General features: G+C 34.4%; 80 protein-coding genes, 2 tRNA genes, 1 pseudogene and 1 CRISPR repeat array (1 of these 84 only partly in view). Of the genes and pseudogenes, 37 read left to right on the top strand and 46 right to left on the bottom strand.

Translation table 11 applies throughout. The features are described 5' to 3' along the window. Window positions 1-593 carry the 3' portion of a putative DNA modification/repair radical SAM protein gene (locus tag SFA27_RS03705; RefSeq protein ID WP_264516982.1) on the top strand. The gene continues 667 nt to the left of window position 1, outside the view, so the window shows 593 of its 1,260 coding nt (coding positions 668-1,260); the start codon falls outside the window, past its left edge; it ends in the stop codon at window positions 591-593. Window positions 594-750: 157 nt separating this feature from the next. Further along, a complete protein-coding gene (locus SFA27_RS03700; protein WP_407296419.1) occupies window positions 751-1,509 on the top strand; it encodes a TIGR03915 family putative DNA repair protein in 759 nt (252 codons plus the stop codon). 433 nt (window positions 1,510-1,942) lie between these two features. On the opposite strand, the gene SFA27_RS03695 is transcribed toward SFA27_RS03700, so the two are convergent. After that, window positions 1,943-2,743 (bottom strand): DNA alkylation repair protein, encoded by an 801-nt coding sequence (locus tag SFA27_RS03695; RefSeq protein ID WP_407296417.1) that lies wholly within the window; start codon window positions 2,741-2,743, stop codon window positions 1,943-1,945. 95 nt (window positions 2,744-2,838) lie between these two features. On the opposite strand from SFA27_RS03695, the gene SFA27_RS03690 reads away from it, so the two are divergent. The 4 genes from SFA27_RS03690 (at window position 2,839) to gap (ending at window position 6,239) form a co-directional block, all read left to right on the top strand. Further along, complete coding sequence (locus tag SFA27_RS03690) at window positions 2,839-3,186, top strand: winged helix-turn-helix transcriptional regulator (protein ID WP_407296415.1); 348 nt, start codon at window positions 2,839-2,841, stop codon at window positions 3,184-3,186. A 66-nt stretch (window positions 3,187-3,252) separates the two neighbouring features. Next, window positions 3,253-4,131, top strand: a complete 879-nt coding sequence (locus SFA27_RS03685) for a DUF4846 domain-containing protein (protein ID WP_407296412.1) — start codon at window positions 3,253-3,255, stop codon at window positions 4,129-4,131. Between the two features lie 83 nt (window positions 4,132-4,214). Further along, window positions 4,215-5,201: a 6-phosphofructokinase gene (pfkA, locus tag SFA27_RS03680; protein ID WP_047379076.1), complete on the top strand. Its 987-nt coding sequence runs from the start codon at window positions 4,215-4,217 to the stop codon at window positions 5,199-5,201. A 33-nt stretch (window positions 5,202-5,234) separates the two neighbouring features. Then, window positions 5,235-6,239 (top strand): type I glyceraldehyde-3-phosphate dehydrogenase, encoded by a 1,005-nt coding sequence (gap, locus tag SFA27_RS03675; RefSeq protein ID WP_124535023.1) that lies wholly within the window; start codon window positions 5,235-5,237, stop codon window positions 6,237-6,239. Between the two features lie 63 nt (window positions 6,240-6,302). On the opposite strand, the gene SFA27_RS03670 is transcribed toward gap, so the two are convergent. Continuing rightward, window positions 6,303-7,229 (bottom strand): hypothetical protein, encoded by a 927-nt coding sequence (locus SFA27_RS03670; protein ID WP_407296409.1) that lies wholly within the window; start codon window positions 7,227-7,229, stop codon window positions 6,303-6,305. 194 nt (window positions 7,230-7,423) lie between these two features. Here SFA27_RS03670 and SFA27_RS03665 point away from each other — a divergent pair, with 194 nt between their 5' ends. The 3 genes from SFA27_RS03665 to recA all read left to right on the top strand — a co-directional run bounded on the left by SFA27_RS03665 (window position 7,424) and on the right by recA (window position 10,794). Next, entirely contained in the window at window positions 7,424-8,221 is a 798-nt protein-coding gene (locus SFA27_RS03665) for a response regulator transcription factor (RefSeq protein ID WP_407296407.1), read from the top strand. A 79-nt stretch (window positions 8,222-8,300) separates the two neighbouring features. Beyond that, window positions 8,301-9,485 carry an oxygenase MpaB family protein gene (locus SFA27_RS03660; RefSeq protein ID WP_407296405.1) on the top strand — a complete coding sequence of 395 codons (1,185 nt, stop codon included), beginning with the start codon at window positions 8,301-8,303 and terminating at the stop codon, window positions 9,483-9,485. Window positions 9,486-9,792: 307 nt separating this feature from the next. Then, on the top strand, window positions 9,793-10,794 hold the full coding sequence (gene recA / locus SFA27_RS03655; protein WP_047379082.1) for a recombinase RecA: 1,002 nt from the start codon (window positions 9,793-9,795) through the stop codon (window positions 10,792-10,794). Window positions 10,795-11,119: 325 nt separating this feature from the next. Here the strand turns inward: recA and SFA27_RS03650 are convergent, their stop codons facing one another. Further along, entirely contained in the window at window positions 11,120-12,553 is a 1,434-nt protein-coding gene (locus tag SFA27_RS03650) for a hypothetical protein (protein WP_407296402.1), read from the bottom strand. Between the two features lie 150 nt (window positions 12,554-12,703). Beyond that, window positions 12,704-15,595, bottom strand: coding sequence for an alpha/beta hydrolase family protein (locus SFA27_RS03645; protein ID WP_407296400.1), 2,892 nt, complete (start codon window positions 15,593-15,595; stop codon window positions 12,704-12,706). A 153-nt stretch (window positions 15,596-15,748) separates the two neighbouring features. On the opposite strand from SFA27_RS03645, the gene htpG reads away from it, so the two are divergent. Both htpG and SFA27_RS03635 read left to right on the top strand, forming a co-directional pair. Then, a complete protein-coding gene (htpG, locus tag SFA27_RS03640) occupies window positions 15,749-17,641 on the top strand; it encodes a molecular chaperone HtpG (protein WP_407298158.1) in 1,893 nt (630 codons plus the stop codon). A 410-nt stretch (window positions 17,642-18,051) separates the two neighbouring features. After that, window positions 18,052-18,444 carry a helix-turn-helix transcriptional regulator gene (locus SFA27_RS03635; RefSeq protein WP_407296398.1) on the top strand — a complete coding sequence of 131 codons (393 nt, stop codon included), beginning with the start codon at window positions 18,052-18,054 and terminating at the stop codon, window positions 18,442-18,444. Window positions 18,445-18,724: 280 nt separating this feature from the next. On the opposite strand, the gene SFA27_RS03630 is transcribed toward SFA27_RS03635, so the two are convergent. Continuing rightward, the gene (locus SFA27_RS03630; protein WP_047379087.1) at window positions 18,725-19,021 is read right to left on the bottom strand and encodes an MGMT family protein; all 297 of its coding nucleotides are present in this window, start codon (window positions 19,019-19,021) and stop codon (window positions 18,725-18,727) included. A gap of 87 nt (window positions 19,022-19,108) precedes the next feature. Between SFA27_RS03630 and SFA27_RS03625 the strand changes: the two genes are divergently transcribed. Next, entirely contained in the window at window positions 19,109-19,255 is a 147-nt protein-coding gene (locus SFA27_RS03625; protein WP_185097866.1) for a hypothetical protein, read from the top strand. 382 nt (window positions 19,256-19,637) lie between these two features. Here SFA27_RS03625 and SFA27_RS03620 read toward each other — a convergent pair whose 3' ends face one another. The 5 genes from SFA27_RS03620 to SFA27_RS03600 form a co-directional block, all read right to left on the bottom strand. Further along, window positions 19,638-20,612 (bottom strand): deoxyhypusine synthase family protein, encoded by a 975-nt coding sequence (locus SFA27_RS03620; protein ID WP_045500886.1) that lies wholly within the window; start codon window positions 20,610-20,612, stop codon window positions 19,638-19,640. Between the two features lie 488 nt (window positions 20,613-21,100). Next, window positions 21,101-21,481 carry a GreA/GreB family elongation factor gene (locus tag SFA27_RS03615; RefSeq protein WP_407296393.1) on the bottom strand — a complete coding sequence of 127 codons (381 nt, stop codon included), beginning with the start codon at window positions 21,479-21,481 and terminating at the stop codon, window positions 21,101-21,103. A 301-nt stretch (window positions 21,482-21,782) separates the two neighbouring features. Next, a complete protein-coding gene (locus tag SFA27_RS03610; protein ID WP_047379091.1) occupies window positions 21,783-22,427 on the bottom strand; it encodes a hypothetical protein in 645 nt (214 codons plus the stop codon). A 47-nt stretch (window positions 22,428-22,474) separates the two neighbouring features. Continuing rightward, window positions 22,475-22,867, bottom strand: a complete 393-nt coding sequence (gene arfB / locus SFA27_RS03605) for an alternative ribosome rescue aminoacyl-tRNA hydrolase ArfB (protein ID WP_047379093.1) — start codon at window positions 22,865-22,867, stop codon at window positions 22,475-22,477. 39 nt (window positions 22,868-22,906) lie between these two features. Next, window positions 22,907-23,935, bottom strand: a complete 1,029-nt coding sequence (locus SFA27_RS03600; protein WP_407298157.1) for an AMP-binding protein — start codon at window positions 23,933-23,935, stop codon at window positions 22,907-22,909. Between the two features lie 99 nt (window positions 23,936-24,034). Here SFA27_RS03600 and SFA27_RS03595 point away from each other — a divergent pair. Then, window positions 24,035-24,105, top strand: a tRNA-Gln gene (locus SFA27_RS03595). Window positions 24,106-24,688: 583 nt separating this feature from the next. Here the strand turns inward: SFA27_RS03595 and SFA27_RS03590 are convergent. From SFA27_RS03590 to SFA27_RS03580, 3 genes and pseudogenes are all read right to left on the bottom strand, one after another. Then, window positions 24,689-25,630 (bottom strand): annotated as a pseudogene (locus SFA27_RS03590) (recombinase family protein); the annotation flags it as partial. Between the two features lie 645 nt (window positions 25,631-26,275). Then, a complete protein-coding gene (locus SFA27_RS03585) occupies window positions 26,276-27,370 on the bottom strand; it encodes a hypothetical protein (protein ID WP_407296390.1) in 1,095 nt (364 codons plus the stop codon). 1 nt (window position 27,371) lies between these two features. Further along, window positions 27,372-28,193, bottom strand: coding sequence for an RNA polymerase sigma factor (locus tag SFA27_RS03580; protein ID WP_407296387.1), 822 nt, complete (start codon window positions 28,191-28,193; stop codon window positions 27,372-27,374). Between the two features lie 828 nt (window positions 28,194-29,021). Between SFA27_RS03580 and SFA27_RS03575 the strand changes: the two genes are divergently transcribed. Then, on the top strand, window positions 29,022-29,366 hold the full coding sequence (locus SFA27_RS03575) for a helix-turn-helix domain-containing protein (RefSeq protein ID WP_407296385.1): 345 nt from the start codon (window positions 29,022-29,024) through the stop codon (window positions 29,364-29,366). Window positions 29,367-29,791: 425 nt separating this feature from the next. Here the strand turns inward: SFA27_RS03575 and SFA27_RS03570 are convergent, their stop codons facing one another. The 7 genes from SFA27_RS03570 to SFA27_RS03540 form a co-directional block, all read right to left on the bottom strand. Beyond that, window positions 29,792-30,958 (bottom strand): hypothetical protein, encoded by a 1,167-nt coding sequence (locus tag SFA27_RS03570; protein WP_407296383.1) that lies wholly within the window; start codon window positions 30,956-30,958, stop codon window positions 29,792-29,794. Window positions 30,959-31,140: 182 nt separating this feature from the next. Next, window positions 31,141-31,569 carry a hypothetical protein gene (locus SFA27_RS03565; protein WP_407296380.1) on the bottom strand — a complete coding sequence of 143 codons (429 nt, stop codon included), beginning with the start codon at window positions 31,567-31,569 and terminating at the stop codon, window positions 31,141-31,143. 57 nt (window positions 31,570-31,626) lie between these two features. Then, window positions 31,627-32,055, bottom strand: coding sequence for a hypothetical protein (locus SFA27_RS03560; RefSeq protein WP_407296377.1), 429 nt, complete (start codon window positions 32,053-32,055; stop codon window positions 31,627-31,629). A 2-nt stretch (window positions 32,056-32,057) separates the two neighbouring features. After that, entirely contained in the window at window positions 32,058-35,663 is a 3,606-nt protein-coding gene (locus SFA27_RS03555; protein ID WP_407296374.1) for a DUF6443 domain-containing protein, read from the bottom strand. 77 nt (window positions 35,664-35,740) lie between these two features. Further along, window positions 35,741-38,530: a hypothetical protein gene (locus SFA27_RS03550; protein WP_407296371.1), complete on the bottom strand. Its 2,790-nt coding sequence runs from the start codon at window positions 38,528-38,530 to the stop codon at window positions 35,741-35,743. A 9-nt stretch (window positions 38,531-38,539) separates the two neighbouring features. After that, window positions 38,540-40,090, bottom strand: a complete 1,551-nt coding sequence (locus tag SFA27_RS03545) for a T9SS type A sorting domain-containing protein (protein WP_407296368.1) — start codon at window positions 40,088-40,090, stop codon at window positions 38,540-38,542. Between the two features lie 516 nt (window positions 40,091-40,606). Beyond that, entirely contained in the window at window positions 40,607-41,605 is a 999-nt protein-coding gene (locus tag SFA27_RS03540) for a toprim domain-containing protein (RefSeq protein ID WP_407296366.1), read from the bottom strand. Between the two features lie 404 nt (window positions 41,606-42,009). Between SFA27_RS03540 and SFA27_RS03535 the strand changes: the two genes are divergently transcribed. Then, window positions 42,010-42,699: a nucleotidyl transferase AbiEii/AbiGii toxin family protein gene (locus tag SFA27_RS03535; RefSeq protein WP_407296363.1), complete on the top strand. Its 690-nt coding sequence runs from the start codon at window positions 42,010-42,012 to the stop codon at window positions 42,697-42,699. 52 nt (window positions 42,700-42,751) lie between these two features. Further along, the gene (locus SFA27_RS03530) at window positions 42,752-43,054 is read left to right on the top strand and encodes a DUF6922 domain-containing protein (RefSeq protein ID WP_407296361.1); all 303 of its coding nucleotides are present in this window, start codon (window positions 42,752-42,754) and stop codon (window positions 43,052-43,054) included. Window positions 43,055-43,147: 93 nt separating this feature from the next. Here the strand turns inward: SFA27_RS03530 and SFA27_RS03525 are convergent, their stop codons facing one another. Both SFA27_RS03525 and SFA27_RS03520 read right to left on the bottom strand, forming a co-directional pair. Further along, window positions 43,148-44,188, bottom strand: a complete 1,041-nt coding sequence (locus tag SFA27_RS03525) for a nucleoid-associated protein (protein WP_407296358.1) — start codon at window positions 44,186-44,188, stop codon at window positions 43,148-43,150. Next, window positions 44,188-46,863, bottom strand: coding sequence for a hypothetical protein (locus SFA27_RS03520; RefSeq protein WP_407296355.1), 2,676 nt, complete (start codon window positions 46,861-46,863; stop codon window positions 44,188-44,190). The genes SFA27_RS03525 and SFA27_RS03520 overlap by 1 nt, the downstream gene beginning before the upstream one ends. A 244-nt stretch (window positions 46,864-47,107) precedes the next feature. Between SFA27_RS03520 and SFA27_RS03515 the strand changes: the two genes are divergently transcribed. Genes SFA27_RS03515 through SFA27_RS03505 form a run of 3 tightly spaced genes read left to right on the top strand, consistent with a single transcriptional unit; the run spans window position 47,108 to window position 48,934 of the window. Beyond that, window positions 47,108-47,299, top strand: a complete 192-nt coding sequence (locus tag SFA27_RS03515) for a hypothetical protein (protein ID WP_407296353.1) — start codon at window positions 47,108-47,110, stop codon at window positions 47,297-47,299. 28 nt (window positions 47,300-47,327) lie between these two features. Continuing rightward, entirely contained in the window at window positions 47,328-47,810 is a 483-nt protein-coding gene (locus SFA27_RS03510; RefSeq protein ID WP_407296350.1) for a recombinase family protein, read from the top strand. Between the two features lie 5 nt (window positions 47,811-47,815). Beyond that, a complete protein-coding gene (locus SFA27_RS03505; RefSeq protein ID WP_407296348.1) occupies window positions 47,816-48,934 on the top strand; it encodes a recombinase family protein in 1,119 nt (372 codons plus the stop codon). A 139-nt stretch (window positions 48,935-49,073) separates the two neighbouring features. Here SFA27_RS03505 and SFA27_RS03500 read toward each other — a convergent pair whose 3' ends face one another. From SFA27_RS03500 to SFA27_RS03485, 4 genes are all read right to left on the bottom strand, one after another. Next, entirely contained in the window at window positions 49,074-49,415 is a 342-nt protein-coding gene (locus SFA27_RS03500; protein ID WP_264517043.1) for a hypothetical protein, read from the bottom strand. A 320-nt stretch (window positions 49,416-49,735) separates the two neighbouring features. After that, entirely contained in the window at window positions 49,736-49,975 is a 240-nt protein-coding gene (locus SFA27_RS03495) for a hypothetical protein (protein ID WP_264517044.1), read from the bottom strand. Window positions 49,976-50,284: 309 nt separating this feature from the next. After that, window positions 50,285-50,617 carry an SMI1/KNR4 family protein gene (locus SFA27_RS03490; protein ID WP_407296344.1) on the bottom strand — a complete coding sequence of 111 codons (333 nt, stop codon included), beginning with the start codon at window positions 50,615-50,617 and terminating at the stop codon, window positions 50,285-50,287. 10 nt (window positions 50,618-50,627) lie between these two features. Then, a complete protein-coding gene (locus SFA27_RS03485; protein ID WP_407296342.1) occupies window positions 50,628-53,531 on the bottom strand; it encodes an RHS repeat domain-containing protein in 2,904 nt (967 codons plus the stop codon). An 81-nt stretch (window positions 53,532-53,612) separates the two neighbouring features. Between SFA27_RS03485 and SFA27_RS03480 the strand changes: the two genes are divergently transcribed. From SFA27_RS03480 to SFA27_RS03465, 4 genes are all read left to right on the top strand, one after another. Continuing rightward, window positions 53,613-53,753, top strand: coding sequence for a hypothetical protein (locus tag SFA27_RS03480; RefSeq protein ID WP_264517046.1), 141 nt, complete (start codon window positions 53,613-53,615; stop codon window positions 53,751-53,753). A gap of 843 nt (window positions 53,754-54,596) precedes the next feature. Beyond that, the gene (locus SFA27_RS03475; RefSeq protein WP_407296339.1) at window positions 54,597-55,280 is read left to right on the top strand and encodes a hypothetical protein; all 684 of its coding nucleotides are present in this window, start codon (window positions 54,597-54,599) and stop codon (window positions 55,278-55,280) included. A gap of 497 nt (window positions 55,281-55,777) precedes the next feature. Beyond that, window positions 55,778-57,244 (top strand): hypothetical protein, encoded by a 1,467-nt coding sequence (locus tag SFA27_RS03470; protein WP_407296338.1) that lies wholly within the window; start codon window positions 55,778-55,780, stop codon window positions 57,242-57,244. Window positions 57,245-58,135: 891 nt separating this feature from the next. Continuing rightward, window positions 58,136-58,684 (top strand): hypothetical protein, encoded by a 549-nt coding sequence (locus tag SFA27_RS03465; RefSeq protein WP_407296336.1) that lies wholly within the window; start codon window positions 58,136-58,138, stop codon window positions 58,682-58,684. On the opposite strand, the gene SFA27_RS03460 is transcribed toward SFA27_RS03465, so the two are convergent. Continuing rightward, window positions 58,673-59,854: a hypothetical protein gene (locus SFA27_RS03460; RefSeq protein WP_407296334.1), complete on the bottom strand. Its 1,182-nt coding sequence runs from the start codon at window positions 59,852-59,854 to the stop codon at window positions 58,673-58,675. The genes SFA27_RS03465 and SFA27_RS03460 overlap by 12 nt on opposite strands. 573 nt (window positions 59,855-60,427) lie before the next feature. Between SFA27_RS03460 and SFA27_RS03455 the strand changes: the two genes are divergently transcribed. The 6 genes from SFA27_RS03455 to SFA27_RS03430 all read left to right on the top strand — a co-directional run bounded on the left by SFA27_RS03455 (window position 60,428) and on the right by SFA27_RS03430 (window position 64,922). After that, window positions 60,428-61,108, top strand: coding sequence for a nucleotidyl transferase AbiEii/AbiGii toxin family protein (locus SFA27_RS03455; RefSeq protein WP_407296331.1), 681 nt, complete (start codon window positions 60,428-60,430; stop codon window positions 61,106-61,108). Window positions 61,109-61,145: 37 nt separating this feature from the next. Continuing rightward, window positions 61,146-61,463: a DUF6922 domain-containing protein gene (locus SFA27_RS03450; protein ID WP_407296328.1), complete on the top strand. Its 318-nt coding sequence runs from the start codon at window positions 61,146-61,148 to the stop codon at window positions 61,461-61,463. A gap of 995 nt (window positions 61,464-62,458) precedes the next feature. Further along, window positions 62,459-63,259, top strand: a complete 801-nt coding sequence (locus tag SFA27_RS03445) for a hypothetical protein (RefSeq protein ID WP_407296326.1) — start codon at window positions 62,459-62,461, stop codon at window positions 63,257-63,259. A gap of 17 nt (window positions 63,260-63,276) precedes the next feature. Then, window positions 63,277-63,849 carry an SdpA family antimicrobial peptide system protein gene (locus SFA27_RS03440; RefSeq protein ID WP_407296323.1) on the top strand — a complete coding sequence of 191 codons (573 nt, stop codon included), beginning with the start codon at window positions 63,277-63,279 and terminating at the stop codon, window positions 63,847-63,849. 1 nt (window position 63,850) lies between these two features. After that, window positions 63,851-64,741: a hypothetical protein gene (locus SFA27_RS03435; RefSeq protein ID WP_407296321.1), complete on the top strand. Its 891-nt coding sequence runs from the start codon at window positions 63,851-63,853 to the stop codon at window positions 64,739-64,741. Next, window positions 64,728-64,922 carry a DUF5808 domain-containing protein gene (locus tag SFA27_RS03430; RefSeq protein ID WP_407296319.1) on the top strand — a complete coding sequence of 65 codons (195 nt, stop codon included), beginning with the start codon at window positions 64,728-64,730 and terminating at the stop codon, window positions 64,920-64,922. Before SFA27_RS03435 ends, SFA27_RS03430 begins: the two co-directional genes overlap by 14 nt. Window positions 64,923-65,549: 627 nt before the next feature. Beyond that, window positions 65,550-67,519: a CRISPR direct-repeat array (repeat unit 47 nt; unit sequence GTTGTGAATTGCTTTCAAAAATTATTATCTTCGTGATTAGTCACAGC). A gap of 58 nt (window positions 67,520-67,577) precedes the next feature. Here the strand turns inward: SFA27_RS03430 and cas2 are convergent. The 3 genes from cas2 to cas9 are packed head-to-tail and all read right to left on the bottom strand — an operon-like array spanning window position 67,578 to window position 73,131. Then, window positions 67,578-67,916, bottom strand: a complete 339-nt coding sequence (gene cas2 / locus SFA27_RS03425) for a CRISPR-associated endonuclease Cas2 (protein ID WP_407296316.1) — start codon at window positions 67,914-67,916, stop codon at window positions 67,578-67,580. Next, window positions 67,913-68,806: a type II CRISPR-associated endonuclease Cas1 gene (gene cas1 / locus SFA27_RS03420; RefSeq protein ID WP_407296314.1), complete on the bottom strand. Its 894-nt coding sequence runs from the start codon at window positions 68,804-68,806 to the stop codon at window positions 67,913-67,915. Before cas1 ends, cas2 begins: the two co-directional genes overlap by 4 nt. 2 nt (window positions 68,807-68,808) lie before the next feature. Continuing rightward, on the bottom strand, window positions 68,809-73,131 hold the full coding sequence (cas9, locus tag SFA27_RS03415) for a type II CRISPR RNA-guided endonuclease Cas9 (protein ID WP_407296311.1): 4,323 nt from the start codon (window positions 73,129-73,131) through the stop codon (window positions 68,809-68,811). A gap of 497 nt (window positions 73,132-73,628) precedes the next feature. On the opposite strand from cas9, the gene SFA27_RS03410 reads away from it, so the two are divergent. Further along, window positions 73,629-73,699 (top strand) — tRNA-Gln (locus tag SFA27_RS03410). Window positions 73,700-74,142: 443 nt separating this feature from the next. On the opposite strand, the gene SFA27_RS03405 is transcribed toward SFA27_RS03410, so the two are convergent. From SFA27_RS03405 to SFA27_RS03395, 3 genes are all read right to left on the bottom strand, one after another. Beyond that, complete coding sequence (locus SFA27_RS03405) at window positions 74,143-75,171, bottom strand: hypothetical protein (protein ID WP_407296308.1); 1,029 nt, start codon at window positions 75,169-75,171, stop codon at window positions 74,143-74,145. Window positions 75,172-76,040: 869 nt separating this feature from the next. Further along, window positions 76,041-76,463 (bottom strand): helix-turn-helix domain-containing protein, encoded by a 423-nt coding sequence (locus tag SFA27_RS03400; RefSeq protein WP_407296305.1) that lies wholly within the window; start codon window positions 76,461-76,463, stop codon window positions 76,041-76,043. Between the two features lie 127 nt (window positions 76,464-76,590). After that, a complete protein-coding gene (locus SFA27_RS03395; RefSeq protein WP_052184860.1) occupies window positions 76,591-78,345 on the bottom strand; it encodes a hypothetical protein in 1,755 nt (584 codons plus the stop codon). Window positions 78,346-78,931: 586 nt separating this feature from the next. Between SFA27_RS03395 and SFA27_RS03390 the strand changes: the two genes are divergently transcribed. Further along, a complete protein-coding gene (locus SFA27_RS03390; RefSeq protein ID WP_407296303.1) occupies window positions 78,932-80,356 on the top strand; it encodes a hypothetical protein in 1,425 nt (474 codons plus the stop codon). Between the two features lie 6 nt (window positions 80,357-80,362). Here SFA27_RS03390 and SFA27_RS03385 read toward each other — a convergent pair whose 3' ends face one another. The 6 genes from SFA27_RS03385 to SFA27_RS03360 all read right to left on the bottom strand — a co-directional run bounded on the left by SFA27_RS03385 (window position 80,363) and on the right by SFA27_RS03360 (window position 88,175). After that, window positions 80,363-80,998 carry an HdeD family acid-resistance protein gene (locus tag SFA27_RS03385; RefSeq protein ID WP_047379101.1) on the bottom strand — a complete coding sequence of 212 codons (636 nt, stop codon included), beginning with the start codon at window positions 80,996-80,998 and terminating at the stop codon, window positions 80,363-80,365. Window positions 80,999-81,264: 266 nt separating this feature from the next. After that, the gene (locus SFA27_RS03380) at window positions 81,265-82,683 is read right to left on the bottom strand and encodes an amino acid permease (protein WP_047379104.1); all 1,419 of its coding nucleotides are present in this window, start codon (window positions 82,681-82,683) and stop codon (window positions 81,265-81,267) included. 201 nt (window positions 82,684-82,884) lie between these two features. Then, a complete protein-coding gene (locus tag SFA27_RS03375; protein ID WP_407296301.1) occupies window positions 82,885-83,829 on the bottom strand; it encodes a hypothetical protein in 945 nt (314 codons plus the stop codon). Window positions 83,830-84,005: 176 nt separating this feature from the next. Further along, window positions 84,006-84,620, bottom strand: coding sequence for a response regulator (locus tag SFA27_RS03370; protein WP_407296299.1), 615 nt, complete (start codon window positions 84,618-84,620; stop codon window positions 84,006-84,008). Further along, complete coding sequence (locus tag SFA27_RS03365; RefSeq protein ID WP_407296297.1) at window positions 84,617-87,589, bottom strand: sensor histidine kinase; 2,973 nt, start codon at window positions 87,587-87,589, stop codon at window positions 84,617-84,619. Before SFA27_RS03365 ends, SFA27_RS03370 begins: the two co-directional genes overlap by 4 nt. Before the next feature lie 292 nt (window positions 87,590-87,881). After that, window positions 87,882-88,175 (bottom strand): helix-turn-helix domain-containing protein, encoded by a 294-nt coding sequence (locus tag SFA27_RS03360; protein ID WP_047379111.1) that lies wholly within the window; start codon window positions 88,173-88,175, stop codon window positions 87,882-87,884. A 184-nt stretch (window positions 88,176-88,359) separates the two neighbouring features. Between SFA27_RS03360 and ccoN the strand changes: the two genes are divergently transcribed. The 5 genes from ccoN (at window position 88,360) to SFA27_RS03335 (ending at window position 100,142) form a co-directional block, all read left to right on the top strand. Next, window positions 88,360-90,639: a cytochrome-c oxidase, cbb3-type subunit I gene (ccoN, locus tag SFA27_RS03355; RefSeq protein ID WP_407296294.1), complete on the top strand. Its 2,280-nt coding sequence runs from the start codon at window positions 88,360-88,362 to the stop codon at window positions 90,637-90,639. Window positions 90,640-90,658: 19 nt separating this feature from the next. Further along, window positions 90,659-91,546, top strand: a complete 888-nt coding sequence (locus tag SFA27_RS03350; RefSeq protein ID WP_047379113.1) for a cbb3-type cytochrome c oxidase N-terminal domain-containing protein — start codon at window positions 90,659-90,661, stop codon at window positions 91,544-91,546. A 295-nt stretch (window positions 91,547-91,841) separates the two neighbouring features. Further along, window positions 91,842-96,875, top strand: coding sequence for a translocation/assembly module TamB domain-containing protein (locus tag SFA27_RS03345; protein WP_407296291.1), 5,034 nt, complete (start codon window positions 91,842-91,844; stop codon window positions 96,873-96,875). Continuing rightward, on the top strand, window positions 96,875-99,202 hold the full coding sequence (locus SFA27_RS03340) for a BamA/TamA family outer membrane protein (RefSeq protein ID WP_407296289.1): 2,328 nt from the start codon (window positions 96,875-96,877) through the stop codon (window positions 99,200-99,202). Before SFA27_RS03345 ends, SFA27_RS03340 begins: the two co-directional genes overlap by 1 nt. Window position 99,203: 1 nt before the next feature. Next, window positions 99,204-100,142 carry a YihY/virulence factor BrkB family protein gene (locus SFA27_RS03335; protein ID WP_407296287.1) on the top strand — a complete coding sequence of 313 codons (939 nt, stop codon included), beginning with the start codon at window positions 99,204-99,206 and terminating at the stop codon, window positions 100,140-100,142. 110 nt (window positions 100,143-100,252) lie between these two features. On the opposite strand, the gene argS is transcribed toward SFA27_RS03335, so the two are convergent. The 6 genes from argS to SFA27_RS03305 form a co-directional block, all read right to left on the bottom strand. Continuing rightward, window positions 100,253-102,013 carry an arginine--tRNA ligase gene (gene argS, locus SFA27_RS03330; RefSeq protein ID WP_407296285.1) on the bottom strand — a complete coding sequence of 587 codons (1,761 nt, stop codon included), beginning with the start codon at window positions 102,011-102,013 and terminating at the stop codon, window positions 100,253-100,255. Between the two features lie 129 nt (window positions 102,014-102,142). Then, window positions 102,143-102,592, bottom strand: coding sequence for a lipocalin family protein (locus SFA27_RS03325; protein ID WP_264516961.1), 450 nt, complete (start codon window positions 102,590-102,592; stop codon window positions 102,143-102,145). Window positions 102,593-102,648: 56 nt separating this feature from the next. Then, window positions 102,649-104,109, bottom strand: a complete 1,461-nt coding sequence (locus tag SFA27_RS03320) for a SusD/RagB family nutrient-binding outer membrane lipoprotein (protein WP_264516960.1) — start codon at window positions 104,107-104,109, stop codon at window positions 102,649-102,651. Between the two features lie 3 nt (window positions 104,110-104,112). Beyond that, the gene (locus SFA27_RS03315; protein ID WP_264516959.1) at window positions 104,113-107,070 is read right to left on the bottom strand and encodes a SusC/RagA family TonB-linked outer membrane protein; all 2,958 of its coding nucleotides are present in this window, start codon (window positions 107,068-107,070) and stop codon (window positions 104,113-104,115) included. A 398-nt stretch (window positions 107,071-107,468) separates the two neighbouring features. Further along, the gene (locus SFA27_RS03310) at window positions 107,469-109,067 is read right to left on the bottom strand and encodes a SusD/RagB family nutrient-binding outer membrane lipoprotein (protein ID WP_264516958.1); all 1,599 of its coding nucleotides are present in this window, start codon (window positions 109,065-109,067) and stop codon (window positions 107,469-107,471) included. 14 nt (window positions 109,068-109,081) lie between these two features. Beyond that, window positions 109,082-112,117 carry a SusC/RagA family TonB-linked outer membrane protein gene (locus SFA27_RS03305; protein WP_264516957.1) on the bottom strand — a complete coding sequence of 1,012 codons (3,036 nt, stop codon included), beginning with the start codon at window positions 112,115-112,117 and terminating at the stop codon, window positions 109,082-109,084. A 550-nt stretch (window positions 112,118-112,667) separates the two neighbouring features. Between SFA27_RS03305 and SFA27_RS03300 the strand changes: the two genes are divergently transcribed. After that, window positions 112,668-113,252 (top strand): ribonuclease HII, encoded by a 585-nt coding sequence (locus SFA27_RS03300; protein ID WP_407296280.1) that lies wholly within the window; start codon window positions 112,668-112,670, stop codon window positions 113,250-113,252. Between the two features lie 131 nt (window positions 113,253-113,383). Here the strand turns inward: SFA27_RS03300 and yidC are convergent, their stop codons facing one another. Beyond that, a complete protein-coding gene (gene yidC / locus SFA27_RS03295) occupies window positions 113,384-115,183 on the bottom strand; it encodes a membrane protein insertase YidC (RefSeq protein WP_264516955.1) in 1,800 nt (599 codons plus the stop codon). Window positions 115,184-115,343 lie beyond the last annotated feature (160 nt).

Here is a 115,343-nt window from a genome sequence, read left to right as displayed (position 1 = left end):
CCCAGATGATTGTGGGTGCAACCAATGAAAATGACTTACAGATCATCAAAGTTGCCGATCATTTTTACAAAAATTTTAATCTGAAAAGGGTGTATTATTCCGGTTATGTTCCGGTTTTGGAAGATCAGAGGCTGCCTTCTTTAACGACGGAAGTTCCCATGCTTCGTGAAAACCGATTGTATCAGTCGGATTGGCTGATGAGATTTTATGGTTTTAAAGCAGAAGAAATTTTAGACCCGAATGTTCCTTTCCTTGATCTGGAAGTGGATCCGAAATTAAGCTGGGCGTTACGAAATCTTCACCAATTTCCTGTTAATCTTCAGACCGCGGAATATCAGTTGATTTTAAGAATTCCGGGAATTGGAGTGAAAACAGCACAAAAGATTGTAAGTGCAAGGCGTTTTCAGATTTTAACAATGGATCATTTGAAAAAGCTTGGAGCGGCTGTCAACCGTGCAAAATACTTTATTGATTTTAGTGCCGGAAATGTCTATCTGAAATATTTAACGGATAAAAACTTCAGAAAACTGCTGATAGGTGGAAGCTCATCCAAATTTCATAATCAGTTTTCGCAACAACTTACTTTATTTTGATTTTAAACACAAGTCACACGAATATTTTCACAAATGTTCACAAATTTATTACGCAACACTATTGTCATTCTGACGAAGGAAGAATCTCTCCTATAAAATAGATTCTTCATTTTATTTCGCTCAGAATGACAAACCAACTAAATTTTTAAATAAATAAATGACAACCCTACTCTACGATGGAAGTTTTGATGGTCTTTTCACCGCAATATTTGAAGTTTTTGAATATCGTTATAAAGATGTGGAAATTGTAAGCAGAGAAAGGTTTCATCAGGAAAATATTTTTGCTGAAATTCATGAAGTGATTACCCAACCAGACAAATCTGAAAGGGTTCTGAATAAGCTGGAACAGAATATCGGAAAACAAGGCGTTTATCACCTTTTAAAAGTGTTTTTATCAGAAGATCCGGATCTGGAAAACCTCATTTTATCTGTGGTAAAACAATCTATAAAGCATCCGGAAAAGAATATTCTTGAAAACTTTGCTGATTCTGATGTTTTAAAAATTTCAAAAATCTGCAAATCAGTGGACAGGGAAAGACACAGAATGACGGCTTTTGTCCGCTTTGAAAAAATGCTGGATGGTGTTTTTTTCGCCAAAATAGATCCTGACTTCAATGTTTTGCCTTTAATCAGAAAACATTTTCATGACCGGTATCAGGATCAGAAATGGATGATCTATGATTTGCGGAGAAACTACGGACTTCTCTATGATCTGGAGACCTGTGAGTTTTTCTATCCTGATGAAAAGATTGATTTCGGGAATTATCAGCAGAAATTTCATGATGATGAAAAAAGCTATCAGGTGCTCTGGCAGCGCTATTTCACAAAAACCAATATTGTTGAGCGGAAAAACATGAAACTTCATATTCAGCATGTCCCGAAAAGATACTGGAAATATCTGACTGAAAAATGGTAAACAGACCTGCAAAATTTAAAAAATGTTTATCGCTGGTTGAGCCGATAACGCAGATTTTTATCAATAAAACTATCCAGATATTTTCGGGTACATAAGTTCAGAATTGGATCAATAATTCCATATTGTGGATAACTTTTTATTTTGACAAAAAAATATAGAATTTCAAATCCGTTTTCCAAGAGCATTACTTAGTCCACTCATTTTATGATATTTATAATCCACATTCATCAGAAACTCATATTGTGGATAACTTTTTTTCAGTTAACATACTGTTAACATAAAATTTTTTTCAATGTCACTTTTACAAGAAAATTGAGTAGAAAGTTACCTACCCAATGAGAATAATGGGTTTGAGAGAATCATTTAAAAACATGAAAACCTGCAGTATATGCAGTAAAAAATTACATCAACATTTTTGTTTTGTGGATAACTCCTACTTTTTAAGGGTTCGTAAAGCTTTTTTAACGATATACTGTGTTTCTTTTGTCGGACTTTCCCGAAGCCATTCATCGCAGACTTCCACTACAAACTCGGGTTGTGATTTACTGGCATCATTCAGCCAATTGCCGACACTGTCCTGCACATATCTGGCGGAATCTGACCGTAAAGGTTTTAAAATTTCCAGTCCAAGTCCAGGATTTTGTTTTAAAGCATCAATATGTTCACACCAGACTCCTCTTGGTCTTGTAGATTCGCTGGCAAAACGTCTCACGTTCTCATCGTCATGCATCGTCCATTCTGATAAAAAAGATAAACTTTCTTCAAGATTTTTGGAGATATCCGGACGCACGGTCATCCAACAGATTTCCCTTACTCCAAAATGAGAATCAGAAGCGAATGACTGAATTTTGTTTAATTTTTCTTTAAGTTTCAGTTTATTATTTCTCCCAATGGTATAAGCTGCCCAGCAACGTACCAGATCTGCCGGATGAACCGACAGTTTCAGAAGAAATTCATCATCATTATTTTTAGCTACCAGATTAAGCATCCCCATTCCAATTGTTTCATTAATGGTATTAACCGTTTGCTTTTTCAGCTGGTCTACGTTTTCTAAAATCGGCTTCAGGTAATCTTTACGATTATTCTGCAATAGTAAGTTTTCCAGCAACAGCCTTTGATCTACCGCCAGCCATTCTGTAAGATTGGCGGTTTCAATTTCTCCTCTGTTCAGCTGTTCCAAAATATCCGGTGGAATATCTTTGATGGAGCGGGCTCCTTTTCGTTTTTCTGCCATACTATTTTAATGATTATCTTTACAAAAGTCTGAAAGTAAGCGGACAAAAACAATACCGCATATTTTTCACTCATAGGGATAAAAAAGTCAATTTTATGGAAACAAAGGGAAGAGCCGAAGAAAATAAAATTTGTCCATTGGAAATAGCCGTCAATACCATCAGTGGAAAATGGAAAATTCCTATCGTCTGGCAGATCAATGAAGGAAAGAAACGTCCCAGTGAGTTTTTGCGCGGTATCGCTAAAGTAGACCGAAGAGTTCTCAATCAGCAGCTGGCTGAAATGGTTGAAGATGGCATTTTAACCAAACAGTCTTTTAATGAAATTCCTCCAAGAGTTGAGTATACATTGACAGAACTTGGTGAAAAATTGGTAGAAATCCTCTGGCAATTGAATGATTGGGGGAAATTATTGATTCCGGAGAACGAAGAGTCATTAAACTAACAGATTTTCAGATTATATATTGGCAGATCTGTGAAAAAAAATGATATTTGTGTTCACTAAAAACACATGAAAAAGATTATCACCGGAATCGCAGCATTTTTAATTCTCACAAACTGTACAAAAGAAAAATTATCAGACTGCTTACTGCCTGAGCCGGATAAAAATGAACATTTAATTACAGAAAACGCTCTAAAAATCCATAAGAATAAAAATACGATCCGTGAAAGATTTTCTCCTCCGGAAGGCTATGAATGGAGTGAAGAAAATCCGGACTCTTTCGGGTATTTTATTGAAAATTTTAAGCTGAAACCTTATGGCAGCCAGATTCTGAAATACGATGCCACTCCTATTTCCACCCAACATCTTCATGAAGCCATTTTTGATATTGACACCGGAAATAAAGACCTGCAGCAATGTGCTGATGCAGCAATCCGCATGAGGGCTGAATATCTTTATAAGACAAAAAAATTTGACGAGATCAAATTTCATTTTACCAGTGGTGATCTTCTCAGCTGGAATGACTACAAAAACGGAACGAGAGCATTTGTCAATGGAAATTCGGTAAGCTTTAGAAAGACTGCTGCTTTTGATGATTCTTATCAGAGTTTCAGAAATTATCTGGATCTGATTTTTAATTATGCGGGAACTATTTCATTAAATAAAGAAACAAAACCGGTAACAAAAAATTCTGATCTTAAAACCGGAGATATTCTGATTACACCGGGAAGTCCGGGACACATTGTTTTTATTTCCGGTGTTTGCCGCAATAAGGAAGGGAAAAGATTGTTTTTATTGAGTGAAGGATTTACGCCGGCACAATCTATTCATGTACTCTCCAATCCTTTTAACCCTTATTTTACACCATGGTATGACCTGGATACCGATGCTCAGGAAACTAAAACTGCACGATATTTTTTTAAACCTACAAACTTCAGAAGCTTTTAATAATTTATATTCAAAACTATTGAAAAGTTACTACGATAATCTGAACTTGTTTTTGTAAATTTGTGTTCGAAATTTTTTTCTTGATGAAAGAGAGTGTTGTAAAAAAAATTGCAGTTCTTACTTCAGGAGGTGATTCTCCGGGTATGAATGCAGCGTTAAGAGCGGTAGTAAGAACCGCCAATTACTATAATATCGAATGCTACGGGGTGAGAGAAGGCTACAACGGTCTTATCAACAATGATTTCCTGAAAATGGGAGCCCGTTCCGTAAAAAATATAATCAACCAGGGTGGAACCATTCTAAAGTCTGCCAGATCCGCTGAATTCAGAACAAAAGAAGGCCGTCAGAAGGCTTACGACAACTGTGTAAAACTTGGAATAGACGGATTGGTATGTATTGGAGGTGACGGAACTTTTACCGGTGCAAAAATCTTTAATGAAGAATTCGGAATCAGAGTAATCGGTATCCCGGGAACAATCGACAACGATATTTTCGGAACTGATAACACCATCGGGTATGATACTGCATTGAATACTGCAATGGATGCCATTGATAAAATCCGTGACACGGCAACTTCTCACAACAGAGTTTTCTTTGTGGAGGTAATGGGGCGTGATGCTGGTTTTATTGCATTAAACAGCGGATTGGCAACAGGAGCTCTGGATATCTTAATTCCTGAGAAAAAAGACAGTATTGATGAGCTTTTCGCGAAATTTAGAGATGCTGAAAAAACAGGAAAGGCATCAAGCATTGTGGTAGTTGCAGAAGGTGAAAAACTAGCCAATGTGTATGAACTTGCCGAAAAAACAAAGCAGACATTCCCTGATTATGACATTCGTGTAGCCATTTTGGGACACATGCAGAGAGGTGGTTCTCCAAGCTGTGCAGACAGAGTTTTGGCAAGCAGACTGGGTTACGGTGCCGTAACAGGATTAATGGAAGGACAAACCAATGTAATGGCCGGAATGCGTTCCAATGATCTGACGTATACGCCGATTGAGGAAGCCATTAAAAAACATAACGAAATCAATGAAGATCTTTTACTGATTTCAAAAATTTTAGCAATCTAATTATTTTTATAAATCTAATAAAAACAAACTATTATGTCAACAATTAAAGTAGGTATCAACGGTTTTGGTAGAATTGGACGTCTTGTTTTCAGAGCAATGACTGAAAGAGACAACATTGAAGTTGTAGGAATCAATGACCTTATTAATGCAGAATACATGGCTTACATGTTAAAATATGACTCTGTACACGGTATTTTCCCAGGTGAAGTTTCTGTAGAAGGAAACGATCTTGTAGTAAACGGGAAAAGAATCAGAGTAACTGCTGAAAGAGATCCTAACAACCTAAAGTGGAATGAAATTGGTGCTGATTATATCGTAGAATCTACAGGTCTTTTCTTATCTAAAGATACTGCTCAGGCTCACATCAACGCTGGTGCAAAGAAAGTAATCCTTTCTGCTCCTTCTAAAGATGATACTCCAATGTTCGTAATGGGTGTAAACCACAAGGAACTTACTGATGATATCAAAATCTTATCAAACGCTTCTTGTACTACAAACTGTTTAGCTCCTTTAGCTAAAGTGATCCACGATAACTTTGGAATCGTAGAAGGTTTAATGACAACTGTACACGCTACAACAGCTACTCAGAAAACTGTTGACGGTCCTTCAGTAAAAGACTGGAGAGGTGGTAGAGCTGCTCTGAACAACATCATCCCTTCTTCTACAGGTGCTGCTAAAGCAGTAGGAAAAGTAATCCCTTCTTTGAACGGAAAACTTACAGGTATGTCTTTCAGAGTACCAACTGTTGACGTTTCTGTAGTAGATTTAACAGTAAGAATTGAAAAAGCTGCTTCTTATGAAGAAATCTGTTCAGTAATCAAAGCTGCTTCTGAAGGTGAATTGAAAGGTATCCTTGGATATACTGAAGATGCAGTAGTATCTCAGGATTTCGTAGGAGATAAGAGAACTTCTATCTTCGACAAAGATGCTGGTATCATGCTTTCTCCAAACTTCGTGAAACTTGTTTCTTGGTATGACAACGAAATGGGTTACTCTAACAAGTTAGTAGATATGCTTGTACACGCGGCTTCTTTATAATAAGTAATGAGCGATAAGCAATATAAAACCTTCCCGATGGGAAGGTTTTTTTGATTGAAATATTTAAAAATTGAATAATGAATAACCTAATGCTATACCTAACCAAGTTTTTTTGTTATAATCCCATTTGTTTGAATCTTTTCCCATTGCAAAATCCCATCCACAAAAAGCACCTAAATTAATTTTATTAAAAGAATAAACTATACCAAGACCAATGCTTGCAACTCCTTTATTCATTTTCTCATCGGTTGCCAGAGGTTTATCAGCCATTGATGTATTACTATTATTTAATTCTACTATAGAAGAACCTAATAGTCCTCCAAAAGTAAACTTATAAGTATTTTCTTTATTACCCACTTTATCTTGATGAAAAAATCTAGTTTTACCAATAGAAAACCCACCAAAAAGATTAATATTAATTCCCGCAGAAAATTCTTCAGGGACGCCGGAATGTTTAAATCTGTATTTAAACGGTATTGTTAATGCTGATACTGTAATTTCATTAAAACAAAGTCTAATAGATTGTCTATTTTTAAGTTTATAATAATGAATAGCATTTCTTTTATATTCTTCTTCATTATTTTCTTTCTTAATTTTATAAATAAATGGATTAACAATTACCTTATTTTCTTCAAACTTGACATATCCTTTAAATATTGTATCTGTTATGTTACTTTCCTTAACTATTAAGGAGTCATAAAAATCTTTGTCTACTTTAACAGTTTTTGTAACTATTTTCTTTTCACTATTAAATTCTAATGGTTCTTCAATTGTAACAAAAGAACCGCTTTCATAATTTTTTTTAATAGATTTCTGTTGCGTATGCGTCAAGTCTTTAAATTTCACAGAAGAATCCCATTGTAAACAAATAATCTCACCAGATTTAAATCTTATTAAGTTCGGGATTCTATACACTTTTTTAAAACTTTCTTGTCCGCAAACCATCCCCACCCATCCTAGCAGAAACAGCAATAAAATTTTTGTTTTCATGGTTATTTATTTTTCAGATTAAAGTTTTTTGAATTGTCAGTGGTTGAGTTATCACCTTAAAAGGAATGTTCCGGAAATTAAGTTTCCATGGTCATTAGTTTTATTTAAAGCTACAATACTTACCTACCACACGAAATACCACAAAAGGGTGATTTTTTAACATAATTTTATTATTTTTAAGAAAACATTAACCAATGGAGAAAAAACATCTGACTCATGCAAAAAAACCACATCCCCTCACCAAAATCTGGAATGACTATCCTGAAATTTTACAGAATGACAACAGAATACTACCCGTTCCCGCCATTGAACATATTATAGGAGAAATCTTCGCGCCGGGAAAGTTCTATTATTATGTCATTAATTTCGCAGACAGTACCATCTGCAATCACCATGAAGACATTCTGAAAATACATGGCCTCAGTAAATATCCCGTACACCTGAAAGAAATTATAGACCTCATCCATCCCGATGATATTGAGTTTGTCATGGAAGCCGAAAGAATGTCAATAGAAAAAATAAAAGAAATTGACGGTTTTGATTATCAGCAGGAACTGAAAACCAGCTATTGTTTCAGAATGAGAACTTCAAAAGGGAATTATGAACTGTTCCATCATCAGGCTTTACACACGTATAAAGATGAAAACGGCAGACTTTTGCAGGCTGTTAACATCCATACAAATATTGAACATATCACTCATCAAAATTCCTATGTAGTGCTAGTCTGCGGAACTAACGGACGGGATGATTTTCATCAGATGCAGTGGATGGGGCATATGAAACCTCATGAATCTACCCCTGTAATCTTCACCAAAAGAGAGGTTGAGGTTATCAACTGTATCGCAAAAGGCTATTCCACAGGAGAAATATCAGATCTGCTGAATATTTCAGAGGAAACCGTACGTACCCACAGGAAAAACATTTTAAGGAAATCCGATTGCAGAAACAGCTCTGAACTGATCAAAAAAACTTTTGAATGGGGATATCTATAGAATTTCCATCCTGAGCCTGACAAATCTCACCAAAAAACTTCAGCAAAAATCTTGTACTTTTATAGGTAAAGGAATGAACATGATACAACCACGATTTAAAGACGCTCCTCATTTCAGAGATTTCTGGGAAAGTGGAAACGGAAAACTACTTATTGAATTTTCCGGAGCGGAAGTGAGTTTTGAAAAATTTGAAAAATTCGCTCCTTTTTTTCATCATGTGGATGAGACGGGTGATGAGGTTGTAAAAGATGTTTATTTTACTAAAAAATTTCATGAGGCATCCAGAGAAATTGAGCAGTACATCAGAAATGGAGTTTCGGAAACAGAATCAGTTCCTGAAAGTGTAAAAAAAATGTTCAGTCAAACCCAGAAAGTTCCCGAATGGCTGGATTATAATTTACTCAAAAGCGGTGCCGAACTCTGCATGAGAAGCAACCTTGATTCTTTGATCTCCCTGAGAGATTATTGCCTGATCGGCGGTTATGATTATGCTTACCTTAACAAACCTCTTATTGTAACAGAAGCATTAAAAAAGGGTGCTGTAAAACGACTTTCTGAAACATTGGATTTTTGGGTGAATGCTACCCGATACAACGCGCTGGAAATTCATGCAAAAGGGTATGAATTTGCTATAAAAACCCGCCTGATCCATTCTTATGCGAGACTTTCTATAAAAAAACATTATCAAGGCTGGGATACCGAAAACTGGGGTGAGCCTATCAATTCATGGGATATGATGGCAACATACATCGGTTTTAGTCTTGTCTTTCTTCACAGTCTTCAAAAATTGGGAAATAATTTTTCCATTGAGGAAGAACAAGGAATATTTCATTTGTGGAAATACGTAGGTTATCTTTTAGGTATTCCGGAACAGCTTCTTCCCGACAACAAAAAACAAGCTACTGAATATTTTTACTTATGGACTTCCGTTCAGCCTCCTTCTGATAAAGATTCTGTACTCCTTGCCCACTCTCTACTGAACGAGTCTCTGGAAAATCCTATATTAAAATTTGAATTCCAAAGGAAAAATTTAAAATATCTGCACGTCTGCTGCACCTGGTTTCTGCTGGATGATGAAGTTTGTAAAAGATTACAAATTCCGGAAGTTCCTTACAAGAATTTGTTTCCAAAATCAAAGATACTTTTCAACAAAGTATATGATAAGCTTGTCAGTCGGGATGCCAGAATACAAAGAGGAAACAAAGATCAGATGAAAGTACTGGAAGATTATCTTACTATTACTAAGAATTCAAATTTTCATTAGGATAAGTTAGGAAGATCGAGGCTGGAAGTTTCTATTAGACGATAAATCTCATTTTAAAAGGAATAAACTAAGTTCAATGCAGTTTACAGCCTTCAAAAATTCCCTTCTTCCAGCTTCCAGCATCCTTTCTCATCAATCGTTATTATTTTTTTTAATGCACTAATACACATTCTGCATCCGCTTCATAATGAATAGAATCAGCAGCAAAAATTTATCATTTTTTAACTCTAAAAACAGTTTTCACGAACAAATAATATTAGTTTTTGATGTTTAAATTATGTATTTTTGAGAAATTATTTTAATAGCGATGAGTAACATTGATGATAAGAAAAAAGCACTTGCTTTAGTGCTTGACAAATTAGATAAAACATACGGAAAAGGAACTGTAATGACTTTAGGTGATCAATCTATAGACAATACAATAGAAGTAATTCCTTCCGGTTCTTTAGGATTAGATATTGCTTTAGGTATAGGTGGATATCCAAAAGGAAGAATCATTGAAATATATGGTCCTGAATCTTCAGGTAAAACAACTTTGACCCTTCATGCTATTGCTGAGGCTCAAAAAGCAGGTGGTATTGCTGCATTCATTGATGCAGAGCACGCTTTCGACAGAACTTATGCTGCGAAATTAGGAATTGATCTTGAAAACCTGATCATTTCTCAGCCGGACAATGGTGAGCAGGCTTTAGAAATTGCTGATAACCTTATCCGTTCCGGAGCTATTGATATCGTTGTAATTGACTCCGTAGCGGCTCTTACACCAAAAGCAGAGATCGAAGGGGAAATGGGAGATTCCAAAATGGGACTTCACGCAAGATTAATGTCTCAGGCATTAAGAAAATTGACTGCTACTATTTCAAGAACAAAATGTACAGTAATCTTCATCAATCAGTTGAGAGAAAAGATCGGTGTAATGTTCGGAAACCCTGAAACAACTACCGGAGGTAATGCTCTTAAGTTCTATGCTTCTGTAAGAATTGATATCAGAAAAGCAAGTGCACCTATCAAGCAAGGTGACGAAGCTATCGGTAGCCGTGTGAAAGTGAAAATTGTGAAAAACAAAGTAGCACCTCCTTTCAAGCAGGCAGAATTCGATATCATGTATGGAGAAGGAGTTTCTAAAGTTGGTGAAATTCTTGATACTGCCGTAGATATGGGAATTGTGAAGAAAAGCGGATCTTGGTTCAGCTACGAAGAGACTAAACTTGGTCAGGGACGTGATGCTGTAAAAGATGTTTTAAAAGATAATCCTGATCTTTCCGAAGAATTGGAAAACAAGATCAAAGAGGAAATGAAAAACAAATAATTTTTCAGAAAAATATAGAAAAGGCAGTCTTAGGATTGCCTTTTTTGTTTTGAAGTGTACATGCTTTTTTTAACTCAAAGTTTTTTTGGTTGTGTTATTTTAAAGAGAGCAAAGACAGAATCAATTTCATTGATCCTTTTTAAGCGACTACATAACCACAAAGCTTAATCAGCGATAAAGTCGCAAACCTTTGCACCCTAAAAATCAAATTCCGAATCTCTTATTCCTTTGCGTTTAAATAATTTTTCAGGTTTTATTTACAATCAAAAAATAAAAAAGAGGTCATTCCGCGGAACAACCTCTTTTAGCTTTTATATTTTTAAAATTATTCAGCAATTTTACCTTGCAGCTGAAGTGCTCCGGTAACTTTCATTCCTTTTGCTGGAGTTTCAAATCGCATATTTTCTTTATTCACAAAAGCATCAATGGTAAAGAAATCTTCATTTTCTTCATTCGTGATTAATTTCAACTTCAGGATATAACCTTTAACGCTTCTGTCATCAAGTAATTCTGTCTCCTTAAAGTCTACAACCTGAGCAATAAAATCGAAACATGCATAGTTCGGAAGATCCTGGCTTGGTGCATACGTTGTGAAATCTTCACTCATTTTAGTCCCATCAGGTAAATCAGTGTTTGTGTGAACATCAAGGATGAGAACAATTCCGCTGATATGTATCTTAAGGTGAGGCTGTGTGATGTATGTATTTCTGTTTTCCGCATAATCCGTTGCAAAGAACCAAACGCCAAAAGTATTTCTGGCAGGACCGGCTACAATTGCCTGCAGGTTCAGCGCATTTTCCCACTCTCTGATTGACCTTGTTTCAAAATCTAAAACATAATTAGTTTTCACCTCCGGAATTATGGTGCTAAGTTCATCTGTAACAATGGTTTTAAATCTTACATCTTCAAATTCTGTTTTACTTTTATCCTCACCAGCCGGATCTGCAACCGTGGACTGCATTAAAACAGCAGTAAGATATTGACCGTAATCTTTAGTCTGGAAATTTTCATGACCAAAAACCCCGCTCCAGGTATTCACAAGATTATGAACATTTGATTTTCTTATAATAATTCCAGCTTCATTAGTCGTTTCAGGAGCAGCAATTCCTTCTGTATTCGGGAAATAATCTTTACCATCCACCAACTGATGATTCATGATCTCATTATTTTCTTCATGAGAAAATTCTGCAAACCCTTTATAAGTGACATTCTGGTTTTCGAAAACATAAGGCAGACCTGTTTTCACCTTATCCTGACCTGCAAAATGATACGCAAGAGAAATCCCTTTGAACTCCCCTTCCTGAATTGCCGGAGTGTGATTTCCGTTATGATCAAACTGAGAATGATACAGGATCATATAAGATTTAATTTTTCCTGCCTGAAGCTCATTCTCAAACTTCTCTTCCATTTGTCCAATCGCCTGTTGTGGAGAAAGTGCATAGGCATCTTCAGTTACCATATAAGCAAAGCCCTCTACCTCACCATTTTCTTTTTCAAAGGCTGAAATAGGCGTATATTCCCCTCTTAGCTGAAGCGCTATAGAATACACAACATAATCATTATAAATCCTGATTTTTTCATATTCTTCATTTACTTTTGGCTCGTCTATCTGTTGTGAAGGGGTTTCCGGTATCGTTTCCACAACTTCTTCTACCACTTCCTCTACTACTTTTTCCTCTGGTATTTCCATTTCCTGAACCAAAGTACTTACATTTTCCTGATTATTATTTTTCTTCTTAAAAAAATCAAAGATTCCCATACTGTTATTTATAATTGGCCGTAAATATAATAAAAGTGCTCAACAGGCCCATCATAAAAAAATGCCATTGTGTCAGTTTATCTTTTGTGATATATTTTTCTCAGAAAAATTAAAAAACTCGGCGGAGCCTTTGGCTCCGCCGAGTTGATATTAATTTGGTTTGTCATCTGTCAGCTCAAATCCCCAATCTTTTCCTTTTTGGGTGGCTGGAATACCTTTTGTCATCCAGACCGGAGCTTTAGCACCTTTGAGATAATAATCAAAAAATTGCTGTTCGCGTATTTGAATATCTTTTCTGTTCTGCCGTTTAACGAGATTGTGATCATCACCATTATAATTCAGAAGCCATACCGGTTTTCCGAGACGGCGTAATGCGGTAAACATCTCAATTCCCTGATACCACGGCACAGCTCCATCTTTATCATTACTCATAATAACTACCGGAGTTTGTACTTTATCAATGGTAAAAAGCGGTGAATTTTTAATATAAAGATCCGGTGCTTCCCATAGATTTTTACCTAATCTGCTTTGTGATTTTTCATACTGAAACTGTCTGTTCATCCCTGAAGTCCATCGGATTCCTCCATATGCAGAAGTCATGTTTACAACAGGAGCTCCACTCCATGCAGCTGCATACATATTGGTATGAGCAATAAGATATGCTACCTGATAACCACCCCAGCTTTGTCCCTGAATTCCAATTTTAGTACCATCTACCCAGGAATTTTGCTTTAGCTTTTCAACTCCTGAATTAATGTATTCCATAGCAGATTCTCCAGGAAAACCGTCTGTATACGAAATATCAGGTGTGAAAACCAGATATCCGTTGCTCACAAAATAAGAAATATTCAATCTTGAAGGTGTTGGAGCCGGTGCTACATAACGGTTAAGATTATCCGAAAGTTTTTCATAGAAATAAACAATCATTGGATACTTTTTATTTGGATCGAAATTTTCCGGCTTGTATAAAATTCCTGTAGATGTATTTCCTTTTGGTGTTGTCCAGTTTACCAATTCGTCTGTACCCCAATTATAGTTGTTTTGCTGCGGATTGGTATCACTCAGCTTTTGCTGTTCTGAGAATTCTGATGTTGCGAAAATATTGGGAGAATCAGTATATGATTCTTTTACTACAATATATTCTTCAGCATTTTTTGCTTTTTGAAGACTTCTATATCCCCATACATTTTCCAACTGGATTTTTACCGGATCAGAACCCGACTGAATAGAAGTTCTAAAAATTCCGTTTGCTTTGGATGTATTATCAAATGCTGATAAATAAATGGAAGATTTTCGGTTTAAGCTTTTAATATCTTTATCTAAGTCGTAGGTGTCAAACGTTATTTTATTTTTACGACCAAATCCATTGGTGATATTTCTCGGCTTTTTTGAGCCATTCAGAAAAAACTCCCAAAGGTCGAAACGATCTTTAATAATCACAGATTCATCATTATTCGTCCAGGAAGCGATGCCATAAGAATTTGGAAAATCCGGCATATCAAACTCTTCATCCACAAAAGAAACGGGCAGTCCGCTGCTCAATGGAAGTGTTTGTTTTGTTTTCACATTATAACTGAGCCACTTCCCTTTTTCTCTGTCAAAAATCACTACGAATTTTCCAAGCGGAGAAACAGCAACTGAGCCATTCAGATTCTGAATAATCTCTGTCCTCTCACCTGTTTTATTATCAATCAGGAAATATGTTTTCTTAGTTGCACCCTCCCATTGCGAAGAAATACGGTTATTCAAACTTGTAATACCCAGCGCAAATTCAGCATTTCCTTCATTTACCAGTCTTAAAGTATCCAAATCTTCGCCATCAATATTTCTGAAGAAATCTGGTTTTTCCGTCTGCATTACTGCAGCATAGGATTTCTTCAGATCGTTTTTCAATTCCTTTAGCTGTACTGTTTGCAGATAATCATCTTTATAATTCCAGATATCTACTACCGCATGATCATTCGCAATCATTGCAGTATCTTTTGCGATAGGTTTCGGAGCAACACCAAAATACAACTGCTTTCCGTTTTTGCTGAATAAGGGTAAACGGTTTTCAGAAATTACCCAATTCTTCTTCATCTGTGCATTTTCATTGGCAATTATTTCCTTTTTATTTCCTTTAAAATTAAAGTAATACAACTGATACAATTTCACCAGGTCATTTTGTGCAGAAGAAGTTCCTACATATGCCAGCTGATTTCCTTCTTCATCAAAAGACAATTGTGAAAAATCGCCTTCCATCTCTGAAATTTTAGTTACAACTCCTTTTTGCAGATCTACAACCTGTACGGTTTGAAATGTATATTTCTTTGGCTTTGATTTGTCATTATCTTTTTTGTCCTCAGATTTTTCATCAGCAGAATCTTTTTTATCCTTTTTAGGTTTTTCTTCAGGTTTCTTCGTCACAAAAGCGAGCTGCTTTCCATTTTTACTGAACTCATAGCGGACTACATTATCATACGTTGTACTTTTCCCGTCCAAAAGATTTCGCACAACTAACTGCAAAGGTTTTACATTTTTATCTTCATCTTTATTATCCTCTCCATCTTCTTTATCAGAAGCATCATCCGAAGATTTATCTTTTGTGTTTTCCAGAAGATAGGCTACGTAAGAGCCTGCTTTTTCAGGGATTTTAAATGATTTTACATTAGGAATTCTTTCTGTTTTATCATTTAAAAAATCAACAATTGCAAGACTGTCTTTTGTTAATTTATTTTTTTTAAGTTTTTTATCTTTTACCGCTTTTATATCTTTATACTGCGGACGGATCTGAAAAACAGCAAATCTGGAATCATTTGTAAAATCTACTTTTGTTCCTCTTGCAAACTTCTTTGTCGTTTTATTTTTTACGGAATATAAAGAAAGGTTAGGATTTCCTTCCTGAGCATCTACAGAGTAAGCAATCCATTTTCCGTCATTTGATATTTTTCTCATGCCGATATTTTGCCAACTGTCATAGACAGAATGGTCTAAAGGCTTTTTCTGTCCATAGACCCAACAGGTCATTATGAGCAGAATAAAAACTGTACATTTCAACTTCATCTTTAAAAAATTTTTAATACTTAAAAGTAAGATATTTCTTTGACAAATTCGTAGGATAAAACTGTTTCACGTTGAAAAAATGCCATTCTGTCACTTTCTGCTGCATGGTATTTTTTTTGAGAAGTATGTAGAACAATTAAAATATAAAATATGATGACTAAAGGAAATATTAATGTATCTGTGGAAAATATTTTCCCGCTTATTAAAAAATTTCTTTACAGTGACCACGAAATATTCTTAAGAGAATTAATCTCTAATGCTACTGATGCCACTTTAAAATTAAAACATCTGACAAGCATTGGTGAGGCAAAAGTGGAATACGGAAACCCTAAACTTGAAGTTAAAATTGATAAAGACCAAAAAACTTTACGCATTATAGACCAAGGTATTGGTATGACTGGTGAAGAGGTTGAAAAATATATCAATCAGGTTGCTTTCTCAGGAGCAGAAGAATTTTTGGAAAAATATAAAGATTCTGCAAAAGATTCTGGGATTATCGGGCATTTCGGTCTTGGATTCTACTCTGCGTTCATGGTAGCTGAAAAAGTAGAAATTCTTACAAAGTCTTATAAAGACGAACCGGCAGTACGTTGGATCTGTGATGGAAGCCCGGAATTTACCCTTGAAGAAACTACCGACAAAACTGACAGAGGAACGGAAATCATCCTTCATATTGCTGAAGATTCTGTGGAATTTTTAGAAGAAGGAAAAATCCGTGAACTATTATTGAAGTATAACAAGTTTATGCCTGTTCCGATCAAATTCGGAACAAAAACACATACACTTCCATTACCGGAAGACGCTCCTGAAGATGCCGTAGCAGAAACAGAAGAAGTAGACAATATCATCAACAATCCGGTACCAGCATGGACGATTGCTCCAAGCGAACTGACCAACGAAGATTATATGAAGTTCTACCACGAGCTGTATCCTATGCAGTTTGAAGAACCTTTATTCAATATTCACCTGAATGTTGATTATCCTTTCAATCTTACAGGAATTCTGTTCTTCCCGAAACTGAGCAATAATTTAAATATCGACAAGGATAAAATTCAATTATATCAAAACCAGGTATTCGTAACAGATGAAGTAAAAGGGATCGTTCCGGACTTCCTGATGCTTCTGAGAGGTGTTATAGATTCACCGGATATTCCATTGAATGTTTCCCGTTCTTACCTTCAGGCTGATGGTGCTGTAAAGAAAATTTCATCTTACATCACCAAAAAGGTAGCTGATAAAATGGCTTCCCTGATCAACGAAAACCGTGAAGACTACGAGAAAAAATGGAACGACATTAAGATCGTAATCGAGTACGGAATTGTTACAGAAGAAAAATTTGCTGAGAAAGCTGACAAATTCACACTGTATCCTACAACAGACGGAAAATATTTCCTTTGGGATGAATTGGTAGAGAAAATCAAGCCTATACAAACGGATAAAGACAATAAACTGGTTGTACTATATGCTACCAATGCTGATGAACAGCACAGCTATATCCAGTCTGCAAAGGATAAAGGGTATGAAGTTCTGCTATTAGACTCTCCTATCACTCCACATGTTATCCAGAAGCTGGAAACTTCAAAAGAAAATATTTCTTTTGCAAGAGTAGATGCAGATCACGTGAACAACCTGATCAAAAAAGATGAGCCGGTAATTTCAAAACTGAATGAAACGGAAAAAGAATCTTTGAAAAAGAATGTGGAAGAAGCTATCCAGGATTCAAAATTCACAGTTCAGCTTGAAGATCTTGACAGCAATGATGCTCCATTCACGATTACCCAACCTGAGTTTATGAGAAGAATGAAAGAAATGCAGGCTACAGGCGGTGGTGGTATGTTCGGAATGGGAGGCTTCCCGGAAATGTACAATCTTGTGGTGAACTCGAACAGTGAGCTTTCCAATCAGATTTTAAAAACTGAGAACGCTGAAGAGAAGGAAAATTTAATCAAATATGCTCTGGATCTTGCCAAACTTTCACAAAATTTACTGAAAGGAAAAGACCTGACAGATTTTATACAGAGAAGCTACAAGCAACTTGAAAAATAATACACAAGAGACTGTTTCAATTTTGAAGCAGTCTTTTTTTATTTGAGTACGTTAGGAAAACACAAAGGCTCAAGTTTTTCTCACAAGGCTCATGCTTTAAGGTGCAAGGATTTTATCTGCAATAAAATTGTGTACTGTATATTTTATTTTTTATCTCACGCTGATTTTGCAGATTACGCAGATACTAATAAAAATCTGCGTAATCTGTGTGATCTGCGAGAAAATTTAATAAATGAAACTCTTTGCGTTTTCTTAAAAGTCTAAAAATCATTAACAGCCAATTTAAATAATCTGAATATTATAAACCTGTACCTTCTTTTCTCTTAATCTTCATTGCTTTACTCTACATTTTATTCATTTTCTATTGTACAGCTTATGCTTTTTTGCCATTTTTGTATAAAATGTAGGTCATGCAAAAAGAAAAATTACGCGTCATCAGAAAGCAAAAAGGCTATACTCAACAGCAGGTAGCTGATTTTATCGCAACAGATGTATCTAATTACAGCAGAAAAGAAAGCGGTGATGTAAGGATTGTAAAAGATGAATGGGACAAACTTGCCCGTTTTTTGGATGTACCGGTTGAGGACATTTATGAAGAGGAGGAAGCTACAGTAGTTGTTAATAATGACCATCCTGTATTTAATGATAGATCTTCTTCTGCGGGAATCATTACTAGCCAGAACAACTATGATAATATCCCTGGAGCTATTATTGAAAACCTTCAAAACTATATTGCTCTATTAAAAGAGGAGAACGAAAAGCTGAAAGAAGAACTGAAAGGTCTCCCAAAAGGAAGAAAATAATACAGTTTGAAGCTATAAGAAAATATTGTTGTCACTCATATTAAGTTATGGAGTGACATTTTTTTATGATGTAAGGTTTTAGGTGAGAGTTTTTTTGACGCAAAGGATTGATGATTCTTATGCTTTATTTCAGGAGGCAAAGAGCTGCGACTTTGTCGCTGATGAAGCTTTGTGATAGTAATACGTTAGCTTAGAGAATTAATTTCATTGATTTCTCCTTTGCTTCCTTAAAAATATACAGTATACAGACAAAACCTTTGCGTTAAAAATTCTTTGATATTTACAATTCATCCAACGGGTTCCAGAACAGTTTTTTGAAATTTTTTATTCTAAGATTTTCCACAGTAATTCCTTCTGCCTCCAGCTTAGGCTGAAATTCCGGAACGGATAAAACTCCTGAACTTGAAATGACACGGTGAGCCGGAACATCTTTCGGGCAACCTCCCATGGCTTTTCCTACATGTCTTGAATGGTTTGGATAGCCAACGGCTTTTGCTATAGCACCATACGTAGAAACTCTTCCTTTGGGAATAAGTCTTGCTACTTCGTATACCTGTTGTTTGAAAATTTCGTCCATATCAAATTGTTATTTTAGCTGGCTTTCTTTTTTGCATCATTTTTGAACTCTCTTACGCTCAATGATGTTTCATTAAAAGATAAAGATATGAAAAAATCATTTTTCAGGCTGTTGAACGCGGTTAATAAAAAAGTTCTTCCGAAGCTGAGTAAGAAGGATCCTAATCATCTGACTAAGGTAGAAAAGGGAATTCTGGCATATCGATACTTTGTGTTGGTGAATTCTTTGGATTGATTTTTATTTTCCCGCAGATCGCACAGATTTTCACAAACGTATATTTTTTGGAGAACGCAAAGGCGCAAGTTCTTTGAATACTATGTGTTGTAAGGCGCAAGGATTTTATCTTCGATAAAATTTTATATTGTATAATTTCTTTTATCTCATGCTGATTTTGCAAGCCATACAAATAATATAAAAATCTGTGTAATTCGTGGGATCTGTGGGAATAATGTATATCACTTTAAACCATTAAGAAAAATGATTATAACTTAAATAATCTTAATGGTTCAAATTGTTTTTAGTTTTCAAAACAAATCTATTTTTCAATCATAAAATAAAAATAGCGCTTCAAATGAATTGAAGCGCTGTATTGTAATCTCTGATGAGAATTTTATTCTTATGCGTTTTCTAAGATATAAGAGAACATCAATGGTGCACAGATCGTTGCATCACTTTCAACGATAAATTTCGGTGTAGTGATATCAAGTTTACCCCAAGTGATTTTTTCATTTGGAACTGCTCCTGAATAAGATCCATAAGATGTTGTAGAATCAGAAATCTGGCAGAAATAAGACCAGAAAGGAATGTCATGCATTTCCATATCCTGATACAGCATTGGCACTACACAGATAGGGAAATCTCCTGCGATACCACCACCAATCTGGAAGAACCCAACTCCTTTTCCTGCTGAATTTTTAGTATACCAGTCAGCAAGATAAGTCATATATTCAATTCCTGATTTCATTGTAGTAGCCTTAAGCTCTCCTTTGATACAGTAAGAAGCAAAGATGTTACCCATTGTAGAATCTTCCCATCCCGGAACTACGATTGGTAGGTTTGCTTCTGCAGCAGCAATCATCCAAGAGTTTTCTCTAGGAATTTCGTAGTACTGCTCCAAAACTCCTGAAAGGATCATTTTGTACATGAATTCGTGAGGGAAATATCTTTCTCCTTTAGCTTCTGCATCTTTCCAGATCTCTACGATATGTTTTTGTAATCTTCTGAAAGCTTCTTCTTCAGGGATACAAGTATCTGTAACTCTGTTCAGACCTCTTTCTAAAAGATCCCACTCATCCTGAGCAGTCAAATCTCTGTAATGAGGAACTCTTTCATAGTGAGAGTGTGCTACAAGGTTCATTAAATCTTCTTCAAGGTTAGCCCCTGTACAAGAGATAAAATCTACTTTCCCCTGACGGATCATTTCAGCAAGAATCTTCCCTAATTCAGCAGTAGACATTGCTCCTGCCAAAGTAATCATCATTTTTCCGCCATCTTTAAGATGTGCAACATATCCTTTAGAAGCATCCACCAATGCAGCTGCGTTGAAGTGCAGGTAATACTTTTCTATGAATTCAGTTATCGGTTTGCTCATTTTTTTAATTTTTGCAAAGATAAAACTTAAAAACGGAATGCAGCCAAAGCACTTGAAGAAAGTGTAACGGAGGGGACTTTTTTTATCATTTGTTAAATAATACCAAAACTGTTTTGTTGGGAAACGCAAAGGTGCAAAAGTTTTTCATGCATTACTTATATTTTTAAGATGCAAGAACATCTCGACTTCGCTCAATATTAGATTTCAGCAAGGGAAAATGTTAAATTTTAGATTAAATTTTCGCGCAGATCACACAGATTACGCAGATTTTTATTAGTATCTGCGTAATCTGCAAAATCAGTGTGAGATAAAAAAATTATACAGTACACAATTTTATCACAGATAAAATCCTTGCGCCTTGCAACATTCATTATATAAAAACTTACGCCATTGCGTTTCCCAAAACAGTTGAGCCAATGAAATAAAAAGCGCAACTCTCTTGAGTTGCGCTTTCATTGTAATTCAACCTAATATTATTCAGCAAAGGATTAGCCTTCCCAGGCTTCCACTTTTAGAATCTCAATTTTTCTTTCTCCATCTCTGAAAGGCCAGCTGATAACATCTCCTACTTTATATCCTACTACTGCAAGGGCAATATCTGACAGTATGGAATGTTTATTCTTTTTAAGCTTTGCTTTGGTAGATGGCACAAAAATATACTCGTGCTCAAAATCTAAGGTATGGTCTTTCAATGTTACTTTCCTTTCCACTGTTACGATATCAGCAGGCAGATCTCTTCTCAATACCTGTTTCGCATTTCTAAGTTCTTCCGTAAGTCTTTTTTCTTCTCCGATGCTCACTTTTTTCCTTCTGAGTGTATCTTTTATAGCATCATAAATTCCGGTGGTTACAATAATATGATTAGACATTTTGTTCATTTTTTTTAAAATTAAAATGCAGTTATTCCTGGTGATCCAATGTAGAATCCAGTCATACAACAGCCTTCTTCTATAGAAAACTGCAAAAAAAGCAATAAATAAAATCCGGAGTAATTCCCTGTCTTGGATCCTGACAGGGCTTAATTGATAAAGTCCTTAGAACTTTTCAGAAAAGAATCTGTATGAAGATAAAGTAATGACAGCAACAATCCTGATTGTCTGCGTTCTGCCGATAAAGAGATTGTTGCTGCCATTATTATGAGATTATATGTAATCCTTACAAAGATAGGATTTAAAAACGAAATGTAGCGGCTGCGCTCAAAGAAACTCTTGTCAGACCCTCTTTCTGGTCCTCACCAAGGTCAGTTGTTTGTCCATTAACTTTGATTTTGTTCAAAGTTCCTGCGGTAATTCCCAACTTAGGACCTATCATAAAGTTTTTTGAAACTGCATATTGATATGCTGCCCCCAGTTCCATACCAAAGTTGGATCCTGTACCTTTTACTGCTTCTGTTTTTGTAGTGTAGCTAATAACTCCAAGAGATACATCAGCAACAATTTTGTGGTTTGTAGGTTTCGTGTAATTAGAGAACATAACAGAAGGTCCAAAGAATGTAATATTATCCTTAGTACTTATATAAACCGTAACAGGCTGCCCATTCATATTGTATCCGCTCAATACACCACTGCTGGAAGCATTATAATTGGAAAACTTAGCACCAATTCCTATATTTTTCACATTGTAGTAAGCAGCAATTTCAAAATGAATTCCGTTTTTCAACCCTTCAACATAATTTTTTTCTGCTATGGAAAGACCAGGTGCTGTTTTAGCTACTCTCCACGCATATCCTACAGCCGGTACGATGGTTATTTTTTCCTGTGCAAAAGAAAGCAAAGAACTCGAAATAGTTCCTAATAGAATTAGTTTTTTTATCATGGTTTAAAGTTTCCGGCAAAAGTAAAATTTTCTTCGGGAGAAACAAACTAAAATTTGAAGCGTCTGTTTTCTTTTTTATCGGAAAGTTTCTTCTTGCCATCAAGTCTTTTTTGTTTCTGGGCTCTTGAAGGTTTTGTGGCAGTTCTTTTCTTGGGAATGATGAGGGCTTTATTTACAATTTCAATTATTTTTTCAATGGCTTTATTTTTGTTCATCAGCTGGGTTCTGCTTTCGGAAACGGTAAGGAATAAAAAGCCTTCTGCATTGATTCTGTTTTTCAGTTTATCCTGAATTAATATTTTTTCATCATCATTGAAAAATTCAGACGAATCTACTTTCCAAAGTACGGTAACAGCAGTCTCTACTTTGTTGACATTCTGTCCTCCTGCCCCACTGCTGCGGGAAGTTTTGAAACTGAGTTCTTTTGAAAAGTTTTTCATAGTGTTAAGATTTTCAGATATTAGAATCAAGATTTCAGACTATAGATCTGCGTTAATATTTTTATACAGTTCTAATCTGTTTATTTTTCCGTTGGGTGTCCTCGGAATTTCACTGATGAAAATAAATTCTTTAGGTTTGTGAAAACTCTTCTCAAACGGTATGTCTGAAATTTTCTTTATCACCTCATCTGATTCATTTCCTTCTATAATCAATATCAGTTTCTGACCCAAACTTTCATCCGGCAAGCCGATAAATACCGCTTCGTTTGGGATTTCTTTTTTTACCAATGCTTCAAGGGTTTCCGGGAAAATTTTTGCTCCTCCGGAATTGATCACGTTATCAATTCTTCCGAGAAATTTAAATTGTTTTCCATTCCTAATATCAACTAAATCATTAGTTTGTAATTCTTCAGCATTCAGATTAGGTGCATAGATTTTCAGACATCCTCTTTCATCCAAAGAGATGGATACATTTTCAAAAACAGTAAAATAATCTTCCTGTTCGGGCATCAATTGTTTTAAGCCAATATGGGAAAGCGTTTCTGACATTCCATAAGTTTCAAAAATACGGTTTGAAGCACTAAGGTTCATCTGTAGAATTTTATTTTTCAGACTTTCTGAAACGGCGGCACCACCAATAATCAGATTTTTGATCAGATGAAGTTTCTCCAATGAATTTTCTACCTGAAGCGGAGTCATGGCACAAAAATCAATTTCTTCTTCTAAGTTTTCTACAGGTCTCAGAGAAGGTTCAACAACTTTTAACTTCAATCCTCTTTCAATAGAGCGGACAATCATCATTTTTCCTGAGATATATTCTACGGGCAGGCAGAGTAATGCCGTATCTCCTTCTTTTAATCCCAAAAAGCTGCAGGTCATTACTGCTGAATTGATCATTTTCTTTTTATCAATTTCAAAAATTTTTGGAACTCCTGTAGAGCCCGATGTTTGCACATTTACCCTTGTTTTTTCTGAAAACCATTCTTCCAGAAAAATTTTCACTTTCTTTTCAAATTCCGTATTGAACGATAATTGATTAATATTGAGATTATTGAAGTCTATCAGCATATTTTCCGTAAATAAAATCCACAGTAAATTTAAAAAAAAAATCAAAAAGTTCTTGTATGTAAAGAAAAAAGCTGTAAATTTGCACCACCAAAATAAAACAGACCTATAGTGTAACGGTAACACTCCGGTTTTTGGTACCGTCATTCGGGGTTCGAATCCCTGTGGGTCTACATAGCAGGAGAAATGATTATTATTATCGTTTCTCCTGTTTTTATTTTGTGATAATCCATTGTTAATCTGAAAGATATAGTGAGTTACAGCATTAATTCTTGTGGTTCGATAATGATTTCCGTCAAATTCAAGTTTTTCAGGAAAAATCGAACCAATAATTTGTCGCTTAACTGCAATATCCCCTTCTGTATAGACTTTCCAGATATTTGTAAGCGTTTCTAGTGCTTTTTCCAGTAGCCTTGGTAAATCTACTTTATTTTCTATCGGTTTTTCACTTAGTTGCCCTTCCAGTTTTTCAATCTGTTCTTTATATTCTTTTTTTATTTCAAGATATTCTTCATCGGTGATTACTTCGGAAAGTAGTTTATTTCTCGCCAAAGAAATCCTTGAATTCAATCTGTCAATATCTTCAGATATTTTCTTTCTTTCATCCTGTGGAGCTTTTATAAACTTCTGATAGTTATCCAGAAATACTTTTTCTATAAGCTTTTTTGCAGGTTCAGTCATTTCCAATTGCTTTAATCCTTCTTCAAAAACTGAATTGACCAATTCTGCTCTATGGCGGAATCCACAGGTTGCATTGCAATGATAATAGTAGTATCTGCTATTTCTCCCTTTTGAAGCGCTTGCAGTAATATTTTTTCCACATTTAGGACATACCAAAAAACCCCGTAATGGAAAATGCTCACCTGAAAGAATTTTAGTATTAGGCCGCTGGAGTCTCCTTTTACCATCCAGTATTTCTTGCACTCTGTTGAATAGCTCCTCACTGATTAAAGCTTCATGCTGACCATCTACAAAATGTGCTTCTTCATCTTTGTGTTTCTCTAAAAATACTTTTCCATAGTATATGGGATTTCTTATTGCGACATGAAAAGATGTTCTGCTCACTTTTTTAATTGTTAATTCATTGACCCTTTTTCTGATTTGATTAGAGGCCAATACCCCTTTTGCAATCTCATTAAAAGCCCAGTTCATTGCTGATGCTTCAGGTTCTTGCAGTACAATATATTTTTCACCATTTTCTCTGCTTTTGTTAGCATAGCCAAATGGTGCTTTTCCCATAACCCTTCCTTCTTTTTTTGCCCTACGCATTCCATAAAACACGTTAAGCGCCCTTCTGTCATTTTCGACTTCAGGCGCTGCCAAATAAATTGCGAGCATCATTTTATTTTCTGGAATAGAAAGATCTAAAGGCTGTTCAACAGCCTGTGGTTCTATTCCCAATTTTGCAAGTGTACCTATCATTTGATATGCATCCCCTGCATTACGGCTGAAGCGGTCCCATTTAGTAAATAGGATAAGGTTTGTCTTACAACTTTTCTTTTTAAGTGTAGTTAAAAGTCTTATCCATCCGGGGCGGTTAAATGATTTTGCGGAATGGTCTTCGTAGATGATTTGTCCAATAGAGATATTATTAGATGAACAATATTTTTTTAAACGATCCTCCTGATCTCTTTGTGAATATCCTTTGTCTGCCTGTTCATCAGTAGAAACACGGATGTATAAATCTGCTACCTTCATAATTTTCATGTTTAGTAAATATTAGAGGATAGCTTTAGAAATACATTATTCAGAACCAAAATACTGTCTAATAACAGCCAAGGTAAGAGTGTACAGAAACTCCATGATCAGTCCTGCCTCTTCCTTGGTTATTTCCATGCCTTCGTTTTGAAAGAATTCTATCACCTCCTCAGTAGGTATTTTTTTTATTTTCTTGTCCTCCAACACTCTGTATAAATTTCAAATAAAATTATTAGCGAAATTGAATAATAATTTTATTCGGCTTTGAAGGAATGTCTATGTCTTTTAATGGCTTTATTTTAAAGCTAGTATTTCCGCCCACAAAAGAATTGTAGGTTTCACCTTATGTACATTTCAATGGATTACTATCCATATATAGCCATGAAGAGATCTTCATCGATCTCTACCTTTTTCGAGCAAAGAAATTTCTTCTGATTGCAGTCATCACCCGAGTCAAGAGCTAAAGCCTCTTGCTTTATTCAAAACATCATTGTAAAACGTTTAATGTTTTTTCTCTTATGTATCTTCTGCTCCATATTATACATATAAAAAAGAGCCCACGCCGTTGTATATACTACTAAAGTATTTAGTGAGTGCTTATAGCCTCACCCTACGGGTGTACAAGCACCCTCATTATTTTTTCAGCTATCCAATGATTAATTCGATACCAGCTTTTTCGGCTTTGTATTTTATTTTGGTCTGCAATTCATAATAACTCCAATTACGAAGCACAAATTCATTATCTTTCGCAATACCAATTTTATCTTCCTGATTTTTAAGAACAAGTGTGCCTGCCTGCTGGCGCATGCAAAAATCTATCAGCTGTCGACTGTACACATGAAGCCGATGACTTACATATTTGCTTTCCAGATTCTCTGTTTTATACAGTGCTTTCTGTTTGCGTTTGGCTCCATTTCCTGAACGGGCAAAAGCTATACCTTCTTGAATCCTTTTCTGACTTGCCTGAATAGCAAGCCTGCGATATAAAAACTCTTCTTTTGTACCAATATTGATGCGCACATTATTGGCTTTTGCAACTATAGGATGTTCCAGAGATAAGCAAGCCTCAGCGATGATTTCAGGTTGTAAAAGGTGTTTTTCTTTTTCAAATTCAAATACTGCGAGCCAATAGATTTTTCCGGCTTTCAGCTGAATCTGTGATGTGCAAAGATTTATTTCCCCCCTTAAAAGACGCTCCATTATTAGACGCTTATCAGAAAAGTCTTTTCCTAAATATGTTTTAACCGGAATAGCAAACATGTTGAAGCAAAATGCTTTCTTTTCAGGATCATACTTCATTTTGCTGATGCATTTAACCGGAAGTGGAATGGGAATGTCCTTTTTAAAGTTTCTCAAAGACTTTAGGCCCTGCCAGTAGTCAGCTTTGTTCTTAGAAAAGGTTGATTGAATCGTATTGTTCAGGCTTCCCAGAATATCGGTAGGGATTTCTCCTTTGAATCGGTCAAAAACCGTGCGTGCAGTTGTGCTTGTTTTTGAACGTGTAAATATTCCCATTTGATCTTTGTTTACATCGGCCAGCTTGTATTGGATTTCTTCAGTGAAGTAAAAGAAATCCTTAATCATTTCCTGAACATACAGATGGGAAACAATAAAATTAGCCGCTCGGAAACATCGGTTCTGATAACGGTATAGCTTTTCCCACATTTCGTTTTTTTCATTGGAAGTAACGTCAATCAGCAGCTGAATTTTTCGGGTAAGTGTAATCGTTGATTTTTCCATTTCAAAAAGGGATTTGAGAGTTGTTTCGATTCTGTAAATATTGGTAGACATAAACAAACTCCCGATGCACTTCCTTTTCGGAAAGTTTGAGTTCTCGTGCAATGACTGCAAATGAAGATTTCTGTTCAAATCTTCTGTTCATAATTTCTATTTGTTGACTACTGAGTTCATTTTGATGAACCCTATTTTTCTGAGATGTTATAGGTGGCTCTTCATTAGAATTTATCTTCAAGATTTTCCTTAAATCATCTATAGCTCTACTCACCTCATTGCTAATATCTTTGACACTGCTTCCCATTGCTTCTGCAATTGGTTTATACCGGAAGCCATACTCAAGGCAAAGTTCTATTAGGTGTTTTCTTTTGGGGTTTATCACCTTTAAAACCTTATTAACTTCATCAAAATCTTTTTGATCGAATTCCTGACGTAGAAGATGTTCCTTGTCTTGCATAGGATCATATCCGACAAGGTAATCCTGATAATTCTCAAAACTTTCAAGTGAAGCCGTTAAGCGTGCGAATTTATTTTTAGGAGTATTGAAATAGGTTATACAGTCTCTTTTCAGAACGAACCGTAAAAAGCCAAGAATATGATTTGGAGTTTCAATGGTATTACGGTGTAACCAAAGTTTGAGAAAGGTATCCTGCACAAGCGTTTCCACAACAAAATCATCGTCGACCATTTGTCTTCCGAGCCACAAAAGAAGTCTTTTGTATCGTAAATAAATATGTTCTAAAGAGGTCGGATTTCCTTTTTTTAGCAGTTCGTATAGCTGCTGATCATTCAACATCCGGGGCAATGGTAATGAATCTGTTGGTTTCATAAGCAGCGTATTTTAAATAATTTATTGCTGGAAGGATTTCAATCTGATATCCAAATTTTCTATTGTGATATACCGAGCTTTAGAGATTTTATGGACTATTGGCAAAAATTTGTCTGGTTTTAAGTTTTTAATCTCATAACTAGTTGCTTTCTCTACCCACTAGGGGGAGTAATTTCTTTCTTAGGCTTGGATCTTGATTGATATCAGTAATGTTTTTTTCGCCTAAAAAACATCTCTATACCCCTATTCCTTTACCTTTACAGCATCAAAATTTGGTAGTTGTGGCACAAAATACTACTTTTAAGGTGAGAGATTAAAAGATAACCGACTTTAGGAGCTGGGGTATTTTGTAAATCCATGTTGAAACATACCTCACTTTAATGTTAGGTATAGAGCTAATGGTCTTTTTATTGAAAATAGTGGATTAACCTGCTGGTGGTTCCTTAATTGGGATGTTGGACAATTTCGTTCTCATATTAACTATTTTAAATATTGGTATAGAACGATATTTTCTGTATGAAAAATTTCCTTGTAAAAAAGCAAGGAGCGGTCACACGTTTTGGGCTCATGGGCGACCAACCCAACTTTTAAACCGTAAGATTTAAAAGTTCCAACCACAAATTAACGTGAGAACCGCCCTCATGCCGTATGCAAAGTTAGTGAACTTTTAGACATGGAGCGATATCACGGTCATCTCAGTTGGGAATTGGTCGTTTTGAGCTGAGAAAACATCGTCAATTAATGCCAATTGGCATAATTATCAAATCGCTAAAGCAAAGATAAGAATAATATTTAAATATCCAACATGTTGGATAAAAAAAATAATAAATGGAAAAGATTATTCAATTTGAAACAACTCAATTTGATTTGGATTTAATAGAGCATATCAAAACTTTGAGAAAATTAAAAAATATTACCAAAGAAAAGCTAAGTTTATTAATGGGGGCTTCAAAAACATTTGTAGGAAATGTTGAATCATATACTCAACGACATAAATATTCTACTAGACATATTACTTTACTTGCAAAAGCTTTCGATTTTGATAATATCTCTCAATTGTTAGACTTTCCAACGCCCAGATATGATAAAATAAAAGTTACCATTAAACAAACTCTGAATGAAAGTGGTACTAAGGTGGTTCATAATGAAGTCATAAAAATAGAAGCGCTCTAATATTAATTTCTCACAAATTGCATATTTTATAATCTCTCAGGAATTTCTATTAAGGACTTTTTTGATTTTGACACATAAGAGAATAGAAAAATTACATGAACAATTTTTTAAATAATATACGAATATTGAAGGGTTAAAGAAATAAGGTGTTTATATGATTCTCAAGGAAAAAATAGTCCTTTAGATGTGTCTTTTCCAAAGAATTTTGAGCTACTAACTAACTCTGTGACTACTAAATGTATTTTTCAAAAGAAAAAGGAAAAAAAGAAAGGCAAAATTCATTTTGGAAGATTTTAAAAAGCAAGTTTATGATGTAAAATACTACCTGCAAGGTGGAGATTTTTTAGCATATCCTTTGGACTTGAACTTGTCTTTTAAAAATCTGAAACAATACCTTTGTTTTCTTTTATGAATTTTTACCAGCTCTACTGGGACCTTTTTATCTTTTTCCTTTTTTGTTGAACCGGAATATCTTCGGTATTATAGTGTATCCCATGATTATCAAAATTCAATAACGAAAAGATTTCTAAGCTGCTGTCAGGATTTTTAAAAATCTCCTCCAGTGATGAAAAAGGAATATTATTTTTTTCAGAAACTTGTTTACAAATACTGTCAAGTATTGCTATAATTTTTTCTTTGGTTGTATCGAATAATTTAGGCTGTTTAAATTTTTCAAACTTTATGGCCTTTATAATGGTATCTTTCACTGAATTGAAATAAATCTCCTTGTCTTTCGTGTATGCAGTAACATTAGACAAAATAAATGACAGCTTGTTTTTCAATAGTGATACTTCTTTAGTTAGCTCAATATTCTTTTGTTGAAGCTCAGTTATTATTTTAGTTTTGGATTGAAGATTTTCTTTATTTTTAAACAGTTCTATATTATATGACTTAAAAACTCTCTCGTAGTTTTCAATCGTTTTATCTGTTTTGATTTTACGAAAGCCTAAGAAATCATTTTCTTTTACTATAAGATCTTCACACCTTTTAGAATTGAGTGTTGCTTTTATCTCAGTTATTCTATTGTTTAGCAACAAAAGTTCTTCTTCTTTTTTTTGAATTTTAAATTCTATGGCTTCAAGCCGTACTTTAGAACCTGAAACACCTCTATCCATTTCCAGACATTCGGCCGTAATATCTTGCATTTTTGAATAGTGAAAGGATTGATGCTTCAATGTTTTTCCAGTTTCTAAATCCTGCCAATCAGCTACTAAATGAGCATGATAATTGGGTTTCCATTCCTTTGAATCTTTATCATAATGTCCTTCATCCCTATGAATGGCAATTTGAAAAATTCTTATTCTTAGTTCTTCTTCAAGCCTTTTAGAAAGTTTATGTAAATCCTGCATTGTTGTATTTTCTTTAATTAAAACTACAGCTTCACGAATTGGTAAAGCATTTTTTTGTAATTTCCTTCCAGACTTTTCCTTGCAATATGCTTCTATTAACTTAAACCTCTGTGAAATTTTATCTCCTATCCAGTACTCATTTTTTCCGGTAAGATCCGTTTTTATATAATCAAAAGTCTTTCTTCTGAAATTGTGCGCTTCGGAATCTGTTTTGACTGCTTTAAAATTGATAGATGTTTTCAAGACAATAAAATAGTTCACATTATCAATATCTTTAGATAATAAGATTTACTTGGCTAAAGTTTTCACTCATTGGCCACTAAATCTGTTAAAAAACAAATCCGCATCTGTATAGATACGGATTATTAAATTGTTGAAAAAATAAAGTTTTAATCGAATTTTAAAATCTCTTCTTGACTTCAATTTTATACATTTGATTTCTCAAATTTTTCAATTAGCATCCATTGCCCTTTATGTTTTCCTTTATTAAATAGGAAACATATTACTTTATTTTCTCCCTTTTTTAAAAATGCTAGGAAAGCTAAGTCTTTATTTAAAACATACTCTACAAGTATAAAGTCTACTAACTCATTCTTGCTCACAATACTGACTTTAGTATTATCAATAGTGTATGAAATTTCTTTTCTATTTTTTATAAAACCCTTAGGATCAGAAATGTTAACTTTATTATTAGCATATTGTTCTAGAAAATGTATAGTCAATTTATCAGATAATAAGTAATTATTGAATTCATTTCTATTATTATTTGTTGCACATGATATAGCACATACTGAACAAACTATTAAGATGTTTTTTTTAACATATTGATAAGATTTAAATATAGTTGATAACATTGGAAATTATCTATATTTAATATACTCTATATACTGTAACAAAGATCTGTAAACCTTTTATCTTGTTGTTTTTTCTAGTACTTCAATTAAATACCATTTTTTTGTTTTTTTACCTTTATTAAGAAAAAACCAAAGCGCCCTATTTTTCCCATACTCCCAAAGAACGACAAAAGCTAAATCTTCATTTACAATACATTCTTGAATATTATAATTGATGAAGTCATTTTTATCAATAGCAATGTTTATTGTGGGATCTTCAACATTATTTTTAAAGCTTAATGGTTTATCACTGACTAATTTCTTAGAATCTAATATGTTTATCTGATTACCTGACGTAATTTTTTTTAAATTGTAAATGACAGAAGGATTATTAAAAAATTGATCTCTAAAAGAAATATCTCCACTGTCAGTTCTAGCTTTAGCACTTTGACCTGATGCAATACTTAAATTTATTATTATTAATAAAAATGCAATTTTGTTTTTCATAATTAAGGATTAAATATTTTAGATAATGTATTAAAATGTATTTTTACGTATTGAGTAAGATTATAAGGAACTGCATTTATTTGTCCAAGTTGCAAATATCCTTTTGTTGGCTCAATTCCTCTAAAATCATTTTTAAAAATTCTAAATTCAAAAGCCTCTCCATGTTCTCCATTAAAAATATTTAAAAAGTCATTCATAGATGAATTACCTTTTATGTTGTGTCCCCAATGTGCTCCTTCATGACCAATTATCCCACTCATAAAAAATAAATTTGTAATTCCCTCAATTGAATTTGAATCTTTATTAGCTTTTTCAAACCAATTTAATACATTATTACTAATTGAGATTTTATTCAAATCATCTTTATCATGTGACATAGCATAATCATATTGCCCATTAGTAAAATCGATATCCCAATCATGGAGTGTTGGTCCTTGTCCATAAGTGAATGCTTTAGTCACTTCTTCTTGGCTCATCCCTGTTATATCCATAAATGCTTGTAAGAAGTTAGAATCTTTAATAATATTAGGTAACTGATTCTTCACAAAATTATAAAAAGCAGGATATGTTTTCTGATAGTACTCTTCTTGTCCCTTAGGAAATTGAAACATTGGCCTTGAAAAGCTTTCTCCCAAACTTCCTGAAGTTTCAGAACTTGTAGACATTGTTGCTACATACGCTCGGAAAGCCTGTTGTGCTGCTTCCCCTGAATAAGAAATATCATTCCCATCCGGATCAATCACCATCACAGGATTGTTGATGGCATAATTATAAGGACTCCATGCACTGTATTTCTCAGACATGGCATCCATAGCCCCCCATCTTCCCAGATCAGGCATCAGCATCCTTGCTCCGTAATCATACATCCCGGTTTCCTGAAGTTCTTTACCATTATATTTATAGCTGTAAAAACTTCCAAAGTTAGATGTGCTGAACGATCCTGAGATATGGTTCAGCCCAAATGGATAATAGTTGTTGGTATCAATAATTTCAGGAGCGCCTGTGCTGCTTTTGGCAAAGGTTACCCTGGCATTTCCAAGGTGGTCTCTGTACTGGTAAATATAGCGGTTTTCCGTGAAACTGTAAAAGCCTTCTGCGGTAGCTACAAAATCCAGCTTCCACTCCGGAATTGGTGTTCCCGGAAATACAAGAGATGCATTTTTATAAGCCTGCTGTTCATAGGCACTTTCTGTTCTGCATTCAAGGCATATTCCACCTCCTTCCGTATAGCTGTACTGGAAGCCGTCCAGATAATCTGTAATACGGGTGGTAGTAGATCCTCTTGGCGGAGTGCTGGAATAGGTTTTACGGAGCTTGGTTCCGTCTGCACGGTAAAGATAACTCATCGTACTGTTTAGCAGCTGCCCCAATACATTGGTCTCCTGCATGCTATACCCGTTGGAAAGGTTAAGATGGTTGTATTGAATCGACTGGATGCCTTTGTCCAGCATATCTTTCATATTTCCGTTCAGATCATAGGAAATGGTGTTGTTTCCACCTTCATATCCTGTGTCATTCAGGGCATTTTCCGTCACTTTTGTTAAACGGTTTCCTGTATAATTGTAGATCAGGTCATCCACCTGAGCAGATGTGGTGCCTCCGCTTGAAGGGAAAGCATTTCTTTTCAAGGTTTTAATGTTTCCGTTCAGGTCATAGGTCAGGTGTTCATTGTAATTGTTGTTAAAAGGAGCGGTGGCATTGGGTTCAGAATAGACAGCATCCAGAAGCCTGCCGAGTCTGTCATAAGCATAGTTATACCGTTTCAGCACATTTTCAGAAGCATTTTTCCAGTCGATCTCCGTGATCGTTCCTGTAAATTTTCCCGGTGCAATATTCGGGTTCACAGGATTGAAATATCTCATTTCATACCCAAACAGCTTTCCGTTAAGATTGGACGGATCATTGATTTTGGTCAGCCATCCTCTGATATTGTAGGTATAGTTGATACTTTGTAAGGGTTGTGTAGGGCTTGTTCCGCCCAGTTTTTTGTTTTTTAATTGTGATAGTTCATTATACTCATTTTGTACCAGAATTTCTTCAGGACTGGTATCCACCTGGTGTTTATGAACCAACAATCTGTTTTGCTGGTCATAGGTGAAAATCTGGGTGATTACCTTTTCAGGATCAGAGGAAAGTCTTTTGTGATACGCTTTGCTCTGTTTGGTGACCCCGGCAAAATCAATATCAAGTTCTGTTCTGGTATATCCTCCCAGATGATTTTGGGCATATGATCCTATAGTTCTCCCTTTTTCATCATAATAATTAAAGGTTTTTGTCCAGGCATTATCTTCCACATTTCTGATGTAAGAGGCAAGCAAAAGACCCTTAGTATTTACAGAAGTCGTGCCTTGTCCAGGCTGTTTCAATACCGGTTTGCCCATAATGGAAACAGGTGTGGTGACTCCGGAGGGAAGAGTTGGGTAGGTATCATAATAATTGACAGTTAAAATGGTCATACTTTCCGTTGGAAATGCCGCTTTTGTATAATAAATGTTTTCACCATTCTGGATAATTGGTGTCGTATTATTTCTTTTTTCGTTATTTCCCGGATTGGCAGACATATTGTTAATTGTGTTCTGTATAATAATTCTGGAAGCTGTACTCGCAAAGAAACCAGTATACACAACTCTTCCGAACTCATCATATTTGGAGAACATCCAGCCTTTGACCGCAAAGTTATTCTGGGTACTTCCCAGAACAGCATCCTGGGACAGTATCAGCCTGTTCTGGTTGTCATACACCATATATTCCCAACCTTTACCGGGAAGTTTTTTTTCTACCAACCTGTTTTTGCTGTCATACTTATACTGATAACATATGTTATCAACTGCTGCCGAATTCAAGGTTGCATCTGAAGCGAGTGGCGGGATCACATAAGCCAGCTGTTTATAATCGTTGTATACATAATAAGTATCTGCACTTTTTACAGCATCTATTACTTTTCTGGAAAGTATGGTCTGGCCGGTGGCATCTTTAAACTCAACCACTTTATTCCCATCTTCATCGGTAACCGTATTTTTAACAAGCTTACCGGCTGCATATTCTGCGACCGTGTACTGTAATTCGTTTTTGTAAAGTTTTTCCGTTGGATCCCAACTGACTGTTACCTGATAATTTTTGACATGATCGGCAGGGATATTGAGATCATAATCCAATACTACAGCTTTCCCATTCCAGTCATTTCCAACCGGTTTCTGTTGTAAGACCCTTTCTAACGGAGAATTTTCAAGAATTTTTTCTGTATAGGTTTTCTCACCGGTGTAGATACCAGTAGCATCAGCCACAGGAAAAGGAACCATTCCAGGAGTCTGAGGATAAACAGCTCCATTGGAAGTGGAACTCTGAGGAACCGCAAGATAGGTTCTAGTCTGCCTCCCCAGGTCATCATATACAACAGGCGTTACTATATCTTTTCCTAAAGGTGTTGCTTTCACATTCACAACCTGTTTGGGTCTTCCCAGAAAGTCAAAGTATTGTACTGTTTCTGTTTTTTTACTGCAGTCTTCATTCAGACAATCTGTAGTGGATATATAGTTTTCCGTAGTTGTTTTCTGAGCCTCTAAAAAGACTGCAGAAAAAAGGCTGGATAGTAAGAGTATTTTTTTCATCTCAATTGAAATACTAGAGGTTAGGAATGAGAAGTCAGGAAGCTGAATTCTTGTTTTTAAATGCTCATTTTTCATGATCAATGTCCGTAGTTATATTCGTATTTCTTCAGTACTTTTCCTGTTTCATCTTCTACTTTTTCCAATCTTCCTGCCGCATCATACTGGTAAACGGCACGAACTCCCGTCGGAGGGGTCATGGTTTTCATTCTGTTTAAAGAATCAAACAGATAGGTAGTGATCTGGTAATTGCTTAAATTAACATTATTCCTGAAAGCATCAAGGGAATTCTGGAGATCCTGTTCGGAAACTACCACCAGATCAGATTTACTGATGATATCAGAAACATACGGAGCGATCTGGCTGTATGCTGCTCCTTCTATTTTCGCAATAGGCTGTGTTTTGTTGTAGCCCCAAACCACAGAAATCGTTATTCCGTCTTTGGCGGTATACTCTTCTAAATTTCCTTTTGCATCATAACGGCTGAAGATGACTTCGGAATCCAAGCTGTTTTGAGAATCATAAGAAACAGCTGAAGATGGATATTTGTTTCCAGCATTATCATACTTAGTTTCTGCTCTTGATAGTAATTTTCCTGCATCAGAAGCGTTTTTCTTGGTTATAGTAGTGATTTCTAACGGAAGACCTAGCATATTGGCATCAATGAGCTTTTGATTGTTTTTGTCTAAGGCATATTTATACGTGGTTTCCTGAATACTTCCGTCAAAGGAAGTATTCTTTTCCAGACTTGTTTTATAATTGCTTGTATATTTTACTGTTTCAGTAGTAGTTTGAATACTCCCAGAATTAAATATGCTTTTTGAAATTACTTTTTGATTTTTGATCCAAGCCGTTTTCAGAAAAAAGTTAGCCCCTAAATTTATAGGAGCTACCAGGTATCTGGGACCAGGAAATTCCTCAAAAGTATATTCAAAATTATCTTCTGTCTGTTTTTGATTGGCAGCATTGTATACTTCTTTTTTATCCAGAAGACCTTCCCTCATAATATTATAATTAGGCCATAATGGTCGATTAGGTTCCTCAGTAGACTGTGTCGGGTAAGCATCTACTGTTTTAAAATAATATTTGGTATATCCTGTATTACCTCCGTGAGAAACTTTTACATTTTTATAAATTGTTACAGGATTAGCAGGTACTAAGCCATTTTCTGACTTTCCTAATACACTACCCCCATCTACAAAATAGCCACTTGAAACAGCAGGGTCATCAAATGTATTGTACTCATATTCTTCAATTCCTGACGGAACTGAAGCATTGTTTACATTATTGTAATCCAGATCAAAGGATTTAATATTTTTAATTCTTAATGCGGATGCAGTAGGAACTTTGACGGTAACCTCAGAAGGAGCCCCATCATAGTAGAATGCCCTGAAATTTACAGAACCACTAAACGTTGCATTGGGAACTACAGATGATAACGTAACATAATATTCACCTGCGGTAAGTGTTCTGGATTGTATTGTTGGGTAATTTGGGTCTGCATCAACTATAGGTCCTACTGTATAGGGCATTATATTATAATTATCTCCGACTTTTTTTGAAAAAGTTAATGACCAGGGGTAGCCTGAAATCTGATTTGCGTTGATTTCTATATTTAATGCTTTATCCTGGGGAATTGTAAAGAAATATTTTTTTGTATTGGCATTAAACTGATTAAAGGATACACTGGCAATATCAACCTGCGGAGGCATAACCGTAGTGAGCGAATCCTTAAATGCATATGGGATATCTTCAAAATTATATTCGGAAACCCCACCTGTAGGCAGTTTTATTCTTAATTTATTGAAATAACTCTGACTTCCACCTGAAGGTAAGCTGTATCCCTGATAGTCAAAACTTGTTTTTTCAATAGCATTTTCATTATTATCTACCTGAATAAAAGAATCTAAAGTACGATCAGAATTATAGGAGTAATTAAAATTATATTTTTTAATAAATGCATTTCTTGTATTCTTCAGAATAATATTATCGATGCTGAAGATATCATTCTTTTTATTGACTAATTTATTTTTGGTATAATTAATTTCTACAGTTCCGCGGTCTTTTACATCTATACGGCTCAGTTTATTAGTTTGGGATTCTGTAGCCTGGGTTCCGGTAATATATTTTATATCTTTCAGATACGTATATTTTACCAGCTCCTTATCATTCTCATCTAATATAGAGGTTAAATAAAATGCACTTCTATATGTTTTATCAACATAATAGCTTCCCAAACTCGGGTGATCCCAATGCCATACATTCATCATTGAAATGTTATAGTCCTGAAACTTATATTTAATTCCCTCGTCGCTGGTTATCGTGAAAGAATCCAGGATTAATGTAGCGGTATTGTCTGTTCGAGTATATTCGATCTTGGAAGTATAGGGGCTTAATGCTATTATTCCAAAAGTATTCCCGGCAACGTTCCTTACAATTCTGAACTTCCCGGATTCTCCCGGGATATTAAAATTATAAATATCATCAAATTCATTTTTTATATAATGATGGAAGGTTGCATCATCAAATACCTCATCAAAGTCATATAAAATTTCTCTGGAAATAACCCCTGATCCCAAAATTGACCATCCTTTTCCTACTTCACTTACCCAGCTGTCTTTGGAAATGTTTCCTACATGATAACTCAGCCCAAGGTTAATATTGACAAATTTATTATTCGTTGGCAGATTAATTAAAGGATATAATATATTGGGAACTCCTGTTTGCAAAGAGACTGGAACATTTTTGTAGGTAGTTAATGACGATACAGAAGGAACTGGCTGGGTAACTCCCACATTGTGGCTTTGTGATTGGCTGTAATATACATTATAGCTTAATATGCATATTACGAGTAAAAATATTTTCTTCATAAGTTGTGTTTACTTCTTAATTAATTTAGTATTCGCCATTTTATTGTTATCCGTTTTTACAGTCACCAGATAAGCACCTTGAATCAGTGCCTGGGTATTAATCTTAGTTACTCTGTTCTTGGTTTTCAGACTCTGAAGCTGTCTTCCGCTCATATCATACAACAGAATATCAGCATCTTTAAAATCAAAGCCAATTTCTACATAAGCATAATCTGAAACTGGGTTCGGATAGATCTTGATATCATACTTCTCGATTAACTGATCCACCTGCTTGTCTCCAAGCTTTACAATCTTCCAGTTCTCTTTACCCAATTCTTCTGCACTGGTTCCGGCCAAAATAATAGAACCATCTCTGTTGAGTTTTACGTCAGAAAGCCTTTCTTCTTTCTTTCTGGATTCTCCTCTGATATGTTTTCTCCACTGCTCAGTACCATTCTGATCTAAATACAGCATCCAGAAGGTTTCATCATCGGTTTCTATTCTTCCTTCTGCCTGGGTATAGCCACCTAATAAGATTCCTTTCGAAGATTTATCATCTGCCGAGTGAAGAATGCTCATACTCATCAGAATATCACGATTCCCCAAATTGTAGGATTTCTGCCACTGCTGTTCACCTCTTTCAGTTAATGATATCAGCCATAGGTCTGATCCTTCTTCAAGGCCAACCGTTTTATTTCCTGATCTTTCTGATCTGGATTCTCCACCAATGACAAAGCCATTTGAAGTTAAGGCAAGTGTTCTCAAATGGTCATCTCCTTTCCCTCCAAAGTTCTTTTCCCATTCAACCCTTCCGTTTTTGTCAAGCTTCAAGATCCAGTAGTCTCCCTCACCAAAGTTTTCAGTTTTCTTTGTTCCTCCAACTAAACTTCTGGAATAAATTCCAAGCAATGCTCCGCCATCTCTCGTAGGAATCATCTTCTCTACTTCATCTAAACCTTTTCCTCCTAAGATTATTTGGGATAGCTCTTTCCCATCTTTATCCAGTCGAGTAATGAAGACATCTTTGGAACCATATCCTTTTGAGGCATTCTGTATATTTCCTGCAACAAAGAATCCCAAATCTGTAGTTTGAATCACAGCTCTGGCCTCTTCATCTGAAGAACTTCCTAAAGTCTTCTGCCATAGTTCATCACCGAATTCATTGATCCGGATCAGCCAGATATCTGATCCCCCTTTGGAATCATCTTTCTTATCCAACCCTTTCCCTGAATAAGAAGTACCGGCTAAAAGAAAGCCACCATCCTGCGTGGTAACTGTTGCTGACAAATAATCATGGCTAGAGCCTGAGAAATACTTTTCCCAGACTTCTTCTCCCTGTTGGTTTAGCTTTATCAGGTGAAAATCATAACCGTTATTTTGCTTCTGGCTGCCAGCCGCTTGCGACTGGCTTTTAGACTGTATTGAACTTCCTGTGATAAGATACTGCTGATCAATGGTTGTGGTAATCTGGCTTAGAAAATCCTGGGTTGAGGATTTGATGTCTTTCTGCCATATCACTTCCTGGGCAGAGATACCCAAGACAGTGCATAAAGTGAGTGCACCGATATAGAATTTTTTCATTCAAATGCTATTTTCTGAGTTATTATTAGTTTATTGAAACTGCGCAAATTTAACACTTTTTAAGATATTAAAATCAAAAAATGTAATCTAACATAGACCGTACTATTTATTATTAAATTCTCTTTATATAGTGATACTAATTTTAATTTTTATTCTGGTGTAAATTTATCTCCTGACAGCGACAAAACTTGTCGCATTAATTAATAAGTTGTTTAAGAGCGAAGCATTCGCGAAAGGAAAAAAGATGCAAAATTTATTATATACTATTTTACAATGAATATCTAATCGGACGAAAATTGAAACAGAAAACAGAGAGAACAGCATTCCACTCAATATTATTTCGTCCTATAGAGGTTTAATTGCTATAAATAAGAGAAATTATCAATTAAGCTCAGATTCATCATACCGATTCAAAAGTCTCACAGAGCGAAGCAGCAACTTTGTTAGGACGAAAGGACTTTCAAAGTTGCGAATGAGCTCCTAACTTTTGCAGACAGTTTGTAAAAAAGCACAGTGCTACATTCTTCTGCGCATCCCTTTTTTTATCCTGTTTGTTTCTTCTTTGCACGATTCCTGTTTTTCTGCATGCCCGTTTTTCGCTGCCGTTGTTATCTGCGTATTGATTGTATCATGAGCATGCTGCTGTCTTTTAGCTATGAGGTACTGATTCAGATCTTTATGATCTGAATAGAGGTGAGAAAAGTCTTTGGCGTGTGGGTAAACCTTTAGAATATGCTCAGTGCATTCTCTGCCTTTGGGATCATTATCCAAAAACAGGCTGATTTCTGAATAGGAATCAAGCACCATTAAAGTCTTTTTAAGCATTGCTGTAGAATTTAATACCAGCAGATCCCCCTCGAAAGATTTCTGCATTTCAATAAAGGACAGGGCATCGGTAAAGCCTTCAAAAACGGCCACTTTCCGGTTAGGGATGTTGTTTCCGGTTTCGTTTCCACGGATTGACCCAGCATTCGAAAAGAAAGGTAAAAGGGAAATATCCTTTTTAAGCAAAGCACCTTTGTAAAAAGCGTTTCTAAGTTCCCATCCCTCAGAATTATTCTTAAACCCTACTGCATAAAACTGTTTATTGTTGGTGGTAAACCATAATTCTTTAATAAATGGATATACCTTTTCACTTAAACCCCGATCATGGAGATAGGATAAAAGATTAGGATGTGAAATATCCGTAATCCTGTCTATACGGTAATTAGGATTGGATTTTAGTGTCTTTGTTTGCTGGTGAAAAGAAGAAAAATTTTTACCGGATGTCCATTCGAGGGCTCCTTTTACCGATGTTTGGAAATATTTCTGGATAAAATCGGTCGTTGTGCCGCCAGTTCCTTCTGAAAAGAGGTACCAGAGGTTCTTCGGCCTGTCAACTTTAAAAGAGGCATGGGATTCAGGCCCAAAAGGACTGATATACCATGCTTCTTTTTCATTTTGGCGGGTTGGAAGGTGTCCGAGAAAAGCGAGGACTTCTTCCAGCCCTATGGAATTTAATTGTTTACAGTTCATTTTTATCGTATTTGAATGATGAAGAAAATACGATACTGTTTTTTCAGATTGGGAACTATAGTAGTTTATGTCTCTATTTGGCGTCGAAATTCCTAACCATAACTCTCTAAAATTTTGTAAAAAAGGCAAGTAATATTAAAATATTTTTTAAAAGTTGTAATATAAATTGTTGATATACTTGCGAAACGCTTTTACAACTATAAAAGCATTTTGCAATAAAAGTATTTTACTATAAAAGCATTTTGGTAAAAAAAATTACAGGTTATAAAACTTTACATTTTACTTATTTCAGAAATAAGAACTTTTTATGTAGAGGTAGGACAATATCAGAAAAGAGAGGACACAAACTTCCATATAACTGAAGTGGATACTAAGGGCGATTAATTTCCCTGAAAAATATCACTATGTTATATAAAGAAACAGTCAGTAAAGAAATGTGGATTCTTCTTGAACAATTAATGGAAGACAAGATGTTTGAGGAATTTAACCTAGTAGGAGGTACCGCACTCAGTCTTCAAATAGGACACAGGTTAAGTATTGATATCGATTTGTTTAGTATAAGCCCATTTGACTCTCAAAAAATGAAAGAATATCTGGTCAAAAATTATGGAGCTGTTGAAAGACACATTTTTAAGAATGCTGTTCTTATGGAAATTGACGGTATTAAAGTGGATTGTATTACCCATCAGTACCCTTGGCAGTGTGAAATTAAAACTACAGAAGGAATCAGGCTGGCTTCATTGGAGGATATCGGCGCTATGAAACTCAATGCCATTATGCGGAGTGGTGAAAGAATCAAAGATTTCATCGATATGTATTTTCTTTTGGAGTATCATCCTCTGCAAACTTATCTGAATACATATGAAAATAAATATGATACAAGTCATTCTCTGGCAAGTATGGCACTCCTTTATCATGATCAGGTCGATATGCATCAAAAAATTTCTCTGTTGAACAATCGGGATAATAATTGGACAACGATACGTGATCGTCTCAAAAAAGCAGTCGTATCACCCGATAAAAAATTTGAGTATGTCCAAAAAATAAAAACGGATATTCCTCAACAACAAAAACGCAAAGGTTTTCGCCGCTAAATATTTGTGCATTTCGCTTAAAAACAATAAATTTATGTAAATAAAAAAGGCTATGGAAAAGAATATGCCAAATATTAGCAAATCTTTTTTTTGGGAATTTGACATTGATGCAATGGACTTTAAACAAGCCTATAAAACTGTTATATCCCGTATTGTCGAACGAGGGGGACAAGATGAGATAGACGAAATTATTCGCTTCTATGGTCATGAAAAAGTGATTAATACCATTCGTAATGAGATCTATTTCTTACCTGATTTTGCAATTGATCGTGTAATAGCCTTTTTCCCCTTTCTAAAGAAAGAGGAATTATATTGCTATTTCAATCGTAAAGACAAACCATATCACTGGATATAAATAACTATTTGGTTCAAGTCAAGTCTAAACTAAATAATGACCATTTGTAACAATATGAGGCTTTTCTCTATGAAGCTCGATAATAAGTGAAAATTAGGATTCATTATCAAAGAAAACTTTATAAAAATGCTTCCCTGTAGCTTCATCATATCCCTTTTCAATTAGTTCAGTTTGGCCATGAATATAGATGTGAAAATTCTTATCGAGTTTGATAACACTTTTAAGAGCCTTGGCTTGTTTTTTAACTACTTGCTGAGAGATTTCAAAATCATCAGTTAAATCAAACTCTCTTTCTTGTTGATATTCATTTTTAAATTGTTTAAATGAATCAGCCATCTGTGGGTCCGCAAACACCTCAGAAGCAAATTGTTTCTCTGAAAATTGACTATTATTTTTAAAATAAGCAACCGATTTGTTCAAAACCTCGGCTTTTTCCGCATTATTTATATCAAAATCATTGGCGAGTTGCTTTGTAACAAATGCCTTTGTTAATGATAAATAATTCTTGGTAGAATGATAAGCATCATTTATAGGTGATAATTGCAAAAATCTTTCTTTCCAATATTGAGCTTCCTCTGACCTAGAGCTATTTACAAGTGTTATTTTAAATCCATTATTTTTATTAGTATTAAAAATAATGCATCCTTTATCAAGTTTATCTACATTTACCCCTTTTTCGGAAACCAGAATAAAGTTGTCTTCCTGTTTTTTTGCTTTTAAATAGTTATCTTTTGTTTCAGATTTGAAAATTCCTAGTCCATCTACTATTTCATCTTGAATTCTGCATTCTTTGAAAAATACAATGTAGAGTTCGCCTTTATTGACTTTTGGGTGTGTTGATTCATTATATAAATGCAAGGCAATATTCTTGGATTGCTGTACAAATTCATTAGGTTTCTGAAATATATTAGATACATATACATACACTTCATTCATCTGTAAGTCGGTAGCATGAGAAAAATTATAGAACTCACCTTCCTTAAATGAACTTAAAAGGTATCTGGTAAACAATATTTGTGTATCATTATCCTGAAGTTCTATATCATTATCCGAATAAACAATCCCCTCATCTCGAAATTTGTTTCCTACCTCGTGTGCTATTGATTTAAATATTGTGCTGTTTGAAAAATCCATTATATAATATTATATTCTTTAAGTTTTGCAATTTTTAAGTCTTCAATTGCGTCTGCTAAATCTTTCCTTAGTCTCTCTATATTAGAAAGTTTCTTTACATGATCGGAAAGATATAAATATGGCTCTGACCTGAACACACCCTCAACCCCTTTTTTATTATACAAAGAATTTGAAAAATTGTATTTCACAGAATACCATCCGTTTTTAATATTTTGCCAGTTATACTTATAGTGAACCTCAACCTCGTCTAACAAAAGTAATTTTTTAAATTCTTCGTCAGATATATCTACTAATCCTCCTAAATCCTTTCCATTAAGATAAGTGACAATATCACGTTCAGATCTGTCTTTTAAACTTTCCGGGATACTTTGATTTTTGTCAAATTTATATTTTATTTTCTGTATTTCGGCTTCCGAAAATAGAACTGTATCTGAAATATTAGAAAAGCTCAGTAAAAAATTTACCCTCTCTTGGTTGTTTCCGAAACGACTAAAAAGTAGTTGTACAGAATCATTTTCAATAATTTTTTTATTTAACAATGAACTTTTATTTGCTGCAACTATTCTTGATGCAATCAATTTATCATCTGCAGTTGTGGTTTTAATAGAATTAATAAATAGATTATCATTATCTATTCTACAAGAAATTGATATTTTCCCATATAAAGTATTAACAGATAGGTAATTTGTTGGATCTTTTTTCTCTGTTTTTACCTCAAGAATAAATTCGTTGGGTCTTGCGGGATTTTTCTGAAATTTTGGAGTCCCTAATATTTTAGTATTGGTATTTTTTGTGACTTCTTTGATATTTATAGGAGCAAGCTCCTTTACAACTTCTTCTACAGTTTTTTTAGTTGTTAGCTTAAAGATATCTTGTGATGTTTTCGAGGTTTTTTCCTTTATATCAATCATTTCCTTAAAATCTTCCAATTCTCTTGGACTGAATAAAATTGGAGTAATTGCTGTTATCAATTTTTTCTTGTCTGCACTTTTTACAAATAAACCTCTTTTCGATAAAAATATTTTAAGATCATTTGGTAGAATGGCATCTGTTTTAAGAAAAGGTTTCAGTATATCCCCATAAGGCAAAATTTCAATAAAAGCTTTATTTAATATTTTACTCGAATCTTTGGCTGGAAGAACTGTTTCATTATAGACTTCATTACTTAGCAATGACTGATTACTACTTATATTACTTATGGCTTCAGAGTCAACTCTCTGAAACTTTTCGACCTTAAGCTTTGCTATGAGTTCTGCGTCATTGAACGAACGAACTACATCTCTAACGTCATTTTCATAATTATTGTCATAATCTGGGAAATATATTTTATATTCATTTCCATAACCACTTGTGAGGCTTATCGTAAGCCAGATTAATTTTTTCAGATAATCTGGACTAAAATTATCCGAACAGTACAGCAGTATACTGATCTTATCATGTGATTCTTTAACAATAGGTATTACTGATGAATTAATATATTGAGGAGGCAATTGAAGTCCTCTTTTACCAATTTTACCAGGACTTGAATTTAAGTCTGTAATTGGATATAAAAATTTTACCGGAAGTTCCTGTCTATAATTTTTCGCAGATATGATTGAACTAATCAAAAATGTAGCATGAGCATTATCAACCATTAAATATTGTATGTCATCCTCTAACTTTTCTCTTTTAAAATATTCATATGACTCATAAATAAAGTCTTCACCAAGCTGTTTATTATCAGAGCTCAACAGGAAAAGAATGCTGTATATTTTTGTCTCTTCGTTTCGGTCTACAGGTATTTTGTGTTCATTTTTAAAGTGATTCGAGAATATTTTTGTTTTTTCGATATGGGAATATACAATTTCCTTGGGTTCCTCAGGATAAAGAATATCATGCTCTACATTCACCATGATAAAATCATCGGTATTATCCATAAGACCACTCTCAATTTCACCTCTGAAATCCAATGTATAGGTTACCTCTTGATCTATATACTCGTCATATTCCTGATAAGTTTCATTTCTGTTAAAATTATTCCAACCTACCAATTCAAAGATATTTTCAACAATTCTATTTCCTAATTGTACATGCTCACCACTATGAGGCGGCGCAAATAAACTCCACGGATTTAAGGCAATCTGTTTCTCAATAGTTTCAATCCATTCCAGGAGTAATGCTTCAAATTCTATTTTAAGAATTTCTTTACCACTGATCGCATTGAAATTCATTTCCTGTATTAATACCTTAACAAGCAGTTCCCTGACTGAAGCAGTAATCTTTGATTTGCCATGAACTTCATAAAATTTATCGATTTTAACAGAGGCTTCATCTAATAATGAATCCATATTAAGCGCTTTAAAGGGAGCAATTGTAACATTTCCTATTTTATCTAAACCATTAAGTTTTGCATCAGGATGCCCAACTAACGTTAGTTCATAATATGTTGAATCTGGAGTTTCTTTTTCCAATTCTGTACACCACTGTTGAACTTTAAAATATTTGAAAATATTGATTGACGATTTTACCTGTACAACTTTTTTCTCTCCGTTTGGATACATCCATCTGATATCAACTTTTTCTGATTCTTTATTGGGTTCTAAAGTTACTGAACTCCAGTCATTGCTATTTAGTGAATCGATAACTGTAATGAGGGACTGAACTAAATAGCCTCTCAGAGAATGTTGACCTCCCATAGATTATTAATTTGTTATTGTAAGTTAATCATTTTTTAATAATGGTACTCTATATCATAAAAAATGTATGGTTAATCCATATTTATTTTTATGAATAAATTTTTCTAACTGATCTAATAATAAGGAAAATAAGAGAAAAATAATACCACATAATGCCATTTTCACGGAAAGATAGCTACCACCATATAATTTTAGGCTGAATCTACTCACCAATGACCTTGGATTGAGTTGTAATTAGAATATAATGGAAAAGTTTTATTATTCTGAAAATGAGCAAGAAGGTAATAATAGGAAACTTACTCCTGAAAAGGTAGTTAGTATACTGGAAAAGCATGGCACAAAAGTCTCTATTGAAGAAGCTGAAATAATACTTCTATTTATGCGAAAAGTTGCAGATGTCGCAGTGAATCAGTATCTTTCAGTTAAGAAAGACTAACGCTTAATATTCACCAAACACTTTTATTATGAGCAAGATTGCAGACTTATACATACGTGTGTCAACAGATGAGCAGGCAGATAAAGGATATTCTTTAAGGGATCAGGAAGATAGGCTAAGAAGATACTGTGAGCTGAAAGAAATCTCAGTAAGAAATGTTTATATCGAAGATTATTCAGCAAAAACTTTCAACCGACCAGGATGGAAGAAATTAATTACCGCCCTGCGTAAACAGAAAAATATTAAAAATGTAACTCTGCTTTTATTTACAAAATGGGACCGTTTTAGTCGTAACACATCACAAGCATATCAAACTATCGACATATTGCGATCACTGAGATCTGAACCTCAGGCAATAGAGCAGCCTCTTGATATGTCCATCCCTGAATCCAAAATTATGCTTTCGCATTATCTGACCATTCCCGAAGTGGAGAATGAAAGAAGAGCTTTAAATGTTTTTTATGGAATGCGTAGGGCACGGAAAGAAGGACGTTGGATGGGTACAGCTTAGGGTATGTGAATAAAATTACCGAAGACCATAAAAAGTATATTGCAGTTAAAGAGGTTGAGGCAGAAATCCTTATATGGGCTTTTGATAAAATATTGGAGAATAGTTTCAATACGAATCAGATCTGGAAAATGGTCAGGGAAAAAGCTAAGGGAATGTCCCGATTCAGTAAGAATAATTTTTGGACGGCGATCCGTAATCCTATTTATTGTGGAAAGATCTTTATTCCGGCCTTCAAGGATGAAGAAGCGTATTTTGTGAAGGGGCTTCATGAACCTATTATCAGTGAGCTGAAATTTCGAGAAGTTCAGGATGTATTAGATGGTAGAAAGCGTGATTTCACTAAACCGAAAATCGTTTCGATGGATAATCTTCCATTAAGGGGATTTTTAAAATGCCCAAAATGCGAACGGATGTTAACCGGAAGTGCTTCAAAAGGAAAATTGGGAAGGTATTACTATTATTACCACTGTTCTTCGCAGTGCGGTGTAAGGTTCCGGGCGCCTGAGGTTAATGCAGCCTTTGAACAACAGTTATCGGAACTTCTTCCAAAACCAGGAATGTCAGAGGTCTTTATCGAAACAGTATTAGAAGATTTTCAATCAAAGACTAAGAAACAGAATATTGAAAGAAAACAGCTGCTGAAACAGGTCGAAGATTTAAATGCACGTTTGCAAAAAGCCTTGATTCAAAAAGTTGACGGCACTTTGGATGATGATGATTACAACTTTATAAAAAGAGACACCTACGCTAAAATTGAAAGATTGGAGTTTGATCTCAGCCATTTATCAGATCAAAATGCTGAAATTAGTCGGTTATTAAAAAGTGAGCTTGCAAAGATCATAAATCTTTACAAATACTATTTAGAAGGTGATATGGAGCAAAAAAGGCAGATTATTAGTTCGATGTTCCCTGAAAAGCTTGTGTTTGACGGAGAAAAGCATCGAACACCTAGAATAAATTCGGCAGTTCAGCTTATATACTCTAAAGAAAGGGAGATTCAAGGAAATAAAAAAGGGACAAATCTTTCTTTTTTAGATTTGTCCCAACAAGTAGACCCCATAGTCCAAAGTTCGAACTTTTTATTGAATGATTTGAGGAAAATTGCTAACATAGAAAAATTTTGATATTTCAAATAATGGTGTATAAGATATGTAAAACCCCTAACTCAAATATGAGAGATATTTTTTTTTCATTTGATTGTAAAATAAGGTATTAAAAAATAATATCCTATTTTATCATCAATACAAATAAAAAAAATATTTTTTATTTTTCTTCAATTAATTCTAAAAATAAATCTTGTAAATCTTCATTAATTTTTTCAGTGCTACTTTCTGTAGTTAGGATAAATTCATCATTTATTTCATCCGCATAAGTACTTCCATCTAATATTCCCAGTACATGTGATAAAGTATTAATTTCAACAATTCTCAAAAATTTTAAAAAAACATCTTTTTCTTCCTTCGAAAAATCAATATACATAGGAAGAATTCCTTTCCATACTGGATCTCGCGCTTCTTTTGTAGTATTCAATAAATTTTCATATAACTCGATGTTTTCTTCGATGACATATCTTTTGAGAATTTTTACTAACTCTAATGGTTTCATATGTGAAATAATTATTTTTTTATAAATGAATCTGGATATTTTGTTTTATTAAGTTGAATTAATTCCTCTATCGCACTATTAGGGATATTCTCTGATCCATAAATCCGTCTCTTATAGGACACAGGTTTTCTATAAAATATTAATGGCATGCGTCATAATCCAAATAATCTTTCTTGATGCTTATCCCTTGGTAAATTCATGCGATAATAAATCTATTAAACATTGTCCAGATCCATATCTGGCATTTTTTATTTCAATAGGTGGAAGTAGTTGTCCTGATTACATTATAGCTTTATAGACTGCTTCCGTTGTGTAATGTCTTAATATATTACCTCTGTTTTTGCAATTAATGTTGGCTTTCTTAATGCTAATGCTCCAACAATTCCAACACCCATAGCAAGATACCTGTTTTCAGGTTTCCAATTGCTCATTACCTGACCAGCTATATCAAAAAAGCCTGCGGGATCACTAATACCGCCAATCATTTTTACAGGACCATCATTGTATCTTCCTGCATTCAGAGTTCTATTCCAGCCGAAATCACTCTTGGCATACCACAAGTTAATGTAGTTATCGACATGGCTTCGAATTCGTGATTTCCAAAAGAAACTGCTTCTGGAGAGTTTAATTTCTGGAATATTAATAAGTTCATCTACAATTTCAAGAGCAACTTCGCTTGTTTCTGGTGAAACTTATTGTATTCAAAATTAGGGTATTGATTTCAATACCCTACTTATTTATAACACACTTTCAAATTTTAGGACAAGTAGTGTAAATTTCTTGCGCTAAAAAAGATAGCAACTCCATTCAGAAATGGCTAAAATATTTTGTTCAGTATGATTTTATCTAATTTTTACTAAAACAGTAAGCTATATTATTTCTATCTCATTGTTTTCAAACTTATAGATAAATTCAGAAAATGAGTCAGCAAGTAATACGGCATCTTTCTCTTCCATACCAACAAAAGGAATCGAATAAATTTTCTTATCTATTTTATTAATAAATACTCCAACTCCACCACCATTTGTACAAATCGCTATAAAATTAGGAACGTACTCAGCCGTTTCGTATTCTTCATTAATCTGTTCGAGTTCATTAAATGGGAAAAACTCGATAAATCCATTGTCAGAATATACTTCACTATTCTCTAAGGTATTTATATAAGACAGATAATCTTTTGGATACTGAAAATTTAAATTCATGATATTTTATTTAAGGTAATTTTTTAATTGATCTCATATTATCATTCCACCAAGGAGTAACTACTTTTCTATGATAGTCTCTTGGTATCGCTATTTTATTTGCGGGGTCTGTAGCACTTCCACCATATTTCACAGGATGTATCTCATGAATTTCTAGTCCTTTATATGCTTCAGGGTTTGATCTTCTTAAAGCTTGATTTGCATTATTTGCTGCTTTTCTAGCGGCATCATATTCTGCACCTTCAAGTATTCTAAATGGTCCATTTGGTCTAGGTATTTCAGACGGATACTTAGACCAATCAGCAACAGAAAATGCTCCTTTCTCAGTGGATAATACTCCTTTTTCAAAAGCAAACATTTTTAATGCATCGTCACCATTCTTTGTTACGATCAAGATAGGCAACATTGCTAATTTTAAATTGGAATTATCCGAAGCGGATGCAGCCATTCCTACGCCCTCCAAAAAACCTAAAGGATCATAAGCCCCTCCCATCATTTTTATAGGACCGTCAGCAAGCCTTCCTGCATTATTCCATCTATTCCAAGCAAAATCACTTTTGGCATTCCACCATTCCATGTACTTATTGACATGGCTTCTAATTCTTAATGCCCAAAAGGCACGACTTCCTTTTAGTTTAACTTCCGGAATTTTAATATACCCATCATCTAAAGCCGTATTAAGGCTTTGATAACTTCCATCATATCCTATACTAACGTTATCTCCATTTTGAAATCCAGATCCTGTATTGGTCCAAACTCCACCTACATTAAATGCTGTATTAATTAACCCTTGGGCAGATCCGCCGCTATTTCCTTCACCTCCTGAAGGGCTTAGAGAACCAAAACCATAACTATCGCCAAGATTTCCACCTCCTAAGCCAAGATATCTTGGATTTATATAGCCTACTCCGCCTCCGCCACCTTCACTATCATCAGCAATTTTAAGCTGATTCATAGGCTTCATTCCATCTGGATCGGTAAAACTGATGGGATTGTTAAATACATAGTTATAAGGTGAATACCTTCTCATCATTTCCGACAGAGGATCAATCACACCCCATCGGCCAATGTCAGCCATGTACATTCTGGCACCATAATCATTCCAGCCCGTTTCTTTCTGTAATTCTTTACCGTTATATTGGTAATTATAGGCAGGATTCCCAGCTAAAGTATTATAACCTTCATGTTTTAAGCCAAATGGATAATAATTGTTTTCTTCAAGAACTCCTGCGCTGCCATTTAGATTTTTAGAGTAGTTTAAACGTACATTTCCTAAATGGTCTGTATAGCTGTAAATATACTTATTATTTTCAAAGTTATAATATCCCTCGGCAGTAGGAACAAATTTTAATACAGGTAATGTATTAGTTCCTGTATGTGTACTTTCATACTGGAACCCATCCAGATAATCTGTCACAGTAACCGTTTCAGCGTTTGTCTTTCCGGAACCGTAGGTATAAGTTTTTTTAAGCTTGGTTCCGTCCGCACTGTACAGATATTTTGTATTTACATTAAAAAGCAGGTTAACATAGTCTCTTGGGGCATACAGTTTATCAAACTGTATATAATCGGGAAGATCAAGGAAATTATAATCAATCTGCAAGACTCCTTTATCTACCTGGGTTTTCATATTGCCATTACTATCGTACGAGATTGTATTTCCTGAACTATCGGGATAACCACTGTAATTACCTGAGTTATCGGTGATCGTATTCAGTCTGTTTCCAGTGTAGGTATAGATAAGATTATCAATTAGCTGCGTAGCTGAATTAATTTTTCCATTTCTCTGTAATGAAGTAATATTGCCGTTTATATCATAGGCCAGAGTTTCATTAAAAAATCCGTTTTCAGGAACCGATGCTCCCGGTTCAGAATAGACTCCTTTTTTAAGCCTGCTGAGTGCATCATACTGGTAATTATACTGTCTTAAAACCTTATCTGTGGCTGTTTTCCAACGCACTTCTGTAATATTACCATCATATTTCCCGGTATTTCCCTGCGTGGTATTCTGAGGATTGAAATACTTCATTTCATATCCGAAAAGCTTTGTTCCGAGTGTAGTAGGATCATTGATTTTAATTAACGCACCACGGATGTCATATTGATAATTAATGGTTTCAAGACCACCACCTACTTTTTTACTGGTAAGCTGTGACAGTTCATTATAGGTGTTTTCTGCCAGAATTTCTACAGGACCACTGCCTACCTGATGGCTTTGTTTTAATACCCTGTATTGATTATCATAATCAAAGCTTTGCGAGATGACTTTTTCTGTATCTGTACTGAGTCTTTTATGATAAACTTTGGACTGCTTTGTTGCACCTGCAAAATCAAGCTCAGTTTCCGTTTTAGAATATCCCCCAAGGTGATTAATGCTGTATGTTCCTACTGCTCTTCCTTCTGTGTCATAATAGATATAGCTTTTGGTCCAATTATCATCCTCAACATTTTTTACAAGACTTAGGGTCGGCATTGCCTTAGTATTCACCGAAGCATTTTGAGTATCAGTAATAACAGGCTTTCCTAATATGGAAGAAGGAAACGCTGGATTGAAGCTGTAGGTAGGGTAGGTGTCATAATAATTTAAGCTTAGCAGGTATTGTACTTTATCATATTGAGGATAACCAGTTGTAACAGAGTAGTAAACATCCATACCACTATAATTTACTGCAACAGAGGAGCTTCTTGCTTCATTATTGCTATCTTTAGTATTTGCATAATCCTGCTCCTGCTGACGAGAACTTCCTATTGCTAAAGATATACCAGTCATAATGACTCTTGAAAATTGATCATATTTGGTATAAAGCCACTGTCCTTTTTTTCTCAGCTCGGCATCCTGAAAACCTACAAGCCTGTCCTGCTTATCATAGATCATATACTCCCAGCCTTTCCCCGGAACCTTTTTCTCTACCAATCTTCTCAGCCCGTCATATCGATACTGATAGCAAAGATTGTTTAAAGTAACCTGATCAGGACAGCTTTACATATAACCAATATGGACACCGGAGCAGGTTCAGTTGGCAAATTAACAATAATGGACATTGATTCAAAGGAGATCTGGCAATCTGATTTTTTAAGTACTCTTTACGGTGATATCCCGGATTTTTCAAAAAAAACCATAACTGAAGCATTATAAGCAATCAGGTTTTAAAGGTATATAATACCTCCCTACTATATTCCTAACCTCTGTAGCATATTTTAATTATATAACGTTTAGATTAAAAATTGCATCTCAGCAATTATAAATTTAGGATGATGAGAAATTTATTTTTATGTACTGTTTTAGCATAACTAAGTATATCCTGCAAAAGGATGATATATATTTATAAACCAATAACCATTAAGCCAACCAGTTCTGTAAGTGAAATCGTAACGGTTTTTTTGTTTTAATATTTTTGAATAATTGACTATTAAACATTTTTTTTCAAAACTTCAAACTTTCATGTGTTGGTTTAATATGATGTTTCTTTTATTTCAAATTTTAAAGAAAAATAACCAATCTAAGAACAGGCTACGATTGATTATTAATTAAAATATTGATTTTTTTTAATTATATTTCTTTGATAATCAATTTATTAAATAAGTGTAACATCTGTGTAATATATTAATTTTGTTGAAAACTATTTTTCTGTTGTAATATTGCGACGTGGATTTAAAACATTCCTAATTTCTATTTTTTAACACAAAACAATTTTAGCAATTACAGTTATGACGGAAAAATTATTTTCAGTAAATAATGGTATTTGTTTCTTTTCCAATCTATTCTCTGTTAGGTTTAGATACACCGGAAATTGAAACTTTACTGGATATTCGTGATAATGACTATTTAGGAGTAATGAAGTAATGGTCCGAGAGTGAGTTCGTTAGCTTCTATAGGAGTTGGTCAGTTGCTATATCTTGAAAAAATTGAGTAACTATTGTTATTAATTAATCTAACACCCACTTTTCATCTAAAAAGAAAATTAAAATATACACTAAAATGAAAAAACTACTATTTTCACTGGCGCTACTTACATATATCGCCGCACATTCACAAGTTGGTATCAATACCCCTTCACCCAGCGCAACTTTGGATGTTGTTAGTAAAGGAAATACTGACACCACGAAAGCATTGAAGATCAATGATAACAGCAACAAGGAATTGTTAAGCATATCAGATGTAGGAACTGTACGTCTTGATAATTATAAGAATTACAGTTTCTTAGGAACAGATGCTAACGGTTACTTAAAAGATGGAGCTGCATTGAATATACCCTCTATTTCAACAATAGCAAACAGAAACATTACTACAGGAACTGTTGCTGGTGCTGTATCTTCTAATCTATCGTTTACAATAAACAAAAACAATGCTGAACTTATTTCTAGTAATGGGACCACTTTTACAATAAAAAAAGCAGGATATTATAGCATTACTGTTTATACACACTATGATATTAGCATGAATAATCCTAGTGGTGGATCAGCATCAACTAATATTTATAAAGGGGCAAATTCTATCGCTACTACTTTAACAGGACATGGAGATGGAACAGCTGGCATTGGCCATAGTACAACTATTACTCAGTATTTTAATATCAATGAGACTTTCCATATTAATGTACAATATACCAGGACTTACAGATGCGATCGAGCATCCCTTAATGTTGTTTATTATGGCACTTAGTAAAGTATTTCAGTTTGTCTTCATGATAATTTAACAATTCAAAAAAATAAAAGCAAGCTAAAAATTGATACAAACGTTAAGAAAATATTCAACTGTTTTCTTCGTCCGGATATGGTGAATTAAAATTCTGGTATCCGGACGATTTTAGTTTGTGTTTGTTAATCCATTTGTATATAGTTAGTGATATTCATTTAGTGAATTATTATTTTATCTGATATATTCTGGAGCTTTTAATTTATTGTCAGTTTTGTTTAAAATCTTATAAAAAAGTGTCAAGAATTGAAATATCGCAATAATTAATTGATGGTAATTAATTATTACATTTTTAGCAAAAGATGGGATTCTACCTGAATATTACATCCAGCAATAAAATATAGACAAGTTTGAATTGAATGGATTAAACAGAACATATTCAAGAGGATATCAACTAATAATTGGTTATTGATTAAATAATAAACTTAAAAGATTATTATATTTACTTTTTAATTAAAAACCGTATGATAAAATTTTTACTTTTTTTGTTATTGTTTTCTTTTATGATAATTGATGCCCAACAAAAAATGACTGTACAAAAAATTGATAATTGGCTGAAAAAGGCGGATATGTTACATGTTGAAGGTAAGGTAAATGAATATGTAGAACAACATAGAGCAATTATAGAAGCATCGGAGAAAATTAATTATTCTAAAGGGATTGCTACGGGTAATATTCGTCTTGCAGCTGCATATTCCTTCGAGAGGGAGTTCAAGAAAAGTATACAATACCTTGAAATAGCAGAAAAAGAGGAATATACTAAAACTGATTATGAATTACAAAGTAATATACTTAGACAGTTAGGAATGTGCTATAATGAAATTGGTTTAAGCAAAAAAGCTATATACCAGTTTAAAAAAATGAAGTCAGTTGCTTCTCAAATAAAAGAAAAAGAGAATCGTGACTTTTTAGTTAACTTTTCACAAAACAATATCGGGGTAGTTTATAGCGATTCCGGACAAGTAGATTCAGCATACGCATATTATAAAACAGTATACAAGAACCTAAATTCATTAGAAAATAAAAATCAAAGACTAAATACTTTATTAAGTATTGTAACTGTTAATATGGCTAAAACTAAGTTTAGCCAAAACCAATTGGATTCTGCAATGTACTATCTTCAACGTTACAATGCATATCCAGCCAATGGAAAGAACAATTATAATAAATATATGGCAGCGGAGCTGATGGGTAAAATCTATTTTACCAAAAAGCAATATCCTCTTTCATTGGAATATTATAATATAGCACTACAACTTACAGAGAAAGGTAGATATAAGACAGAGCTGAAAGACTTATACTATTTATTATATGAAGTTTACAGTAAGCAAGGTGATCAAACTTCTGCAATAGAGTATCTCAAGAAGTATACTGTGTTAAATGACAGTCTGAAGAATATTGAAATCTCAAATATAGATGCGCCCATTAATAGACTAATCAAAGAAAATGAAGAGCCTTTGAAATCTAAAAGTAAATATTTATTATACTGGGCAACAGCAGGAGTATTAATTTTAATAAGTATATTAATCATCCTACGATACAAACACAAAGATGAAAAAAGAAAAATTGTAGATCATTTAACGATCAAAAATCAGGAGACCAAAGAGCTGAAGCAACAATTGAACGTTGCATTTGATGAGATTGTTGAGCTTGCTAAAAATAATGACCCTGTATTCCTTACCAGATTCGAAGAAGTTTATCCTCATGTTATAAAAAAATTATTACAAATAAATCCTGAATTACAATCCAGTGAACTCAAATTTTGTGCATTGTTATTTCTTAGTTTTTCAACTAAAGATATTGCAAGATATACTTTTGTGCAGCCTCAGTCTATACAGACGAGAAAGAATAGACTAAGAAAGAAACTGAACATTGGCACAGGGGCAGATATTTATATTTGGATGAAAAATATAAATAATTTAAGATCATGATATATTTGTTTATACTAATCATTGAATAACGTCGGAAGATCTTGCTAAGAATTTGAATCGGAGGCTAAAAAAAACGAAGCTAGTAGAGCAAGAGTGTAACCCTCTCTAAAACTCAGACTGGCATCCAGGTGAATTTTAGGTAGAGCTACAGGTTCCGACTAAATAAAAATGGCACCATTTGGCTATATGTGACCTCGGCAGGCAGGCTTAGTAGTATAGGTAATGGAATCCGCATGAGGACAGGTTAGATTTTAAAAACATATTTAATGCTGATTTAATAAGTGCTATTTCCCCAGAACTAAAGCCTGTTGGTATGGTTGAGGAATTGCTAGGCTGAATGTAAACCCTCAAGTTCATGTCGGCATTTCTGATATAGGGAAAATTGCTGGTAGTTGCATGCTTCGAACTTACTTTTACTCTTGTGGAATCTAAAAGCTTAGATTTGAACATCATTATATCTCCCTCAACAATAAGTGTGTCCCCACGGACTTTCAAGTCCTCAGTTTCAAAACCAAGTTGTCTTTTTTTTTACAACTAACAGATTTGGGTCTTGCTCAGATGATTTGGCATTCGTATCATCTTTTTCACAGTTTGATAGGGTAAGTAAAAATATACCCGATAAGAGAATAAGAATTGTATTTTTCATCATCGCAAATATTTTTGTTAAGTTACTATAATTAATCACATGCGTGTGTACTATTTTAATTTTAACATTATCTAGAATATTATGAAGTTAAAAAGAGAGCGATTCTAAATAGGGTACATCTGAATTTTATAAAGAAATTAAATCTGGCATGCAATACATGAAAAATTAACAAAAATATTGTAGCAGATTAAAATGATAGAACGTTTAGATTAAAAGTGCAGTTCAGTAATTATAAATTTAGGATGATGAGAAATTTATTTTTATGTACTGTTTTAGCGTTACTAAGTATATCCTGCAAGAAGGATGATGTATATTTCCAAACCGATACCGGTCTTCAGGTTTTTATCTCAAATGGTGATAATGTTGACCTGCTTGATGAAAAGTCGGAAATAGCCGACAAAGTTGATCTGAAAAAATTAAAAATTATATCTTCCGGTAACAATGATAAAAATCCTTCACCTGGGAAAGGAAAATTGGTTCCTGATATTATTTCTTCTGATTACTTTAGGATTGAAAATAAAAGTGACAGAAAATGTCTGGTATTAATTTTTGATCCCATTTATTCTGAATCAATTTTGAAAATAAATTATAATAACGGCCTATCGGATGATATCCTGACTGCTGATCTGGTGGATAAAAACGGAAAAGTAGTGTATAATAAAATCTATCTGAACAAAGTTTTGATCTGGGATGCGGCCAATGATAAGGATAAATCTATCTATTTAAAAAAAGGACCAATCACGCACATTCCATGCGATAAACCATCACAGGATTTCAATTATTCAATGCTTTAATTTTGTCGTATTAATGCCTGATTTTTTTTTCTTTTTCTTTGGAACGTGAATAATCTCAGGCTCTACATCACTGGCATCTCCAAATCTTAAGAGTGAAAAAAGTCCCGCTGCCAGTTCAACAGCTTTAAATATGTGCTCAAAAGCAGAAATGGGAATGTGATTGCTGACGGATAGCTCGTTACAGATTTTATTCATTTCAGCGAGTAAGTTTTTATCATCCGTTCTTTGTGCATCCGGATTTTTCATCCGTTCAAGCCGGATAGATTTTTCCAGCGCATCCATGACAGATTCCTGATATTTTTTCTTTTCTATAGCAAAAATATCGGGATCAGTCAAAAGTATGGTATTTCTGCTTTTCAGATCAGCAATTTCCTTTTTCAGATTTCCTATTTCCTTTTTAAGTTCGGACATGTTTTTGTTTTTTGCTTCCAGTTCCTTGCTGGCTTTTAAAAGTTCAGCATTATATAATCTGAAAGCATCCCCGTAATTCCTGGTTGTTTTATCAAGATTAATCTGCTCGATTCCTAAGAAATTGGTTTCTTTGATGATAAGATCATTGAATTTACCGGAAGCCAGCTGCGCTGTCATCTCCTGCATTTTGATTTCAAGGGCTTTTAATTCCTCTTCTTTTTTCTGTATCTTAAATTCTACCGCTTCCAGCCGGCCTATTGAACCAGAAGTACCTCTTTCCATACCCAGACACTCGGCAGCAAGATCCTGCATTTTAGAGTAATGAAAGGACTGATGCTTTAGTGTCTTTCCTGTTTTCTGGTCTTGCCAGTCGGCAACAAGATGTGCATGATAGTTGGGTTTCCATTCTTTGGATTCTTTATCCCAGTGCCCTTCATCTTTATGTATGGCAATCTGAAATACCCTTATTCCCAGTTCCTGCTCCAATCTTCGAGAAAGATCGTGAAGGTCTTTCATGGTAGTATCTTCTCTGATCACGACCACCGCTTCACGGACAGGCATCGCATTGCGCTGTAGTTTGCGGCCAGACTTTTCTTTACAATAGGCTTTAATTTTTTGTATCCTATCTGAAATCTTTTCGTGCTGCCAATACTCATTATTTACCGTAAGCTCTTTACGTATATATTCAAAAGTTTTTTTTCGAAAATTATGCATCTCTGAATCAGCTTTAGCTTCTTTAAAATTGATGGAAGTTTTCATGATATTTATTTATGATAGCTGTGTCTAAAACTTTATATTTAAGGAATTATAAAACATACTTTATATTGGTGCATGGACTATAGTGATCGAGATCGGAAGCGACTGCATTTTTTTAGCCCCTGCTAGGCGAAGTAGAAACTTTGTTGAGAGCGAAGCGAACTTCAAAGTTGCGAATGAGCTCCTAACTTCTCCGCGTAGTTTTAAAATTGCAAGCATTTTAATAGACAATAGATCCATTCTTAAAACAGAATTTTGGAACATTACTTTTTATAACGCCGGGATTTTCATTCATCTTTTAAAAAACACAAAACGAGGTATCCAACTAAAAGGCGGACTTCTTAAAATTATAAGAGCCAATTAGAAGAATAAAACTATATTAAAATTTAAGTGGACTGTATCAGTATGCAGGTACTAACTACCAACAGAAAAAATTGAAATTCCACTTACTAGTATCTCCATCAATAAAGGGCTGATAATTTAGCTTTCATTGATAACCAAAGCCAAACAGTTCCTTGTAAAGCCCTTGTAGAAGCATACCTCACTTTCAGAATTAATTTTCTGAAAAATGAAAATATGCTACATAAAGAAACTGTCAGTAAGGAAATGTGGGAGCTTCTTCAGAAACTGATGAAAGAGGAAAGACTAAAGGATTTTACCTTGGTAGGTGGCACTGCACTCAGTCTAATGCTTGGTCATCGTTTAAGTATTGATATTGATCTGTTTACAACTAAACCGTTTAATGAGAAGTCTATCCTAAACTATCTCTCGAATAACTATCCTGTAGAAGTTAAAAATACATTTGAAAATACACTACTTTTGAAAATATCTGAAATCAAGGTCGATATCCTTGCCCATCAGTATCAATGGCAATTGCCTACAATAATAACAAAAGAAGACATTAGGTTGGCATCCCTTGAGGATATAGGAGCTATGAAACTTCATGCTATATTTCAAGATGGAAGCAGAATAAAAGATTTCGTTGATATGCATTTTCTACTGGAACACAATTCCCTTAAGACTTATCTTGATTTTTATCAAAAAAAGTACGGAGGAAATCCCTCACTTGCTGCCTTAAGTTTACTACATCACGATAATATTGATAGGAATGTACAAGTCAAGATGATAAAAGGTAAAGATATAACCTGGCAAAAGATAGAAGAGAGATTAAAAAAATCAGTACATAACCCATTACTTAAATTTACTGAAATCAAAGAGCAAAATAATAAACAAAAGGGACGCGGATTCAAGCGCTAAACTTTCATATATCACTATTATTCAGTAAATTTATACTATGAAAAAAGGAAATAAAAAAAGACCATGCTTTGATATCGATCCTTCATTCTTTTGGGATTTTGATTTAGATGCGATGGATCTAGATAAAGCCTATAAATCAATTATTGCTCGTATTGTTGAACGTGGTAACCAAAACGACATTGATAGAATTGTAGAATTTTATACTTACGAAAGAGTCGTCAAAGCAATTCGTAACGAAATCCATTTCCTGCCAAATTATGCAATTGATAAAGCTATAGAATTTTTCCCCGAACTTAGAAAAGAGGAGATGCACTGCTATATTAATCGTAAGGATAAACCATATCATTGGATATAGCTAAAAAACTACTTATTTGATCAGTAACTCAAAACCAATTATATTTTTGAGAAAATAATTTCTCGTATTAAAATTGAAAGGTGCTAGCTACATTGGGTGAGGCAATGCCCGGTAAAAATTAGCTTCTTTTTCCTTTTGATAAAAATGTAAGGTGTCCGCTTTTTAGCGGACTTCTTGCATTTTAAATAATTGTATCGGAAATGGCAAAATACTAGTTAATTATATAGTTTATTTTTTTTACAACTAATTTCAGCATCCTCAATTAATTAAAATTTATTTAAAAATACTTGGGTATAAGTATTACCACATATAAACATTTAAAAGAGTCTTGGTTTGTACTATCAAAAATTTGAAAAGCCAAGTTTCCTTTTCCACTTTGAAAAAATTGTTAAGGTATCTGACTAAAAGAGAGACTTTTTACAATCTATAACACAGTTAAGTTATAAGGAATGAATTAATGTTAATTGGTAAAGGCTAACTCCATCATTAGATGACAATCTACTTAGACTATTAAAGAATAAATCTAAAATAAGAACACCTTAATATTTAAAACTGCTTTTATATCTGCACATACTTATACTTTTAGTAATCTATAAATACATGCTTCTATTCATAATAATGATCAAAAATTTATTAAATTACAGGACAGGTATAATACAAATTCCAGATAAGTTGGAATATCACAAAGCTGAAGTGTTCCTTTTTCCTCCATACTTTTAAAAAATACTTTTATATGAGAAAGCTGACCAATAGGAAATGCTCTGCATAAAAACGGTTGCTGAAGTGATCTCGAAATATCAAAATTGACAAAAAATTATACAGCTCTAGTTCTATTGGATTTTAAAATGGAAGCCGTTCGTTGCTTCTTATAAATAAAGGACAGCGAGTTTTTCCATATACTCTAATTATCTCTGTATAAGTATTTAACATAAAAAAAATATTCTTTTCCATTTGAAATAAAATTTTATATTTGTAATCAAACTAAAATAATTACCATGAAAAAAATAAGAAAAATCTCCACTAACCCTCTGTTTATTCTTCTACTATTGACCAATTATATTTTATATAGTTGTTCAAGCGAATCAAATGATTTGGAAAATAATGAAAATTCATCTGTTAATAAAAGTTCTGTGAATAGTAATAAATTACAAAATTTTACTGATGAAGAAGTCTTTAAAGGTGTAATTTTTATGGAAGGAGATGTTGCTGAATTATTTCCTGAATATAAAGAATTAAATTTCAGAAATTTCATAGATGACCAAGATGACATAAATGAAATTGTCAATTTCCAAAACGTCTTAATGAATTCTATAAAAGATGAAAATCCAGAATTTTTGAGCAACTTTAATGAAGAAATTACCTCTGGAGATTATGATAGAGTTAAAGAAGCTATTTCTCTTGCTAATACCGAAATAAAAAAACAACTTTTCAAAATCTACAATCTAACAGAATCTCAATTTGTAGAATTTCAAGACGCTTTTGCTAAAGGGTACTCTCAAGTAGATAAACCAACTAAAATTACTAAAGAATATTTGGCAGAATTAATAAATAGTATCAAACAAAATTCATCCACAGATAATCTTAATAATTCAACAGACAATATGGAAGGTAAAATCAATGTAGTTTACACTGATATGGCTCTAGTTCTTTATGGAGTTGTTGCTGTGGTAGTTATGGCTGTTGCTGTTGGATTTATTCATTCGGTCGCATTGGCAGAAAGTGGAAAAACCAGTGAAAATAATTTTTATTACGAAAATTTTTATGCTGATATTACTTTAAAACTAAAAGGTAAATAGGGGCGAACATCTGAAAAATGAAATTATTTTATAAATCTCCAAGATTCTATCTTGTGATTAGTGTCATTTTTGTTTGCACATTTATTTTAAAGATATCCTCTGTCTATTTTGGTAACAGTCCTTTAAATAAAAGTAAAGAAACAAAAAAGAAATATATTTTATTATTTCCACAGGGTTGGGCTTTTTTTACAAAAGAACCAAGAGACCCTCTAATTCACTTTTTCTCTTTTTCGAATAACAAATTCGATAATGTTATTGATAAAAATTTTTCTCTAAATACTTTTTTAGGAGCTTCTAAAAAAAGTAGGATCGTAAATATAGAGCTTCAAAAGATAGTCAATAAAATTATTAGAGACTCTGTACAACATAGTTCCGAAAAATTTTTAGGAATTAATGAATTAAAGAAAAATGTTTCAGATAGAAATATTGATTTTACTAAAGTTAATATTGATAAAAAGTATATACCAGATATAAATAATGGAAAATATTTAATAGTGATTGAGGAACAGCTTCCATGGGCTTTACTTAGCAAAACTTCCAATTATAAAGCTAAATTTGAAATATATCCAATTGAAGTAGTAAAGAATTGAAATGAAAGCAATTATTAATTATTTGGAAAATAATTTGATATTTAATCAAAAGATAATTTTAGCTAGATGTTTTTTAGCGTTTGGAGCCCTCCTTATCCTTTTGTTTAACGATTCATATGAGATTTCTAATATAGATATTGGCTTACTAGCTGATCGGATCGAAAATAAATTTTCTATAGATTTTAGTATTTTTTCTTTCTTTTCTCCTCCTATTGCTAAAGCAATATGTATCTTTATTTTACTATTTGTTTTTACAGGTTATTTGCCTCAATTATCCTGTTTTTTACAGGCTTGGGTACATTTAAGTATTTGTAATTCATTTGTAATTGTTGAAGGGGGAGACCAGGTTGCTTCAAATCTTTCATTATTGTTAATACCTGTATGTTTATTTGATACAAGAATTAATCAATGGAATAAAGAAAGAATTAATCTGTCTCTTTATTTGAAAAATAGAAATGTTTTTTTCGGAGTATATTATTTCTTAATAAGATTACAGGTGGCCGTCATATATCTTCATGCCGGAGTAGGTAAATTATACAAAGAAGATTGGAGAGATGGAACCGGACTTTATTATTGGCTTAATAATAATATTTTTGGAGCCCCCGATTTTATTTTAAAATATCTAAATATACTTACTTTAAGCTCATTTTCTCCAGTTATTTCATGGTCAATAATTTTTTTAGAATTAGGACTATTTGCATGTATACTAGCTACAAATAGAAGAATATTGATGCTTTTCTTTTTTCTAGGAGTTTTATTTCATTTTTGTATATTTATACTGCATGGTCTTATGTCTTTTATGTTTCCAATGATAGGAGCATTAATACTATATTTGGATAAAAACAATGATGTATATAACTATTTAAAAACATTATATTATGAACGAAGATAATGAAGATAACTGGAAATTTGGCATTTTTTACTATAATAAAGATGACAAGAGACTGTTTCCTCCTAAGAGAAATAAATTTTTAGGTTGGACCGTTAACTTTGCTAATCCTTATTCTATTTTAGCAATGTTGCTGACAATTATATTATTAATTTTAGTAGTAGAATGGATTAAAAAAATATAAATTTTTTAATCTAAATATTTTTCATCGTAAAAAACAACAATGGGAGCTGTCTGCAATTACAGGCTCACTGATCAATTTTGCAGGATTCTACATAGATAAGCTAACAAGAGCTAATTGATTTTAAAAAAAAATCATCTATTATTACACTAAGGTGTCCAACTAAAAGGCGAACTTCTTAAAACTCTATAATTAAATTGTTATCTTATAACTAATCACAATTGAAATAGAAAATTTAAAGGGTGGGCGGTTATATATTGCAAAATTACTATTTTTCCGACCAGTTATAACAGACTAAAAATCTTTCACGAGACATTGCATAGTTGTGAATTGCTCTCAAAAATTATTATCTACGTGATTAGTCACAGAGTTCCGAGAACCGATATCCAAATACTTTAAGTTGTGAATTGCTTTCAAAAATTATTACTTTCGTGATTAGTCACAGCTTCACACAATTTCAGGACGGTTCAGTGAGCGTTGTGAATTGCTTTAAAAAATTATTATCTTTATGATTAGTCGCAGCCACAGAAAAACGAGCTACCAGTCTATTACTGTTGTGAATTACTTTTAAAATGTATTATCTTCGTGATTAGCCGTAGCTCAGTAGTAAAAGAATGCTTACCGCACGCAGTTCTGAATTGCTTTCAGAATTTATTAACTTAGTGATTAATCACAGCTTCATACAATTTCCGGATGCTTCTCAGAGCGTTGTGAATTGCTTTCAAAATTTATTATCTAGTGATGAATCACAGCTTAACACTGCGCCATCTTAGGGAGGCACTTGTTGTGAATTGCTTTCAAAAATTATTACCTTAGTGATTAGTCAAAGCCCGGCGGATTAATAAGGAAAGAACCTTCATGTTGTGAATTGCTTTCAAAATTATTACCTTCGTGATCAGTTACGGCAACACTTCATTGGAAATGAAAACTTTGATCGTTGTGAATTGCTTTCAAAAATTATTATCTTCGTGATTAGTCACAGCCGAAAATGCCCAGGGACTTAAAGGTGACATGTTGTGAATTGCTTTCAAAAATTATTATCTTCGTGATTAGTCACAGCAAGTTCGCTATGTCGATCCAAATAGTTCTTGTTGTGAATTGCTTTCAAAAATTATTATCTTCGTGATTAGTCACAGCTCATTAACCATACTTTCAAGGCAGCAAGCCGTTGTGAATTGCTTTCAAAAATTATTATCTTCGTGATTAGTCACAGCTTAGATACAACCGATATGATGGTGTAGAGTGTTGTGAATTGCTTTCAAAAATTATTATCTTCGTGATTAGTCACAGCTTGATGCAGAATAATTTGAATTATATTCCTGTTGTGAATTGCTTTCAAAAATTATTATCTTCGTGATTAGTCACAGCACAATGCCACAACAACAATGAATATTTGTAGTTGTGAATTGCTTTCAAAAATTATTATCTTCGTGATTAGTCACAGCTGTTGCAGAATATACATCTGATGCTAAACCGTTGTGAATTGCTTTCAAAAATTATTATCTTCGTGATTAGTCACAGCTAAGAATGGGTAAAACCATTAAGAAGTTAGGTTGTGAATTGCTTTCAAAAATTATTATCTTCGTGATTAGTCACAGCACTGACATTTGACAAAGATACTGACATTGAGTTGTGAATTGCTTTCAAAAATTATTATCTTCGTGATTAGTCACAGCTGACATATTGACAAAGATACTGACATATTGGTTGTGAATTGCTTTCAAAAATTATTATCTTCGTGATTAGTCACAGCTGACATATTGACAAAGATACTGACATATTGGTTGTGAATTGCTTTCAAAAATTATTATCTTCGTGATTAGTCACAGCATAACACACAAACTCGAAGATCTATTTCCTGTTGTGAATTGCTTTCAAAAATTATTATCTTCGTGATTAGTCACAGCTGACTCCACTAACGCTCATAATTGCATCTTGTTGTGAATTGCTTTCAAAAATTATTATCTTCGTGATTAGTCACAGCGGCTATGGTAATCCAGAAGACCGAAAGGCTGTTGTGAATTGCTTTCAAAAATTATTATCTTCGTGATTAGTCACAGCAGAAGAAAGCACTGGATGGTGTAACAATTTGTTGTGAATTGCTTTCAAAAATTATTATCTTCGTGATTAGTCACAGCTTTCATCAAACACAAAGTTAAAGGGTAACGGTTGTGAATTGCTTTCAAAAATTATTATCTTCGTGATTAGTCACAGCATGAGTCAAACGAAGATTGTACACTTGCGCGTTGTGAATTGCTTTCAAAAATTATTATCTTCGTGATTAGTCACAGCGCTTTGCACAGGAAGATATAAGATTCGTCAGTTGTGAATTGCTTTCAAAAATTATTATCTTCGTGATTAGTCACAGCTGGTACATATTTCAAAACCAAGAGAGATTTGTTGTGAATTGCTTTCAAAAATTATTATCTTCGTGATTAGTCACAGCGCTTTGCACAGGAAGATATAAGATTCGTCAGTTGTGAATTGCTTTCAAAAATTATTATCTTCGTGATTAGTCACAGCTGGTACATATTTCAAAACCAAGAGAGATTTGTTGTGAATTGCTTTCAAAAATTATTATCTTCGTGATTAGTCACAGCCTCAAAAAAATAATCTACTGGTTTTCAGTAGATTATTTTTATATTTAGAATTTAAAATTTAGAATAATTCAAGCTGCTGAAAGGTTGGAGGTGGCTCTTCTTTATTCCTGGCAAAGAAGATTTCAATATCTCCAAATTGTTTGTCCGTGATGCACATAATGGCAACTTTTCCGGCTTTTGGAAGCATAAATTTAATTCTTTTAATATGAACCTCAGCATTTTCCCGGCTCGGACAATGGCGTACATACATTGAGAACTGAAACAAGGTGAAACCATCATCAATGAGCGCCTTGCGAAAACGGTTAGCATCTTTCATATTCGCTTTGGTCTCAGTCGGGAGATCATATAATACTAAAACCCACATAATCCGATATGCGTTAAACCTTTCGGCGTTCATAACAGTTCAGGATAAGAAATTAATCTTTTTTCTCCTGTGTAGCATTTGTAAAGCGACGAAACCGTCATTTTTAAAGCAACCAGCAATGGTCTTGTTTTATCATCAATGCGCACATCTTTGGTTGCAATCTGCAGAATATGAGCCTTAAATTCTTTTGTCAGTTCTTCTGCATCAGGATGAATTTCCAGCCACTGCATTACTAGTAAATCAATAAACGGACGATAAGGTTCCATCAGATCATCGGCAAGGCAGTAAGGATTATATTTATTTTTATGAAAAATTCCCAATACGGGCAATAATCCTGTTTCAACAATAGCCCTGGCGACAATACTTCTGAGAACCGCATACCCGAAATTAAAGAACTGATTTGGTGATTCTCCGAAACGCTGTCTCAAAAAATCAAGGCTGATCAGATATTTCCAGTAATGCTGAGCTGCAATACCTTCCATATTGCTTAAATCCCCAGACTTTACATTTCTTTGGTATTCAACCATTGGTTCATAATAGTTTCCCAACTTCATCAGAACATTTTTCTGATTTTCAATCTTACATTCCACGGTCTGTTTCCAAAGTTGCTTTTTCAGCGGTTCACTGGCTTCAAGCTGATCTTTTACCCGGTCAGAATGTTCAGTATGACCATACAGTGGAAGCATAATTCCGTGCGGTAAATGATGCGCATCACAACTAATGACCACCACATTATTTCCCATCATCTTCTGAATCAAATTATGAGAAATGGTAATCTGATAATGATCCAGCATCAGCAAACCCAAATCTTCCACAGGAACACTCCCCTTTTCCATTTTGGTTTCTGGACAGAGGATTTTCAGCTGCTCATCTTTGAGCTTAAGATAAGCGGGATTACCAATGTAGATTGAGCGGGTGATCATAATTATATCTTTGAAATATTACCTAAACGGTCGACTTTAAGTTTTACACAATTTTCTTTTATCATAATGGGCTTACCGTTTTTATCAAGCATACAATTACCATCATAGAAATTCTGCATTCTCTCACTTTTACTATTTGTACCATTTTCATTTTTTATTATTTCTGTCGCATTTGCATAAGGAATAAAATGGCCCTCACCTCCTGTACAACTAACAAATTTATATATCCTTTTAACTTGTTCGTCAGAAAGGCTTTCAAAATCATTACTTGTCATATTACCCCACTCATCATCAGATAGAATATAAACCAAATCATTCGGGCATAAATAGAAATCATTTGTATTTTTTAAATCAACCACAGGTAAACCTTGTTTTTGCCTTTCAATCACCTCATTCAAAGGAATGGTTTCATAGCTTCTCTTGCTGTTTTTATCTTGGTGCACTGCAAAAAACAAATTGGTTCCTTTTGCGGTTTCTACGTATTTATCTTTTTTATTTCCGGCTTGTCCTATCTGAAATTTACTTCCCAGTTCAAAAACTCTTACTTTGTTGATGGGTTGATGGGGTTTGCCATCATTATACTTCTCAATACTTTTATTCAAATCTTCAATTCCTTCGGGTGAAAAAGCCAATTCAGGGTTTCCGTCTTTAAGCATTAAATAATTTTTGAGAATTTTCTGAATCCCGGTATCAGTAATGGAGCCTATTGATTTTAAATCGAATGAAGTATCAAGGCTTTTCCTCGTTGCTGTTAAAATTTTTCCTTTTGGAACTTTTACCCAAGGTAAATCTACTTTACCGGAAACCGTATCTTTATGCATTGGTTTTCTAATCGCCCAATTTATTCCCTTTTGCTCTACTCTTGCCTTATTTCTTGCACCATCTTTCTCTACATATTTTTCGTAATAATTAGTCGCTTTATTAATGACCCTAAGGTTTTGCTTAAAACTTACAATAACCGTGTCCAAATTATGCTTAACATCTACAGTAAAATTTTCCCAAGGTTTTAAAAATTGTTTTGGCACTTCTCTTTCGATTTTCTCCCCTGTTTGCGTATGGAGATAAACAACTCTTTCAAACTTCATTAATTTCTTTTTCAAATCGTAGCGGTTGGTTTCCGATTTTGCCGATTGATTATTTAATAAATTTACATGATCCTTTGTAGCACAAGCAATTACCAAAGCGTCCAGAGCATGATGACGATGGTCTATTCTTTTTTTAGAAAAACCTTTGGAATATTCAATTGGAACGGTCGGCAAAAACTTTTGAAAATTTTCGTTCCAGGCGGTAAAATCTGTCGAATTGGTCAGCTGATTCATTCTTTTAAAACGGGGTAAAATCAAGTCATTCCAAACATCATTCAACCCCCAGTCTTTTTTCAATTGGGTAGTAATTTTTCCATTTCCGGGAACAATGTTTTTAGAATTTACTCCTTCATCCGAACCATCTTCTAAGCGAACAATATTAGAAAGTATACTGGAAATATATTTACTAATATAACGAGTATCATTGATCTGACGTTCAATCATTTTTTCAGGAATATCTTCCAAAAGAAGTTTATTTCTTTTACTTCGGTTATTGACGTAGTGCTTCTTGACAAAATCTTCGTATTCGTCAATATCAAAAACCTTTACACTTTTCCCGAAACCAAGTTCAATAATAGTTCCTCCAAACTGCTTAATAAATCCAAGTCCGATATAATTATCCTTCAGTTTGTTAACCGCCGATTCACAAATAATTTTATTACTAAAACTGTCATCAAAGTATCGGCTTTGTGGAATAATGTGTTCAATTTCATATTCTGGTGTAAACAATTTATTTAGTGGAATAATTTGTCCGGTATAAGGCGATTTGTATTTCTGTTCCAGCCAAAGTTTATACCGTTTTAAATCTGAAGGAAAAGGTTGCGCCGTTTTGCTTATTTTTAAATATTCATCTTCAATTTCAATGCCTGAATTTAAAACACCGTCCTCATAAATTTTCAGAATTTCTTGTTGCTGGGGCGAAAACGGACGAACATTTTCTACAGCATGATCATTCATCATTTCTGCTAATAGAGCTTTAATGCGGAGATTCGTATTTTCGTTTTCAGTAATCTGGTTTGTGAGTTTCTTTCTTTCGTCAGCTGGAAGTTTCATTTCCCTTCCCAACTCTATATGAATTTCATTGAAGAAATCTTTTGCTCCTTTTCCATATTTTAGCCAAATATCTTTTACAACACGTAAAGTTTCTGTAATGACCTGCTCTACAATTGGATTGCGAAGCGAGTGGTGTTTAAAATCTTTCAAAAATTCTTCCAAATCATCAGCTGAATTCCATTTCCCTGTTATTGATGCTTCCGAATGTCTTCCATATACAATATATTGGGCCAGCCACAATTGTAAACCCTGGAAATCATCTTCACTCCTAAGATGGACCGCCTTTTCTCTTACCCTATCTTTTATATTTTCATCATATTCTCCATTAATGATTTTCTGAATCCTGTCTTTTGAAAACTTATCAATATTGGCAAAATCCCAATACTTACCCAATCGCATTAAAGGCAACAATTTCTTAATTGCTTTTTCCGAAAAAGAACCATATTCACTTTTAAATGGTGGAAATTTTATGAAAGCCTCGAAAAACGAATTTTCGTCAAGTTGATTTTTTAACGCAAATGATTTCAAGGCTTTTTCGTATTCTATTTTATCATTCACAGAATAGATAATATGCCAAATCTTTTGTTCCATCTCCCTCGTCAGAAAATCATCGGAAATATTTTCTACTTTCTCCAATCGGGTTGCAATCATCGTCTTTGTTTCGTTGCAGGGGTATTTTTTATCCTCTACAAAATTCCAGCGATGTGTTTTGTCACTGAGTTTAAAATGTTTCAATAAAGCTTTTTGATCAATTTCTTTTCTGTTGTTTAAAAACTCAAACAGATTTTCGATATCTTGGGTAGTGGTTAAAAATTCTTTGATAACGTTTTCATCATTATCTTTTTTGTATAGGTTAAGATTAAAAATCCATTGCCAAAGACGAAATTCCTGATAATATGGATTCGATTTTGGAATGGCTTTTAGATATTGTGTATGTTCTGCTCCATTTTCATCTTTGTATTTTCTGAATTCCAAAGTACAGTTGGAAATAGAAGACTTCTGGCTTCTCAACGGTCTTTGGTAGAAAACAATATCCTCCATAAAAAGATGTACAAAATCTTTTTTACTTAAAGTCAGTTGATGGGCTTCATTATTTCTGTACAACTCGTGAATACAACTATTATATAAATCATCATTTTGTAATTCCTGATGAAACTCCTTTTGCTTCTCTAATATATGTCTAAGCTCTTCTTTGTAAAATTTTCTTTCAATCGTACGAACCAATTTTCCTTTGATTTTTTGTTTAGGATTAGCAAGAAGTGTTTCGTATATATACATTCCAACGGTTTTATGAGATTGCTCGATTTCCTGCTCGGTTTTCTTCTTTACCAAAGTCCAATCGTTCTCACCCGGTGCCCGGAAACTTCTTTTTTCATTTCCGTCTTTGTCTGTTTTAACTCTTCCATCATCATTCAAATCAGTTGTTACAATAAAATCTCTTGTTTTATCTTTCCAATCAAACAACGATATTTTACTTGCCCTTCTGTAAATCCATCCATTTTCTAAAACCAAAGAATACCATATATCTGATTTGCTTTTTTGTGGCTCATCTGCTAGAACATCCACAACTTTTAAAGAATAAAATTCAACAAGTTTATTAGGATTTTCTTCCTGTTCTTCCCCACGCAATTGATAATATCCACGTTTTTGGTTAAAATTCAAAAGAATCCAGGCCAACTCCTCTTTTTCAATTTTTTGAGAAAGTGCCTTTTTACGGAGATAATAAATCGTCCAGTCGTACGGTATTCTTAAATCCTGTCCGTTCGTTTTAAAATCTTCAAGCATCTCGTTGAAAGAGTTTTGGAACAGAAATGAAAACTGTCCTTCAATATTTTTCCAGGCCAATTTTGGTTCAGTTTCAACTTTGAACTTCCCAAATCGTTTTTCAAAATCAATCTGTGAAGCATAGTGTTCTGGAAGGAAATTCAAAATGTTTAAAACCCTGTGAAGCCTCTCCCTTCGTAGAAGAAATCGTTCACGTAATCTTCTTACACTTCTGTATTTTGTACGTTCCGCAGTTTGCGAAACAGAATTTCCTTTACCAAAATCGCCCAAAATATCTTGAGACATCGGAATTATCCTGGTTCCCATTCCAAGAATTTCACCTTGTTTGTTTTCAAAATCCTGTTTTACTAAAGCCCACCCAATAGAGTTTGTTCCCAAGTCCAGTCCAAGTATATTTTTCATCGCTATTAATTTTGATACCACATAAAAATAGTAATAAAAAAAATATTCAAATTATGGATTCCCATAAATACAGTTAATTTTTTTCTTTTATATTTGTATCAATAATTTTGAAAGCAATTCACAATAAGGATTATTCCGTTGTGAAAACATTTAGCGCCTCGACTACCTTCGGGGCATTTTTTATTAGAATTATCATCTTTAATACATCAAACCTTTAAGCTTATTTAAATCCTCGACAAAATGGTTCGAGAATTGTTCTTTCATGACTACAAACCATCCTTTTTAAGGATGGTTTTTGTTTTATTATTATTCAAATATTTTTCATTAAAATTTCATCATCCTGGCTTTGATTTCTTAACAAAAAGATTCTTTCCTATTTCAATGAGCCTGGAATTTCAAAAATCAAATTCTGTTTTTTCGTGTAAACAGCAGAAAATTGAAAGAAGATATTTGTAAATAAGAAAAAAATATATAAATTTGCAACACCAAAATAAAGCAGACCTATAGTGTAACGGTAGCACTCCGGTTTTTGGTACCGTCAGTCGGGGTTCGAATCCCTGTGGGTCTACAAACCATCCTTTTTAAGGGTGGTTTTTGTTTTTATAATGAATTATAAAAAAAACAGACACTAAGTATCTGTTTTTATTTTCCGGTTTTCTTAATTGCATCCCCTGCAATAACTTTTATCTACATACTCCTTATTCCCTGAGGAGGACAGATAGTAACATCCTCCTTTCTCTCCAGTATAAAGAGTATGCCCATTGTACGTACAATATTCAGGTCCTGAATCCCCATTTCCTCCACAAGAATAAACAATGGGTGTAGATATTAATACAAATAATACAATTACTTTCTTCATGTTTTAAGCTTTTAATTTTACACAAAACTAAATCAGGTTTCATATAAAAAAATACGGAAAACCATAACCGGTAATACAATATACTTTGGCAAAAACGATCAGATTTAAAATAAAAAAGATCTCCAATGGGAGATCTTTTTTGATACTTTAAATTAAAAAAGTCTTGTAAGTATAATTTTATACTGTAAGCTTGCATCTCCATTATTGGTAAGGTCTATTGTTCCGGCTGAAGGCATTGTTAAGGTATAATTAAAGGCAATACTAGTACCCCCTGCAGCACAATTGGGAATACCTGACCAAACAACGGATGTTGTAAATCTGTTTACTTCAGTAAAAGTAGGGGCTTTAGCAGTGGTGTCAGTGTTTAAGATCCCATCCATTCCTTTGATAGAAAAAGAATTGTTAACAGCATTATTAGTGACATAATATTCTGCAATACCGATACGTCCGCAACTATTACTAACATTTACCACAGCTTTATATACAGCATTATTACCAAGTCCTGTGATCAAAGTGTTTGTCGCTCCTGAAGCAATAGTAACTGCATTATTAATAACGGTTCCATAAATGTTATCAACAGCTTTATTCAGAACACCATTTGCATCTGAATATACCGGTGTAATAAGAGTAGCACCTGCAGCAATATCCATAGTTCTTATTCGGGCGCTCCCTGAAACGTCTAAAGTATTTGTAGGAGTATTCGTAGCAATACCTATATTCCCCAGGGTTAAATCCATTGCCCAATCACTTCCACCAGGAACACGAGAAATAATAAATACCCCGTTATTTCCATTGAAATTAGGATTTATTCCCATTACTGCCTGTTTTATTCCTGTAGTTCCTGTAGTTCTTAAGATAGATAGTATAGAATTATTGGCTATTGGATTTTCTATCAGCAGTCCAGTATTGGTAGCTTCACCACCTCCAATACCTGTGGCAGATCCCCGATTTAAGACATGGAGATTAGATAGCGGGGTAAGATTCCCGATACCTACCATTCCTGTGGAGGTTACTATAAAATCATTGGCTTGTTGTACATCAGTTGGAGTACCCGTGGCCGGATTGTCTTTTGCTCCATCTACATGTAATGAGCCTTGAGGGTTTGATGTTTGTATCCCTACTTGGCCATTCGCGAAATTAGCAATTATTAACATTGATAATAGTAAAATGTTTTTCTTCATTTTATTAGTTTTTTAAATTTAGTAATATGATGTATTTTTTGAACTTTAAAATTTTATTTCAAACAATAATCCCTATATCATTTTTTGAATTTACTCCTTATAAAATCACTTTCTTTATGACGTACTGCAACTCTATAAAATATTATTTATCAACGGATTAAAATTAAGCACAAAACAAACACAAAACAATATTTGAAATAAAAAAAACAGCAACCATATATTAATTTAATTAAAAATACTATTCAATAAATAGCATTTAACTTATTAAAAACATATACATATGGCTATAATTTTATATTATATCCATTGTTAAAATCGTGAGACATTTATGATAAAAACACAGTTTTTTCCTTGCAAGGAGTTAAACATAAATCATATTAAAAGTTGATTAAATTCGAGGTAGGGAATAGTAAAAAAAAACTTTTAGCCATAATTTGGGGCATCAAAATTAATGTTACCCTCAAATATTGATTTATCGTGAACTATTCATGCTATTTTTAGTCTAAAAAATTCTTTTCCACTTTGTCAGTGTATTTCTGCTGAGACCAAAATATTTGGCTGTCTGTATATTATTCAATTTCTGTTTCTTTTGATAGTCTAAGATTTTAAAAATTGTAGACTTATCATAAGACCGGTGATTTCTTCCATTTAAGTTTTCTGAAGTGTTTTCTCCAAATATTATCTTATTAAGCTTTATTACATCCAGTCTGGAAAGCTCCTTTTTATTTAAAAAAAATAAACATTGCTCCCTTTTATCAGGGAATTTTAATACCAACAGATCATGGAAGATCTTTTTATAATTGGGCTTTGAATATTTCATATAACATATTATTATATTTCCATTACATAATTATCCTTATAGATCTTCATTAATATTTTTCAAGCCATTTATACAAAGTTGATTTTGGAATGTTATATTCTTCCATTACTTGTTTTTTTGTTCTTTTACCGGTACGGATAAGCTCAAGAATAAAATCAATTATTTCCTGAGTATACAGGTTTTTTCTAAACTGAGGGAGGACACTTTTTTTATCCTCTTTTGTCTGTACGCTACTTTTTTGGGGTGCAAATAGTATCAAATACTGGGAATAAACCCGAAAAAAATCATATTGTAACAGCTTGCTCCATCTTAATAATACATCTGTTGGAAGATCTTTCTGCAGATACATTACCTCTATTTCCTTTTCTGAAGACCGCATAAACTTACATATCCTTGTCATTTCAAATTCATTTTGTTCTACATGTGACTGAATCATGCTTCCAATGTGAATGTTTTTTAAATCCAATGCCATTGTCTTATATTTTGCTTAATTACAGGATACATCACTTAAACTGTGATTTAAATAGGCAGGGATGTGGAAAGTCCAGTATATCCCTGCCTGTCAACAACCATAAAAATAAAATATCCTCTTTCTCTTACTATTTAATAGCTGTTGCAAAAATGGAGCTCTCTGACCATGTGTCTCCAAATCGTGATATCACAGTTGTGCTGTTAGGTCCCCCACCTGTCACTGTATTTCCAGCAATATATCTATAGGTTTTATCTGATGAGGTTGTATTTTCAATAATAATCGTTCCCTGAAATACATCAAACTGTTGGGTATGCCCTGCAGAAGCAGGTCCTTGTACTCTGAAACTCATCAATGAAGGACCTCTTACATCATTAGATCGTGTAAGTGCAGCGCCTACCGCAACATTCCCTTCTCCAAAAGTACTTCTCACAAACATCCAGTCATCATTATCCAGATTACCCACTGTTTGTGCCAGCTGAGTAATGGTAACCGCCCATTTTCCCGGAGGCAATGTGACATACCTTCCTGTGTATTTATAAGTACCGTCATTAGCAAAAGGAATATTAATTCCAGCACCTCCTACGACACCTCCTACAGCTGTTTGAGAAGCAGGAATCCGCCATTCAGCAGTACCATTAGTATCAGTTGCCGTTAGTACAGCACCCACAGCTACAGAGCCGCTTGTGGCATTCTCAAATCTCCTTGTTCCGATGGTATGAAAATTGGCTTGGGGGTTAGTAGTTCCAACACCTACACGTCCATTTTTATTTAAAGTCATTAATGGATCACCTGCAACCGTAGCTCCTGCAAAAAATTGCAATACATTTGTTGCATTTCCCAATCCATAGAAATCATCACCAGCAGCATTGTTCCATAATGCTAATTTTTTTCCGTTTCCTGAACCTAAATCTAATAGATTTTTAGGTGTTGTTGTACTTATACCCACCCTATTAGTTAAAGCATCAATTGAAAATGTACTTCCATCTACTGAAAAGTGATTAGTACCTGTAAGAGCTGTACTTGTAAACGCTAAAGTGTTCCCAGCTTGTGCTACTGTACGATTTCCACTCAATGTCCCATTAGTATTGTAAATACTAGTATCAACAATACCATCTCTCCATGTAGCAACACCGTTCGCATCTGATGTTAAAACTTTATTGGCCCCCTGGGTTCCATCCACAATTTTAACAGCTCCATTAGTTGCAGAACGAATATCAAGCTTATTGGTAGGGTTAATTGTTCCTATTCCTATATTTCCGGAAGTATTAACCACAATATCATTTACCTGCTGTGCAGCTGTGGGAGCAGAATTAATATTATTATCTCTTGCACCATCTATGTGAAACATTGCTTGAGGAGTAGCAGTTCCAAAGCTTACATTCTGATTATCAGAGATAAAGATTCCCGGTTTTGCCGGATTATAAGCATACTTCCCTGTTTGTGCTGCACCCATTGCCAAACCATCAGAACCATAGATATTTCCTCCTTCAGTATTTTGCCTTATATAGTATCCAAAATTTTCCGCATTCTCACTAAAAACTAATGACCCTCCTGAACCGTCTGCATTTGCATTAGAATGAATTCTCAAAACTGGGTTAGCAACACTTCCAGATTGTGAAACCGGGCCTCCTACTCTCAGTTCATCTCCCATGACCTGGAGATTTGATTTTGGAACATCAGTTCCTACTCCTATTTTTCCTTCGTCAGTAGCGGTAAGGATTTCTTTGTTACCAGAATTATTAATTCTCATAGCTTTTGTGGCGGAAGTATTTCCTTTACTCTGAATGTCCAAAGTAGCTTGTGGGTCGGGAGTATTAATACCTACTTGAGAAAAAGCGAAATTGGCAACCAATATCCCAGATAATGTTACTATTTTTTTCATTTGTTTGTTACTTTAAAATGTTCAATTTTTTTTCGTGTGTATTTAGAATCGTATTGAAAAATATGACCGGTCTGAAATTTTCCAATGTTCGAATTAGATGATGCAAACTTACAGCCTGCAAACAAAAAAAATTCTACATCAAAGACACTTCAAGAAATAATCAACTGAAATACAATTAATTACAATGCAACTGAAGTAACTTTGAAGTAAGATAAAAAAGTGAATTATTAATGTTTTCCGGATAAAATTAAGAGGATAGAGAGGAGAATGATAAATACTTTACAGCTTTAACATCAATGGTTTTATCATTTAAAAAGCAGGGATCATAAATATCCCTGCTAATAAACACAAACACTTAGAATGAAAAAAAATTTTCGTAGTAAATGTATCAATATTATCTACCCAAGGTATTACTTCAAATATACATCACGATATAATGAATTAAAAAACAGTGTTTTATAAAATCAATGAAGTGTTTTTGAAGTACTCTTTTGCTAGATGTTACTATAAAAGGTATCGGTCGTTAATTAATTTTTTAAATAATATTCATAAAAAAGTTATTTTTGTTTAACTAATTTTAAAAAATATGTTCCCCAATTTTAGAATTAAAGCACTATATCTGATTTTCTTTTCCTTCTCAATATTTTTTGATGCTCAGGATTTTTCTTTTCAACCCGAACCTATAAAAACGACATTAGAATACAGAAAGAAACTAGACTCTGAAGGAGCCTTAAAATTTAATATTAATGCTCTTAAACAATATGAAGAAAATAATGATACTAAAGGTATTATTATGGCATATACTAATATAGGAAGTGTATTATGCGGACTTGACAGAAACAAAGAAAGTCTTGAATATCTTGACAAAGCTAAAAAAGAATTACTTTCTATTAATGATCCTCTTCTGAATGCCAATTTATATAATGAATATGGAAGGAACTATACACGTCTGGGACTTTATGAACAATCCAATGCAGCCTTTGATCGGGCAAAATCTTATATAAAGAAAATTCCTAATCTTAAACAGAAAGAATTTGCTCAGGCCTACAACTATTCATGGAAACAACAAAACTTGCCCAAAGATAAAAATCTTGATTCTTTACAAGCTATAAAGAAGAAAATACTGGGTTCAAAACCTAATATCACTTCTTATACAAGAACAGCAGATAAATTTATTGCTGAAAAAATTCATTTAGACTCAGCTGAATACTATATGAATAAGGCTCTTGCTTATTCTAAAAATGCATCTGATATTGAGAAAGCGACTGCATGGTTCAGCTATGGAGATCTATATAATGTAAAAGGAAATAAAGAAAAAGCACTTGAATATTATTTGAAATCACTTGATATATTTCAAAAAACGAAAAATACCCAAGCCTCTCTGCTGACCGTTTATGACACACTTTCCAGTGTTTATAAATCTTTAAATGAAATTGAAAAATCTAATGAATTTCTAAGAAAATACACCATTCTTAATGATGATATCAGTAAAAACGAAAAAGAAGCCATAAATCTTGCGGTTAATACGCTGATAGAATTAAAGCATGAGGAAAAAGGAAAGGAAAGAAAGATGTTCTACTTTATAGTCATGATTATTGTAGTATCATTTGGTCTATTATTATACTTTATCAGAAAAATCTATATTAAAAAAGTACTGAAAAAGGATAAAATTCTTGAGAAAAAAACCATTGAAACGGATGTTCTTAAACTCAAAGTAAATAATTCATTTGATGAAATCATCCAGCTTATGGAAAGCAGAAGCCCTCTGTTCCTGATGCGCTTTAAAGAAGTATATCCTGAATTCTATGAAAAACTGATTACACATACTCCTGAACTTACAGAACATGATATAAAATTTAGTGCTTATATCAGATTAAATCTTACAAATAAAGAAATCTGCCAATATGAAAATATTAGTTTACGGGGAATAGAAACAAAGAGATACAGACTCAAGAAAAAATTGAAACTTCCCTCAAGTACTGACCTTCAGAAGTGGATTCTGGAGCTGTAAAATAGGTCATGATTTTTTTAGATCATCAATCTCCTCCTGTAAAGATTTGATTCTGTCTCTTAATTCCTGGCTTACTTTTCCAGGGATTTTTTTAATTTTCCTTAAATCCAGGGCCAGCATTATAGAAGCTATCCCCATAAAAATAAAGGAAACACCTGTGAGCGTAACTAATGAAATTCCTGTAAACACAGGATTAAATATCAGCAACAGAGAAAATATAATTCCTCCAACACTGGCCAGCGCTACATTTCCCCAACTCATTATTCTCATACTTCTCAGGTCGAAAGCAAAACCAAGGAGCTGAAAGGAACGAAACAGTAAAGTGAATCCTATCACAAACGGAAGTACCGTCATTGAAATCTGAGGATTTGCGATGAGATAAACTCCTATTGCCGTAGTTAATAATCCGCTTACCAAAAACCAGCCCCAGCCCTGCAGGGATTTACTGTTCTGTAATGAAAAGAATATTTCCGTAATTCCCGAAAACAAAAAGGAAACACTGAAAAAAATAGAGAGTGTAACATAAGTTGCAAGCGGCACGCTGAATACATAAAAACCACAGATCAGAAATATAATTCCGAAGATTAATGGGATATACCAATGTTTTACGGTGTTGGTAAGTGTTTGAAATAAATTAGCCATAGGTGTCTTTTTTAGTCCTGCCTACTTTATTGGAACGGTTTTCGGCTTATCCGCAGGTATTTCAAACAGATTAAAATTTCACCTGAATTTGAAATATAACCTCTTACTAATGTACGAAAAATAACCGTAGAACATTGCAGATTCTGCGAATTGTTTCCACAAAAAAAGCATCAGATGAAGCCAATTTATAGAAATAAAGACAAAAAAAGGTGAAAATCATTTAATTTTCACCTCTCCAAAACATATTTAAATCTATTTTTATATTCTTACTTCGGTTTGTACAATTTGTACATAGCGAATAAAAAGCCAATCCATACCGGAATCAGGATCACCTGAATTTCCATTCCTGTAATACTCATCAATCCTAATATCAGAACCAAAAAGGCAATACAGATATAATTGGATACAGGATAAAATATAGAGGGGAATTTTGAATGAATTCCTGATGCATTTATTGATTTTTTAAACTTCAAATGGGTGTAGCATATCATCAGCCAGTTGATGATCAAAGTAGATACTACTAAAGCCATTAAGTATTCAAAAGCTTTTTCCGGCACTAATTTGTTAATGATAATACATATCCCGGCAAAGCATGATGAAATAAGAATAGCGTTGATAGGAACAGAATTTTTATTCAGTTTTTTCAGGAATTTCGGAGCATTTCCCTGCTGAGCTAATCCGAAAAGCATCCTGCTGTTACTGTAAACACTACTGTTATATACTGATAAAGCCGCCGTCAAAACAATCAGATTAAGAACATTTGCAATCAATGTATTGAACTGAATCACCTTACCAAAAATACTGAATTCAAGACCATTTAGATTTTGAAATACCATTACAAACGGGCTGGAACCTTCCGTAATATCTCTCCAGGGACTTAATGAAAATAAGATCACCAAAGCTCCTACATAAAAAATAAGAATTCTATAGATTACCTGGTTGGTAGCCTGTGGAATAGTTTTCTCCGGATTTTTAGCTTCTGCAGCTGTAATTCCGATAAGTTCCAATCCACCGAAAGAGAACATAATCATGGCCATTGCAGCAAATAATCCTGAATATCCGTTTTCTGTTTTATTAAATAATCCTTTTGGGAAGAATCCGCCATCATTCCATAAATTAGTAATGGTAGCTTTCTCTCCTCCTGTACCACTTATCAAAAGATATACTCCGAAGACAATCATGGCAATAATAGCTACTACTTTGATGATGGAAAACCAAAACTCTGTTTCTCCATAAACCTTTACGGAAGCAAGATTAAGCGCATTGATCACAATAAAAAAGAACAAACTGGAAACCCAGAGAGGTATATCCGGCCACCAAAAATGGATATAATGTCCTATTGCCGTGAGTTCGGCCATACTTACCAGGATATAGAGAATCCAATAGTTCCACCCTGAAGCAAATCCCGGAAAATTTCCCCAATATTTGTAGGCAAAGTGACTAAAACTTCCTGATACGGGTTCCTGAACAACCATTTCACCAAGCTGGCGCATAATAAAAAAGGCAATAATTCCTGCTAAAGCATAGCCTAAAATTACTGATGGTCCCGCCAGTACTGCAGCCGGCCCGATTCCCAGAAATAACCCGGTTCCTATGGCACCTCCAAGGGCAATTAATTGTATATGTCGATTTGTTAATCCTCTAACTAAAGTCTCCTTTTCTCCTGTTTTATTTTCGTTGCTCATTGAATGAATTATTCGGTCGCTAAATATATAAAAACTTTTCAGAGAAATTCACATTCCATGGGGTAAATTGACAATTCACCCTTCTTCAAACCGGAAAGCCCCTATCTATTTATACCTTTGCTGGTAAAATGTAAACTATAATTACAAAAAGCGGTCTTAATCTATTGAATCAAGGCCGCTTTTCACAGTATCAATATTATTTTAATTTGCAATTTTGTATCCGAACATGGTACTTGTCACCACCTCGTACTTGTTACCGGAAGATACTCCTGCCACAGAAGCCATACTTACCGTTTCTCCTGCACTAAGATATGCCATGCATGAAATACTCGAACCAAAAACCCTTGTTACAGTAGGTTGATAAGATTGAACTAATATACTTCCTCCGTTACCAGGAGCATAGTTTTTTATCAGATAAAGTACCGTCCAGGTAAAATTCGGATTACCTGCTACATTTCCATTGTCAAACTGTGTAGATCCCTGAATCATATAGTATCCATCGTTGGGTGCTTTAAAAGCTCCTGTAGAGGTATTGAGTACATTTCCTTTATTAAGAACCGTACCCTGAGGATAAGTAATTGCCGTCCTTATCCATGGATCAGAAGGAGTGGCAGTAGCATCACACATTTGTCGGCTCGTAGTAGACACCGCAGAAAACGGATAAGTAGATTCTGCAGAAGGAATACTGTTGGAGCTAGAAACCAGTACCAGTTCCCATGTTGTACCGGTAGTTGTTCCTTTACTAACCAAAAATGCATAATATCCGGGAGGAACCGTAATGGAAGGAACTCCCAGCCCGGTTCCGTTCTGATCATCAATCAATTCAGATCCATTGGCAGAAACGGTAAGTAATTTTCCTCCGGTATTTTTGAAGTGATAAGTACGTCCGGCAAAATTACCAGCACCACTGATGGCCGCCGGTAAAGTTAATGTTCCATCAGCAGTTCCGTTATATGCAATATAGTAATCATTAGCTCCTACAACACCACTTGCAGCAACTGTTTTGTAAGTAGCAGCAAATGAACCATTAACAGTAAGGGTACTGCCGGGATTTGCAGTATTAATCCCCACATTACCTACCTGGGATTTTACCAGAACACCATTTAAACCAGCCAATAAGGCCATGAAAAGCATCTTTTTTTTCATAAACAAATACGTATTTTAGAATCTAAGGGGACCTGAATAATATCCATTACCTTCAGTTATTTAATGAAATTTTTCGCAATACGAACCTACTGCGAAAAATGAGTAAATTAAGAACAGATCCTGTACGCATTTTTCCACAAAATTGTAATGATTTTATGACAAGAGCAGATGGGACATTAATGTATTTCTTTATAAATATCAAGTAATTCAACCAGATTGGTAATCTTCAGTTTCTGATAGACCCTTCTTTTGTAGGTACCTACTGTAGATTCTTCGATATTAAGGGCATTTGCTATTTCAAGATTTCCGTTTCCTTTGGCTAAAAGATTAAAAACCTGCAATTCTCTCTCTGATAAATCATCTACTGCTTTTTTCTTTTTATTTCCTTTCAGTATTTCATGCATGATCTCCGGAGTATAATAGAAACCTTGTTTAAAGACAGATTCAATTGCTTTGACAAAATTTTCCGGATCACTCTGCTTATTCAAAAAACCATTCGCTCCTTCTTCAATATACTGCAGCGCAATATTTTCTTTGTAGGATGTAAATATTAAGATAAGAGTATTTTCAGAGATAATTTTGATCTCTTTGACCATAGATTTGAAAATGCTTCCCGGAAGTTCAATATCCAGAATAACGAGGTCATATTTTTCAGATTCAATTTTCTTTTTTGCTTCTCCATAGGTCTCTGCAAAATCGACTTCAAAATGATTAAAATTTTTCTCCAGGATCATAGCTGTCCCGATTCTTACCACATGATGGTCATCTGCAATGAGTATTTTTTTTGTCATATTTTAATAAGGATTTTAATGATGGTTCCTTTAGGAGTATTTTTATGAAAGGTCATTTCGGAATTGATTTTCATCATCAGCTGAACAACCATGTGAAGGCCTAATCCATAATTTTTAAAAGTCATATGTTCGCTGCCTTTTTTCTTAAAAAGTTCGGAATAATAAATCCGTTGTTCATCAGACATCCCGCTACCGGTATCTGTAATACTGATTTCTATATGTGATTCTGTAGAGGCCGATGTAATCGTAATTTTCCCATCTGAAGTATTTTTCACTGCATTATCAAGGATATTATGAAAAACCGCAAGGAGAATATTTTTATTAAGCCTGCTCTTCAGTTGGTGATCACAAAAATTGTATATAAATGTATTTTTTCTCGCTGCTATTTCTTCAAACAACAGTCTTTTAGTTTCAATAAGATCATAGATTGGACATTCTTCATCTGTTGTATTTCCTTGCTTATACAGTTCTGTATATTCTTTTAGGCTTAATGTAAATTTATACAGCTGTTCCGAGGTTTTGTAAATGCTGTCAAAATATTTTTTCTGAGTCTTCAGATCTACCGACTGATTAAGTTCCTGAGAAAGAAGGGCAATAAACTTAACGGGTGTGGTAATATCATGGCTTATACTTTCCACCAGCTTTTTTTGATAATCAGATTCATTTTTCAGTTTATTATTGGTTTCCAGCAGCTCTTTATCCTTATGCACAAGTGTATTTTTCAGAACTTTATTTTTCAATCTTAAAAAATTGGTTCTCATCTGTACAATTACCAAAACGATGAAAATAGCAATACCGGCAATCAGGATCTTAAAAAGAAGAGTCTGATAAAAATAGGCTTCCACTTCTACGGGAATTGTTTTATAAATGAATTTTCCGGTTTCCGAAGATAAAAACCGAACCCAAAGAGTATAATTTCCAGGGTCCATATTGGCCAGCCTAAATGTTTTATCACTTTTAATATTAATCCATGGGCTATCCTCACTGCCTGAAAGCTTAGCCTGCAGATAGATATTTTCCAGGTCAGAATAGTAAGGAATATCGATATAAACTTCTGCATTTTTATAACCACATTCTAGAAAAAGTTTGTCTTTCAACGGAATCATTTTCCCTTTTACTCTTGCTCTTTCCAGATAAACATCCTGAGACCCTGGATAATAAGTTTTAACATCTTCTGGATTAAAAAACACAAACCCTTCCATGGACGGAAATACAAATTGTCCATCTTTAAGCTCATGAGCGCAGGGATTGGCACTTCCGTTGAATTCGTTATTTAAAAGACCTTGTTTTTTGGTATAACGATAATAAGTGATCACTCCCTCCATGGTTTTCATGTACTGCAGAAGAGTATTTTTATTGACTTTAAACAATCCGTTATCAGAAGAGATCCATAAATTGGAGTGCTGGTCTTCCAACAGATAATGGGCACTGGCCAGAAAATCATTTTTATCGGATGGAATTTTAATTGCTTTTTGGTCTCTTATTAAAAAAATCCCTCTATTGTAAGTCGTAAACCAGACATTGCCCTCTTTTGTCCTGATAATTTGTTTTACAGGTAGACCTTTTCCAATCTGCTTTATCATCCTTTTCAGCGTAAGGGAGTATACATAAATTCCTCCACTGCTTCCCAGATAAAGAAGATCTTTATTATATCTGAAAACAGTATATATATTATCTTCACATGGAATAATTCTTTCAACTCTCTTAAAATTATCATGACTAAAGAGATACAGATAAAACTGATTTCTATCTATGACAGATACAGTATAAAGATCCCCGTTTTTATAAAGCCCGTCAATCCCTTTATCTTTAAAAGAAATGGAATCGTATTTTGTAAATCCAGTATTTTTATACCTTATGTGGATAGAATTATTTTCCCGATACATAAGATTTCCCGCATTATCTTCAATTATATATCTCTTATCATAAGACTGAGGGGCAAAAAATAATCTTTCTGAAGTATTACGGGAATATTTTATTCCTTCCTGTGTCAAAACAGAATTATCCCCGTAAGAAATTGCCGCATAGCAGACCTCATCCTGATAAGACAAATTTTTCCTGGAAACCGAAAAATCTGATAAACTCAGAATCTTCAGTCCATTAATAGAACTTCCGATATATAGTTTTCTGGCAGCTTCATCATAAAACATAGCCCCTGAGATATCTTTATCAATATCCTTGTATTCTAATAAAAAAGTGAGTGTTAGTTTACCTCCTGAAAATTCACTTCTGTATATTTTACCCTCGTGAATCATAAAAACCTGTCCGGAAATTTGCTGCCAGTACATTCTGGTTTCAGGGTCAGTATAGATAGAAGGAGCTTCTATCTCTGACAATGTTCCTCTGTACAATTGAATTATTTTCTTTCTGCCCGGATCACTGATGAGTACATATTCACCATGAACAAACATTTTTTTTAACCGGTCACAAGAGAACCCAACAGCAACAATAGTTCTTTTCTTACTTTTTTTATCAACGTAAACAATTTTGTTATCTTCAAAGTAATATGAGCCTTCATCCAACTGAACGTAATAAGAATTTATATAATAAGAAATATACCTGGCAGTGATATTATTTCTTACAATTCTTTTATAGATCTTACTTTTCAAAGCACCTCCATACTCAAATGTATTACTAGCGGCTATAACATCCGGTTGGCGGCGGGAAATCAGAAGAACTTTTTTTTCAGAAATATTGAAAACAGAAATACTGTCTTTTTTTATATTCCCATAAAAATCTCCAAAACTTAAATTTTTAAGTTTAAAATTATTATACTGTACAAAGTTACTCCCATCGTATCTCAGAATTCTGCCTTCCATGGACAGCCAGATGAATCCATATTTATCTTTTACGATGTCTTTGATACTGTTTTGAGGCAGGCCGTTATCCATGTTATACCATTGGGTGGTATAGCTTTGCCCGTAGATGCATAAAGAAAATAAAAGTGAAATAAAGTAAAGAAGCTTCATTCAGTGGGCTAGCGTTATATTTATGACAAATATATTATAGAAAATTAAATTAATTGTAAATATTTATCCACAATTATGTGAATTTTTTTCTACATAATTATTTATTAATAACTTATTGATTATAATAAATTTGAAAATCCAATACTTGTTCCCTCATCAATGTCATGATCATCAGGTATACTAGAAACACAACTTTTTTTTGAACAAAAAAATATGATCTTCTTCGGTGGCTGAAGAAGATCATTATTTTATGATTGTTAACATTGAATGTAAATATAAAAACCCTTATAGTTTATAAAAACTCTTTCGGAATTGAAATATTATTCTTTTTCATATACTCCAAAAGATCCTGATATTTATCTTCATATACATCTATTCCACATTTATGCGAAATACTGCAGATATCTGATGGTTTGATGTCTAAAATATCAGATATTTTAGTCAGTATCTCCAGATTGATTTTTACCTTGGAGTTCTCAATATCGGAATAAGCTTTCTGGGAGATTCCCATTTCAAAAGCCATGTATTCTTGCGTAAGGTCTTTACTCCTACGGATTTTCCTGATATTTTGTCCACATACTTTCATCGTTTTTGTTTTAGTAGTTTTCGGTATATTTTAGAAGATTATCTAATAGCCTCTAACAAAGTTAATAAATACCTTTGGCAAAACATTATACACGTTACATGATATTTATTTTCAACATAGAAAAGAGTCAAAAATAAGTCTTTTTTCAGAGAAAATATCACTTCGGTAAACACTATTGGAATTTATGGAGACGCAAAAATTTAATTATGACAATAATATTGTCAGAGCATTCCTCTATGCGACTATCGCATTTGGACTTGTGGGATTTCTGCTGGGACTTACAGCTGCATTGATGCTTTTTTATCCAGAATTACCTGAATTTTTATTCGGTACGGATGATACAACTATTAAAAGCTTAGCTTCGGGCAATATTCAGGGACTGATCAATACTCAGGGAGCAATGGGCTTCGGAAGAATCAGAATGCTTCATACCAGTGCTGTAATTTTTGCTTTCGTATGTAATTCCTTTTTCTGTGGTGCTTACTACAGTATGCAAAGACTTCTTAAAACCAGAATGTATAGTGATACACTTTCATGGATCCATTTCTGGTCATGGCAGATTATGATTATCAGTGTAGTGATCACATTCCTTATGGGAATCAACACATCTAAAGAATACGCTGAACATGAATGGCCTATTGATATTTTAATTGCCTTCTCATGGATCATTTTCGGGATCAACATGTTTGGAACTATAGCCAAGAGAAGAGTGAGACATTTATATGTAGCCATCTGGTTCTACATTGCAACCTGGATTGCTGTAGCAATGCTTCACATCTTCAATAATCTGGAAGTTCCTCTATCTTTCACAAGCTGGAAATCTTATTCTGTATATGCAGGTGTAAAAGATGCATTAGTACAATGGTGGTATGGGCACAATGCGGTAGCATTTGTTTTAACCACCCCTGTATTAGGTCTGATGTATTACTTTATGCCAAAAGCAGCTCAGCGACCGGTATTCTCATACAAATTATCCATTATTCACTTCTGGTCGCTGATCTTCGTATACCTTTGGGCCGGGCCTCACCACCTGCAATATACAGCTTTACCTGCCTGGGCTCAGGCTGTAGGAACAGGATTCTCTATCATGCTTATTGCACCATCATGGGGAGGAATGTTGAATGGTCTTCTTACTCTGAGAGGAGCGTGGGATAAAGTAAGAGAAAATCCGATTCTGAAATTCTTTGTAGTTGCTATTACCTGTTATGGTATGGCTACTTTTGAAGGACCTTTATTGGCAACAAAATCATTAAATAAAATTGGTCACTATACCGACTGGGTTATTGGCCACGTACATTTAGGAGCTCTTGGATGGAATGGTTTCATGGCATTCGGGGTGGTATATTATCTGGTTCCGATCATGTGGAGAACGTCTCTTTGGTCTAAAAAAATGGCCAACTGGCACTTCTGGCTGGGAACATTAGGAATTATCTTCTATGCCGTTCCTATGTATATTTCAGGATTCACACAGGGATTAATGTGGAAACAGTTCAATCCGGACGGAACATTATTGTGGAAAAACTGGCTGGATACCGTTACTGCGATCATTCCTTACTTTAAAATGAGATTCTTAGGAGGTGTTCTTTATCTGTCCGGAGCCATTTTGATGGTCATCAACGTTATCAAAACTGTTAAAGCCGGTTCATTCCAGAAAGAGGTTCCTGCAGAAGCTCCTGCATTAGCCAACATCGGCACTTCAAGAAAAGAAGGTGAAGGTGTACACTTATGGTTGGAAAGAACTCCTACTCTCCTTTCTATATTAGCTTTTATCACGATAGCAATTGGTGGATTGGTGGAAATTGTTCCGACATTGTCACTGAAGCAAAGCGTTCCTACGATCACAGCAGTAAAGCCATATACCCCTCTGGAACTGGAAGGCAGAGATCTTTATATCCGTGAAGGATGTAATTCATGCCACTCTCAGATGATCAGACCTTTCCGTGATGAAGTGGTAAGATTTGAAGGAAAAAACGGACAGTATTCCAAAGCCGGAGAATTTATTTATGACAGACCTTTTTTATGGGGATCTAAAAGAACAGGACCGGATCTTCACAGAGAAGGAGGAAGAAACCCGGATTCATGGCACTTCAAACATATGTACAACCCAAGGATTACATCTGCCGGTTCTATCATGCCTCGTTTCCCATGGCTGATCACCAATAAACTGGACCGCGATCAGATGGTGGATAAAATGAAACTGATGAAAAATGCTTTCGATGTTCCTTACACAAAAGCACAGATAGATTCAGCCAACCAATGGGCTGATAACCAATCAAAAGCAATTGTACAGAGAATTTATGCTGAAGCAACAGATGTAAAAGATCAGATGGTAAAAGAAAAAACGGCAAAAGGAACTGCGTATGTACCGCTTGAACAGAGAGAAATTGTAGCTATGATCGCTTACCTCCAGAGACTAGGTACGGATATTAAAACAACACAGGTACAAACAGCCAGCATAAAGTAACATTTAAAATTGAATTGCAATGAAAACGAGAACCCCAATTTCAATATATATCGCAGCAACGATAGGTTTAACGATCATGGCCTTTGAAATGTTCGCCAGTGATTCAGGATATTTTTCTTCTCCTTTTTTCTGGGCACTGATATTAATCGCTACGATTCTGCTGCTGATCATGAACTCTATTGGAGATCTGGTAGAAAATCAAAGCTTCAGCAGATTATCCGAGGAAGAAAAAAAACAATATCTGGAAGAGAAAAAAGTTCCGTATTATCAAAAATTATGGAATTCCGCTTTCAAAAAACAAACTGCTACGGAAGAAAAAGATATTCTTATCGACCATGGTTTTGATGGAATTACAGAGCTTGACAACTCGCTTCCGAAATGGTGGATTGGCCTGTTCTGGTTCGGATGTATCTTCTGTGCCGTTTATCTGTTTGCTTTTTCTTTCACAGATTATGCCCATCCGGAAGCAGAGTATACCAAAGAAGCCAAAACCATGTTGGCATCTATTGAAGAGTATGAAAAAACTGCACCTCAGATCAATCTGGAATCTGCAAAATACAGTGCTGATAACATTGCGGAAGGCCAGGAACTGTTCAAAACAAATTGTGTTACCTGCCATGGAGACGGAGGAAAAGGAGGTATAGGTCCGAACCTTACTGATACACACTGGATCAACATGAAAGAAAAAAGCCTATTTAAAAATGTATTCTGGATGCTTGAAAACGGATCTCCAAATAATCCTACCATGAGACCCTTCATCAAGGAAGGAACCATCACAGGAAGAGATGCCGAAAAGATTGCCGCTTACATTTATCATATCAACCAGGAAACCGCTCCTATTACAACAGCACAAGGCGGCGCAGCCCCACAGGGAGAAGAGGTGAAATGGGAAAACGGAAACAACTAAAATTATTATTATCTATCATATAAACCATGCCAAGCCCCCTTTGCAACTACACTAACATTTGAATTTCATTTTTGCTAACTAACCTTTTCAACATTAAAAAAATGATATAAAGGGGGCTTTTTTAAAAAATAAATATCCATACCTTGGTCTGTCTTACTCAACTATTCACTTGACAACTACAAACTAAAAATTCCATAATAAGACAGCCAAGGCAGGATTTTTGCATTCGCAAAGGGTACCACAACAAAGACTAAGTGAAATAGTATTATTATCTTTGTTAGAAACCACCTCGCATTTGAAACTGAAAATCAACACCACAAAAATTTTAAGGCGTATTGCAATAACCTTTATTTCAATATTGGTTCTTCTTACCCTGTTGATATTAAGCTTAAGACTTCCTGCCGTTCAAAACTTCATTAAAGACAAGCTTATTGTTTACCTTGAGAAAAAAATCAAAACTCAGGTCAGCCTTGAAAAAGTTTACATCGGATTTCCCAATAGCCTGGTGATGGAAAATCTTTACCTTAAAGGACAAGATGTAGATACACTACTGGCAGTCAGGAAACTGGATGTAGGTTTACATATGCTGAAACTCCTCAATTCTACAGCAGATATTACTTCTGTCAATATGGAAGGAGCCCGTGCCAATGTGGTACGCAAGCCGGATGGCAAATTCAATTTTGATTATATTATTGATGCTTTTGCTTCCAGTGACAAAGAAGAAAGCTCTTCCAAGCCATTCATTATTTCTCTCGATAAAATCAATTTAAAAGATGTTGGCGTTACATTCAATGACCAGCAATCGAAGAATGATATTCAACTATACTTTAAGTCTTTCGATACCAGAGTAAAAACTTTTGATCTTAATAAAAACAATTACGCTGTTAATGATATTAATCTTGACGGATTAAAATTAAAACTAAAACAGGGACTTGTAGAAGAAGTTGCCCAGAAGATTGAGAAAAAAGTAGACTCTCTCAATGAAAAGAAACCGATGAATATTGGATTGAGAGGCATTAAGCTTACTCATTTTGACATTGACTACGGTGACGAAAATACCAAAACATTTGCAAAAGTTATATTCAAAGAGCTGAGCACAAAGGTCAATAAACTTGATCTTGAAAAGAATGCCTACAACGTTGCGAATGTATTTCTTTCCGGAGCAGATATTAATGCCAACCTTTATCTTCCTGCTCAGAATGCCAATCCAAAAACAACAAAAGAACCTGAGGATTCCAAAGCTTCGGATCAGGATAAGGCAATGAAACTTCTCTTAGGAAAACTTGTTTTGAACGATGTAAAGGTCAATTATAACAATACGGCTATTGCTCCAACAAAACAGGGAATGGACTTCAACCACCTTAATTTTTCAAAAATGAATGTGGAAGTAAGAAGCTTCAAAATGGAGAATAATACTTTTGCCGGAACTGTGAACACAGCAGAAATCAAAGAAAGCAGAGGCCTGGATATCCAGAAATTCAATACTGATTTTGTTTACGCAGAAAAAGAAGCATATCTGAAAGATCTTTATCTCCAAACCCCGAAAACAATATTGCGTGATGAGGTTATTTTAAATTATAACTCCATTGACCAGCTAAGTTCAAACCTTGGCGCTGTAAAAATTTCAGCCAACATTAAAGATTCAAAAATAGGATTCTCTGATATTCTGAATTTGGTCCCGACTTTAAGGAATACGGTTCCATTCAACAAATATCCGAACGCTGTTCTCAATGTAAATGCCAATGTAAAAGGAAGCGTAGATGATCTTTTAATCCGGGATCTCAAAGTTTCAGGGCTGGATCAGCTGAGGGTAATGGCATCCGGGAAAATTAAAAATGCGATGAATCCTGATCAGTTGTATTACGATCTAAGGATCGGAGAATTTTCTTCCAGTGCCAAAACAGTATTTAATCTTGTCCCGAAAAATACTATTCCTTCCAATATTTCACTTCCTTCCCATTTCAGTATCAAAGGAAATGCAAAAGGCACAACGAAAGTAGTGAATACAGATCTGAACCTCTACTCCACGCTTGGTAATGCAGCCGTCATTGCACAAGTAGATATGCGTAGGAAAAATCATGAATTATATGATGTAAAAGCAAATCTTCAGGGCGTACAGGTAGGAAAAATTATTCAGAATAAAGATATTGGTCCTATCACCGCACAGATTGCAGCAAAAGGTGAAAGTTTTGATTTCAAAAATGCCAATGCAGACTTAAAAGGACATGTTGCCTCTGCAGTCTACAAAGGATATCGTTATCAGAACATGAATCTTATCGGAAAGATCAACAAAGGTGCTTATCATGTTATTCTCGATTCAAAAGACCCGAACGCCAGTTTACAGCTAACTGCTTCCGGAGTATATGATGAAAAAAATCCTACGGTAAAAGTGAATGGAGAAGTCATCAAACTGGATGTCAACAAACTTGGCTTCTACGAAAAACCGATGATCATTGCCGGAAAAATTGATGGTGATTTCACAAGTCTTGATCCCAATAATCTGAACGGATATCTCAACCTTAAAGATTTTGCATTCTCAGATACCAAGGAAGTCTATCCGGTACAGGAAATCAATCTGAAAGCTTCATCTACTCAGGATTCTACCCAGATTGTTTTCAATTCTCAGGTAGCAGATCTGGAACTGAAAGGTAAATATAAACTTACTCAGATTTTTGGAGCGTTAACCCAAACTGTCAATCAATATTACCAGTTCCAGAAGCCGGATAAAAGCAAAAAAATAGATCCTGGACAACATTTTACTTTTACAGCCAAAATCAAAAATGATGACCTTATCAGAAAGTTTGTTCCGGATCTGAAAGATTTTGAAACCATAAATCTGGCAGGAAATTATGATGCAGATTCTCAAAAAATTGAAATTGACGGACAGATTCCGCGATTATTGTATGGTGAAAACACCATTGAAAAAGGAGTTTTAAAAGTAACCAACGAAAATCAGGCATTACAATACAGCCTGAATGTTGCCGCCTTAAAAAGCTCTAGCTTTTCTTTAAATAAAATCAATATTGACGGAGATGTTGCAGACAATACCATCCGATATAATGTCACTACAAAAGATGAGAAAGATGCCACCCAATTCCTGATTGCAGGAAATGCGAAATCGTTGAATGACATTACAGAAATATCTTTAAATCCAAACGGATTAAAGCTCAATTACACAGATTGGAATGTAGCAGAAAATAATAAAATCCAGATCAGCAATAAAGGAATTCTGGCGGATAATTTCATTTTATCTAATGGAAACAGTGAAATTGCTGTTCAGTCTGAGAGCAATAGCCCAAGCAGTCCTTTGAACATTTCGTTGAAAGACTTTAAAATTGAAACCATTACGGAACTTATTAAAAAAGATACTGTTCTTGCAAGAGGAACTATTAACGGAACAGCACAGCTTCGGGATGTCACTAAAAAAATGGCATTTACTTCTGACCTGAATATCTCTGATTTAATTGTCTATGGAAGCCCCGTTGGAAATCTTGCAGTAAAAGTAAATAATGCTTCACCGAATGTTTTAAATGCAGATATTGCCCTTTCCGGAAATAACAATGATGTAAAAATCCTTGGTGATTATAATACTTCTTCCAGTACTTTCGATCTGAATATGGCGATCAATCAGCTTCAGATGAAGAGTATTCAGGGATTTTCTATGAATGCGATTACCAATACGGAAGGGTATCTTTCAGGAAATTTAAAGATTACCGGAACTACCGATAAACCTAATATTTTAGGAAAAGTAAAATTCAATGATGCAGGGCTGGAGATTGCAAAAACAGGAAGTGATTTCAGACATCTGAGCGATGAGATAGATTTTACCAGCCGTGGAATTGAGTTTGATAAATTCAAAATCAAAGATAAAGACGGAAATGCACTTGTTGTAGATGGGCAGGTTCTGACACAGACCTACAGAGATTTTGCCTTTAATCTGAATGTGAATGCTAAAAATTTCAAGGTTGTCAATTCTGAAAAATCCAATGATGCCATGATGTATGGTATTCTTGCCATTGATGCCGGGCTTCATATCCGCGGTAACCTGGACCTTCCTAAAGTAGATGGAAAACTGAATGTAGCAGACAATACGGATTTCACTTTTGTTCTTCCTCAATCTACTCCATCTTTACAGGAAAGAGATGGTATTGTAGAGTTTGTAGATCAGGATCAGGTAGTTTTAAACAAAACGATCAAAGCAGATTCTCTTAATGCACAAAGCCGCATTAAAGGAATGGACGTAAGTGTTAATATTGAAGTGAGTAAGGAGGCAAAAATTTCATTGATTATTGACAAGGCCAACGGTGATTTTGTCCAGCTTCAGGGTGAAGCCGAATTAACCGGAGGAATAGACCCATCAGGAAAAACTACACTGGTAGGTGTATATGAAGTGGAAAAAGGAAGTTATGATCTTTCTGTAAGCTTTCTGAAACGGAAGTTTGATATCCAGAAAGGAAGTACAATAACCTGGACCGGTGAACCTACGATGGCTATCATGGACATTACAGCTGTTTATAAAACAGAAGCAGCTCCTATTGATCTCGTGGAGCAGCAGGTAGGAACTGAAAACGGAGGAGCCTCACTGATCAATCAGTTCAAACAAAGAATTCCGTTCAATGCTTTATTGAAAATGAAAGGAGAGCTGCTGAAACCTCAGCTTACTTTTGATATCACTACGCAAGAAAAAAATAATTCCGTATCTACGAATGTAAAAGATGTTGTTGATCAGAAACTTGCCCAACTCAGAACTCAGGAATCTGAACTGAACAAACAGGTTTTTGCTTTACTGCTTCTGAACCGTTTTATCGGAGAAAATCCATTTGAAAGCGGTGCCGGAATGTCTGCAGAAACTATGGCTAGACAAAGTGTAAGTAAGATTCTTTCTCAACAGTTAAATAATCTTGCAGCAGGTCTGATCAAAGGAGTAGATCTTAATTTTGGACTTGATTCCACGGAAGATTATTCCACCGGACAAAAAAATACGAGAACCGATCTGAATGTGGATATCAGTAAAAAATTATTGAATGACCGATTGAAAGTAACGGTAGGAAGTAATTTCGGATTGGAAGGCCAGGCCCGCGAGAACGAAAACATGACCAATATTGCAGGTAATGTTTCTGTGGATTACAGTCTTTCAAAAGACGGAAGATATATGCTTCGTGCTTATCGTAAAGATGAATATCAGGTGGCTCTTCAGGGACAGATCATAGAAACCGGAGTAGGATTTATTATTACATTGGATTATGATAAATTCCGGGAGATTTTCCAGAAATCTAAAGAGAAGAAGCCGAAAAAAAATCAAAATAACCAAGTCGTAGAATTTAAATAATGAGTAATAAGATCCATATATATTGTAAGTATCTGTTTGTTTCCGGACTGGCATCAACTGTAATTTCGTGCAGTAATACAAGGTTTTTGAAAGAAGGCCAGATGCTTTACACGGAAGCCAAAGTAAAGATTGAAAACGATACGATTTCAAAAAAAGAAAAAAAAGATCTTCAGGCTGCTCTGGAAGCTAACCTCACTCCGAAACCTAATTCTACATTTTTAGGTATGCGTCCCAAGCTGTATTTTTATAATATAGCCAAGGAGCCTAAAAAAGATAAAGGGTTTAATTACTGGCTGAAATATAAAATAGGTGAAAAACCTGTATTATTGGGCGATGTAGACCGTGAATTCAATAAAGATATTATTGTAAATTATTCTGAAAATAAAGGATATTTCAACGCTAAAGCTTCTTATGATACGGTTTCAAAAAATAAAAAAGCCCAGGTTATTTATACGGTAAGACCGGGTTCCAGGTATTTGATTGACGGAGTAAAATTCCAGAAGGATTCTACGCTGGTTAATCAGGAAATTCAGGGCTTAGCGGGCAAAACGTTTCTTAAAAACGGCAGACCCTTTGATCTGGATGTCATCAAGGCGGAAAGAGACAGAATTGATAATGGTTTAAAAGAAAGAGGCTTTTATTATTTCCACCCTGACAACATTATTGTACAGGCAGACAGTACGGTAAGCAAAAATCATAAGGTAGAACTTAATGTAAAACTGAAAGATAACACACCAGATTTAGCAACTCAGCAATTTGGGATAGATAAGGTTATTGTATTTCCCAATTACAACATTCAGGATGTAAAGGATGGCAAATACAGTATCCCGATGGATAAAGATTCTCTTTCCAAATATGCGTTTGATGACATTTACGTCATTGATCCTCAGCATAAATTCAAACCGAAGATTTTTGACAGAGCTTTATATTTCAAGAAAGGAGATCTTTATAACCGTTCCAATCACAATCTTACCCTGAATCGGTTGATCAGTCTCGGAGTTTTCAAATTTGTAAAGAATGAATTCGTTGTGTCTGATTCATTGAGTCATAAATTTGATGCTTATTATTTATTAACTCCGAGACAAATCCAGTCGCTTCGTCTGGAAGCCTTAGGAAGAACAAATTCTGCCAATTATGCGGGTAGTGAGCTGAATCTGAACTGGACTCACCGAAATTTTTTCAGGGGAGCAGAACAGTTTAAAGCGGCTATCTACGGAGCTTTTGATTTCCAGATGGGAGGTGCTCAGAATGCCAATAATATTTTCCGTGCAGGAACAAATGTTCAGCTTTCCATCCCGAGAATTGTGGCCCCTTTCCGTTTTCATTCTTCCAGTGAATTTGTTCCGAGAACGAATATCACTTTGGGCTATGAATTCCAGAACAGAACACAATATTATACGCTTAACAACTTCACGGGATCATTCGGATATCTTTGGAAGGAAAATGCCAGAAAAGAACATGAACTGAAGGTAATTGACATTACATTGGTTTCTCCAGCCAATGTTACTGATGAATACAGGAGAATATCTGCAACAAATCCTGCTATGGGACGAATTGTAGATAAACAGTTAATTTTCGGACCTACTTATTCTTTCACGTACACCAATACTATGCTTCCCAAAACGAATACCGTTTATTATAAAGGAACGCTTGATCTCGCAGGAAATATCACAGGGTTGGCTACAGGAGCAGATGTAAAAAAAGATAAACAGAAGAATATATTTGGTATTCCTTTCAGCCAATATGTAAAGATTGAAAATGATTTCAGATTCTATCATAAGTTCACTGAAAAATCTTCATTGGCAACGAGATTTATCGGAGGAATTGCCTATCCCTATGGAAACTCAGAATTCATACCTTTCTCCAAGCAGTTTTTCTCAGGAGGTAGTAACAGTATCAGAGCATTCCGTGCAAGAACATTGGGGCCGGGAAGTTTTGATCCGAGAACTATAGATCCTAGTATTTACTTTGACCAGTCCGGAGATATCAAACTGGAATTGAATGCAGAATACCGCGCCAATCTTTATAAATTTTTAAATGCTGCGGTTTTTGTAGATGCAGGAAATATCTGGCTGCTTCATGACGATAAAGACAGACCGGGCGCTAAGTTTTCAAAAGACTTTTTAAATGAAATTGCGGTGGGAGCAGGAGTAGGTCTGAGACTGGATTTTTCTATCCTGATTCTAAGACTGGATCTGGCCATGCCACTGAGAGTTCCTTACTATCAAAAAGGGGACAGATGGGCCTTCGATAAAATTAATTTCGGGGACTCTAACTGGAGAAAAGACAATCTTGTTTTAAATATTGCCATCGGATATCCTTTTTAATATGATCAAAAATGCTCAATTTTTCTGGGAGGTTCTGAAAGACACATTTACAGAATGGAACAATTCTACTGCATCAAAAGATTCAGCAAGTCTTGCTTATTATGCCATTTTTTCAATCCCGGGATTATTGATCATTATTATATGGGTGCTTGGAAATTTCTTTGGTGAAGAAGCTATCCGCGGACAAATCAGCACGCAGATCAGCGGTATCATGGGATCGGATGTTGCTAAAAGTATTGAAGGTATGCTGGCAGGAGCTCTGATTGACAAAAAGAATATTTTCATGAAAGCAGTGGGTGTAGGATCATTGGTTTTCGGTTCTACGACACTCTTTTTTCAACTTCAGCATTCATTAAACTCACTTTGGGAGGTTGAAGCGGCTCCCAAAAAGGCATTGATTAAATTTCTACTGGACAGAGCCAATTCTTTGGGAATGATTCTTATTATGGGATTTCTTCTGATGATTACTATGGTTTTATCTTCTCTGATCAGTCTTTTCAATAAAATAATCACTCAGTATTTTGGTTTTGAAACCTATATGCTGGTAGAGTTTGTGAATTTTGCTGTAGGATTTGGTTTGGTCATGCTTTTATTTGCTTTAATGTTTAAAGTACTGCCTGATGTTCTGATCAGCTGGAAGCCCGTATGGAAGGGAGCGTTTCTGACAACCGTTTTATTCACCCTCGGAAAATTTTTATTAAGTCTTTATTTTAATCAGGTGAAACCTACTTCAGCCTTTGGTGCTGCCGGAACCGTCATTCTGATTATGATGTGGATCAACTATTCCTGTATGCTGATATTTTTTGGTGCTGTATTCACCAAAGTTTATACTTACAAAAAAGGATATAAAGCCATTCTTTCTAAACATGCAAGATGGACTCCTGCCAAGTTGTATGCGGATAGTTTGAAACAGATGCATAGTGAAAGTAGTGATAAATAAAATACGAGATTCGGGTTGCGTAGCTCGTGAAGAGTGACGCAAGATCTTAACTACAAATAGTTAATTCTACATAAAAAAAGCCTCCTGAAAATTCAGGAGGCTTTTTATTTTTACATTCTGTTTACGGTTCCGATTCCCAGCAATTCCAGCGATTTTTGGATCGTCTTCGCTGTAATATCTGATATATTTAAACGGAATTGTTTTACATTTTCATCTTCCTGATTCAGAATAGGGTTATTCTGATAGAAAGAGTTGTATGCTTTCACAAGATCATATACATAGTTCGCCACTAAAGCCGGACTTAATGTTTCCGCTGATTTAGCCACTACAGTTTTAAAGTTTGTCAACTGCATAATCAATTCTTTTTCGGATTGATTTAATTCAATATCAGCCGTTTCCGTTTGCAAATTACCTGCTTTCGACAACAATGACTGAATACGAGCATAAGTATATTGGATAAATGGTCCTGTATTTCCGTTGAAATCTATACTTTCTGCTGGATTGAAAAGCATTTTTTTCTTAGGATCTACTTTAAGCATAAAATATTTCAATGCACCCAGTCCCACTGTTTCATAAGATGCTTCTTTCTCATCTTCAGAAAGATTCTCCAGTTTTCCTAATTCCTGAGCCTTAGATTTTGCTGTTTCATACATCTCCTGCATCAGGTCATCTGCATCTACTACGGTACCTTCACGGGATTTCATCTTACCTTCTGGTAATTCTACCATCCCGTAGGAAAGGTGGAACAACTGATCAGCCCACTCATACCCTAGTTTCTTTAGAATTTTAAATAAAACCTGAAAATGATAATCCTGTTCGTTTCCTACTGTATAAATCAGCTTTTGAATACTATTTTGCTTAAAACGCTCAACTGCCGTTCCTAGATCCTGCGTCATATAAACCGATGTACCGTCTGAACGTAACAACAGCTTCTGATCAAGCCCTTCATCCGTAAGATCACACCAAACAGAACCATCTTCTTTCTGATACAGAACTCCTTTATCTAATCCTTCCTGAATAAGATCTTTTCCTAAAATATAGGTATTGCTTTCGTACTGAACCTGATCAAAGTTAACACCCAGTCTTTTATAAGTTTCGTTAAACCCTTTGTAAACCCATGAATTCATTTCTTCCCAAAGCGCTCTTACTGTTGCATCTCCATTTTCCCAATCCAGAAGCATTTTCTGAGCCTCTTTCATCACCGGAGCATCCTTCTTAGCTTGTTCTTCTCCTACTCCCTGTTCTACAAGCTCCGCAATTTCTTTTTTATAGTTTTTATCAAATTCTACGTAGTAGTTTCCAACAAATTTATCTCCTTTGGTATTGGTAGTTTCAGGTGTCTCTCCGTTTCCGAATTTCTCCCAGGCCAGCATTGATTTACAAATATGAATTCCTCTGTCATTAATGATCTGAGTTTTGATTACATCATACCCGGCTTCTTTTAAGATTTGTGCTACAGAAAATCCTAATAAATTATTTCTGATATGGCCTAAGTGCAATGGTTTATTCGTATTCGGGGAAGAATACTCTACCATTACCGTAGCATTTTTCTTTTCTATAACAGAGAAGTTTTTGCTTACAGATCTGAAGTTATCCACAAACAATTGGTTTTTAACCTTAACATTAAGGAAACCTTTCACTACATTAAAGCTTTCGAAAATTTCCGTCTGCTCTGTCAAAGCCTCACCTAATTCAACCCCGATACTCTCAGGATTTTTTTTCAACTGTTTTACCAACGGGAAAGTGACAATGGTAAAATCACCCTCAAATTCCGTTTTATTTTCCTGAACTTCCAGCTTGATGTCTTTTAACTGATATACATTTAAAATGATCTCCGAAAGTTTTTGTTCTATAATATCTTTAATATTCATGTTTCCAAATTCTCTTTTAATGCTTAAAGCCGAAATATATTACAATATGTTTCCACTCAAAATATAAGTTACAAATATACGGAAATAAAAAAACCGCCCGAAGGCGGTTTTATAAGTAAATGAGAATATTTATTCTTTTCTGAAAACCAAGACTGCCTCGTCATTGCCAGGCGTATTGTCCAGATTTTTGCTGTTGTCAATAATTCTGAGTTCAGTATTGGAATAAGAATCAATTTCTTTTTTCAATGTTTTGGAGACTCCTGCTTCTGTATAGGTAAGAGTTAATGTTTGATACATTTTATCAAAAGCCCACTTTCCTCCAAAAGAATCAAATAGATTACAGTTTCCGGAAGAAGAAGCCACATCATATCTTTCGTAAGATCCTGAGAAATCTGGATTGATAAATATAACTCCTTTCTTTTCACAATCTGTCAGGACGATATCTTTACCTTTAAACTCATATTTATATGGCTTCCAGGTTCCATTAATACTTACATTTTCATTTACAACTGCGCGGTCATCATCACTAGAACATGATGCAATACTCATTAAAAGAACAATTCCTATAAAAAATCTCATATAAAAGTTTTTGTATTCTTCAGACCTGTTGTGGGTCTGAAGAATTATTATTTAATTTAAAATTTATCCCAAAATATTTTTGTAGATACTTTATCACCTCCAATTTTTGAAGCTGCAGCGTTCACATTCTTAGCGTTAAGAAGATACTCCTGATCAGAATATTTCATTCTTACCGGTACGGATTCTACCACAGAGCCGCCAGGATTTACAAATACAGGAAAGTCCAGTCTTCTCGCAAAATTCCATGCCTGGAATCCTTTATTAAACATTGCTATCCATGCCTGCTCTCCTACAGATTTTTTCCAATTGGCTGCATTATATGGATTGGCTGCAATAAATGCAGTTGCAGTAGCATCGTTAATATTATATTCAGTCATTGAAGCCTTAATTGCTGCGGAGTATAAGTTAGCAGCAGTATCTCCAACACTAAAACCTCTTGCAGCAGCTTCAGTTCTCAGGAATTGAATTTCAGAAAAATCTAACAAAAAGCCTTGTGCATTTTCACCCGAGATAGCATTTGTAAAGTGAGAATAGCTACTGAAAACATTCTGATCACCATACACACCTCCAACATAAGCACCCGCAACAGTTGTAAACCATGTTGCTCTTCTTGGGTCAGATGTAGTATTCATGAAGTCAACAAGAATATCGGACGGAATAAAGTCATTTCTACCGGATTGAATTACATCCTGATATACAGGGTTTGATAATAATCCAGAAGGAAATGTCTGAAGCCCGAAGTTATCTGCTTTTTCAGTAAATAATCCTGCTGTATAAGCTGCTTCTGCATAAGATTTAGCCAATGCCGGATCACTATCAGCCAATGTTACTGCCATTCTGAACTTCAATGAATTCCCCATTTTTTTCCATTTGCTCATATCTCCTTTGTAGATCAAATCATTTGTATATCCAGCTCCAGAAGTATTAATCATTGCAATCGCAGCATCAATTCTCTTAATAAGATCTAAATATACTGTTTTTGCATCATCATAAGGAATCTCCGCACTTCCTGGATTCTCAGCTGTGGCTTTTAATGCTCCAAAATAAGGTATATCACCATAAGTATCCACTAAATTAGCCCATGCATACACATTTACTAATTCAATCATAGCAATATTATTATTTTTGGTAACAGCATCTACACCTTCACCGTCAAGAAATCTCCTTGCATCTCTTAATGCAGATAATACTCCCGGAGAGTTAATGGTTGCTGAAGCAGATGCCATCATACGATTATAGTGATTCCTTGGAATTGGTCTTGTCACCATATCATAATTAGTTTCATCAGTATAAGTAGTTTCTGACCACTGCTGTGTAAAGAATCTGGTAATATTACGGTTTACATTGGCAGATAATAGCTGATCAAGAAGTGCATGCTCAGCACTTGCAAAAAGCACTCCTGAAGGAACTTCGGTTGGGTGTTTAGGATCTTCATTCAGTGAAGTAATGTCTCTTTCACACGATGTAAATGTTAACGTTAATGAAGCTAAACCTATAATTAAAAATAATTTTTTCATTTTCTAGAATTTTAAAGTTATATCAATTCCAATATCACGGGTAGTAGGTAATACCCCAATAGAATTACCTTTAGATGCTAAACCATTTCCTGTACCCGCTTCCGGATCTGCATATGGTAAGTTTTTGTGGATAATCCAAAGGTTTCTTCCTACAATTGAAATTTTTGCGTCACGGATAGAAGTATTGGCAAGGACTGATTTAGGAAGACTATATCCTATACTTGCTTCTCTCAGTTTTACGTAAGATGCGTCATAAACAAATCTTTTATTTGGCATTCTTCTATATCCGTCAACGTTACCAAAAGATCCAGGATTGATCGCAGGTGTTGTATTTACATTTCCATTTGGATTAACCCCAGGATGCACGAAACCTCCTTCTCTGTAGTCAGCAGTTTCTGCGTAAAGCCCAGTTGCCAATCCGTAATACATATCGGTAGAGAATACATCTCCTCCTTTTTTCACATCAATAAGGAAACTTAATGTGAAATCTTTGTAACGGAAACTGTTTCTGATACCCCCTACCCAATCTGGCGTGATATTTCCAATAACCTGATTATTATTTCTTAAATAACGACCTGTAGCAGGATCTATTACTCTATCCCCATTAGCATTGTATACATAATCTGATCCTACTAAAGCACCAAAAGATTCTCCCACACGTGCGTTAAGAGATACTCCTCCCTGGTAACTTGCCATCAAATAATTTTGAGAATCGCCATTTAATGCAATAACTTTATTTTCGTTTTTAGACCAGTTTACATTAACATCCCATGTAAAATTATCTGTTTTAAATGGAGTCCCGTTTAATTGTACTTCGACCCCTTTATTGTCAATCTGTCCTGCGTTTACAAGGAATGTTCTATATCCTGTTGCAGAAGAAACCGGCAAGTTGATAATCTGGTCAAATGTTCTTGTTTTATAGATTGCAACATCAAAACCTAATCTGTTTTTGAAAAACTGTGCTTCCATACCGAATTCAGTTTCCTTAGATCTTTGAGGTTTTAAGTTTGGATTTGCAAGAAAGTAAGGTTGGTCAAATAAACCTTCACCTCTTGCTTTGAAAGTATTTACCAATCTGTAATTATTTGTAGAAGAACCTACTTCAGCGTAGTTTGCTCTCAATTTCCAGAAACTTAACCATGGTTGCTTTACAAATTCGGATAGAATAACAGCACCTGTAACTGAAGGATATCCATAGCTATTATTTCCTTTTGGTAAGTTAGACGATTGGTCTACACGGTATGTACCATCTACAAATAAGAAGTTTTTATATCCAAATGATGCGGTTGCATATAAACTGGAAGTAACCCATTTTGCATAATTCTCATCAGGTGGGAGTATTGTTCTTATAGAGTTGGATATAGCAAAAAGCCCAGGTTTTGATAAACCTCCTTCTGTACTCATAAAGATATTATCGACTAGGTTCCTTCTAACGTTCCCCCCTGCAATACCACTAACACTTAAGTCTGAAGTAATATCAAACTTGTAATTAGCAAATAAATCAAAGTTGATCTCTGTATTTTTCACATTTGTTCTTGCATATCCAGAGCTTACATTAAGCCCGGATGCACCAAATGCCTGAGGAAGTGATCCATTCATTAATCTTTCTTCTACAACCATTTGTAAATCATCATAAGATAATTTCCCAGTAATTCCAAAGTTCTTAGAGACATCATATTTCAACTGAGCATAACTGAATATTCTGGTTCTGTCATCAGACTGATAATTCTGGTATCTCTGGAAATATGGGTTATTCCAATACTGAGGAGTTCCATCTGCAGCTGTAGATCTGTTCCAGGAAAAATTACTGTTTCCGTTGTTAGCATAAGCATCTCTTAATGCCAGTACATCTACGTTGGTCTGCCACCACTGTCTGAAACCAGTAACAACATTGTCGGAATATCCGGTTTCGTTACGTCCTTTTGTATCCTGTAAGGTTAAAGTTGTAAAGACAGATGCATGTAGCTTGTCTGTAAAATCATGATTAAACTTTGCTGAAATTGTATTTTTTCTCAGCTCTGAATTAGGCATCAAACCATTGGAAAGCATATTGGAATATGATAAGGAAAGGTTTGAAGTCTTATTTCCTTTTTCAATGGTGATTGTATTAATATAAGTGACTGGTGTTTCAAAGAATTTAATAGGTCCGTTTTTCGCGGCAACCCAAGGTGTGGCTTTTCCATAATTTGGAGAAGAAGGATCAAATGAATCCCATTGGTAAACCAATTGATTAGGATTAAATGCCGGTCCATAAGATGCATCATCTACAAAGTTGGCATAATTGTAACCTCCTGGGCCCGGATCCTCATTCCATGCCTGGCCACCATATCCTGCTCCGTATTTTTTCTGATAAGTAGGGAATGTAGATTTATCAATAAATCCTGCTGTAATTCCTGAGTTTAAAGTAACGCCCCAGCTTCCGTCGTTATTTCCTCTTCCGCTTTTAGTTACAATCAGGATTACCCCATCACTTCCTCTTTCACCATACAAAGCAGATGCAGCAGCACCTTTCAATACGTTTACAGATTCTATATCTTCCTGATTGATATCTGAAAGAAAGTTACCATAATCGAATGTAGACCCGGTTACAGTATTATTGTTAACTGGTGAACCATCAATTACAATAAGTGGAGAGCCTCCTGACAAAGATTTATATCCTCTGATCAAAAGGTTTGCAGATCCGCCAAAGTTGTTGTTTGTATTTACCTGTAGTCCGGCCACCTTACCTGAAAGAAGAGATGCTACGTTACCGGTATTGGTAGTTCCACCGGTTAATTCTGCAGCTTTAACTTCTTCAGAAGCATAACCAAGAGATTTTTTTTCTCTTTTAATCCCGAGTGCGGTTACAACCACCCCCTCAATTTCTTTTGTTTTAATAGTATCATTCTTTTGCTGGGCGTTAGCAACAGCTATGGAAGAAGACAGTACTAAAACAAGAAGACTTGCTGTTAGTTTCTTCATATCAAATTAATTTTTGTGACTTTACAAATTTGTAAAACTTTCTTAATATCACAAAGCAAAATTTGAAAAAATTACAATTTATTCAGTATTTTAAAATAAAAACAACCAAGTAGATATTAAAATAAGTTAAAAAATAGATATTTAACAAAAACAAATTACTTTTTTGTTATTTTTTTTTAAGAAATAATAACAATCATTTAAATTGATTTTATCTATATTTTATTTAAAACACCACCAATAAAACAAACTGAATATCAATAAATTGAATAAGAAAAACTAAGTATAGACAGTAAAAACATTATGCTAAGCATATTTTTATAATTACATAAATATTTACTTTTTAAAATAAAAAAACCGCCCGAAGGCGGTAAAATATATTGAAATTTGAAATTACAAAATTAATTTCTTGCCCAGAAAGGGGTATATTGATTTTTACTAAACACATCCGCATTACTAATAGCAGGTACATTACTAGCATTACCAATATATTCAGAAAGAGGATAAATCAGTCTGTTTGGTTTTGGGTTCGACGCTATTGTAGCTAACGGCGTTACAGGGAAACCTGTTCTCGTATAATCAAAGAAAGATTGCTCTGGATTAACACCTGTTAAAGCGATCCATTTCTGAGTCATAATTGCTTCTAACTTATTTGCATCAGTTCCTGTCCAACCTAGACCAGCAACATTTTGTACAGCTGCAAGATAAGCAGCAGAACCACTTGCTCCAAAGTAGCTATAAGACGCAGTAATAGCAGCTGTGAAATTACCTGCTGCATTAGAGAATAAGCCTGGATATCTTAAAGCAGCTTCTGCTTGTAAGAATTTCGATTCTGCTCTACTCATAATACAACCAGATTTTGATGATGCTTTAGAAACATAATCCTGAGTATCTACAGCACCGGTTGGCAATGTTTTAGGAGAATCCTTACCAATTGTAATACCATAACTAAATCTAGAAATAGCAGCAGGTACTCCTGGTTGGCCAGGTAAGTTCCCTTGTCTGATACCAGAAACTTTTCCTCCTACAAGACTAAACATTCTTGCACTCCTTCCATCTACAATTCCATTAAACTTTTGATATACTGGCCTAGTATCTCCTCCTGAATTACCATTTAAAACGATTGCCATATGCTCAGAAGCAACATTAATAGAATAGTTTGCTGCTCTAGTTCCAGAACTAAGATATACATAGAAATTCGTAAACGGGTTCTGCTGCGCATCATTAGCAGCTGAATATCCAGGATTTTCTAAAACATCTTCATCAATAAAGTCTGCTCCACTAAGTTTTGTTAATTGTTGATCTCTATAAGCAGCCATATCCCCTGTTACATTGGACATTCTTAAAAGATATCTTAATTTCAACGTATTACCAAAGGCTATCCATTTATTAGTATCTCCTCTAAAAACAATATCACTACTTGGAGTATTCCCCACACCAGATTCTAATGACTTAATAGCATCATCTATATCTGCAATAGATGCTTTATAGATGTTTTCACCTTTATCATATTTAGGAGTCAAATTATCTTGTCCTTTAAAAGCTTCAGAGTAAGGCATATCGCCGTACAAGTCAGTTAAGACCTGAATATAGTTTGCCTTCATAATTTTAGCCATAGCCTTATGCTGAGCATACTGATTACCAGGATCATTAAAAGTAATAATTTTTTCAAAATTAGCTATTCCTCTGAAAAGACTATCCCAAACATCATTATAAAATGTATTAGAAACATTGGGTTTATAATCATCAATAAATGGAGCACCATATACCAATGAATTCCCCGCAGTTGAGTTCATTACAACACTCGCAAATCTATTTAACGTTTGAGATTGCTTTGCATATGTTGATGTGATACCAACAGGAAGCAATTCATTCGGAGTAACTTTATCAATTGAAATATTATTAGGATCTTCATTAATGTCAAGATATTTATCACATGACACAGAAGCAAATAACATGGTTAAAGATAAAACCGCTGTCGTTATTTTTATATTTTTCATAATTTTTTTAAATTTTAGAATGTAGCTTTTAAGTTAATTCCAAAAGATCTTTGAGAAGGATACTGTTCAGCTAGAGCGATTCCAGCACCATTCCCACTAGTATAAGAAGTTTCAGGATCTGCATAGTTTCTATTTTCTTTTGAATATACAAAGAATGGATTTCTAGCAAATAAACCTACAGTAATCCCAGTTACAAAAGTTGATGATAATACTGATTTTGGAACGTCATAAGATAAAGCAATTTCTCTTACTTTAAATGCAGTAGCATCTAGTACCATCGGCTCACCCAATCTTTGTAAAGATTGTGAACTGAAATAACCAGCCACACCATCATAATCTGCTGTTCCTCCAACAGGGGTAATATTTTGAACATATTGTCCGTTTACCATTTGAACTGAGTTAGGAATTACATATCCTTTACTTCTGTCAAATCCGGCAGTTTCTTCACTTGCTCCGGCAAACGTCAAGATACTTTTACTAAGTGAAGCAAATTTACCTCCCTTACGGTAATCCATTGTAGCAGAAAGTGTAAACCCTTTAAACTTAAGAGATGTATTAAATCCAAGCGTATAGTCTGGAGTTACTCTTCCCATACTGCTTAATGTAGTATTTTGCAAAGGAACACCATCAGCTCCTACAATAATTCTTCCTTGATCATCTCTTTGAAAGGTTGTTGCTTTAATAACCTGCAGATCTGATCCTTTTATTGCAAAGACTCCAATCCCAACAGTTTGGAAAGGCACCGCAAGGGCTACCTCATCTAATCCGTTTGGTAAGTCAATTACTGTAGATCTTGATTTAGCAAAAGAAGCTCTTACATTCCAAGTAAAGTTTTGAGATTTAAACGGAGTAAGCCCTAAATCAATTTCAAACCCTCTCATTCTGGTTTTACCAAAATTGTCTTTCAAGTTGCTTATTCCAGAAGCATTTGAAACGTTTGCATTAGTAATCAAATCTTTAGTATCTGACTGATAGATAGACCCTTCTAATGTAATACGATCATTTAGGAAACCTAACTGAACATTTAAGTCATAGGTAGAAATAAATTCAGGCTTAATTGTTCTATTAGTTTGTGTAGCATCTACTCCGTAGCCAGGAAGATTAGGGAAAGGATACCCTGAAGGAGCTATACCTACGTTAGACGTTTCATAAGGTAAAATAGCGGATGTATTTCCAACTTTAGTATATCCTGGTGCAATTTTAATATAATTGATGATATCATTACCCTTCAGAGCTTCAAAAGCTTTTGTAGGAATAAACGAAACCCCTACAGAGTAATAAGGATAAGTTTTATTATGAACTTGTCCGTTATAATAAGTAGATAACACAGAACTTTGCTCAATTCTGAAAGTAGAGTTCAAGAATAAGTAATCTTTATATGATAGATCTAAGTTCGCAAATCCAGCAATGGTTCTCTGTCTTGTTGTAGTATTCTCAAAAAGAATGTTATCCAACGCTGAAGCTCCTGTTGAGTTCCCTGGCTGAATAAGGTTAGTAACGTTTCTGATATCATACCATCCTGGAACTACCAAATTAGTCCCCCCCATTGATCTGGCAGTTCTATAACTATCTTGAATATTATTACCAATGTTTAACTTCAAATTAATATCATTCGTAAGATCATAATTAAAGTTTAACATTAAATCTCCATAGTAACTTCTTGTACTTACAGTACGGTTGATGTAGTATGAATCAAAGTTAGAGTTGCCCGTATAATCTTGCAATGTTCCATCATCTAAAACAAGTCCACTTCCTGTGTAAACCTGAGTAGCTTTGAAACCATCATCATGATTATCAGATCTGGAATTATTTAAATATAAGTTTCCAGTATATGTTAAATTGATATTTTTATTAAAATCATATTGTAAAGATAAAATTCCGGATAGATAATCATTAACCGTATTTTGTCTTGTATGTTCAAGCTGATAATATGGATTCTTCGTAAAAGCAGAAAGCCCTCCTTGAACACCAGAATATCTATATTTTCTAATATCATTCATTGAAGGCATTTGAAGGATATCACTATATAAATCAGAACTAGATTGATTAGTAATCTTGCTAATATAGTTGATCGTACCGTCAATTCTTAACTTATCTAGCTTTTTTCCTGCTTTAACCAAGAAACTATTTTGTCTTAGCTGATCTCCTTCAACAACAAAGTCATTCTCTAATCTGTTAATGGATAACATTGCATAAGAATCACTTCCACCAGAGTTAACAGTAAGTCCATTCTGAAGGATCAAACCATTTTTGAAAAACTTAGAGAAATGATTGTTTATAGGAGCATATTTTTCATAAATAAATTTGCCATCAGCCTGTGGTAAGCCCGATGGAACCATCTGCCCACCAATATTTGGGTCATTGTAAGCAGGGCCCCAGGACATATTTTCAAAAGGAACATAAGTTGTTCCATTATAGTCCACATCTCCACCACTAAAAGCAGGTTCGTGAGGATACCCTTTACCGTATTGCTTTTGTATGATAGGAAATTTAAATGCTTGTGTCATCTGAATTGAAGAAGTAAGAGTAAATTGCATTTTCTCACTTTTCGCACCCTTTTTAGTCGTTACAATAATAACTCCATTTACCCCTTGCTGCCCATAAAGTGCAGCACCTTGAAGACCTTTGATTACGTTTACGTTTTCAATAACTTCAGGTGGCAACTGAGCTAGAACAGATGCAGAAGAAATAACATTATCAATTACAACCAGAGCTTCATTTCCTCCTGAGATTGATTTATTTCCTCTGATTACAATTCTACTTGATGCTCCTACACTATTATCCGTTTGTGTAATCTGCAACCCAGATACCTTACCCGTCAAAGCTTGAACAGCATTTGGAGCAGAAGCTTGATTCAATTCCTTAGTACCTACTACTTGCTGTGCATTGGTAACGGCATCAGCCTTTTTCTTAATACCTAAGGCACCAGTAACTACAACTTCTTCAATAGTCTTTGTTTTTATTGTGTCCGCCTCTCTTTGTTGAGCGCTCACAATAAAAAAAGACGAAGAAAGTGCTACAATAAGTACACTAGTTGTTAATTTCTTCATGTTAATTCAATTATTTTTTACAGGCTACAAATTTGTAAAACTTTCTTAAAAACACAAAGGATTTTCTTAAAAAATTACAATAATTTAAATTATTGATAAAAAAAACATTGAATTAAATATTAATATTTGTTAAAAAAATATTTTTTAACAAATATTAACAACCAATAAATCGACATTATTTTAAAAAAAATAACAATACTGTTAATTAATAATTTTCATACAAAACCAACAAAAATACAGAACAAACAATAAATCAAATCAAAGAAATAACTAAATAAATCAAAGAAAAGTGGGAAACATCAAAATATCACCAATACAATCTATATTATTTTCTATCTTAAAAAAATAGAAAAAGTACGAACATCTCAATACAAAAGCATTATTATCAAAAAAAACACATATTTTAGGAAAAAGTGCTAATTCAAGCTATTTAAAAACCCAGACAAAAAAAACTTACCATAATAACACGTTAATTTTGATAAAATCATTCACTCAAAAAATAGATTAATATATTTGTTTTTTTAATTTTGTATCTATTATTTAGATAAATATGGAGCTAATAAAAAACTGGTCGAACCTTTACATCGAAGCTGGATGTGATGAAGTAGGAAGAGGATGTTTAAGTGGTCCGGTGGTAGCCGCTGCCGTAATTTTAGATGATGATTTCAAACAAAATCTTGTTAATGATTCAAAAAAATTAACATTCAAAACCCGCATGGAACTGGATAGCTACATCAAAGACAATGTAAAAAACTATGCCATAGCAGAGCTTCCGCCTTCGTTTATTGATGAGCATAATATTCTTAACGCAAGCATTCATGCCATGCACCGTGCACTAGATAAACTAACAATAAGACCGGAACTTATTTTGGTAGATGGCAACAAATTCCATCCCTATAATTATATTCCTCACCAATGCATTATTAAGGGAGATTCCAAGGTTTTGTCTATTGCTGCAGCCTCTATTCTTGCCAAAAATTATAGGGATAAATTAATGATTCAACTCCATGAAGAACATCCGGAATATGGATGGAACACCAATTTCGGCTATGCAACAAAAAAACACCAGGAAGCCCTTATAAAGCATGGCCCGACCTCACATCACAGACAATCTTTCAGACTAAAATATGATTGAAACAACTCATTTTCAATTATTAAATTCTCATGCCAAGATTGAAAATTTGAAATCATTCTAAATAAAATTCAAATAAAAAAAAGAGAAGCAATTATTTTTTGCTTCTCTTTTTTTATAATGTAATTAAAGAATTATTTTTTCTTATTTCTTTGCTGCTCCTGAGTTTTTTGCTGTTCCTGAGCTTTCTCCATCATTTCTCTCATTCTCTTCTGGAACTTACCTTCTGCTTTCGGTTTTTCCTTATTAGATTGAATCTGAGCGTGGATTTTCTTTTCATCCAGAATCACATATTTAATCACAAGGATAATTAAGATGTTAATAGCATTCGATACAAAATAATACCAAGAAAGACCTGAAGCTGAAGTATTAAGGAAGAATAGGAATGTAATTGGGAAGATGTACATTAATACCTTCATATTTGGCATTCCTTCCTGTTGAGGCTGCTGCATATTCCCTGAAGTCATTACAGTATATATCAAAATAACAACAGTACAAGCCAACGCAAAAATACTTAAGTGATCTCCAAGGAAAGGAACTTTAAATGGAAGCTTGATCAAATCATCATAAGCTGTTAAGTCTTTTGCAAACCAGAACCCTTGCCCTCTAAGATCAATAAAGTTCGGGAAGAAACGAAACAAAGCATAGAAGATAGGAATCTGAACTAACGCCGGTAAACATCCCGCCATCTGATTCACTCCTGCTTTTCTATAGATCTCCATCGTAGCCTGCTGTTTCTTCATTGGATCAGCATCTTTAAATTTAGCATTTGCTTCATCAATTTCCGGACGAATCACCTTCATCATAGCACTCAATTTATGCTGCTTATACATAATTGGCGACAGGATCAACTTAACAATAATTGTCATTACAAAAATAACCCAACCTGCTGATAGCCCCCAAGCGGCAATAATACTATACAGCCACATGAAGAAGTAACGGTTCATTGCTCCGATAAATGACCAACCTAACGGAAGAATTTCATCAAAGTTCTTATCATAAGATTTAAGTAATGGCAGGTCTAATGGCATGAAATACCATGTAAAATCCTGATTCAGCTCACTTCCGGTCATCTGAACAAAACCTTCGTAGTTGAATTTCTTTAAATACTCCCCTTCTTCAACATTTTCCTGATTTCCTTTACTTTGGGTAAATCCATTTTTAGCTTCAAGCACTGAAGAGAAAAACTGCTGCTTTACCCCAATCCAGTTAAGAGTTTCCTTCTCTTCTTCCATTGTAGTTCTTCCATCATAATCATAGTCTTTATAATTATTGAAAGCATAAGAAAATTCTGAGTGAGACTGCTCTTGAGCTCTACCCTTTTCTAAATTTCTCACATTATAATCCCAGATGAAATCAGCTTTATTGTCTGAAGTAATTTTGGAAAGCCCTTGAGTTCTTACTTTAAAATCAAGGGTGTATTTTGGAAGTAGTGTGTAAATGAATTGAATTACAGCACCATTATAATCTGCAGTTAAGGTTACAGCATTTCCATTAACAGTAGGTGAGAAAACTAAATCTTTAGTATTGATAACCTTTCCCGTTTTATCTTTAAACTGAAAACCGTAGTTTGAGTTATTTTTATTGATCAGATAAAGTGGCTGATCTGCATTGTCTGTTTTGTGGTTGTAAGCTTTATACTTTAAAAGCTCTACTTTGGAAACCTGTCCTCCTAAGCTTGAAAACTCAAGTTTTAATTCATTATTACCAAGACTTGCGGTCTGGATTGAGCTAGGAGTTACATTTGGATTGATATTGTTTGCCTGAGTTTGCTTCACGGCATTTTTTACCTGTTCTGTTTTCTGCTGCTGAGCTTTTAACTCCTCTTCTTTCGCTTGTTTGTTCTGGAAATAGAACATAAAGCCGAAGAGAACCAGGCATAAAACCGCGAAACTAATCATTTGTTTCTTATCGATTCCGTTGTTTTGTTGCATTTTATTTTATATTAAAATTTTAAACTTAGGATGTACCTGTAACGTACATAATTTTGAGCTGACAAAAATACTGTTTTTTTATCAAAACTCTATGCTTTACGATGTTACTATATAATAAACTCAAGCTGATTATTCTCAGCTTGAGTTTATGTATAGACGA

This window comes from Chryseobacterium sp. HR92, from assembly GCF_045689405.1.
GTDB classification, from domain to species: Bacteria; Bacteroidota; Bacteroidia; order Flavobacteriales; family Weeksellaceae; genus Chryseobacterium; species Chryseobacterium viscerum_A.
This window is presented reverse-complemented; position numbering and strand designations above follow the sequence as displayed.

Excerpts from the sequence above, each read along its gene's own strand:
- SFA27_RS03560 (WP_407296377.1), bottom strand. The coding sequence starts at position 32,055 with ATGAAAAACAAAATTGCATTTTTATTAATAATAATAAATTTAAGTATT.
- SFA27_RS03630 (WP_047379087.1), bottom strand. The coding sequence starts at position 19,021 with ATGGACGAAATTTTCAAACAACAGGTATACGAAGTAGCAAGACTTATT.
- cas1 (WP_407296314.1), bottom strand. The coding sequence starts at position 68,806 with ATGATCACCCGCTCAATCTACATTGGTAATCCCGCTTATCTTAAGCTC.
- cas2 (WP_407296316.1), bottom strand. The coding sequence starts at position 67,916 with ATGAACGCCGAAAGGTTTAACGCATATCGGATTATGTGGGTTTTAGTA.
- SFA27_RS03300 (WP_407296280.1), top strand. The coding sequence starts at position 112,668 with ATGGAGCTAATAAAAAACTGGTCGAACCTTTACATCGAAGCTGGATGT.
- SFA27_RS03565 (WP_407296380.1), bottom strand. The coding sequence starts at position 31,569 with ATGTTATCAACTATATTTAAATCTTATCAATATGTTAAAAAAAACATC.
- SFA27_RS03700 (WP_407296419.1), top strand. The coding sequence starts at position 751 with ATGACAACCCTACTCTACGATGGAAGTTTTGATGGTCTTTTCACCGCA.
- SFA27_RS03555 (WP_407296374.1), bottom strand. The coding sequence starts at position 35,663 with ATGAAAAAAATACTCTTACTATCCAGCCTTTTTTCTGCAGTCTTTTTA.
- SFA27_RS03315 (WP_264516959.1), bottom strand. The coding sequence starts at position 107,070 with ATGAAGAAACTAACAGCAAGTCTTCTTGTTTTAGTACTGTCTTCTTCC.
- SFA27_RS03405 (WP_407296308.1), bottom strand. The coding sequence starts at position 75,171 with ATGAAGAAAAACATTTTACTATTATCAATGTTAATAATTGCTAATTTC.
- SFA27_RS03395 (WP_052184860.1), bottom strand. The coding sequence starts at position 78,345 with ATGAAAAAAATAGTAACATTATCTGGGATATTGGTTGCCAATTTCGCT.
- SFA27_RS03690 (WP_407296415.1), top strand. The coding sequence starts at position 2,839 with ATGGAAACAAAGGGAAGAGCCGAAGAAAATAAAATTTGTCCATTGGAA.
- SFA27_RS03670 (WP_407296409.1), bottom strand. The coding sequence starts at position 7,229 with ATGAAAACAAAAATTTTATTGCTGTTTCTGCTAGGATGGGTGGGGATG.
- SFA27_RS03385 (WP_047379101.1), bottom strand. The coding sequence starts at position 80,998 with ATGGCTAATTTATTTCAAACACTTACCAACACCGTAAAACATTGGTAT.
- SFA27_RS03510 (WP_407296350.1), top strand. The coding sequence starts at position 47,328 with ATGAGCAAGATTGCAGACTTATACATACGTGTGTCAACAGATGAGCAG.
- SFA27_RS03365 (WP_407296297.1), bottom strand. The coding sequence starts at position 87,589 with ATGAAGCTTCTTTACTTTATTTCACTTTTATTTTCTTTATGCATCTAC.
- SFA27_RS03465 (WP_407296336.1), top strand. The coding sequence starts at position 58,136 with ATGAGAAATTTATTTTTATGTACTGTTTTAGCGTTACTAAGTATATCC.
- SFA27_RS03620 (WP_045500886.1), bottom strand. The coding sequence starts at position 20,612 with ATGAGCAAACCGATAACTGAATTCATAGAAAAGTATTACCTGCACTTC.
- SFA27_RS03610 (WP_047379091.1), bottom strand. The coding sequence starts at position 22,427 with ATGATAAAAAAACTAATTCTATTAGGAACTATTTCGAGTTCTTTGCTT.
- SFA27_RS03400 (WP_407296305.1), bottom strand. The coding sequence starts at position 76,463 with ATGGCATTGGATTTAAAAAACATTCACATTGGAAGCATGATTCAGTCA.
- recA (WP_047379082.1), top strand. The coding sequence starts at position 9,793 with ATGAGTAACATTGATGATAAGAAAAAAGCACTTGCTTTAGTGCTTGAC.
- SFA27_RS03600 (WP_407298157.1), bottom strand. The coding sequence starts at position 23,935 with ATGCTGATAGACTTCAATAATCTCAATATTAATCAATTATCGTTCAAT.
- pfkA (WP_047379076.1), top strand. The coding sequence starts at position 4,215 with ATGAAAGAGAGTGTTGTAAAAAAAATTGCAGTTCTTACTTCAGGAGGT.
- SFA27_RS03545 (WP_407296368.1), bottom strand. The coding sequence starts at position 40,090 with ATGAAAAAATTCTATATCGGTGCACTCACTTTATGCACTGTCTTGGGT.
- SFA27_RS03475 (WP_407296339.1), top strand. The coding sequence starts at position 54,597 with ATGAAAAAACTACTATTTTCACTGGCGCTACTTACATATATCGCCGCA.
- yidC (WP_264516955.1), bottom strand. The coding sequence starts at position 115,183 with ATGCAACAAAACAACGGAATCGATAAGAAACAAATGATTAGTTTCGCG.
- SFA27_RS03635 (WP_407296398.1), top strand. The coding sequence starts at position 18,052 with ATGCAAAAAGAAAAATTACGCGTCATCAGAAAGCAAAAAGGCTATACT.
- SFA27_RS03450 (WP_407296328.1), top strand. The coding sequence starts at position 61,146 with ATGAAAAAAGGAAATAAAAAAAGACCATGCTTTGATATCGATCCTTCA.
- SFA27_RS03480 (WP_264517046.1), top strand. The coding sequence starts at position 53,613 with ATGGACACCGGAGCAGGTTCAGTTGGCAAATTAACAATAATGGACATT.
- SFA27_RS03650 (WP_407296402.1), bottom strand. The coding sequence starts at position 12,553 with ATGGGAATCTTTGATTTTTTTAAGAAGAAAAATAATAATCAGGAAAAT.
- SFA27_RS03665 (WP_407296407.1), top strand. The coding sequence starts at position 7,424 with ATGGAGAAAAAACATCTGACTCATGCAAAAAAACCACATCCCCTCACC.
- SFA27_RS03490 (WP_407296344.1), bottom strand. The coding sequence starts at position 50,617 with ATGAATTTAAATTTTCAGTATCCAAAAGATTATCTGTCTTATATAAAT.
- SFA27_RS03500 (WP_264517043.1), bottom strand. The coding sequence starts at position 49,415 with ATGAAACCATTAGAGTTAGTAAAAATTCTCAAAAGATATGTCATCGAA.
- SFA27_RS03350 (WP_047379113.1), top strand. The coding sequence starts at position 90,659 with ATGAAAACGAGAACCCCAATTTCAATATATATCGCAGCAACGATAGGT.
- ccoN (WP_407296294.1), top strand. The coding sequence starts at position 88,360 with ATGGAGACGCAAAAATTTAATTATGACAATAATATTGTCAGAGCATTC.
- SFA27_RS03305 (WP_264516957.1), bottom strand. The coding sequence starts at position 112,117 with ATGAAGAAATTAACAACTAGTGTACTTATTGTAGCACTTTCTTCGTCT.
- SFA27_RS03530 (WP_407296361.1), top strand. The coding sequence starts at position 42,752 with ATGGAAAAGAATATGCCAAATATTAGCAAATCTTTTTTTTGGGAATTT.
- SFA27_RS03370 (WP_407296299.1), bottom strand. The coding sequence starts at position 84,620 with ATGACAAAAAAAATACTCATTGCAGATGACCATCATGTGGTAAGAATC.
- SFA27_RS03520 (WP_407296355.1), bottom strand. The coding sequence starts at position 46,863 with ATGGGAGGTCAACATTCTCTGAGAGGCTATTTAGTTCAGTCCCTCATT.
- SFA27_RS03525 (WP_407296358.1), bottom strand. The coding sequence starts at position 44,188 with ATGGATTTTTCAAACAGCACAATATTTAAATCAATAGCACACGAGGTA.
- gap (WP_124535023.1), top strand. The coding sequence starts at position 5,235 with ATGTCAACAATTAAAGTAGGTATCAACGGTTTTGGTAGAATTGGACGT.
- SFA27_RS03375 (WP_407296301.1), bottom strand. The coding sequence starts at position 83,829 with ATGAAAAAAAAGATGCTTTTCATGGCCTTATTGGCTGGTTTAAATGGT.
- SFA27_RS03445 (WP_407296326.1), top strand. The coding sequence starts at position 62,459 with ATGAAAAAAATAAGAAAAATCTCCACTAACCCTCTGTTTATTCTTCTA.
- arfB (WP_047379093.1), bottom strand. The coding sequence starts at position 22,867 with ATGAAAAACTTTTCAAAAGAACTCAGTTTCAAAACTTCCCGCAGCAGT.
- SFA27_RS03390 (WP_407296303.1), top strand. The coding sequence starts at position 78,932 with ATGTTCCCCAATTTTAGAATTAAAGCACTATATCTGATTTTCTTTTCC.
- SFA27_RS03435 (WP_407296321.1), top strand. The coding sequence starts at position 63,851 with ATGAAAGCAATTATTAATTATTTGGAAAATAATTTGATATTTAATCAA.
- SFA27_RS03535 (WP_407296363.1), top strand. The coding sequence starts at position 42,010 with ATGTTATATAAAGAAACAGTCAGTAAAGAAATGTGGATTCTTCTTGAA.
- SFA27_RS03540 (WP_407296366.1), bottom strand. The coding sequence starts at position 41,605 with ATGAACTGTAAACAATTAAATTCCATAGGGCTGGAAGAAGTCCTCGCT.
- argS (WP_407296285.1), bottom strand. The coding sequence starts at position 102,013 with ATGAATATTAAAGATATTATAGAACAAAAACTTTCGGAGATCATTTTA.
- SFA27_RS03660 (WP_407296405.1), top strand. The coding sequence starts at position 8,301 with ATGATACAACCACGATTTAAAGACGCTCCTCATTTCAGAGATTTCTGG.
- SFA27_RS03585 (WP_407296390.1), bottom strand. The coding sequence starts at position 27,370 with ATGGAAAAATCAACGATTACACTTACCCGAAAAATTCAGCTGCTGATT.
- SFA27_RS03575 (WP_407296385.1), top strand. The coding sequence starts at position 29,022 with ATGGAAAAGATTATTCAATTTGAAACAACTCAATTTGATTTGGATTTA.
- cas9 (WP_407296311.1), bottom strand. The coding sequence starts at position 73,131 with ATGAAAAATATACTTGGACTGGACTTGGGAACAAACTCTATTGGGTGG.
- SFA27_RS03455 (WP_407296331.1), top strand. The coding sequence starts at position 60,428 with ATGCTACATAAAGAAACTGTCAGTAAGGAAATGTGGGAGCTTCTTCAG.
- SFA27_RS03645 (WP_407296400.1), bottom strand. The coding sequence starts at position 15,595 with ATGAAGTTGAAATGTACAGTTTTTATTCTGCTCATAATGACCTGTTGG.
- SFA27_RS03380 (WP_047379104.1), bottom strand. The coding sequence starts at position 82,683 with ATGAGCAACGAAAATAAAACAGGAGAAAAGGAGACTTTAGTTAGAGGA.
- SFA27_RS03320 (WP_264516960.1), bottom strand. The coding sequence starts at position 104,109 with ATGAAAAAATTATTTTTAATTATAGGTTTAGCTTCATTAACGTTAACA.
- SFA27_RS03335 (WP_407296287.1), top strand. The coding sequence starts at position 99,204 with ATGATCAAAAATGCTCAATTTTTCTGGGAGGTTCTGAAAGACACATTT.
- SFA27_RS03310 (WP_264516958.1), bottom strand. The coding sequence starts at position 109,067 with ATGAAAAATATAAAAATAACGACAGCGGTTTTATCTTTAACCATGTTA.
- SFA27_RS03550 (WP_407296371.1), bottom strand. The coding sequence starts at position 38,530 with ATGAAGAAAATATTTTTACTCGTAATATGCATATTAAGCTATAATGTA.
- SFA27_RS03325 (WP_264516961.1), bottom strand. The coding sequence starts at position 102,592 with ATGAGATTTTTTATAGGAATTGTTCTTTTAATGAGTATTGCATCATGT.
- SFA27_RS03360 (WP_047379111.1), bottom strand. The coding sequence starts at position 88,175 with ATGAAAGTATGTGGACAAAATATCAGGAAAATCCGTAGGAGTAAAGAC.
- SFA27_RS03685 (WP_407296412.1), top strand. The coding sequence starts at position 3,253 with ATGAAAAAGATTATCACCGGAATCGCAGCATTTTTAATTCTCACAAAC.
- SFA27_RS03580 (WP_407296387.1), bottom strand. The coding sequence starts at position 28,193 with ATGAAACCAACAGATTCATTACCATTGCCCCGGATGTTGAATGATCAG.
- SFA27_RS03340 (WP_407296289.1), top strand. The coding sequence starts at position 96,875 with ATGAGTAATAAGATCCATATATATTGTAAGTATCTGTTTGTTTCCGGA.
- SFA27_RS03440 (WP_407296323.1), top strand. The coding sequence starts at position 63,277 with ATGAAATTATTTTATAAATCTCCAAGATTCTATCTTGTGATTAGTGTC.
- SFA27_RS03470 (WP_407296338.1), top strand. The coding sequence starts at position 55,778 with ATGATAAAATTTTTACTTTTTTTGTTATTGTTTTCTTTTATGATAATT.
- SFA27_RS03460 (WP_407296334.1), bottom strand. The coding sequence starts at position 59,854 with ATGAAAACTTCCATCAATTTTAAAGAAGCTAAAGCTGATTCAGAGATG.
- SFA27_RS03515 (WP_407296353.1), top strand. The coding sequence starts at position 47,108 with ATGGAAAAGTTTTATTATTCTGAAAATGAGCAAGAAGGTAATAATAGG.
- SFA27_RS03695 (WP_407296417.1), bottom strand. The coding sequence starts at position 2,743 with ATGGCAGAAAAACGAAAAGGAGCCCGCTCCATCAAAGATATTCCACCG.
- htpG (WP_407298158.1), top strand. The coding sequence starts at position 15,749 with ATGACTAAAGGAAATATTAATGTATCTGTGGAAAATATTTTCCCGCTT.
- SFA27_RS03615 (WP_407296393.1), bottom strand. The coding sequence starts at position 21,481 with ATGTCTAATCATATTATTGTAACCACCGGAATTTATGATGCTATAAAA.
- SFA27_RS03625 (WP_185097866.1), top strand. The coding sequence starts at position 19,109 with ATGAAAAAATCATTTTTCAGGCTGTTGAACGCGGTTAATAAAAAAGTT.
- SFA27_RS03430 (WP_407296319.1), top strand. The coding sequence starts at position 64,728 with ATGAACGAAGATAATGAAGATAACTGGAAATTTGGCATTTTTTACTAT.